This window comes from Amycolatopsis sp. NPDC043885 (assembly GCF_056435685.1).
This window is the reverse complement of the sequence record NZ_JBWKEA010000003.1, coordinates 409,993-509,424: the sequence shown is the minus strand read 5'-3', so window position 1 is coordinate 509,424 and position 99,432 is coordinate 409,993. Positions and strand designations below refer to the sequence as shown.

The window sequence follows — 99,432 nt, the reverse complement described above, 5'->3', positions numbered from 1 at the left end:
AAAAGGGGGGGGTGTTGGGGGGTGGGGGGGGGGGGGGGGGGGGGGGGGGGGGGGTGGGGGGGGGGGGGGGGGGGGGGGGGTGGGGGGAAAACCCAAACCCCCCCCCCACGACCCCCTCGTCGAACCGTGCAAATCACCCAAGCCGGACACTGTCGCCGCAGAAAAGTCTCTTATGGACAGTTGGGAAGGTGCCTGTTCGGCGAGTCCCGCTTCTGCCGCCAACTCCGGCACGCCACGTTTGCCTTACCCCTCTATAGACAGCCGCATGCTGCGTCTCACTCAGACGGCCGACCTGCGGGGAGCGACGCGCGCGCTCGCCGCTCTCCGATGTTGCCTTCTCATGCGCGGCGCCCTCGGGGCCGGCTGTTCTGCGCGGCAACTCGGGTCAACAGCAGGTGACCGGCGGGCACGGCCCATGTCCGCAGGTGGGCGACCCCACTGGGCAGCCCTCGTCGATGCGCGACACTCTGGTGATAGTGCGCGCATTCTTCGGACTCGCCCTCGATGGCCGAGCTCTCGTCCGGCGCAATAGACGGCATCACTCGTTTGACCGCCCCGCATGGGCGGACCTGTTCGACCGGAGAATGAGCTTGATGCGGGAGCGGCCAGATCATGTCGATACGGGCTGGCCGGCGGCGTAGTGGTCGGCGTCTCCTGGCGGGGCCGGGCGTATGGTCGCCTATTCTTTTCAGGCACCGGATCGCATACTTATTCCAAGTGCTGGGAATAGCGAGATGAGGTCCACGGCCTTTCGGCAAAGAGTTGACGTAGATTCCGCCCCGAGTTCGGTCCCGCAGGCAACGGTCAGACTCTCCGGCTGTCACGTTCGCCTGTTCCTCGGCTGCCTGGTTTGTCGGTTCGCGAGGCGTGGGAAGGGAAGCTGTGCGGGAGAACACAAAAGGGAAAAGTGGGACCGACTCGAGCCTCGCCCAATTCGCTATCAGGTCGGCACGGGCAAGTCAGCCACCCGAGATAAGCGTCATCATTCTGTCTGTCGCCAAGGCTGACGATTTCGCCGTCATCGTGCGGCGGCTTTCCAAGGAGCATTCGGGGTCGCCATTGGAGATTCTCTTTGTCGATGACGGCGACGATGTGGCTGGAAATGCCGTGCTTTCCCTCGTCGCGCGGTCACGCGTCCCGATCCGGCTGATCCACCGCGCGTCCGGCGAGCGGCACGGTGGACTCGGTGGCGCGGTGCTCACCAGCCTGGTGCAGGCGCGTGGCGAGTGGCTCGTGTTGATGGACGGCGACCTTCGCTACCCGCCGGCATTGGCACTACGGCTGGCTGAGATCGGCCGATCACGGGACGTGGACGTAGTGGTCGCCAGCAGGTTCGCCAGGCAGGCCGGCGTCTCACGGCACTGGGCGTCCCTGCTGTCCACCGCGGCCGCCAAGGCCCTCTTCCCGCACCGGCTCGGCCGGCCGAGTGACCCGCTGAGCGGCTTCTTCGCCGTCCGTCGCGCCGCGCTCGACCTCGACCGGTTACGGCTGGACGGGGTCAGGACCCTGTTGGAGATCCTGGTCCGGCATCCGGGCCTGCGGGTGGCCGAGGTCCCGTTGACGGCCCAGCCACGACCGGATGGGCGCCGCCCGGTCTCGCCGCGTGCGGGCGTGGCGCTCGTGCGGCAGCTGCTCCGGCTGCGGATCGCGCCGCCAGGCCGACAGGCTCTTTCGCCGGACAACCGGCTGGTGCGGGCCGGGGCGTTCGGGTTGGTCGGGCTGTCCGGGCTGGTGGTCAACACGGCCGTGTTGTGGTTGCTGCACGACCACCTGCTGGGCCTGCACTATCTGCTGGCCGCCGTTCTGGCCACCGAGGCGTCCACGACGTGGCTGTTCGCCCTCACCGAAGTGCTCATTTACCGCGGTGCGAAATCGAGTTCGACGGCCTCTCGTGCCGTTCGGTTCTTCCTGCTCAACCACGCGTTGCTGGTGCTGCGGTTGCCGATGTTGGTCCTGCTGGTGGACGGCATCGGGCTGGGCGTGCTGTCGGCCAACGCGTTCGCCCTCGGCCTGTTGTTCCTGGTGCGGTTCGTGGTGACCGACACGGCGATCTATGGACGCGGTGAATCGCCGACGACCAGATCCGGACGCGATCCGATCCGGCTCATCGTCGACGCCGCTCCCGCCGGGGGCCCGGCGGGTGGAACTCTGAACCGCTCTTCCGGCTTGGCACGGTACCTGCCGTATCGGTACAGCATTCCGAATGTCGCGACGATCGGCTCGCAGGTGCGGCTGGCGGAACTCGACTACTTCCGTGCGCAGTGGCTCGGCAACGACACCGAGATTCAGATCCGGGTCGGTTCGGTCGGCAGCCGTCGCCCGCTGCCGCGGGCGGTGGTCACCCAGTTCGCCGGGCCGCCCGCGATCGAATACTCCGAACATCTCGGCCGGTTCGGGGCCAACTTCCGGGTTTCGTTCGGCGGCCCGATCGAGGTGGTCGTCTCCCCGAGTCTTGGCCGGTCACCCCATGTGGTCTACACGAACATCCTCGAGGCGCTGCTGCGGTTCGTCGCGGTATCGCGCGGCGTGATGCTGCTGCACTCGGCATGCGTCGAACTCGACGGTGTCGGCGCGCTGATCTCCGCGCGAACCGACACCGGCAAGACCGGCACCGTGCTCCGGCTGGTCCGCGAACGCGGTGCGAAGTTCCTTTCCGACGATATGGTCGTGCTACACGGCGATGGCCAGGTGGGCTGCTTTCCCAAGCCTCTGACGATCAGCCACCACACGTTGCGGGCGGCGCAGTCCGACGAGCTGAGCCGCGGGGAGTGGCGGCGGCTGTGGCTGCAGAGCCTGTTGCACTCCCGGCAAGGCCGTCAGCTGGGCCTGTCCCTCAGCCACCTCAACGTGCCGATCATGGGCACGAACGCGCTCACCCAGCGGATCGTGCCGCCGCCGAAGTACGCGGTGGACCGGCTGCTGCCGTGTGAGATCGCATCCGAGACCAAGGTGACCGAGCTGTTCGTGATCGAGCGGGGCCCGTATGCCATCGCCGACCTGTCGCCGGAGGACACAACGAGCACACTGCTGGCCAACACCGAGGACGCCTACCAGTTCCCGCCGTTCAGCCACTTCGCACCATCCATTGTGATCGGTGAAGACGATCATCAGGCGTTGCGGGAAAAGGAACGCGAGATCCTGTCGGCCGCTGTCCGCGAGATCAGGGCACGCTCGCTGGCCGTGCCCGACTTCAGTTGGGCGGACGAGATCCCCGGACTGCTGATCACAGGCCCGGCCGACGGGCGGCCCGAGCCGCGCCGGTCTGCGTGATGGGTGTACCGGCGACGCCGGACATGGCGGCTGGTACCGCCACCGCTCAGCGGTACCGATGGCCGGCGCGGGTGTTCTCACGCGGTGGCGTGGTGCCGGCGATGACCCTCATCTTGGGCGCAGGTGGCTTCCTGCGGGTGTGGGCGCTGGGTGAGATCGGCTTCAACAGCGACGAGGCCGTCTACGCCGGGCAGGCCGCCGCGCTGGCCGGAGACCCCGCGCTGACCGGGCTGTTCCCGATCTTCCGCGCACACCCCTTGCTGTTCCAGGTGATGCTGTCGCTCGGGTTCTCCGGTGGCATGAGCGACACCGGCGCCCGGATGCTGTCCGTCGTTTTCGGACTGTCCACAGTGGTGGCCGTGTACTTGCTCGGCAAGGTGCTGTACGGCTGGAAGACCGGGCTGGTGGCGGCGTTCTTCCTCGCGGTCATGCCCTACCACGTCGTGATCACCCGCCAGGTACTGCTCGATGGGCCTGAGACCTTCTTCGCGGTGGTCGCCCTGTACTGCGTCGCGCGGTACTGCTCCGAGCGGGCCCCCGGGTGGCTCTACTCCGCGGCCGCCGTCTTGGGGCTCACCTTGCTGACCAAGGAGAGCGCGGCGATCCTGGTGCTCGCGGTGTTCGTGTTCTTCGTGCTCAGCCGGGAGTTCCGCATCCGGCTGCGCGACCTGCTGGTCGGGCTCGCCATCCTGAGCGCGGTCGTCGTCGCGTACCCGCTGTCGCTCAGCCTGTCCGATCGTACCGGCACGGGACAGAACTACCTGGCGTGGCAACTGTTCCGGCGCGCGAACCATGGGATCACGTTCTACAGCGAGACCGTGACCCCGGCGGTCGGGCCGGCGGTGCTCGTGCTCGCGGCCGCCGGTCTTTGGCTGCTGCGCGGGCAGAACACGTGGCGGGAATGGTTGCTGGTCTGCTGGATGGCCGTACCGCTGGTGTTCTTCCATCTGTGGCCGGTGAAGGGGTACCAGTATCTGTTGCCGATCGTGCCCGCCGTCGCGGTGCTGGCGGCACGAACCGGGATCCAGGTAACCGTGCCTTGGCTTTCGGGCCGCCGTCCCGCGGCGGCCCGATGGGTCCGGGCCTTCGCGGTCGTCGCCGTCGGCGCAAGCCTGGTGGTACCGGCCTGGTCGGCCGTGAACCCGGCACCGAGCACCACGTTCCTTGCCGGTTCCGGCGGCGTGCCAGGAGGCCGGGAGGCGGGTAGGTGGATCAAGGCCGGCCTGCCCGAGGGCAGCCGGTTGATGACGATCGGACCGTCGATGGCGAACCTGGTGCGATTCTACGGCCACCGTAAGGCATTCGCACTTTCCGTGAGCCCCAACCCGTTGTCCCGCAATCCATCCTATGAACCGATCGACAACCCCGACCGGGAACTGCGCAACGGCAACCTCCAGTACGTGGTATGGGACGCGTTCTCGGCTGCCCGGGCGCCGTTCTTCAGCGAGCGGTTGATGCGTTACGTGCGCAAGTACAGCGGCGTGGCCATCCACACCGAAGCGGTCGAAGTGACCACGCCCGGCGGCCGGACCACACCGAAACCCGTGATCATCGTCTACGAGGTGCGGTCATGACCCTGCGCCTGACCAGCGTGCTGATAGTCCTCCTCATTCTCGCCGCGCCGGTGCCCTGGCCGGCCGCCGCCGAGCCGGCGCGCACCACGAGCACGCCGATCAAGCACTTCGTGACGCTCATGCAGGCCAACCACTCCTTCGACAACTACTTCGGCACCTACCCCGGCGCGGACGGCATCCCCGCCGACACGTGCATGCGGCAGCGCAAGGACAAACCGGCCGACTGCGTCCGTCCCTTCCGGCTGGGCGATCAATCGCCGGACCACCTCGATCACGGCCCGGCCACTCAGCGGGCCCAGTACGCGGACGGAAAAATGGACGGTTTCGTCTCCACGTACCGGGAAAGAGGCCTCGACGGCGCCCAGGCGATGGGCTACTACGACGCGAACGACCTCCCCTACTACTGGAACGTCGCCGACAAGTACACGCTCTTCGACCGGTTCTTCAGCTCCGCGACCACCGGCAACCGCCGCAACCGTTTCTACTGGATCGCCGGCGTGCCCACGCCCGGCGGCGGTGAACGCGTGCCGCCGGGCGGCTACGGCGACATCCCGACGATCTTCGACCGGCTCGAACAGGCCGGTGTCCCCTGGAAGTTCTACGTCGAAAACTACGACCCGAAGATCACCTTCCGCACGCCGGGCACCGGTCCGCGGGCAGGCCAGACGACCAGGGTCCCGCTGCTGAACTTCGCCCGATTCCTCGACAAGCCCACGCTGTCCGGCAAAATCGTCGACCTGAACCAGTACTACACGGACCTGCGCGCCGGCACGCTACCGGCGGTCGCCTACGTCGTGGCGTCGGGGTCGAACGAGAACCCGCCGGGCCGGGTGCAGACCGGACAAGCCTTCGTTCGCGAGATGATCGCGGGACTGGCGAAGAGCCGCTACTGGTCGAGCTCGGCGTTCATGTGGAGCTACGACAGCTGGGGCGGCTGGTACGACCACGTCTCACCACCCAAAGCGGACAGCGCGGGCCTCGGTTTCCGGGTACCCGCCCTGCTGGTCAGCGCCTACTCCCGACGTGGGCACATCGACCGGACCCAACTCGATCACACCGCGGTACTCAAATTCATCGAGGACAACTGGCGCGTCGCGCCGCTGGGCGAACGGGACGCGCGTTCGGCGGGGATCACCGGAGCGTTCGACTTCGCCTCGCCGCCCAGACCGCCCGAGTTGCTGGGCACTGATCGCGCCGCCGCACCGACGGCGTCCCACCCCGCCTCGATCGTCTACCTCACGTATGGCGGCGCCGCGGTTCTCGCGCTGCTGAGCTGCTTCACCGTCACCCCCATCGGCCGGCGGCTCGGGCACCGCCGGTCCACCAGGAGGAGGGCCGTCCGATGAGGACGATCAGAGGGATCGGCGTCACCGTGCTCGCGGCCATCATCATGGCCGGATTCCCGTCGACAGCCTCAGCGGCGCGACCGCCGTCGCGCAACGTCCTCAAAGTGATCACCGTGCCGTCGTTGCCGTCCGCGAGGTTCGCCTTGGACGGCAAGCCACTCGTGACCGATGACAAAGGCGTGGCGTACGCTACTGTGCCGCGCAACAGGGAAAAGCACCGGTTGCAGCTGCTCACACCGCACCTGGACTCACCCGGCGGGACCGCCGACTTCGTCCGGTGGGCAGGGCGCGGCGGTGCCGATCAGGGATTCACCGCATCCCTGTCCGATCTCGTGATCGGGCGCACCACACGGATCCAGGCGACGTTCCAGACCACCCGGACCGTTCGTTACGCCTTCGTCGACCAGGCTCACAGACCGGTCGCGCCGGAGCGGATCACCTCGATGACCATACGCAGTGACTCCGGTCGGCAGCTGACCGTGGAGGGCGTCAAGCCAGTCCGGCTGACCGCAGTACGGCCGGTGCTGGAAGCCGGTTCCGCGGTCGCCAAAGAGGTGACGTACTACCTGCAGAGTGTCGTGATCGACGGCACGAACGTAGTCAACGTCGGGGAGCAGCGATTGATCCCCAACCGGACCGCTGACGCCAAGTTCGTCGTTCTGCTGCGATCAGTGCGCTTCCAGATCCGCGACTGGCTCTCGGGCGACCCGATCGCCACCGGCATCGAACTGACCTATCCGGACGGCCGCACCGAGCGGCTGACAGCCGGCCAGGACGGTGACGTGGCGGTGGAGAACCTGGCCCGGGGTACCTACCAGGTGAAGGTATCCGGGGCCGGATACTCGCAGGCCCAGAAGATCACGTTGTCCCGTAGCCGGTATGTGGAGCTTCCCGTAATCACCTATCTGGACGTCGCGACGCTGACCGTCGCCGCACTGACGACGCTGACCGTACTCGTCGTGGTCGGCAGGTGGCGACTGCGCAAGCGGCCGAGGACAGTCACGTGAGGCGAATGTCCGCTGTCCTGCTCGCCGTCCTGATCGCGGTCCTGCCGCTCCCTCCGGCGGCAGCCGGCCCGCGAGCCGTACTTCCAGTGCTGGCGTACTACTACATCTGGTACACCGAGGCTTCGTGGGATCGGGCGAAGACAGATTATCCAAGTCTAAGCCGCTATTCCAGCGACGACTCCGGCGTGATGCGCCGGCACATCCGGGCAGCGAAGAGTGCCGGCATCACCGGGTTCATCGTCAGTTGGAAGTCCACTCCCGTCCTGGATCGCCGGCTGGCGACGCTGGCCGGCGTGGCCCGGGAGGAGGGCTTCACACTCTCCATCATCTACCAGGCGCTGGACTTTCACCGCAACCCGCTGCCGACCGATCGGGTGGCGGCCGACCTGGCGTGGTTCGAGGAGCGTTACGCGGCCGACCCGGTGTTCAGAGTGTTCGGCGAGCCGTTCGTGATCTGGTCGGGGACTTGGAAATTCTCGATCGAGGACATCACGCGTGCCGCCGGGCCGGTGCGCGACAGGCTGCTGGTTCTCGGCTCGGAGAAAGATCTCGCCGGCTACGAGCGCATCGCATCCGCTGTGGACGGTGACGCGTACTACTGGTCCTCCGTCGATCCCTACCGTGACACGGGTGCGGCGGCCAAACTCGCCGCTATGGGCGCGGCGGTGCATCGGCACAAGGGGCTATGGATCGCGCCGTTCGCGCCGGGGTTCGACGCACGGCGGATCGGCGGTAAGCGCGTGGTCGAGCGGCGGGACGGTGAAGCACTGCGACGTCAATACGCGGCGGCGATCAAATCCTCTCCGGACGCTCTCGGTCTGATCAGCTGGAACGAGTTCAGCGAGAACTCTCATGTCGAGCCCAGCGTCCGGTATGGCGACCGCTACCTGACCGTACTGCGGGATATCACCGGCACATCCGTGCCACGCCTGAGCCCACTGGCGGAAGACTCCAGCGGCACGGGCGCTCGGGGCGGGTTCCCGGCCGGGCCGGTCGTGGCGGGCGGCGCGCTTCTGCTGCTCGTCATCCTTGTCGTCCTGGTGCTCCGGCGCCGGTACCGGTCCGCGTGAGCGATTCAGAACCGATTCCCGAGCATCAGGCCTGAAGCGATCAAGGCCTTTGACGTTTCCCGCGCGGACATCGACCAGTACGTTTCCGTACATCTCTACGGCCATTTTGATCTGCGATAACTACCTGTGGCCGGCCCCCATCCCGGTCTCACCTGAGCTTCCCGATCTTTTCCCACCAAGTCGCGCACCGGTTCTGACGGTCCCACGCGGCTGCACAAGCACGCCCGAATGCTCGAGCTCACGACACGCTCACATGGTCCGCCAACAAATTTCAGGCTGAGGACGCTGGAGGTGCCGGTTCGATGAGGAGCAAGCACATAAGCCTGGCCGTGTCCGCAGGTGCGCTGCTGGGCGGCGGTCTCCTGCTGGTGTCAGGCGCGCCACCGCGGGCGACGCCGCCCGAAGATCTCAGCATCCACCAATGGCTCAGCGGCCGGGAGCCGCTGCAGATCGAGCTCAACAACACGCTCGTCGAGGCGCGGCAACTCGTTCAGCCATTCGCCCGGGCGACGACGATATGCCAGAAACTCGAGCGGGTATCGCAGCAGTTGCTGCACGGCAGGCGTGCGCCGCGTCCACAGCTGGGCACAGTCGCCAACATCGGCATCGCACAGTTCGCCCAGGCCGCCCAGGCTTGCCTGACCGGCGACCTTCCCCTCATGCGGCGCCAGATCGACGCCGGAACCACTCTGCGCGCGGACGCACAGGACACCCTCGACCAAATCCTGCATGGAGGTCACAGTGGCCACTAAATCCCGGATCGCGGCCACGTACGGTTCCCTTCTCGTGCTGAGCCTCACGAATGTCGTCGCCCCGTCGCACGCTCAGGCCGAGACCACCCGATTCGCCGGCGACCCAGTGGTCGTCGCGGTGGGAGACATCGCCTGCGCACCTTCCGATCCGGATTTCAACGACGGCCTCGGCACCCCTGGCCACTGCCGTATGAAGACCACATCGGACCTTGCCACGCAGATCGCCCCGGCATCCGTGTTCATGCTCGGTGACGCCCAGTACAACAGCGGTTCCCTCGCCGACTTCAACACCAGCTACGCCCGGTCGTGGGGACGGCTTAAGCCGATCACACGCCCGGCGATCGGCAACCACGAGTACGGCACGCACGGCGGCGGAGGGTACTTCAGCTACTTCGGCGACGCGGGAACCCCGCAACAGCCAGGGTGCGTGAAGCAGTGCAACGGCTGGTACAGCTTCAACGTAGGCGACTGGCACGTGGTCGTGCTGAACTCCGAATGCGCGAAGATCAGCGGCGGCACCGGATGCGCCGTCGGATCACCGCAGCAGCAATGGCTGGCCGCCGACCTCGCCGCGCATCCGGCCAAGTGCACCGCGGTACTGCAACACCGGCCACGGTGGAGTTCCAACAGCTTCGCCTACGCGGACGTGGCACCGCTGGTGGACACCATGTACCGCGGCGGCGTGGATCTCCTGCTGGCCGGACACTCCCACAGCTATGAGCGGTTTGCGCCGCAGAACCCGTCCGGGGCCCGGGACGACGCCAACGGGATCCGCCAGATCGTGGTCGGCACCGGCGGCTCGTTCTACAGTGGATTCTCCACAGTCATGCCGAACAGCGTGGTCCGCAAGTCCCAGATCTTCGGCGTCCTCAAGCTCACCCTGCGCCCCACAAGCTATGACTGGGCCTTCGTGGCGGCGCCGGAGACACCGTTCACCGACTCCGGAACGGGAACCTGCCATTGACCCGGCTGGGCAGATCAGTCCCATGACCTGACGGAGAAAGCCCGCGCCGCACGAGCAAGGGTTTTCTCCGTCTCCCGGCTTCACCCGAATTCCCTGTTGCGTGACGAAGCGGAGTCGGCTCCGGCCTCATTGCCTCACCGGTGCCGTAGCAAAGCTTGCCCATCCACAATGGACAGTACTGAACAGCGATCCTCCGCGAACGAAGACGACCATTCTTCTGTGATTGCACATCACCCCAACGCCGCCGGAGAATCCCCCTCGGCGATCAGCAGATGTGGCCTTCCGGAACCGTCCGCGGGCACCGACCACACGTCGGAATGACCTACGCCGCTGGGGATCGCATAGGCGACCGTGTGATGGTCGATCCACGCCGCCTGGTCGTCGACACTGCGTGTTTCCGCGAGCGGTGTCACGACAGATGTGGACAGGTCGAGCACTGACAGCCGCCACCCCTTCGCCGGGTCACCGTCTACCGCGGACTTGAACGCTATACGCGTTCCATCGGGTGAGAGCGACGGGCATTCGACGTTGTCCCGCACCGCGCGGACAGAGCGCGCGGCGAAATCACCCTCGACAAGATACCGGTGACCATTGGTCGACATGGTCGCGAAGAACCGATTGTCGTCCTCGGCGAAAGTGACACCCCAGAAATTCGAGTCGGCCGCCGTATAGGGCCTGCCGTGCACCGTCACCGTGTAGTCCTCCAACGTGCCCGTGAGCTCGCCGGTCGCGGTGTCCAGGATGCCAACGCGGGTGGAGAACCCACCCAAGTTGTAGGAATCGCCGGCGACGAACACCGTCCAGGTGACCATCCGGCCGCTCGGTGAAACCCTGGCACGGCTGGCCACCCCGAACAGCGGGACCTCTTGCCGCTCCTTGAGTTGCTCGTCGAGGACGGTCAGATGCGTCATGAAATCGTTGTCCGGGTGCAGGCAGATCCCGGTGCCGCCGGCGGCATGGATCCGTGTGCAGGACACCTGTGACACTACGCGTGGGCCACCGGGGTCGGCCGTGGATACAACGAACAGATGTCCGCGATCGGCATCCGCGGTGCTACGGACGAGCACTTTCGGGCCGGGGGTGAGGGTCACCGCGCCGTCTGTGCCGACGGCGGCCATGTCCCGGCTGCGGGCGGCGATCTGTCCCACGTAGACGGTGGCGGCCGCGGCAAGCGCCACTACACCGGCGACGGCGATCAGAATCCGGCTGCGGTTGTTCATCGTCGACCTTCTTTCACCGACGGGCGCGGGACGAGGAGAATCAGGGTGAAGACGATCGCGAACAGCGCCGCGCCCGCGGCCAACCCGGTCGCCATGCCCGCGCCCCAGACCTGCCAGGCAAAACCGAAGAGGACGGATGAGACGAGGTAGGCGAGCGCTTGCCCGGTTTGGATGAGCGAGATGCCGGTGGCGCGCAACGATTCCGGCAGAACCCGGCTCGCGAGCGCCATCAGCACTCCGTCAGTGGCGGCGTAGAAGGCGCCGTACAACCCGAGCGTGATCACGAGCAGCGGCCAGCCCGATACCGGGCTCACGAGCAGCAAGTAGACCACGCCCAGCGCGCCGTATCCGCAGAGCGTCACCGTGAGCCGACCGAACCGGTCGGCCACCGCACCCAGTGGCACGGCCAGCGACAGGTAAGCGAGGTTGGCGCCTACGGCGAGCAGCGGAAACCACCCCGTCGCGATTTCTTCTCTACGCTGCAACAACAAGTACACGAACCCATCACCGATGGTCGCAGTGCCGAGCACGCAGGCGGCAAGGAACAGCCGGCGTACCTCGCTGCCGCGCAAGAGAGAAAGTGCCGCACGCGGTGATACGCCGCCGACGACCGGGCGTGAGGCCTGGTGCTCGCGGACGAACAACACGAGCAAGAGCAGGCCGACCGCGGCGATGCAGAAGCCGGTGAAGAACACAGCTTTGAACGCGTCGGCGCCGGCGGACGAGCCGACCACGGCGAGTATCCCGAGCGCGACAAGCGGACCGGTGAACGCACCCGCGCCGTCCATCGCGCGGTGCACACCGAAAGCGCGGCCGAGCATGGATTCCGGCACCGACAGCGTGATCAACGCGTCACGCGGTGCCGTCCGCAGCCCTTTCCCGATCCGATCGACGGCGATGACGACGCCGATCGCGGTCGCGGAGGCGCCAGCCACGACCAAGCCCAGCTTCGCGGCCGCGGAGAGCGCGTAGCCGATGCCCGCGACGGTCTTGCGCCTACCCACACGGTCGGCGAGATAGCCACCGGCCAACCGGAGCAGCGCGGTCGCGCCGGAGTGCAAGCCGTCGACCAGCCCATAGACCGCAGGGCTCAGGTTCAGGCCGAGAACCAGGTAAACCGGCAGGATCGCGGCGACCATCTCGGCGGAGATGTCGGTGACCAGGCTGACGGTTCCCAGCGCGACGACGTTCGAACCGACCGCGCCGAACGGGTACCGGGACACTGTACCGCTGCGCCCTCGACGACCGATGCTGGACAGATACACGTGGCTCGCCCTCCTGCGTCAGGTCAGAACGGAAGAATCACTGCCGGACGTCGTCGTGACGGTTGCGAGGATGGCCACAATTCGTCGCGGAAACACGAATCCTCCCGACACCGGATACGCCGGGTCAGTCACTCCGGCCCGGCGGTGGACAGGAACCGCCTCATGCTGACCGCGAAAGAGAGACGTCTCATGCATCGTTCACGTCCAGTTCGTGATCTGGACGTAAACAAAGGAGTGCGGAAACTGATCTTGAGGCGAGTTCCGGCCAATGGCCGATAGTGGCCATGGCAAGAACGTCGCCGACCGAACTCGCGACAATAAACTGAGCGAATTTCGTGGCTTACCGGCTCTGGCGGGCGCAAGAGAGGCGACTTCGATGACCGATGCGCGCACGATCGGCAACATCTCATCCGGCCGGCTCGATGGCCGTCTGGCCGCGCTGGCCGACAGGCTGGACCGCAGCTATCCAGCGGTGTCTCCGGACACGGTGAGCCGGCTGGTGCGAGACGAGTCCGACCGCTTCGCTTGCGCGCGGGTGCGAGTGTTCGTTCACATCCTGGTCGAACGGGCGGTACGGGAACAGCTCGATCGATGGCCCACCTGTTCATGATGCCGTTCGCCGGCGGTATGGCCCACCGGCACCGGGCAAGCCGTCGCCCTGGTCCGGCACTTCGGTCGTTGGCTGCACGTGCAGAGACGCGAGCGTGGCGTCCCTGAGCGGTGTTCGGCCCGCGCTGGTTCGGTAGATCGCGATGCTCCGCACAGGTGCGTGACCACAACATTTCCCGTGCCGACGCTATCGCCGTTCGCCCGAAGTGGGTGACGTGCGGGCCGCGCCATTGGAAGCGCATGCCAAGTGGCGTCGCTCAGCTCCGCCCATCCGGCATCCGCCATGGAGCTACAGCAATTGGGTAACCCGATATTGCGTCGCTGAGCCGCTTTTCTGTGTACCCCGACTCTCGGGGCCGCAGCAACGGCCCCTTTCCCAGAGGGGGTGTTCTTAAGGCACAGTTATTGCAGGATCCCTCGGTGGCGAGAATATCAAGGCTCCGCGGTCGAGTCGCCGAGAGGATCCGCCACTCCCCGGCTGGGTTTCCATTTATTGGAGTTGTTTTTCAACCTGACAAAGGAGAATCTTGTGAAACGCATTATTTCCACACTTGCCGTAGCGGCCAGTACTGGCGCACTGATGCTCGGGGCTTCCGGCGCCGCGACCGCGGCGGAGCAGGCGGCCCAGCAGCAGGTGCCCACCGTCTACATCAGCGAGGTCGCCACCCGCGGTACCGGCCCCGCCGGGGCGGCCCAGGACTTCATCGAGATCGCGAATCCCAGCTTCGCACGGGTGCCCATCGGGGGCCTGCAGCTGCAGGCGATGGTCGGTCAGCAGATCGTGACGATGCCGATCCCAACGGGCACCGTCTTGGGGCCGCGGCAGGTGTACACGATCGCCAACGCCGCCTTCACCGGCTGTGTGCCCGACCAGGTCTTCACCGAAAACCTCTCTGGGACCAGGCCCCTCAGGCTGGTGCTGGGTACGCCAGGGGGTGCTCGTGTGGATGCCGTGGCGACTCATTCGCACCCGGCTAGGTTGTCGCTTCACCGGGTCGCGTTCACCGGGACTCCCTCCGATTTCGCCCCGGGCCCGCGGACTCCGTGCGTCCTCGACGCCAATGCTCCCTTCGTCCAGTAACGCACGGGTAACCACATAATGGAGATTTTCGCCGCTGCTTCATAGTCATCTCCTAGCTGCTCACCGGCAAAGCTCGGGGTCGCCAACGCGATCCCGGGCTTTGCTCGTAATAGCCCGGGGTGCCGGCGATCTTGTCGCGATCGGGCCGGGCAACGTCAATCGAGATCAAGTTCAGAGAACTGTGGACACGCCCGTCCGCGACACTCACGCAGCGTCGGCCCCGAACAGGGGTAAGCACGGAGTGAGCCCGTCGATGGTGACCGGAATGTTGCGGTGGCGCTCCAGTGCTCCGCGTAGCACCGGGCTTCGACGGGCTTGGCGGTGCTCGTCGGCTGTGCCGTGTGCGTGTCGCGTGCGACGGATGGTGCCGGGCCCACTTCTTCCAGCACTGCACTCTCGTGGATTCCAGGTCGATGTGGTGAGGGTGCCAAGCCGCGCCGCCCGCGAGCACGAAAGCAGAGTGTCCGCGAAGGTCAAACCCGCCCTCTTCGGGGTCCGCCCGAGGTGGTGGGCACGCCCGTTGTCGTGCGTAGCCAGGACACGGGCGGGAAGGAGATCGCACATGTTCGGCAAACGCCATGCCGTATCGATGATCAACCGCAGTGCGGAGAACCCGCAGGACAGGCGTCGATTCCTGCGTGCTGCCGGGATGACGGGTCTTGGGGTCGTCGGCGCGGGAGCTCTCGGTGGCTTGGCCGGTCCAGCGTCCGCTGCCACCCCGCGGCAGGCCGAGGGAGAAGCGGCGGCCGAGGGGGTCAGCGACGGTGCCGTGCTCAACTTCGCCCTCAACCTGGAGTACCTGGAAGCCGAGTTCTATCTCCACGCCGTCACCGGCAAGGGGCTCGCCGATTCACTGACCACCGGCACCGGGACGCGTGGTGGGGTCACCGGGGGTCGCGCGGTGCGGTTCAAAACGAAGGCCGCCCGCCAGTACGCCCAGGAGATCGCCTCCGACGAGAAGGCGCATGTGGAGTTCTTGCGCACCGCGCTCGGCTCGGCCGCGGTGAGCCGTCCGGCGATCGATCTGCAGTCCAGCTTCACCGCGGCGGCTCAGGCGGCAGGGCTGGTCAGGAAAGGGCAGAGCTTCGACGCTTTCGCCTGCGAGGAGAACTTCCTCCTCGCCGCCTACCTGTTCGAGGACGTCGGTGTCACCGCCTACAAGGGGGCGGCACCGTTGATCAGCAACAAGACCTACCTTGAGGCCGCCGCCGGCATTCTCGCCGTCGAGGCTTATCACGCCGCCAACATCCGTACCGCGCTCTACCAGCACAGCGGCGGAATTCTCGGCCTCGGCTTGCTGGGGCGTGACCTCCGGGAAGCCAGCGTCAAACTCTCCGACGCCCGCGACGGTCTCGACGGCACGACAGACCTCGACCAGGGCGTCGTCGACGGGAATGGCCGCGCGAACATCGTTCCCACCGACGGCAACGGCATCGCTTTCAGCCGGTCGCCGGGCCAGGTGCTCAACATCGTCTACCTGACTCCCAAAGCGGCGACGTCGGGCGGGTTCTTCCCCAAGGGTGTCAACGGCGACGTGAACACCAGCGCTGCCAACGGCTGACACCGTGGCAGGGCCGGGCGGGTGTCTCCGCTCGGCCCTGCCGACGACTTCGGTGAAAGCGTCGGCCGCTGTTTCACCGTTCGAAGTACATCTGCGCCGGAACCAGCGCCCACACCACTTTCCCGGATTCTTCAGGCCGTACTCCCCATTCGAGCGACAGGTGGGTGACAAGACGAAGCCCGTGATGGCCGGGACCGAATCGTTCGTCCGTTCTCGCTTTCATCCGCTCCACGTCGGGGTCGTCATCGGTCACTTCCACCAGGAGACCGCGGGACGTCCGGGTGATGCCGAGGACGCCGGGAGTGATGGTGTGCCGGTAGGCGTTGGACACCAGCTCGTCGACCACCAGCACGACCGCGCCAAGCGGTTCGTGCTCACCACGCCCGAAACCCAGGCAATTCACCACCGTCGCATGGACGCGACGTAGTTCAGGGCGGTTCGACAGCCCGAGCCTGACCTCCGCCGCCCAGGAGACTCGCTGGGTCAGCCGTTCGACTTCGAGATCGAGGTCCACCGGGAACGGCGGATCGGTTCCGTCGTCGGCTGGATCCAGCTGCCCGCTCATCTCGGCTTCCCTTCGATAGACGTCAAAGGGTTTTCGGGACAGCGAAGCTCGCGGGCGGTGCCGGACCGCGATGTCACTCGTTTGCCCGGCAAGTAACGGAAGCCGGTGCTCATCGGTTCCACTCCGCGATCGTCGCAGTGGTTCGGGCATCGCCGCCACCGAGACGAAGCCGGAGGAGATACGGGCGACCAGGCCGACGCGCCGACCCAGGACATCGCGACGGCGAACAAGAGGATCAGCAGGTAGGCCAGGACGCGCCAGCGGATGGCGAGTCCGCAGAGGCTGGTGGCGAGCAGGCTGACGACCTTCGTGGTCAGGTGGGAGGTGGTCCTGCCGATCATGATCGCGACACGCGACATCCGTCCGCTTCGATGAAGCCGAGTGGTCGATCGGGCTGTCGATGTCGAGTTGCCGCGGACGCCGTCGCGCCGGTCGATCAGCGATCGATCGCATGAAATTCATGAGAACCCTCCGTTCGCGGGGTAAACGTGACGGCCTCTGGGAACTCGTCACTGACTACCGTTGCCCACAGTCTTGCTCGGAGTGAGATGGTTCGCGTAGTGCCCGCGGCTCGTTCCGCCGGCGTGCGGCGCGTGAGCAGCGGCAACCAGGGTTGCGGTGATCGCGTCGGCTCTGGAGATCCACGGTTCGGCGTGGCTCGTTCCTTATGGCGGGGGGCCGGCCGTCGCCGTGGCCATGGAGTGAACCAGCGACGGCGACGACCGGCGGAACGCTGCCGCTACAACGTTCCCCATGCGGCAGATGGTGCTCGTTCTGCCGCGTGGCTGTGGTCCACAGGCCTCAGTGGCCACTGTGGACGTAGAGGAAGGGGCCGCCGCGGCTTCGGAGGTCACAAAAGCTGCGGCGGCCGTTGTGGCCGGGCCATCGACTGGGGGTCGGTGATGGCCCGGACGAGTGTCAGTTCTTGTTGGTGCCAGGTGTGAGCACCTTGTCGATGACGAAAACGGTGGCGTTCTTGGTGGGGATGTTGCCGCACAGGATCTTCGCGCCGTTGACGGTCATGTTCTCGCCGGTGCCTTCGATTTTCACGGGGCCGCCGGCCGTGTTGAGGGATTCCACCGAACCGGCGGTCGCGAGGCCCTTGGCGTCGTAACGCTTGCCGACGACGTGGTACTGCAGGATCGGGGCCAGCTCGTCCGGCTTGCCGGCCAGCTCGTTGAACTTGGCGTCACCCAGTGCCTGGAAGGCGGGGTCCGCCGGGGCGAACACGGTGATGGCCTGCTGGCTGTTGAGCGTGTCGACCAGGTTGGTGGCCTTCACCGCGGCGACCAGCTTGGTCAGCAGCGGGTTGGTCGAGGCGGCGCTGGCGACCGGCTGCGGGCCCATCGAGTCCAGCGAACCCGGGGCACTGCCCTGCGGAAGCTGCGAACAGGCCGGGCCGAATACGTCGGCGTTGGTGGTCACACCGTCGGGTGAACCGGTCGAGCCGGAGCTGGACATCGGGGCCGACGAGGACGGGGCGGGCGCGGGGGTGCTGGCATTTCCGGACGAAGCGTTGTCGTCACCGCTGCACGCGGAGAGCGCCAGTGCGGCGACCGCGGTGAAACCGATACCTGCGACGCGAATCTTGTTCACGAAAACCACTCCATTGCTTGAGGCGGCAAAGTCTTGTCCACTGTGGACGACTCGTTTCGTCTTCTCGCAAAGTGATTCGTGGCGGCCGGTGACGCGGATTGGTCGTTCGCCGATCTTTCTCAGGCGGCGGTGAACGGCACGTTGTGCCGGCCGGTCGCACCGTCGGGAACGGTGCCCGCGCCGGGTGTACCGGATTTGTCGGTGGCGCGGCAGAACACTTGGTGAACGCCGGTGGGCACCTCCACTTCGGTCCACCACATCCGCCACGTGTTCGGATCGGCCTCCTTCGACAGGTTCTGGCCACCCGGACCTCGACCTTCTCGCATCCGGGGTGGCCGGCGCGGGTCCCGAGGGTGGCGAGGTTCGCGCGCCGGCGTGGTGAGTCCGCCGATCGACGCACTCTCTGTTGTGACGGCGACCGTGGGCAGGTGCCCCGAAAGCATGGTGTTCGAGACAAAGGCGCCTGGCTCTTCGTGGCGCCATCGTCCATTCATGCTTTTATGGACCGGGCTGGCGGTAGGCGAAGCCGGAACGCGAATTCTGTCGCTCGCGGGGTAAGGCTCAGGCTGCGCTGGTTGGCGAGTTGCGCCGCGCATCTTGGTGTGATAGAAAACCTTTCGGTGTTGATCATCTGGGGATTTCTTGCTGGGGGCGACCTCTGTGGCGAATCTGATCAGCGCCTCGACGAAGTATCACTTAAGCGGTCAGGAGTATGTGAACTTGAAGCGTGCTTTGAAGAACCTGGTGATCGGGACGGGAGTCGTCGCGGTGATGACCCTCTCGCTGGGTGGCGTGGCAAGCGCGAAAGAGGCAGGCGACTACTACGGCCCGTTCGCAACCGAAGGGGAGTGCGAAAGCGCCAGGGTTCTGTTCAACTACAGTGACCCTTGCTACTGGTCGCTCCAGAACGGCGGCAGTTGGTGGTTTTACGGCGGTTTCTAAACGCCTCTAAGTACCCGAAGACCCCTTCTCTCGGATGAGCCGAGAGAAGGGGTCTTGTGCTACTCGGGCCTCGCAGGAGATCGCAAGACGAGACAAGAGTCTTCGTATTCCGATCTCGCAGGCCAAAACGATATTCATTTCTCGCGTCGGTGGCGCCACTGGACACGATCTGGCGGTCGCGGGCCGGCGACCCGGCTACAGCGTCCCTGCGAACACGACCGTGCCGTTGGCGTCACGCGCTTGAATGCGGACCCCTTGCGGGAACGGGTCATTCACCTCTTTCGGTACGAAGACCACGAAGGTCCCGTCGACCACATCGGTTGTCGAGGTCAGTCCGGCGCCGAAGTCACAGGTCACCGTCACCGCCGTCGCCGGCAGCCGCGTCCCGGCGAACGGCGTCCGGGAGTTGCCCCGGTCACCACCGTCTTCCACGCCACCCAGGGGCTGCATCGGGATATTCCGGGGCTGCTCCGGCGGGATCTCGAAATGGTCTTGGTAGACACGCATCTTCATCCGACCGGGACGCCGCGGGTCCGGAACCGTCGTGCACGCCAGACTCCGGTCGCCCAAACGGCCGAGAACGACCTGATAGCCGTCCTTGTCCAGCAGCGCGCCCGGCCTGTAGCCCGCCACGTCGGAGATGGCGTCCACCGCGCCGGACAGACATTCGCCCAGCGCACGTCCCGCGGGCGAGGTCCGGTCGGCCGGGGCGATCGGGCGATCGACGGCCGAAAGCAGCGGCGCCGGAGCCGGTGGCAGGCTCGTAGTCGTCGCTCGGGCGGCCTCGTAAACGGTCAGTTGCGTCTTCGCGGGGTCGGTCCAGGAGAACGAGACGAACTGATGTGACAGAGGCGAAGCTTCCACGGAGTCCCCGCCGCCGGAATCCTCGGCCTGGAATGCGAGACCCGCACCCGGCCAGGCCGGATCCAGCACCCCGCCGATCAGCCCGGTCGAGCTCTGCAGGAGCAGCCCGGTGCGGGTGCCCGGCACATACGCGGGGGCGGCGTTCGGGTCGGACACGGTCACGGTGGTCAGCGTCGTCTCGCAGAACATCGGCTTGCCCGCCGCCGTCGCGGCGACGACCGAAACGTCCAGCATGACGTCCGTGAACAAGGGAATCCATTCCTCGCGCGGGGGCACACGGTCCGTCTTGCCCGCGGCTCGCACCGCGGCCCAGCAGCGGTCGAGCGACGACGTCGCCAGCCCGACGTCCAGGTTGAGCCCGCCGGCGGCAGGCTCGGGGCCGGGGTCCGCGCCCTGGTGACGGAGCAGCTGCGTCGCGGCGGCGACGCCGGACGCGACGAGAACGACCGCCGCGGCGGCGGCGTACCAGACGCGCGCCGTCCGCCGCGGCTTCGCGATCCCCTCGTGGACGGCCGATCGCATCCGGGCGCGGACCTCGTCCGGCATCGCCTGGCGAGGCGGGTACACGGGTTCGCCGCTCATTTCTCCTCCAGCAACGTACGCAGCCGGGCTCGTCCCCGGGAAAGATGGGCGCGGACGGTGACCTCGGCGATGCCCAGCAACTCCGCGGCGTCAGCGATGCTCACCTCGGCGGCCAGGCAGAGTTCGACGACTTCGCGCTGCGATTTCGGCAGCGACCGGACGGCTTCGGCGACTTGCCCCAGCCGGCGCTGGCCGTCGATCTTCTCGGCCACCGAATCGGCGTGGTCGGATACGGCGGGCTGTGCCGGGATCTTCCCGAGGAGCCGCAGCCGGCGACGAGCACCGCGGTGCTCGTCACGGGCGACATTGGCCGCGACCGTGTAGAGCCACGGCAGGGCGCTGTCCCGCACCAGGGTCACCTCGGCCCGCCGCCGCCAGGCGATGAGGAACGTCGTGGACGCCAGATCCTCGGCGCTGCTCCACGAACCGGTCAGGCGATACGTGTAGTTCCACAGAGCCTCGGCGTGCCGCTCGAACAGCTCACTGAACGCCCCCTCGTCGCCGCCGGCCGCGCGGGCCCACAGTTCCCGGTCACCGGTCTTTTCCACCGGTACCCCCACCTCGCTCGCGAGACTGCTCACGCCCTGGTTGTGGCCGGCACCGGCCGAACGTTGCGCGCAACTTTCCGGGTCGGAGGAGCCATATCAAGCCATGATCATGGAACAGGTCCGGACGACGGACAACCAGGCGACGTCCTGGCGGATGCCCCTGTCCGTAGCGGTGCTCTCGGCGGTGGTGTTCCTGCTCGCCCGGCCGCATTTGATCGACGACACGTTCATCACGCTGGCGTACGCGCGCAACGTCGCCTTCCACGGCCACTGGGGCCTGCTCGCCGACGCGACGTCGAACACCGCGACGTCGCCGGCGAACGTGCTCATCCTGGCGGCCCTGACCATCTTCGTCCGCGACGCCGTCTTCGCCGCCGGAGCGCTGTTCGTGCTGTGCCAGGTCCTTCTCGCCCTGGCGTTGCGCAGACTCGGCGCGGCGGCCGGGCTGTCGCCCCGGTTCCCCGCCCTGACACTCGCCGCGCTGACCGCGAACCCGCTTCTGCTCTCGTCGATCGGGCTCGAGGTCACCCTCGGCGCGGCGGTCCTGGGCTGGCTCACCGTGTTCGCCGTCGAAAAGAACCCATTCGCCTTCGGTCTGACAGCCGGCGTGCTCGCCCTGGTCCGGCTGGACCTGATCGTGTTCGCGGTGGTGCTCGCCGTCTTCCTCCGTCCCGGCACGGGACGCGCCCTGCTCGGCGCCGGGCTGATCACGCTGCCGTGGTTCGGCTTCAGCTGGGTGGTTCTCGGCGCGGCGGTACCGGACACCGTCGTGATCAAGACTCTCCAAGGCGCGCGACACGCTTGGGGCGCCTGGAACTTCGGCAACGGCCCGCTGTTCTACGCGCGGACTTCGCCGGTGATGGCCGTGCTGGCGTTCCTTCCCGCCGTCCTCGCGGTCCTCGCCGTGGCGACACTGGCCGTCCGGCTGCGCACGATCCCCGCCGGGCTGCGGCCGTTCGTGCTGCTCGCCCTCGGCGGTCTGCTCTACCACCTCGGCTACGTGTTGCTGGCGGTCCCGCCCTACCACTGGTACTACGGCCCCGGCCTCACCGCGGCGACCGTTGTCGTCTGTGCCGTAGCGGTTTCCCACCGGATCATGGTCCGCGGGGTGCTCGCGCTGATCGTCGCCGGTCTGATCGCGTACGCGGCTGCAGGACTTCCCCGCACGTACGCGCCGTTCACGTCGAACTACACGTCGAGCGCGCAGTACGCCCGTATCGGAGCGGAACTGGGAACGCTCGCCGGAGGCCGGATCGTCGGCAGCGCGGGCGAAATCGGCGTCCTCGCCTACAGTTGCGGCTGCCCGGTCGTCGACGTCTTCTCCGACCGTGGCCTGCTGCCTGCCGCGATCGAGGCGCGAGGCGAGGAGAACCGCTGGATCCGCGCGATACTCCGCGTGAACTACGCCTTCTTCGACTTCGACGTCCGGCCACGCCGTCCCGAACTCGTGCTGCGCCGGCTGGCGGCCCCGCCGCCGGACGCGCTCGCGCACTGGACGCTCGACGCGCCGACTCTCGGGAAGCAGGAGCTGTACCTGGTGCCGAACAAGGAGTGAAAGCCCGGCGGACCCTGGGTCAGGCGTTCGGGACCGCCGCTTCCCGCGCCGGGCGGATCCGGCTCAGCTGCAGGAGACTGAAACCGAACAGCAGGACCCCGAGCGGGACGTGGACCGCGGTCACGTGCGCGATCCCGAGGAACACCTGTACCAGCGTGAGCCCGAGGAACACGGCCGCCGGCAGGATCGGCTCGGGGGAGCCGCCGCCCGGCCGCCACACGAGGATCGCGGTGAGCACGTGCAGCGTCGCGACGATGAACAGCGTGTAGGACGTGGCGCTGTGCAGTGCGTGGCCGCTCGGCACGGTCAGCAGGAGACCGGCGGAGATGGGGGTGAGGAAGACGGCCAGGGTCTGCACGGCGATCGCGACGCGCAACGGGGTCGGCATGGGAACTCCTTCGGGGGGAAGTGTCACCACGTCGACGAGGTAGCCACCGGAAACGTGACACAACCTGGTGGCCGGGGAACGGCTGAGCCTGCCGCTTGACATGCAGCCACTTAGCTGCCTAATCTGCAAAGGCAGCCAAGCGGCTGCATATCAGGGAGAGCGGCATGGACGAGGTCTTCAAGGCATTGGCGGACCCCAGTCGTCGCCGGTTGCTCGACGACCTGAACGCCCGCAACGGGCAGACCCTGCGTGAGCTGTGCGCGGGACTGGACATGGCGCGGCAGTCGGTCAGCAAGCATCTGGGTGTCCTGGAAGCGGCCAATCTGGTGACCACGGTGCGCCGTGGCCGCGAGAAGTTGCACTACGTGAACGCGGAGCCGATCAACGCGATCGCCGAGCGCTGGATCGACCGCTACCACCAGGGCCGCATCGACGCGCTCGCCGACCTCAAGAAGGCATTGGAGCAGGAACCCATGAGCACCGACGAATTCGTGTACACGAGCTACATCAGGACGACGCCGGAGCGGCTTTGGCGGGCACTCACCGATCCGGCCTTCACCAAGCGGTACTGGGGTTGTGAGTTCACCTCGGACTGGAAGCCCGGGTCGGCGATGGCCTGGGAGCAGCTCGGCGTGAAGCTGGAGGACCCCGGACAGGTCGTCCTCGAATCCGATCCGTACCGGCGGCTGTCCTACACGTGGCACACCTTCACGCCGGAGTTCGCGAAGTCGGTGGGGCTCGACGACGACGTGTCGGCGAAGCTCCAGGCCGAATCGCGGTCGAAGGTCACCTTCGATCTCGAACCCGTCGGCGACACGGTGAAACTGACCGTGGTGCACGACGGTTTCGACCCGGGCAGCACCGCGTTGGAGATGGTCAAGGGCGGCTGGCCGTCGATCCTGTCGAGCCTCAAGACGTTGCTCGAGACCGGTGAGCCACTGCCCGATCCCGCGTAACCGGGTCGACGTCGCCGGGGTGATCGGGCACGATGCGCAGCGTGCCCCTGGAGATCGCCTGTGACGAGTCCGGGTCCGAGGGCGAGAAACTGATCGGCGGGGAGACCGACGTGTTCGCGCACGCGGGGGTCCGGCTGAGTCTCGAAGAGGCCGCCGCCTGCCTGGTCGAACTGCGGCGAAGGATCCGTTCGCCGGCGGTCGAGTACAAGGCGAACCATCTCCTCCGGACGAAACACCGGCGAGTCCTCGAATGGTTCCTCGGGCCGCTCGGCCCGGTCCGCGGGCGAGCCCACGTGTACCTCGTGGACAAGAAGCGGCTGCTGGCGAACGAACTGCGCGCGCTCGCCGGGCCGGAGATCCGGCCGGACGACGAACTCCTCGCCGCGTTCAACGACGTGCTGCGGGCCAGGAATCGCGGGGATCCGGCGGCGGGGTCGTTCTTCGCAATGGCCGGGGACACCGCGGAATTGAGGGTGAAGGTCGCCGCGGCACGTGACGCCAAGATCCTCGATCCGCTGGTGCCCGCGATCCTGCGCGCCGTCGAATACTGGAGCGAGGGCGGGGAGCAGGTCTTCCTCGTCCACGACGAACAACCGTCGCTCAAAGGGGACCGGCTCGCCCGGATCGAGTCGAGCCCGGGATTGGCCGGGGTGAGGTTCGTGGATTCACGGACCGATCCGCGGGTGCAGGCCGCCGATTTCCTGGCCGGTGTCGCCCGCCGGATCGCCGAGGACGCATTGAACGGGAACGGCGACGAGGTATTGACCGGATTGCTGGCGCCGTATGTCGATTCGGCGTCCCTTTGGCACTGATTCACTCCATGGCACAGCGAATCGCTCGGGTGGACGGTTGCCCGGCGCGGCAGCGGGCTGGAAACGTCGGAACGGATCCGACATCGGCCCGGGAGGCGCTCGCAGATGCAGGCTTTCACCTTGCCCGAGTTCTACGTGCCGCATCCGGCCAGGATGAATCCGCACCTCGAAGCGGCGCGGGCGCACAGTATGGCCTGGGCGAGGCGAATGGGGATGCTCGATTCACCCTCGCCGTCCGGTGACGTCGTCTGGACCGAACAGGCACTGGCGAAAATGGACTACGCGCTGCTCTGCGCGCACACCCATCCGGACTGTGACGGGCCGTCCCTCGATCTGGTCACGGACTGGTACGTGTGGGTGTTCTTCTTCGACGACGATTTCCTCGCGCAATTCAAGTACACCCGGAACATCGAGGGTGCGAAGGCTTATCTGGACCGCCTGGAACTGTTCATGACCGGGCCGGGGGAAACATCGCCGGAGCCTGCGAATCCCGCCGAGGCCGGGCTCGAAGACCTTTGGGGGCGCACCATTCCCTCGATGTCGGAGGCCTGGCGACGGCGTTTCGTCACCAGTACGCACAACCTGATGGTCGAATCGCTCTGGGAACTGGACAACATCGACCGCGGCCGGATCGCGAACCCCATCGAATACGTCCAGATGCGTCGCCGGGTCGGCGGCGCGCCGTGGTCGGCGAACCTCATCGAGTACGCCGTCGGGGCCGAAGTGCCGGCCGAGATCGCGGCGACCAGGCCGATGGAGGTCCTGCGCGACACGTTCGCCGACGCCGTCCACCTTCGCAACGATCTCTTTTCCTACCAACGCGAAGTGCGCGAAGAGGGGGAGAATTCGAACGCGGTCCTCGTCTTCGAGAAATTCCTCGATTGCCCGACGCAGGAGGCCGCCGATCTCACCAACGACCTGCTGACCTCGCGGCTGCAGCAGTTCGAGAACACCGCGCTGGTCGAGGTGCCCGCGCTGCTGGCCGAACGCGACGTCTCGCTGTCCGAGCAGATCGCGGTCGGCCTTTACGTCAAAGGCCTGCAGGATTGGCAGTCCGGCGGACACGAATGGCACGTGCGGTCGAGCCGGTACATGAACGAGGGCGTGACCGAGCCGACGGGGCTCTCGCCGAACCGGCTGGGGCTGGTCCAGCGGGTGCGGCAGCAGGCGCCCCCGCCGTTCGCGAAGGTCGGGCAGCTGCCCCTGCCGGAATTCCGCATGCCGTACCCCGTGCGCACCAGCCCCCACCTCGCCGCCGCCCGCGCGTACGGGCCGGGCTGGGCGCGCGAGATGGGGATGTTCGACGAGGGGGTCTGGGACGAGCGCCGGTATCTCGGCATCGACCTGGCGCACTGCGCCGCGATGATCGACGCGGACGCGGACTTCGAACGGCTGAAGCTGTCGACCGACTGGCTCACTTGGGGCACCTACGGCGACGACTACTTCCCTCTGGTCTTCGGTGCGAAACGCGACGTGATCGCCGCGAAACTGTGCAGTGACCGGCTTTCCTTGTTCATGCCGCTCGGCGGCGAGCCGATGCCGCAGCCGTCGAACCCGGTCGAGCGAGGCCTCGCGGATCTGTGGGGCCGCACCGCCGGACCGCTGACCCCGCACGGGCGGGCGGAGTTCCGGCGGGCGGTCGAGAGCATGACCGCGAGCTGGGTGTGGGAGGTGGGGAACCAAGCGCAGAACCGCGTCCCCGACCCGGTCGACTACGTGGAGACGCGGCGGCGGACGTTCGGCTCCGACCTGACGAAGAGCCTCGCGCTCCTCGAACTCGGCGACGTCGTGCCGCCGGAGCTCTTCCAGAACCGCGTGCTGTCCGAACTCGACACCGCGGCACAGGACTACGCGGCGTTCGCCAACGACCTGTTCTCGTACCAGAAGGAGATCGAGTACGAGGGCGAGGTGCACAACCTCGTGTACGTGGTCGAACGGTTTCTGGCGGTGGACCGGATCGAGGCCCGCGACATCGCCGCCCGGCTGATGAACGCGCGGTTGGACCAGTTCGAGCAGCTCGACGGCGAGGGCCTGCCGCGGATGTGCGACGACCTCGGGCTCGGCGACGACGTCCGCACGGCGCTGACCGGGTACGCGGACCACCTCAAGGACTGGATGGCCGGAATCCTGGAATGGCACCGGAAATGCGTGCGATACATGCCGGTGGAGCTGGAGCGCGCCCGCACTCCCGAACCGCCGTCGTTCTCGCGCGTGCCGAGCGGGATCGGCATGTCGGCCTGGCGGATCGGGAGCGGGGCGCGGTGAGGCGCGCCCCTAGAACGCGGTGAGGATGATCCGCGCGGTCCGCGGGTCCCCGTCGTGCACCAGCGATTCGAAGTGCCCGACGTCGTCGAAGGCGAATCCGTACGCCTTCCCGTCCACCATCTGCTCGTGCACGATCCGCGAGTAGTGGTCGGTCACGGGCTGCTTGTAGAACTGGCCCGCGTCGTAGGTCGGCTGCGTGTGCAGGGTGCCGAGCGTCGAGCGGTGCAGCGCCGCGCACAGTGTCCGCGCGATCGGGCCGACGACCTGGTCGTTCGGCGCGTGCAGCCGCCCGTCGCAGTTGAAGACGTCACGGGTGCTCGGCTTGCTGAACGACGCCACCGTGGCGCCCGAGGTGTCGGTGAAGCGCAGGACGTCGTCCCCGCCGGTCCGGCCGGTGAACTTCTTGCCGGGTTCGGCCTCGAACGGGACCACGGTCAGCGGTGTCGACTTGTAGGCGTTCCAGGCGCTCGTGACGTAGCCGTCGAGGTAGGTCCCGCTGAACTTGCCGGTGTCGAGCCCCTTGCCGGGAGCGAGCACCCGCAGCCGGTTGTACACCAGGTTCGAGAAACCGGACTGTCCTTGGACGGCGTTGAAGAGGGCTTCGCGGCCACCCGCCTTGAGCCGCCCGGCCTCCTTGTTCGTCCCCGCCCCGTTGGTGAGCCCGACGGCGTGCGGCACGCTGAACATGTCGACCTGCGAGCTGTTGATGAACAGCCCGCCGTTGTCGTAGGTGAATTCGCTCCAGTCGAACAGGATGTCGCGGTTCGGGTCGCCGTCGGCCCACGGCGCGGGCTGCACCAGCCCGTCCGGGGTCAGGAAGAACTTGATCTTCTGCCCGAACGACATGTAGACGCGGCCCGAGAGCATCCGCGGGATCCGCAGCGTGGTCGAGCCGCCGTTGCCGGGGCCCGCGATCGAGACGTCCGGCGCGGGGCTCGGCGGGTTCGCGCCCGGCGGCCACGGGGTGAAGGCGCCGTCGGCGTTGACGTAGCCGAGTTTCCCGGTGTTGAGGTTCGTGCCGAGCACGTAGAGGTGGACCGCGTCGGAGCGGTTCGAGTTGTTGGTGACGGTCAGTGGCAGCGGATCGGGGCCCGCGGCGACCGCGGTGGGTGCCGAAAGCGCCGACACTCCGGTGACCAGGGGGAGAGCGACCGCCAACGCGGTCAAGACGCGCCGGATCTTCTTGCGGATGCGCACAGTTCACTCCTCGGCGGAATCCCGTCGCGGAGCGCGGACGCGCCGCGGCGGTGCTTGCGGATGTCGGCCGGGGGCGCGTTCCCGGCCTGGGCGTGACCTTGGCGAGGGGTCTCAGCACGGGAAGTTACGTCGCCGGACGCGGAGATGTCCAGACCATTGGTGGGAATCTGTCCGGTTTTCCGCCGGGCCGGACAATTTGTCGCGGGCCTTTCGTCGATTGAGGTGGCCGGATTCGTCGGCTACCGTGGGCCGGGTTCCGTCCTGGACCCCGGCGGCCGGGTTTTCTCATCCGTGGGGAGCGGGACATGAGCGACGAGTTTCCGAGACGAAGAACCGGCGGCGGTGAGACGTGGATTTCCCCCGCCGGCTGGGACGGCCTCGCCAAGGCCGCGGTGGACGGCGCGCCGCACGCCATGGACGACCTCATGACCGCACTCATGCCGTGGGCGCGGCAGTACGTCGAGACCCGCCTCAGCGGCCATGAGCTGACCTATCTCGAGCCGGCCGACGTGGCGCAGGAGATCTGCCTCGCGGTCTTCGTCGCGGTCCCCGGACATGGCCGCCGCGGAGGCTCCTTCGTGTTCCTCCTGCGTGCCATCGCGGCGAACAAGGTCGCCGACGTCTTCCGGAAGGCCGCGCGGAGCAAGCAGGTGCTGACCGGTGAACTCCCCGAACGTCCGGCGGGGGCCGCGGAGGAACCCGAGCAACGCGCCCTGCGGACCGAACTCGGCCTCCGGCTCGGCAGGCTGATGAGGACGCTGCCGATCTCCCACCGCGAGGTGCTGGGAATGCGGGTGATCGGCGAGCTGACGTCGAACGAGACCGCGGCGGCGCTCGGGACGACGTCATCACGTGTGCGGGTGACCAAGCACCGCGCGATCAGCAGGCTGCGCGCCTGTGCTCAGCGCCAGGACGCCTTGAGCTGAATGCGGATCAACAACCGGACAAAAGGGTTCTCCCGTTTGGCGCGGGTTTCGAGAATGCGAACGCACATGGCCCCTCCAGAGCTCGCCGGCGAGTGCCGTTGCCGGGGGCCAGGGACAAGCGGTCTCGGATCCACCCTAGGCGCGGACCGGTGAGCCGGAACCGGCCGAACGGGCCATTGGGGCAGGGGAATTCGTCACTGAAACATGGAAGAATGGTCCTTGGTGCGGACAAGCCGTACGCGCTGTTCGCTCTTGATCCCGGCGGGCCCGTCCGATATCGGGCAACGCCGGGAGGCACGCCATGGCGATTCGACGGCATGATCGCGCCGCTTCGGTATGGGCGAAGATGTGTTTTCTCGCTTCGGAAACCGATTCACCGGTCTCTATCGAACACGCCTGCGTCATTTGCGGAGAGGTCCTCGACGCGGCGGGTGTCGGGCTCGTGCTCACCCCCGGGGAAGGTCTCGCCGAGCCGGTCTTCGCCACCGACGAACGCAGCCGCGAATTGGAAGATCTGCAGTTCACCCTTGGCGAAGGTCCCGCGGTGGAAGTGGCGCGCGGCGGTATGCTCGTCGTCGTAACCGATTTGACCAGTTCGGAGGCGGCACTCCGATGGCCGATGTTCGCGCCGGAGGCGATTGACCGAAGCGTGAAATCGATCATCGCGGTGCCGATTCAGGCCGGTGCGATCAAAGTGGGCGTTGTCGACTGCTATCGCGAATTCGCCGGATCCCTGTCAAGGGAGGGCAGGGCGCAAGCACTCGTCTGCGCCGATGCGGTGATCACCCTCGCCGTCGCCGAGGCCGACACGGGTGGGCCGGGGCTGGCCGGATTGATCGATCGCCGATTCACCGGCCATCGCGACCGGGTGCATCAGGCCGCGGGCATGGTGTCGGTCCAGCTCGGCGTCGGGCTCGCGGACGCGCTCGCGCGCTTGCGTGCCTATGCCTACACCAACGACAGGAGGCTCGACGAGGTGGCCATGGACGTGGTGCTTCGCCGGGTCACGTTCCGGTCCGAACCATGACGGGCGTGAGCCTGAGGAGATATCAGAAACGATGATCGACCTGACGGCCGGCTTGCGCGAGACCTTCGTCCAGTTGGCGGACACCCTTGTCGACGACTTCGACCTCATCGAGTTCCTCGATCTGTTCGCTTGCGGATGCGTCGAACTACTCGGTGTCCCTGCCGCCGGGCTGGTGCTCGCCGACCCGCGCGGCACCCTCACCATGGTCGCCGCGTCCGAGGAAAAGACCCGCCTGCTCGAATTGTTCCAGCTACGGAACTCGGAGGGGCCGTGCCTGGACTGCTACCGGCGCGCCGAGCCGGTGGACTGCCCGGATCTGGCGCGGGCGGGCGGAATCTGGCCGAAGTTCTCCCGAGAGGCGGAAAACGCCGGATTCCGCTCCGTGTACACCTTGCCGATGCGGCTTCGGGAAGACGTGATCGGTGCGCTGAGCCTGTTCGACACCCGGCCCGCGTCGCTCGACGACGACGGATTGTGCTTGGGGCAGGCGCTCGCGGACATCGCCACGATCGGCATCCTGCATCACCGGATGTGGCAGCGGCAGGAGATCATCACCGCGCAGCTCCAGGCGGCTTTGAACAGCAGGGTGATCATCGAGCAGGCGAAAGGCGTTCTCGCCGAGCGGCTCCGGGTTTCGGTCGACGACGCGTTCGGCGTATTGCGCGCCTACGCGCGGAGCAACAATCGCAAGATCCTCTCCGTGGCGACCGGGATCATCGACCGCACGGTGGAAATCCCGCGCTGAACGATACCGATTCGGCGCTTGTCCGCCCTTCGGCGATACCTAGACTGGCTGGGTGTTTTCCCTGGAGCAGCTGGTGAGTTTCGTCGCGGTGGCCGAGGAACTGCACTACGGCCGGGCGGCGGAGCGGCTCTCGATGACCCAGCCGCCGTTGAGCAGGCGGATCCAGTTGCTGGAGCGCGAACTGGAGGTCGAGCTGTTCGACCGGACGCACCGCACGGTCCGGATGACCCCGGCAGGACGGGTTTTTCTGGCCGAGGCGAGGAAGATCCTTCGTTCGGTGCAAGAGGCGACGCTGTACGCCCGGGGGGCGAAGAAAGGCGAGGCCGGGGTCGTCACGCTCGGCTTCACCGCCACGGCGGCGTATTCCTACCTCGAACGCGTCATCGCCGTGGCGAACGCCGAGGTGCCCGGCGTCGATCTAGTACTCCGGGAGATGGTGACGGCGGCGCAGGTGGCGGAACTGCTGGCGGGTGGGATCGATCTCGGCATGATCCGGCCGCCGGTCACGGGAGCCGACGTCGTGACCCTGCCGCTGTGGCGGGAGCCGCTGCTGGCGGCGTTGCCGTCGGCGCATCCTTTGGCGCGGCGCGAGAAGAATCCCGAAGTCCGCGACTTCGACGGCGAACCGTTCATCATGTATTCGCCGTCGGAGGGCCGCTACTTCCACGACCTGGTCGTGGCGGTGTTCCGCGCCGCCAGGGTGCTGCCGGAGTACACGCAGTACCCCTGTCAGGTGCATACGGTGCTCGCGCTGGTGAAGGCGGAGATCGGGGTCGCGCTGGTGCCGGCCGCGGCGGCCGCGTTGCGCTTCGAGGGGGTGGTGCTCCGTCCGGTGGACGGTGTCGAGAACCGCCCGGTCGAACTCGAACTGATGTGGCGGCGGAGCAACGACAATCCGGCCCTCGGCGCGTTGCTCGCCGCCGTCGGCAATCAGGTGCGGCGAGGTCCTCAGTCCACTGTGGACTGAGGGGGCCAGGCGTCGCCCCATTCGGCGTCGCGGGCCGCGCGGTAGGCCGGGCCGTGCCGTTTGGTGACGATCGTTTCGGTGAGCCCGGCTCCGGCGCAGAGGGAGAGGCCGACCATGCCCTTGCGTTTGGCCGGATGCCGCAGGATGCGGGCTTCGGCGCGTTCCGGTGCCGTGCGCGACGCGACGACGTAGGAGAACTTCTCGTCCTCGAAGCCGAGCGTTCCCGACTTGAGCTGGCGGTGCAGGCCGGTGCGCGGGAGACGCGCGGAGAAATGGCACCAGTCCTTGCCGCGCGGGATCGGGCACGCGCCTTCGTGCGGACACGGCGCGACCAGGGAGAGCCCGAGCCCGACGAGCTGATCCCGCGCTTCGGCGATCCGTTCGTAGCCGGCGGGGGTGCCGGGTTCGATCAGGACGAGCATCCCGGCCTTCGCCGACAGCCAGCGGACGGCGTCGGCCCTGCGGGCTTCGGGCAGCTCCCCGAGGACATAGGAGAGGGTCACCAGATCGGCCTCCGGCGCGGGCGCGGCCGGGTCGATCAGGCCACGTCGCCAGGTCGAGCCCCGGACGGCCTTGTCGCCGGCGTTCCCCGCGAGCCGCCGCCCCAGCGCGATCGCGCCCGGGACCTGCTCGACGACGGTGCTTTCCTCCAGCGACGGCCACACGCCGGCCGCCGCCCAGATCGCGGCACCGGTCCCGCCGCCGACGTCGATCTGCGTCCGGGGAGCGAACCCAGGAGCGCGAAGGGCGGCTTCGGCGAGAACGGCGTGTACGGCCGCGTACGTGGCAGGCATCCGGTAGCCCGCGTACGCCGCGATGTCGACCTCGGAAGAGAGGATGGGCGCGCTCGCGGGGTTGTTCTCGCGGTAGCGCGTGCTGAGCCGCTCGACGGACTGCGTCAGCCTGTTCTGCGGGTACTTGCCCAGCTCTTCGTCGAGGGCGGAGCGGAGGGTTTGGGGGAGTGCTGCCACGAGGGAACATCCTCTCATGGGCCTTGACCTGCGGTTTTCCGGCTGCTCGAATATCCGCGGAAAAAGTTCGGGGACCGTGTCGAAACCGGGGATGCCCGATCGACGCGTAGATGTGGCAGGGACGAGCCCCGCCGGGAACGGAGACACGAGATGCGGTTCATGGTGATTGTCAAGAGCGACGAGAAGACCGACGTGGCCGGTGCGCAGCCGAGCGCCGAGGACCTTCAGGAGATGGGGAAGTTCAACGAGGAACTGGTGAAGGCCGGCGTCATGCTCGCGGGTGAAGGCCTGCTCCCCAGCGCCGAGGGTTTCCGCATCCAGTACTCCGGCACCAACGAGGCCAGGGTCGTCGACGGGCCCTTCGCCGAGAGCAAGGAGCTCATCGCGGGTTTCTGGATCCTGCAGGTCAAGGACAGGGCCGAGGTCGTCGAATGGATGAAGCGCGCGCCGTTCCGCGAGGGCGAGATCGAAATCCGCCGCATCGCGGAGCTGGAGGACTTCGACAACGCGACACCGGAGATCGTCGAGCGCGAGCAGAAGCTGCGGGAGCAGTCCGGAGCGAACTAGTGGTTGCGGTCGTCGCGCCGACGATGTTGATTGGTCGGCGTGACGGCAACAGCAGACCCCCGTTCGGCGATCGACGCGGTGTGGCGGATCGAATCGGCCCGCCTCATCGCCGGCCTCGCGCGGATGACACGCGATGTCGGACTCGCGGAGGAACTGGCGCAGGACGCGCTGGTCGCCGCGCTCGAACAGTGGCCTGAGTCGGGCGTCCCGAGGAACCCGGGCGCCTGGCTCATGACCACGGCGAAACGCCGCGCCGTCGACACCTTCCGGCGCAACGAGCGGTACGAGAAGAAGCTCGGCGAGATCGGCCGCGAGCTGGAGTTCGAGGAGGATCCCGACTTCACCGCCGGTCTCGACGACCATATCGAGGACGATCTGCTGCGGCTGGTGTTCACCGCCTGTCATCCGGTGCTGTCGACCGAGGCCAGGGTGGCGCTGACGCTGAAGATGATCGGCGGGCTCCAGACGCACGAGATCGCGCGGGCGTTCCTCGCCAAGGAGACCGCCATCGCGCAGCGGATCGTCCGGGCGAAGAAGACGCTCGGCGACGCCAAGGTGCCGTTCGAGGTGCCCGAGGGGGAGGACAGGGTCGCGCGCCTGTCCTCGGTGCTCGAGGTCATCTACCTGATCTTCAACGAGGGCTATTCGGCGACGGCGGGCGAGGACTGGATGCGACCGGCGCTGTGCGAAGAGGCACTGCGGCTCGGCCGGATCCTGGCCGGGCTGATGCCGAGGGAACCCGAGGTGCACGGGCTCGTCGCGTTGATGGAGATCCAGGCGTCGCGAGCCGCCGCGCGCGTCGGGCCGAACGGCGAACCCGTGCTGCTGATGGATCAGGACCGGACGAAATGGAACCGGCTCCTGATCGGCCGTGGTCTCGCCGCGCTGGAGCTCGCCGAGTCGCTGGCGGACGGCGCTCTCGGCGTCTACGCGGCGCAGGCCGCCATCGCCGCCTGTCACGCGCGGGCGCGAACGGGCGACGAGACCGACTGGGCACGCATCGCCGTCCTGTACGAAGGGCTCGGGAAGCTGAACCCGTCGCCGGTGATCGAACTGAACCGGGCGGTGGCGCTGTCGATGGCCGTCGGTCCGGAGGCGGGGCTGGAGGTCGTCGACAAGCTGGTGCCGGAGCCCGCGCTGAAGTCGTACCACCTGCTGCCCAGTGTGCGCGGCGACTTCCTGGCGAAGCTCGGCCGCCTCGACGAGGCCCGCGCCGAGTTCGAGCGCGCGGCCGGGATGACCGGGAACGACCGCGAGCGCACCCTGCTGCTGAACCGGGCGGCGGAGTGCACCCGCCGCGATTAGTCCTCTGGATGCGGTAGTTCGCGCCACGAACTACCGCATCCAGAGGACGAAACGCGTCAGGCGGGGGCAGGACGCAACGCGCTCAGCGCCCGATGCTGCCCCAGCCGGACGGCCTGGACGGAGCAGCCGAGCGCCAGCGCGGTGTCGTCGGCGGAAAGCCCGACGAGCGACCGCAGCACCATGATCTCGCGCTGCTGGCCCGGCAGCCCGGAAAGCGGGTTCGGCAGCTCGGCGGTGGTCCGGTGGAAGTCGTCCACCAGGCCGCGCGTGACGTCGTAGGCGAACCTGAGGAGTGCGGGAGCGCCGGCCGCCCCGGCGAAGATCTCGCGGCAGCTGTCCTTCGCGATCGCGTCGGCGATGTCGTAGGTGCCCGCACGGCGGCCGATCCGCGCCCGGCAGTAGCGCATGACCAGGACGCGGATGGCGTCGACGAGTTTCGAAGCCGTCTCCATCCGCCCGCCGGCCTCCTCCGGCCGTCGTGAACCGTGTCCTCGCATCGGCTCCCTCTCCCACCTTTCAGATGAGCACGGTGGAGGGGGAGGGAGGTACGGTGTTTTTGCCGACACGGGACATGGTTCAGGCCTCGATGAAGACGGTCCGCTCGGGCTCGATCGTCAGGCTCACGGTCTGCCGCCTCACGCTCACCAAGGTCTCGAATTCCGTGGCGTGCCCGTCCGGGACGGTGAACAGGCGGTCGTCGCGGGAATCGAGGAAGTCGGAGAAGCCGCTCAGCGAGACCCCGCCGCTTTCGTCGAGCGCGAGGTAGTCGACGAGCCTTCGGAACAGTTTCGGCAGGATCACCAGTTCGTCGGCCAGTTGCCGGCGCGACGAGAGCTTGAACCCGGAGTTCGTGACGTCCTGAGGCCACAGCCCGAGCCCGTTCTGGCGCGCTTCGACCGCCGCTTCGGCCAAGGCGTCACGCAGATCGGGGTAAAGCAGTGAATAGAACGTCGGGTAGACGAGCCCGTCCGCGACCTGCCGGTAGTTCGCGGAGTTCTTCAGCGTTTTGACGTCGAGATGGACCTTGGAAAGGTCCGCCGACCGTCCCGGCCGTTGTCCGGGAAAGGCGAACGCCACCGCCCGTCCGTATTTGTCGGCGAACCGCGTCAGTATGTGACCGGGTACCTTGATCGGCGTCGACGAAGTGACCGTTCCCCGTTCATCGCGTTCGACCGTCTTGAAGCCGAGGGCCTTCAGCAGGTTCGCCGCGGCGGCGTCGGCGAATTCCGCGGGCTGATGCCACATCCCGCCGGTTCCCCTGCCCTGGTAATGCGTTTCGAGCGCGTCGATCGCGTCGAGCCGAAGCTGCATCCCGCCCCGCGAATTGAGCCGGACCTTCAGGCCCGCCTTCTTGGTCGCCTGGGGATCTTCGGGATAGAACCGTACCGAATCGCCGTCCGGTGAGGCTCCGACGAGCTGGAACGTACCTTTGATCAGCGTCATGGGCATGAGGACAACGGTAGTTCCCATTCCGGTGAACGAACCTGGCGTTCATCCATCCAGCCCAATGGCCGGTAAAGATCGGGTGACCATTGTGGACATTCCCGCATTCCCGCTCACGACGGGATCATGAACTCCAGCACGGTCGCTTGAAGCAACGCGATACCCCCGACCACGGCGGTCAGCACGACCGACCACAGGAAGGTCTGCCGCAGCAGCGCGCCCTCCTGCCCGGATCGCCCGATCGCGGTGGCGCCGATGGACAGGTTCTGCGGCGAGATCATCTTGCCCATCACGCCGCCGGAGGTGTTGGTGGCACCGGCGAGGATCGGGTCGACGTGCAGTTGCTGAGCCGAAATCACCTGCATCGGCCCGAAGAGACGCGTCCGATCCGGTGAGGAACACCCCCAGCCAGCCGATGTAGGCCGAGAACAACGGGAACAGCACCCCGGTGGTCGCCAGCGCCAGGCCGAGTGTCTGCGTCGCACCCGAGTAGTTCATGACGTACGCGATCGCGAGGATCATGAAGATCGTCGCCAGCGCCCAGCGCATCTGGTGCAGCGTCCGGCGGTAGGTCGCCGGCAGCAGCCGCGGTTTCGCGCTCATCAGGAAGCCCGCCACGATCGCCGCGATCAGGGCCACCGTTCCCGGCGAGTAAAGGAAATCGACGGTCAACGTCGCCGCGTACGGGGTGTCCTTCGGCGTGATCGGCGCGTGCTGGACGACCTCCTTGTGCAGTCCCGGCCACGCGAACGCCCAGTCGGCCTTGTGCAGCAGCTTCGTCAGGTCCAGCCATTCCGGCAGGTTCTTGAAGATCGTGCCGATCCGGGACAGGAAGATCGCCGCGATCAGGATGATGTACGGCGCCCACGCGTACAGCGCGCCGCGCCCGGCTTTCGCCGCGTCGAGGCTTGCCCCGGCCCGCACCGGTTCTTCGCCGTCGAAACGCCGGATCGCCGACGGCTGCCAGAACCGCGTCAAGATCCACAGCGAGGCCATCGCGGCGAGCGCGGCGACGACGTCGACGAGGCTCGGGCTGATGAAGTTCGAGGTGACGAACTGCATGACCGCGAACGACAGCCCGGCCGTCAGCACGGCGGGCCAGACCTCGATCATCCGTTTCCAGCCCGCGAGGACCACGATCAGGAAGCCGGGGACGATCAGCGCCGGCAACGGGAGCTGTCGGCCGACCATCGACGAGAACAGTTCCGTCGCCTGTTCCTGTTTCATGCCGAGGATCGGCGCGGTCAGCCTGCCGAGCACGATCAGCGGATTGCCGAGGCCGCCGAACGCGACCGGCGCGGTGTTCGCCGGCAACGCGAGCACGACCGCCTTCACCGGCGGGAACCGAGCACGGCCATCATCGCCGCCGTGATCGCGATCGGCGAGCCGCCGCCCGCGATCCCTTCCAGCAGCGCCCCGAAGCCGAACGCGATCGCCCGTCGCCTGGAGGCGGCGGTCCTCACTGAACCCGGCGAGGACCGCCTTGATGTCGTCGAATCGTCCCGTCGCGACGGTGACGTTGTGGAAGTACACGGCGTGGAACGCGATCCAGGCCACCGACCACACCCCGAACACGAGACCCATGGCCGCGGAATCGAAGGCGAGCCCGGCGGGCATGCGATACAGCAGTACCGCGACCAGCAGCGCGGTGATCAGCGCCGGCGCCGCCGAGAGCTGCGCCGATCGGCGCAGGACTCCCAGCGTCACCAATAGCACGATGATCGGCAGCGCCGCAGCGCGGCGGACGGCCAGAGCCCGCCCGCCGGCTGGTAGTCATGGACCCAGCCCACGTCAGGCCCTTTGCGCGCGGACGTAACCCAGCCGGAGCGACAGCGCGGCCGCGGTGCCCGCCACCGTCGCGCCCAGTTCGTCGGTGCGGCGGAGCACCCGGCCGGCGGGGCCCGCGATGCTGATCGCGGCGATCGGCCGTCCGGTGTGGTCGCGGACGGCGGCGGCCACGCAGCCCACGTCCGGTTCGTTCTCGACGTCGTCCACGGCCCAGCCGCGGCGGCTGGTCCTGGCAAGGTCGTCGAGGAGCCGGGCCGGATCGTTGATCGTCTTGAGCGTGAGACTGTCGAGTTTCATCCGGCGGATGCGTTCGACGCGGTCCTGTTCGGGCAGTGCCGCCAGCCACGCCTTGCCCAGCGACGTCGCGTGCTGCGGGCGGCGGGTGCCGAGGCGGCAGGCAAGGGTGACGGCGTTGGCGCTGCGTTCGGTGGCGACGTAGACCATCGTGTCGTTGTCCGGGACGGCGAGATAGGTCGTCTCGCCGCTGCGTTCGGCGAGCGACGCGAGATAACGCGGCGCGCAGCGGTGGAGGTCGGTCGCGGCCATCGCGCGGGCGCCGAGTTCGACCAGCCGGGTGCCGAGCCGCACGCGGCCGGTGGTGCGATCGGCTTCGAGGTATTCGAGATTCTTGAGGGTGCCGACGATGCGGTAGGCCGCGCTCCGGGAGAGACCCAGTTGCCGGGCGATCGCGTTGGTGGAAATCTCCTGGTTCTGGCCCACATGCTCGAGAACCGCGAGTCCGCGCTCGAGTGTGCCACTGGAATCCAGGGAGCGGGGTGTGCCCACTTCGCCCTCCGATGGACCGGGGTGCCGGTGATCGGCACCTGTTTCCGCTAAGCGGATTCGGACGTTAACAGCTCGCCCCACCCTAGGGAAGGTTTCTTAACAAACTGGCGACCGGACAAGTTTTCCCAGCTTGGAGGCTTCCCGTCAAGATCACCGGTTTGGACCAATTCGTTCGGCTGATCAGAATCGGTGTATGACTTCAAAGGTCATTCTTCTGTTCACGGATATGAACGAACCCCCGCCGGAAAATCGCGGCGAGGGTTCGTGGCGAAGTACGTTTCTAACGCACAGACAGATTCGCGACCGCTCGGACGACGGCGGTGCAGCGGTCTTCGACGTAAGCCAGCCCGCCTTCTTCGGCGATCCGGCGGGACTCGGCGGAGACGATGCCCTGCTGCAGCCAGAGCGCCTTCGCGCCGATCGCGACGGCCTGTTCGGCGATCGGCGGGGTGTCCTCGGACGGCCGGAAGACGTCGACGATGTCGACGGGCTCCGGGATGTCGGTGAGCGAGCGGTAGACCTTCTGGCCCAGCAGCTCGTCGGCCGAGGGGTGGACGGGGATGATCCGGAACCCGTGTGCCTGCAGCACGGCGGCGACCCCGTGCGAGGCCTTGGCCGGATCGCGGCTCAGCCCCACGACGGCGATCGTCTTCGATCCGGCGAGGATCTCGGTGGCGCGATCGGTCATACCGGGTTCAACGACGGCGGGTGGCAGCGCATTCCTAGAGCTTCCAGAGTCGCAGCCCCCGCACCCGATACACCGGCCAGACGACGTGCCAGGCGCGGCGGCGCAGGAAGACCGCGGAGCAGGTGAGGACGCTGCGCGCGGAGGTCGTCGCGACGTCATGGCGGTCCGGCCAGATCTCGCCGTGCCGCCCGGCGGCGATCCGGAAGACGTTGACCAGGCCGCGGCCCTGCAGGTCGAACTTCGCCCCCGTGTCACCGGAATCCGGGGTCAGGGAGGCGATCTCCGGGCCGAACGCCGACGCGGGCGCCGGCCCCGCGTCGGCGGGGAGGTCACCGACGGTCGCCGAGACCGCCTTGCCGTAGAGACGCCGGGTGTAGCGCTGGAGCAGCAGCCGCTCCCACAGCGGCAGGACACGGCGGTGCTTCAGCAGCGCCGAACACTCCGCGTGCCCGATGGCGAAGATGTCGGTCAGCTCGTCGTAGGCGTTGTGCGCGGTGGGCTCGTTGAGGTGCACCCGCACCTCGTAGCGGATGCGCGCGGTGAGCTCGTCGAGCTCTTCGCGGCGGTCGATCCTGGCCTTCGCCCGTGAGAGCGTCCAATCGGACATGGGTGCAGGCTAGGTGATGATCGGGGGCGTGCGAGACCCTTTCGGCCTAATCCGTGCGTACCGGCCAGTGGAACGGGCGTCTTGTGCGGGCACAGGCGACGGGGCAGAGTTCGGCTGTCGGAAGGAGCCCATGGACGCCAGCACGCTGCAGGAGGCCGCGGCCGCGCTGCTCAGCGCGTACGAGACCGGCAAGCCGATCGCGCCCCTCATCGAGACGTATCCCGCCGCGACCTTGGAGGACGCGTACCGCATCCAGCAGCGGCTCGTCCGCCACTGGGCCGAACGCGGCGACGAGGTGCGCGGGCACAAGGTCGGTCTCGCGTCCGCCGCAATGCAGCGGCAGATGGGCGTCGACCAGCCCGACTACGGCCATCTGACCGCCTCGATGTTCCACCTCGAACACCAGCCGATCCCGGTCGGCGGCTTCCTGCAGCCGAGGATCGAGCCGGAGATCGCGTTCGTGCTCGGCTCACGGCTGCGCGGCCCCGGCGTCACGGTGGCGGACGCGCTGCGGGCGGTGGACTTCGTCGTCCCGGCGCTGGAGATCGTCGATTCCCGTATCCGGGACTGGAAGATCAGCATCGTCGACACGATCGCGGACAACGCGTCCTCGGGCGGTGTCGTCCTCGGCAGCAGGCCGACCGCGATCGGCGACATCGACCTGCGGCTGGTGGGCTGCGTCCTGCACCAGAACGGTGAGATCGCGGCGACCGGGGCCGGCGGCGCGGTGCTCGGCTCACCGGTGAACGCGCTGGTGTGGCTCGCGAACACGGTCGGGCCGCTCGGTGTCGCGCTCGAACCGGGGCACGTCGTGCTGCCGGGTTCGATGACGCGCGCGATCCCGGTGAGTCCCGGCGATACCGTCGTCGCGACGATGGCGGGGCTCGGCAGTGTCACCGCGAAGTTCTCCGGGGAGGAACGGCCGTGAGCCTTGGTGTGCGTGAGGCGGCGGAAGCGCTGCTGTCCGGGGAAGAACGCGAGCCACTGACGGACACGTGGCCCGCTTTGGACGTCGATACCGCTTATGCGATCCAGGACGAGGCACTGCGGCTTCGGCGGGTGCGCGGCGAGACGGTGATCGGCGTCAAGCTGGGCCTGACCTCGCGTGCGATGCAGCGGCGGATGGGGATCGACTCGCCGTTGCTCGCGTGGCTGACCGACGCGATGGTGCTGCCCGCCGGCGTCCCGGTGCCGTCGCTGATCCACCCGCGTGCGGAGCCCGAGCTGGTTTTCGTGCTGGGTGACCGGCTCGCGGGCCCCGGTGTCACCGCGGCGACCGCGATGGCGGCGGTGCATCGGGTCCACGGCGGCATCGAGATCGTCGACAGCCGCTACCGCGACTATCGGGGCAGGCTGCCGGACGCCGTGGCGGACAACGGTTTCTCGGCTTATTTCACGCTGGGCCCGGTCGGCGCCGAGCCGTCCACAGTTGATCTCTCGCTGGAGGCGGCGCTTCTGGAGGTCGACGGTGCGATCGTCGACACCGCCACCGGCGCGGCCGTGCAGGGACATCCGGCGGAAGCGCTGGCGCTGGCGGCCAACACCCTCGGTGCTCGGGGGCTCGCGCTGGAGCCTGGCTGGATCGTGCTCACCGGCGGGATGACCGACGCGGTCGACGTGCGCCCGGGTTCACGGGTGGCGGCGCATTTCTCGCATCTGGGCTCGATCACGCTCACCGGGTCTTGACGTCGGCGCGGTCGGCGGTCCGGACCAGACCGCGCGTCAGCCGCGGCCAGATCACGCGCGGGAGGTCGTGCCCCATGCCGGGGACGATGTCCACTTCGGACTCCCGCAGCGCACGGGCCGTCGCCCGGCCGCCGGAAACGTGCACGAGCGGATCCTTCGAACCGTGCACGACCAGTGCGGGCACCTCGAGTTTCCGCAACGCGCGGAAGCGATCCCGGCTCGAAACGATCGCCGCCAGCTGCCGCCCGGTCCCGCCGGGATCGACGCCGCGATCGAAGGACCGTTCCGCGCGTTCCCGCATCCGCGCCTCGTCGAAGGGGTAGCCGGGCGAGCCGATGACGCGGAAGATGCGCACCAGCGAATCGACGTACTCCTCTCGGCCGCGAGGAGGCGCCGAAAGCAGCATCGCCATCGCCTTGGCGCTCGGCCGCCCGACGAACCGGTTGCCGGTGGTCGACATGATCGACGTCAGCGACCGCACCCGCGACGGATACTCGATGGCCAGCGTCTGCGCGACCATCCCGCCCATCGACGCGCCCACGACGTGCGCGCTCTCGACGCCGAGTGCGGTCAGCAGCCCGGCGGCGTCACCAGCCATGTCCGCCAGTGAGTACGGCGCCGTGCGCAGGGCGTACGCGAGCGGCAGGTTCGCCCGGCCGGACATCCGGCTGGACCGGCCGGCGTCCCGGTTGTCGTAGCGGATGACGTAGAACCCCTCGGCCGCGAGGTTCTCGCAGAGTTCGTCGTCCCACCAGATCATCTGCGACGCCAAACCCATGATCATCAGCAACGGCCTGCCGCCCGGCGGCCCGAACGTCTCGTGGCACAGCTGGATGCCGTTCACTTCGGCGATCTTCTCCGGCATCAGGACAGTGTGACCGCCGAAGCCGGAAACGGCTACGCGTCCTCGACGTGGACGGCCTGGCTCTCCGGCCCGGCGGCCCGCTGCATGCCCTCGTCTTCGGCGATCTCCTCCGGTTCTGTGTCGCCCGGTTCGCCGCCGTCGGGCCTGCTGAGCTGGACAGCCTCTTCGGAGGCGTCGGCCGGGCTCGGGCCGTCTGCTGCTTCGCGGTCTTCCTGGTCGGACATGGTTCCCTCCGGTGGATCGGGTCCTTGCCGTCCACCGGTTACCCGCTCACTCGCCGCGATACGCACGGGCCTGGATCTCGTAAAGCTCGTGGTAGACGCCTCCTTCCTCGATGAGCTCGGCGTGCGTGCCCTGCTCGATCAGCCGTCCCTTCTCCAGCACGAGGATCCGGTCCGCGGAGCGGATGTTGGCCAGCCGATGGGTCACCAGGATCGTCGTGCGCCTGCCCGCCCCGGAAACGCTCGCGTGCCTCAGCCCCGCGAAGACCCGGGCCTCGGCCTTCGCGTCGAGGGCGGCCGTCGGCTCGTCGGCGACCAGGACGGCGGCGTCGCGATAGATCCCGCGGGCGATGCCCATCCGCTGCCACTGCCCGCCCGAAAGGTCCTGCCCGTCGTTGAACTTCTTGGACAGCACCGTTTTCTCCTTGGCGGGCAAGGAATCGATCACTTCTTCGGCGCCGGAGGAGGTGATCGCGTCGTGCCACGCGGCGCGCTCCGGGTCTTCCCGGCCGAGCCTGCCGACGGTCACGTTGTGCTCCGCCGTCATCGGCCATTCGGCGGGATCCTGGGCGATGACGGCGATGTTGGCGTGCACCGACTCGTGATCGGCGCCGGCCAGATCGACGTCGTCCCAGTACACCTTTCCCTCCGAAGGCGGATAGAGCCCGGTGAGCAGCTTGCCCAGCGTGGTCTTGCCCGAACCGTTCTCCCCGACGAGGGCGACCACCTCGCCGCGCCGGATGGTCAGCGAAACCTCGCGCAGTGCGGGGTTCTCCTGGCCGGGGTAGGTGAAACCGACGTTCTCCAGCCGGATCTCCGCCGGATCCGGTGGAGCCGCGACCCCGCCCTTCGCCGGGCCCCGTTTCTCGGACTCCACCAGCAGCCGATTGAAGAAGGCGATGTAGAACGACTCCTCGTACAAGGAGTTCACCGCGTGCATCGTGATGGACAACGAATTCGACGCCGTCCGCATGGCGAGCGCGGCCGTCCCGGCGAGGGCGAGCTCCATCTGCCCGGAGTAGAGCAGGAGACCGAGCACCAGATACGCGATCGCGGTGCCGACACCGGCCGCCGCGCGCCCGGTCAGGCGGACCATGTTGCTGCGATGCGCGAGCAGGACCTCTTCGCGCATCAAGCTGTCGGTGATCCGCCGGTACTCGCCGAGCAACGGCTCCTGGAGGGTGAGGGCGTGCCGTTCGAGAGCGAACTCGCGCCAGGTCGCGACCTCCTCGGCGATCCCTTTCCGGATGTTGCGGCCGACGGTGTCGAGATAATGCCGGTAGTTCAGCTTCGCGACCTTCGCCGCGGCCCAGCCGTCGGCCACCGCCGCGAGCAGCAGCACCGGCGCGAGCCACGGGTTGAGCAGACCCGCCGCCACCAGCGCGGCGACCAGCGAGATCAGCGCCGACGTCAGATCCGCGAGCCAGCGCAGGCTCATCTCGATCGACCGGACCCCGTACCGCGCGCCCTGCCTCGCCAGCTCCCGGAAGTCCGCGTCCTCGAAGGCCAGCAGGTGGACGCGGACCATCGCGGCGGTGACCTCGTCGCCCGCCGAAGTCACGACGCGCGGCCGGAGCGCGCCCTCGACCGCGGCCACCGCCGTGTCGAGCAGCGCGCGCAACGCGTACGTGCCGACGACGATCAGCAGCGCGGGCAGCGATTGCAGCACCCTCTCGGGCGTCGGCCCGTTCTCCAGCAGCGCGATGAACACGTTCGCCGTGGCCAGCAGGCCGAAGGCCGTGACACAGCCGGAAAGGAGGTGGACGACGCCGGCGAGCAGGGTCAGCCGCGGCGACGTCCGCCAGGCCAGCCGCAGCACGATGGCCACGGCGGACGGGAGCGTGCGGATGGCCTTGACCATCCCCGCCGCGGCCACGGTCTCGTCGACCGTGGCCCATTCGGGCATCTTGAGGTTCTCGACCCCGATCAGGGGCACGGTCGCTTCGGGCACTCGTCCTTCTCTACGCGCACCCACCGACATTTCCGAGAGCTGAAGGGGTGGGGCGTGCTTTTCCTGATGTGTCACCGCGCTTCGGTCGCGCTTCCGCGGTGGAGGGCGTTGCGAAAGCATCTTTTCGCAACCTGCGCTCGAAGGGCGAGGCCGGGCACCAGGCGGTAGCAAAGGTCCCTTGCTCCCGCGCGCGAAGCGGATCGGGCCGCCTTCGGTGACTGTGTGGGTTTCGGGACATCTGACGTCCCAAAATCCACACGGTCGGTCAGTGTCGCTACGCGGGGTGAGGGGTGTGTGGGAATAGGGACACTCAACGTCTCTATTTCCGCACACCCTCCTGTCGTCCGCCCGGTCACGCCTTGCTCCCGCGCGCGAAGCGGATCGGGCCGCCTTCGGTGACTGTGTGGGTTTGGGACATCTAGCGCACCGAAACCCACACACCCCGTCCCGCGGGAGCAAAGGTCCCTTCATCTCTCGCCCGCCATGGTCTATTCTCTCTCGCTAGAGCGATCTATCAAGTCGCCAAGGGGGCGAACATGGAAACTCTTCAGGACAAGGGACTCGCCGCGTTACGGCTGATCCTGGCCTTCGCGCTGCTGTCCACCACGCTGCACTACGCGCACAACGTGATCAGGGCGGCGGACTATCCGCAGGTCGAGGGGATCTCGGTGGGCATGGCCGCCACCTTGGTCGTCGTCGCGTACGTCCTCTTCTCCGTCTTCGGCGTGCTCGGCTACCGCGACTACCTGCGCGGACGTTACTGGCGGGCGCTCGTCTTCCTGATGGTCTACTCGCTCTCCGGTCTCGCGAGCCTCGGCCACTTCCTGGTCGCCGTGCCGCGGATCCCGGCCTTCTGGTTCGCCACGATCTACACCGACACGGCGGCCGCGCTGCTGCTGTGGGTGTTCGTGGTCTGGGCGGCGGCGAAGCTCAGCCGGGTGACGACGGCTGACCAACTTTCTACACAACATTGACGCTGATCAGTGCGATGTAGACAATCGGAAGGGTGACGCGGACCACATCGGTGACGTTCGAACGTCATCCCAGCGGCTACCGGCACTGGACACTGTCCACCGACGGCGACGTCGCGTGGCTCGAACTCGACGTCGACGCGGATGGCGGTCTCGTGCCGGGGTACGAGCTCAAGCTCAACTCGTACGACCTCGGCGTCGACATCGAGCTGTACGACGCGACACAGCGGCTGCGGTTCGAGCATCCCGAGGTCCGCGTGGTCATCGTGACCAGCGCGAAGGACAACGTCTTCTGCGCCGGAGCGAACATCCGCATGCTCGCTTCGTCGTCGCACGAGTGGAAGGTGAACTTCTGCAAATTCACCAATGAGACCCGCAACGCCATGGAGGACGCCGCCGCGTACTCCGGGCAGATCTACGTCGCGGCGGTCAACGGCACCTGTGCCGGCGGCGGCTACGAGATCGCGCTCGCCTGCGAAAAGATCCTGCTGGTCGACGACAACTCCTCGACCGTCGCGCTGCCGGAGGTGCCGCTCCTCGGCGTCCTGCCCGGCACCGGCGGGCTCACCAGGGTGGTCGACAAACGCGGCGTGCGGCGGGATCTCGCCGACGTCTTCGCCACCCGCCCCGACGGGGTGAAAGGGCGCACCGCTGTCGACTGGCGGCTCGTCGACGAGCTCGTGCCGCGGCAGGGTTTCCGCGAAGCCGTGCTGGCCAGGGCGAAGGAGCTCGCGCGGACGAGCGAGCGGCTCGACGGGGAAGGCGTCGATCTGAGGCCACTCAAGCATCGTTATGTCGACATCGCCCGCGGCAAGACCGACGCGACGATCACTGTCAAGGGCCCGGATGGCGACGACGGCTGGCTGCTGGACGTCACCCGCGAACTGGACGACGCGATCCTTCGCTTGCGCACCAACGAACCCGAACTCGGCACGTGGGTACTCCGTACCGAAGGCGATCCGGCGAAGGTCCTCGAACACGAACGCGCCGTGTTCGACGCGAAAGACTGCCTGAGCAACGAAATCGTCCACTACTTCAAGCGGACGCTGAAGCGGCTGGACGTCACCAGCCGCAGCCTGATCGCCCTCGTCGAGCCTGGCAGCTGCTACGCCGGGCTTCTGCTGGAATTCGCGCTCGCCGCGGACCGGCAGTACATCTTGGACGGTCCGCCGCTCGATGACGAAGACAGTGAAGAACGTGCGTCGATCACGCTGTCGGAAGCCAACTTCGGTCGTTACCCGATGGGCAACGGCCTGACCCGCCTCGAGTCCCGGTTCTTCGGCGACCCCGATCACGTCACGAGGCTCGCGGAGGTACGCGGCAAAACGCTGAGCCCGGCCGAGGCGAACGAACTCGGCCTGGTCACCGACGCACCGGACGACCTCGACTGGGAGGACGAGATCCGGATCGCGCTGGAAGGACGGGCGTCGCTCAGCCCGGACGCCTTGACCGGAATGGAGGCGAACCACCGGTTCGTCGGCCCCGAGACGCTGGAAAGCAAGATCTTCGGCAGGCTCGCCGCCTGGCAGAACTGGATCTTCACCCGTCCGAACGCATCCGGTCCCGAGGGCGCGCTGCGTCGCTACGGGACCGGTCAGAAGGCCGTCTTCGACAGGAAGCGGGTTTGAACAGCCCATGCCCACCAAGATCGATTACGACGCCAAGATCCCCAACAACGTCGACCTCTCCGGTGATCGGCGCCTCCAGCGGGCGCTGGAGGGCTGGCAACCGAAATTCCTGGACTGGTGGGGCGAAATGGGCCCCGCGCTGCGGACGCGAGGGGTCTACCTGCGGACCGCGGTCAGCGTCGGCCGGGACGGCTGGGCGCATTTCGACCACGTCGACGTGCCCGACTACCGGTGGGGGATCTTCCTCGCGGAGCCGGATCCGGACCGGGTGATCGGCTTCGGCGAGCACAAGGGCGAGCCCGCCTGGCAGCAGGTGCCCGGCGAATACCGCGCCGACCTGCAGCGGCTCATCGTGATCCAGGGCGACACCGAACCCGCGTCGGTCGAGCAGCAGAAGCTGCTGGGCCTCACCGCGCCGAGCCTCTACGACCTGCGGAACCTCTTCCAGGTCAACGTCGAAGAAGGCCGCCACCTGTGGGCGATGGTGTATCTGCTGCACGCCTACTTCGGCCGCGAAGGCCGCGACGAAGCGGAAGGATTGCTGCTCCGGAATTCCGGAAGTCCGGACGCGCCCCGGATCCTCGGCGCCTTCAACGAGGAGACCGCGGATTGGCTCGCGTTCTACATGTTCACCTATTTCACCGATCGCGATGGCAAATACCAGCTCGGCACCCTCAAGGAAAGCGGCTTCGACCCGCTTTCCCGCACTTGTGAATTCATGCTCAAGGAAGAGGCGCACCACATGTTCGTCGGCACCACGGGGGTCGACCGGGTGGTCACCCGCGCTGCCGAACTGATCCGCGAGCACGACACCTTCGACATCGCCGGGCACGGCGGGATCCCCCTGGAAGTCATCCAGCGTTACCTCAACTTCCACTACACCGTCTCGCTCGACCTGTTCGGCGGCGAGACGTCGACCAACGCGGCGAACTACTACACCGCCGGGCTGAAAGGCCGCTGGCAGGAGGCCCGCCGCAAGGACGACCACAAGCTCACCGACGCCGCCGGATCGCTGTCCCGGCCGAGGGCCGACGGCACCTGGGAGACCGAGGAACTCCCGGCCATCCTGCTGCTGAACCTCGACCTGCGGGAGGAGTACCGCGCCGACTGCCAGACCGGCGTCAACCGCTGGAACAGGATCCTGGACGAGGCGGGCATCGACTTCCGATTCGTCCTCCCGCACCCTGGATTCAATCGCGAAGTCGGCATAAACTCCGGCCACCATGTGACGCCCGACGGCACCGTTGTCGACGAGCGGACCTGGCTGGCCGGCAAACGCAAGTGGCTGCCCACTCCCGAAGACCTGACCTTCGTCCGATCGCTGATGCACCCGGTGTACGAGCGAGGAAAGATCGCGAGCTGGGTGGCACCGCCACGTCAGGGCATCAATGGGAAACCGTTCGACTATGAATACGTTTACCTGAGCTGAGCCGATAGAAGGTGCGCCCGTGTCCGCTGCTGCCACCGGTTTCAACGCGGCGAGCTACCTGCTCGACCGGCATCTGGCGGAAGGGCGCGGGGCGAAGGCCGCGGTCGTTTCCCCGAGACGGAACCTCACGTACGCGGGCCTGGCGGCCGAAAGCCGCCGGGTCGCGGCGGGGCTGAAGGCGATCGGCGTCCGCCCGGAGGAGCGGGTCCTGTTCTGCATGGTCGACGACGTCGAACTGCTCACCGGGATCCTCGGCGCGATGCTGGCCGGAGCGGTCGCGGTGCCGGTGTCCACCATGGTCACCGGGCTGGACCTGGGCAAACTGCTCGCCGATTCCCGCGCCAGGGTCCTGTGTGTTTCGGGCGAGTTCGCCGCGCAGGCGACGGTCGCGCTCGGGCTGGCGCCGGAGGTCACCGACGTCGTGCTGGACAGGGCCAAGGCGGCCGAACTGCCGTCCGGGGTCCGCGCGCACGAGTGGAGCGAGCTGTCCACAGTGGACGATCACGGTTTCGAACCGGCGCCGACCTGGGAGGATTCGCCCGCGCTCTGGCTGTACACGTCGGGGACGACGGGCAAGCCGAAAGGCGCGATGCATCGCCACGCGAGCATTCGCGCGGTCTGCGAAACGTACGCGCGCGGCGTGCTGGACATCGGCCCGAACGACCGGTTCCTTTCCGTCCCCAAGCTGTTCTTCGCCTACGGGCTGGGGAATTCGGCGTTCTTCCCGCTCGCGGCGGGCGGGACGACACTGCTCGAACCCGCGAGGCCGACCCCGGGGCTGATCGCCGCCAGGGTCCGCGCGGAGCGGCCGACGTTGTTCTTCGCCGTCCCGACGTTCTACGCCGCGCTGCTCGCCAGCGACATCCCCGACGACACGTTCTCCTCGGTGCGCCAAGCGGTTTCGGCGGGGGAGCCGCTGCCCGCCGTGCTGTACGAACGGTTCCGCGACCGTTTCGGCGTCGAGATCCTGGACGGGATCGGCTCGACCGAGGCGTTGCACATCTTCCTGTCCAACCGGCCGCGTCAGGTCCGACCCGGCAGCACCGGGGTGCCGGTGCCGGGCTACGAGATCGCGCTGCGCGACGAACAGGGAGGGCCGGTGCCGGACGGGCAGCCCGGTGAACTGTTCGTCGCCGGGCCGTCGATCGCGACCGGGTACTGGGCGCGGTACGAGACGACGAAGCAGGTCTTCCAGGGCGAATGGCTGCGGACGGGTGACAGCTTCGTGCGCAACGCCGACGGGAGCTACACCTGCCTCGGGCGCTTCAACGACATGCTGAAACCGGGCGGGATCTGGGTGTCTCCCGCCGAGGTCGAGGACAGGCTGCTGCAGCATCCGGCGGTCGCCGAGGTCGCGGTGGTGGCCGCCTTCGACGCCGACGGCATCGAGAAACCGGTCGCGTGCGTGGTCGGTGTGCCCGGCGGCAGGCTGGACGCGGACGAGCTGATCGAGTTCTGCCGGGCCGGGCTGGCGTCCTTCAAGCGGCCGCGGAGCATCGTCGAGCTGGGCGAACTGCCGAAGACGGCGACCGGGAAGATCCGGCGCAACGTCATCCGGGAACTGGTACGGGACATGTACGAGGTCCGGGCCCCCGCCCCGCCGCATTTAGTCCTCTGAATGCGGTCCATGCACACGCAAGTACCGCATTCAGAGGACTAAATGCGAGGTGCCAGGCCGCGCGTCACCCGCCGTTGACGGTGCGCAGGGTCCGCATGGCCTCGGCCAGATCGTGCGCGCCGTCACCGAGCGGGGTCAGGACGATGCGCCGCAGGATCTCGGCACACGCTTCCCGCGCCTTCTCGGCGACGTCGAGACCGTGGTCGGTGAGCGCCGCGAACGTGACGCGGCGATCGTCCGGGCTGGGCACGCGGCAGATCAGATCCGCGGCGACCAGCCGGTCCGCGACCTTGGTGAACCCGCCGCTCGACAGGGCCGCCTCGACGGCCAACCGGGTCATCGGCATCCGGTGCTCGGGTGAGCGCACGAGCCGCAGCAGGATGTCGAACGACGCCGGCGCCAGACCGAACCGTTCGGCGATCTCGCCCATCAGCTTGTTCTGCGTGGCCAGGTAGCCCTCGATCACCAGGCCCCACCACGTGACCACTTCGTCGTCGTTCGGTTCCTCCGATTTCACCAATGCCACGCGAGCGAGGGTACACCAAGAACTCTTCCTGGAATATATCTTGCGCGCGAGAGGTTATCGGGTTAGCTTGAGTCCACCGGCTCCAGAGGAGGGCACCATGTCGATCAAGACTTCGGGCCTGCACCACGTCACCGCCATCGGTGGCGACCCCCAGCGCAACGCGGACTTCTACACCCGGGCACTCGGCCTGCGGCTGGTGAAGACCACCGTGAACTTCGACGACCCCGGCACGTACCACCTTTACTACGGCGACGAGTCCGGCAAGCCCGGCTCGCTGATGACGTTCTTCCCGTGGCGGGACGCGCCGAAGGGCCGTCACGGCACCGGCCAGGCGACCACGACGTCGTTCTCCGTGCCGGAGGCCTCACTCGGCTGGTGGACGCGGCACCTCGCGGAGAACCGCGTCGAGACCAGCCAGGTCCGCAACTCCGACGGCGAGGAGACGCTCACCTTCCTCGACCCGGACGGCCTCGAACTCGCGCTCGTCGCGCATCCGCAGGGCGACCCGCGTGACCCGTGGGACACGAAGCTGGTCCCCGCCGAACACGCCATCCGCGGGCTGCACTCCGTCACGCTGTCGGTGTCCCAAGAGGACGCGACCGCCGGGATGCTGACCGACGGCCTCGGCCTGACCTTCGAACACCAGGACGGCAACCGCCTGCGGTTCTCCGCAGGCGAAGGCGGCCCCGGCGCGCTCGTCGACGTCCTCGTCACGCCGGACGCCCCGCGCGGGCTGGTGGCGGCGGGCACCGTGCACCACGTCGCCTGGCGCGCGCCGGACGAGGACACCCAGGCCGCCTGGCGCGACGAGCTGATCGGCGACGGCGTGAACGTGACGTCCATTTTGGACCGTCAGTACTTCCGCTCGATCTACTTCCGCGAGCCGGGCGGCACGCTGCTCGAGGTCGCGACCGACGAACCCGGTTTCGCGATCGACGAGCCGCTGCTGGAGCTCGGCCGCGCGCTGAAACTGCCGCCGTGGCTGGAACCCAAACGCGAGGACATCGAGGCCATGCTGCCGAAGCTGGACCTGCCGAGCGAGAACAACCCGCGATGAGCACCTTGGAGCACAAGTACGTCGAAGGGGCGCCCGACGAGCCGGTGCTGCTGCTCCTGCACGGCACCGGCGGCGGCCCGGACGATCTCGTGCCGCTCGCCCGGCAGCTGAGCCCGGCGTCAGCGCTGCTCGCGCCCGCCGGGCCGGTGTCGGAACACGGTGCGGCACGCTGGTTCCGCAGGCTGGCGGAAGGCGTTTTCGACCACGAGGACGTCGTCTTCCGCGCGAACCAGCTGGCCGACTTCGTGCTCGCCTCGCGTGAGGAGTACGGCCTCGGTGACCGGCGGCTGGTGGCCATCGGGTTCTCCAACGGCGCCAACATCGCCGCCGCGGTGACCCTGCTCCGCCCGGACGCCGTCAGGGAGGCCGTGCTGTTCGCGGCGATGTCGCCTGTTCCTTCCCCGCCGCGGAACGATCTGTCCGGAACCCGGGTCTTCCTGTCGAACGGCGAGCACGATCCGATGGCGCCGCTGCCCTCGGCGGAGACGCTCGTCCGTGACCTGCGCGAGCGCGGCGCGGACGTCGTCGCCCATCGCCATCCCGGCGGGCACCAGGTGACCGGCAACGGTTCGGTAGCGGCCGCGGGGTGGCTCAACCCATAGCGGGGAGAGCAAAGGACGCGAACGTAGCATCGTCCGATGACTAACGGGGACCTCGTCCGCGCCCAGGCCCTGCTCGACAGGGTCCTCCTCGCGGACGGGCACAACGATCTGCCATGGGAGCTGCGGGTCACGACCGGGCCGGACCCGGTCGAGGCCGTGACCGGCACGGATCTCACGGTCCGTCAGCCGCATCTGCACACCGACTTCCCGAAGCTCGCCGAAGGCAGGCTCGGGATGCAGTTCTGGTCCGTCTACGTGCCTTGCCAGTTCGAGGGCCACAGCGCGGTGACGGCGGTGCTCGAACAGATTGAGATCGTGCACCAGATGGCCGAGCGCTACCCCGATCGCCTGGCCCTCGTGGACACCGCCGACGAGGCCGAAACCGCTTTCCGCGACGGCAAGATCGCGTCGCTGCTGGGCGCCGAGGGCGGCCACAGCATCGCCGAATCCCTTGGCGTGCTGAGGATCCTGCGCCGCCTCGGCGTCCGCTACATGACGCTCACCCACAACTACAACACCACCTGGGCCGACTCCGGCACCGACGAACCCGAGCACGGCGGGCTCACCGAGTTCGGCCGCGACGTCGTCCGCGAGATGAACAAGATCGGCATGCTGGTCGACCTCTCGCACGTCGCGCCGAGCACGATGCGCGCCGCGCTCGAGGTCAGTTCCGCGCCGGTGATCTTCAGCCACTCCTCCTGCACCGCGGTCAACGACCATCCTCGCAACATCCCCGACGACGTCTTGGAAACCTTGGCGGCCAAGGACGGCGTCGCGATGGTGACGTTCGTGCCGGGCTTCATCTCGCCGAAGGTCGCCGAGTGGGACGACCGGCTGCGCCAGGACATGGAAGCCGCGGGCAAGGACTACCGGAACATCGACCAGCGCACGAAGTTCACCGCCGAACGAGGCGGCCCCGAGAAGCCGAAGGCGGGCATCGACGACGTCGTCGCGCACATCGAGCACGTGCGCGAAGTGGCGGGCGTCGACCACATCGGGCTCGGCGGCGATTACGACGGAGTCGCGACGCTGCCCGAAGGCCTCGAAGACGTTTCGAAGTACCCGGTGCTGTTCGCCGCGCTGCTGGAACGCGGCTGGAGCGAAGAGGACTGCGCGAAACTGGCCGGGAAGAACACCTTGCGGGTGCTGCGTGCGGCGGACGAGGTCACCCGTTCGGACGCTTGAGAGCGCGATCAAGCCCGCTTCGGCGGACACTGTCCTGCATGACGCAGCCGGAGGAGGGCGCCGCCGAGGTTCCCGTCAAGCCGTCCGAAACCGCGGGCGGCGCACGCCACAGCGGTAAATTCGAAGCCGGCCCGAAGCTCAAACGGACGCGGGTGAGCGGCACATGGATCGCCGTCATCGTGGCGTTGATCGTGCTGGTGTTCCTGCTCGTGTTCATCCTGCAGAACCAGGACACGGCCACCGTGCACTTCCTGGGCATGTCCGGGAGCATGCCGCTGGCGGTCGCGATGCTGTTCTCCGTGATCGCCGGTGGCGCGCTGGTCGCGCTCGTCGGCGGCGCCCGGATCCTGCAGTTGCGCAAGCAGGCCAAGAAGTCGCGGCATCAGCTGCGCTGAGGGACCCCGCGGCGGAACTCGCTCGGGCTGACGCCCCGCACGCGTTTGAACGCCGCGCTGAACCCGAACGCGTCGGAATAGCCGACGGTGCGGGCGATGTCGGAAATGGTCGCGTGCTCCGGTCCGGCGAGGAGATCCGCCGCGAGGGTCATGCGCCAGCGGGTGAGATAGGCCAGCGGCGGTTCGCCGACCAGGTCGGCGAACCGTTTGGCCAGCGTCGACCGCGAGACCCCGGTCCGCCCGGCCAGCGTGCCGACGGTCCACGGTGCCGCCGGTTCCGCGTGCAGCAGGCGCAGGGCGTCGCCGACCACCGGATCCCGCTGCGCGGCCCACCACGCCGGGGGTTCGCCGCCCGGCCGGTCGAACCACTCGCGCAGCGAACAGACGAGCATCCAGTCCAGCAGCCGGTCGAGGACCACCTGCTGACCCGGCGCGTCGACGGCGACCTCGGCGGCGAGGTGCTCCAGCACGGGGTCGCCCGCGCCACCGGCGTCCACGCGCAGCACGACGGGCAGCGCGTCCAGCAGCGGGCGGCCGATCTCGCCGCGCACCGGGTACGCGCCGACGATCAACGTCGTCTCGCCACCCGGGTCGTCGACCCAGCCGAGCCGGTGCCGGGTCCCGCCCTGTTCGGGCGTCGCGCAGTGCTCGCCGCACGCGATCGGTTCGGCCGGAGTGCCGACTTCGTCGACGAAGGTGAACGTCGCGGGGCCGCGTACGATGACCGACTCGCCCGCGCGAAGCGGCTCGGGCGGGCCGTCCTCCGGGACGACCCAGCCCGCGCCGGTGAGCACGGCGCACAGGGTCAGCGGCGCGCCGTCCACGAAGTGCAGGTTCCACGGCGGGGACAGGGTCGAACTGCCGAACAAGGAGCCCTGGGACCGCACGCCGCGGATCAGGTCACTGAAGACGTCCACCTTGCCGAGGTTAGACGAATGGACAGGCGATCCGGCCTTTCACCTATGGGCGCGTCCAAGTCTGCCGGGTTGAATCGAGTTCATGCTGACCACTGACGACCTCGAATTCCTCCGCCGCCCCCTGCACGGATTCCTGACCGTGGCCGGCGGCCCGGTCCGGCCGGTGTGGTTCGAGGCTGCCGACGACGGCACGATCCAGCTGTTCACGCCCCGCGAGTCGCCCAAGGTCCGGAGGCTGGACGACGATCCCCGCGCGTCGATCATCGTGGCCGCCCCGGGGGGCGAACGCGAGCGCTGGGTCTCGGTCTCCGGCGGCGTCACGGTGGAGCCCGGCGGGGCGCACGAACTGGCCGCGCGGCTCGCCGAGCGCTACTGGGACCTCGAAGACCCGGCCCACGCGGGCGAGCTCGCCGGGATCCAGACCCTCGATCTCGTGCGGCTCGTCATCCGGCCGGAGAAGGTGAGCCGTTACCTGATGTGATGATCGAGGTCATCCCGAGCAGGGTGGCGCAAACGTTTTCGTCGCCCTCGGCGGTGACCCGGGCGCGGTCCGCGGGGTTCCGGGTACACAGCCGCCAGAAGGTGTCCGCGTCCGTCGTCACCGAGGCCAGCGGCGCGCGTGACGTCGGCGCGACCCGGTCGAGTTCCCAGCCGTCGGCGGTCCGCCGCGCCGTCCACTTCCCGCCACCCTGGCCGGTGACGGTGTAGGCGACCTGCCTGCCGGCGCGGGCGTCGACGTCACGCAGGGTGTACGGCAGCGCCCGCATGAAGGTATCGATCACCGGCCCGCGGAACTCCGGCTCGTCCAGCGTCCGCGCGCCCACGGCCTCGCGGATCTGCTGCTGGTGCACCCAGAACTCGGTGTACTCGCGGGCGACGTCGAGCCAGACCGGCGCCGGTTCGTCCCCGGCCCAGCTCACCGGCTCGCCGACGGCGTCGAGGTCGGCGCGGCCCCACATCTCGGCGATCTGCGAGGTGCTGTCCACCAGCATCGCGAACAGCACCTCGGGGGACAGCCGACGGCACGCGACCACCCATTCGTCGTTGATCCGGTCGATGAAGTCCCCGAAGCGTTCGCCCTCGCGCGGTGCCGTCGCCCGGTAGTCGTCGCGGTCTCGGGACAGCCTGCCGAGTTTGTCGCCCAGGATGTGGGCCGCGAGATCGTGCACCGTCCAGCCCGTGCACACCGTCGGCGCGGCCCACCGCTCCGCGTCCAGACCGGTGAGCACGTCGAGCAGAGCCTGCTCCTCCCGCGCGAACAGCGGGAGGACGTCGATCGGCGGACCCCAGCGCGTGAAGCTCATGGTGACCATCCAAACACCCAGGTCCATCACATTCTCGGCCATTCGGCCTACTCGCAGGTAGCATCAGCGCGAACGTGAGGGGAGTGCCCGTGAGCAACGATCGACCCGCCGGTGAAGACCTGGCCGCTTTCGCCAAACGCGCGGGACAGCTGGCGGGCTGGGCCGCCCGCACGGGCTTCGAGTTCACCCGCAAACTCCCCGGGGTCGAAATCGCGGAACAGATCGTCAAACAGGGCGAGCGGCAGCTGCTTTCGGAGCTGCGCCGCCGTCTCGACGAGGTCGACGACCCGTACCACGCCGCGCTCACCGCCGCGTCCGCGATGAACCGGCCCGACACCAACGGTTCGCGGCCGGTCGAGGCGACCATCACCCTCGTGCACACCCGCGCCCAGCTCGAACCGCTCCGCGCGGCGATGGCCGAACTGCTCAACCACTCGATCGGCTTCGGCCGCGAGCGGGCCCGCGAATACCTGTACGCGATCATCCTGCGGCAGCTCACGCCGGACGAGGCCCGCATCCTTTCCGCGCTTTCCGACGGCTCGCCGTTCCCCGCCGTCGACGTCGCCGAGCGGACCAGCCTCGGCGCGGCCGGACGGTTCGTGCTCCGCAACGCTTCCACCGTCGGCAAGGCCGCCGGGGTGTCACTGCCGGACCAGGTGCCCGGCTACCTCACCAGGCTGATCGGGCTCGGCCTGATCGAGCTGGACGAAGAGGTGCCCGCGCTGGAGACGCAGTACGAGATCCTGCTGACCGACGAGACCGTCCGCGAGGCGGAGAAGTCGGTCAAGCGGGCCAAGTTCGTGAAGCGCACGGTCCATATTTCCCGGCTCGGCGCCCAGTTCTGGCAGGCCTGCGACCCGAGCGCCGGCTGACTTCGGCATGGGTGCGTTCCTCGACGGGATCCTCGCCGATTTCGGCGAGCACTGGCCGCTCTACGTCTCCATCCCGATCGTGGCCGCCCTGATCGGCTACACCACCAAACTCGTCGCGATCCGGATGATGTTCCAGCCGGTCGAGTTCGTCGGCATCAAACCGTTCCTCGGCTGGCAGGGCATCGTGCCCAAACGCGCCGCGCGGATGGCGAGCATCGCCTGCGACACGATGACCGAGCAGCTGATCAAACCGGCCGAGGTCGTCGCCAGGCTCGATCCGCAGAGAATCGCCAAGGAGATCGAAAAACCGCTCCAGGCAGCGGTCGAGGACATCGTGCGCGACGTCGCCGCCCACTATCAGCCGGGGCTGTGGGAATCCCTGCCGGTGGGGATGCAGCGGCTGGTGATCCAGCGCGTCCAGGCCGAGACGCCGCGGATGGTCGCGGCCGTGCTGGAGCTGATCAAGTCCGATGTGGACAGTGTATTCGACCTCAAGGGCATGGTGGTCACCGCACTGGTCAAGGACAAACGGCTGCTGAACCGGATCTTCCAGGAGGCCGGCGACAAGGAGTTCAAGTTCATCGCCCGCTCCGGCATCTTCTTCGGCGGGCTCATCGGCGTGATCCAGATGGTCGCGTGGGTGCTGTTCAAGTTCCCGCTGATCATGCCCCTGTTCGGGCTTTTCACCGGCTGGTTCACCGACTGGCTCGCGCTGCGGATGATCTTCTATCCGATCGAGGAACGCCGGTACTTCGGCGTGCGCTGGCAGGGCCTGTTCCTGAAACGGCGCGGCGAGGTCGCGGAGGCGTACGGCGCGCTGATCGCCAAGGAGATCATCACCCCGCACAACGTGATCGAGGCGGTTCTGCACGGCCCGCTGTCGGACCGCGTGCTCGGGCTCATCCAGCGCCAGCTCGACGAACAGCTCGGGCGGCGTATCGGCGTCGGGAAACCGCTGGTGGTGTTCGCCGTCGGCAGCAAGCGGTATCAGGACATGAAGCTGAACATCGCCGAGAAGATCATGGACGAACTGCCGGACACCATGCGGTACATCGAGGACTACGCGACGGACGCGATGGACATCCGGAACGTGCTGGTGACGAAGATGAAGGAGCTGTCGCCGCGCGAGTTCGAGGGACTGCTGCGGCCGGCGTTCCAGCAGGACGAATGGATCCTGATCGCGACCGGTGCCGTCCTGGGTTTCGCCGTCGGTGAGGCGCAGGTCCTCCTGCTGGAGCACTTCGCCGCCTGACGACCCGCATTTAGTCCTCTGGATGCGGTAGTTGCACGCGCAAGGACCGCATCCAGAGGACTAAATGCGCGGATGGCTGCCTCATCGGCGGTACACCGGGCCCTCCGTCCGGTCTAGAGTGCCTCCTGCACTGAGCCTTGGGGGAGGGCGCACATGGCCGACGCGGGGAGTCCGTGGCCGCAGGAGATCCGGCTGGCGATGACCATGGTGGGCGGGGCGAGTCTCGCGGTCTGGATGGGCGGGGTCGCCACCGAGACCTCGCATCTGCTCCAGGCGTCGAGAACGCCGGAATCGAAAAGCCCGTACCGGGCCTTGCTCGATCTGCTCAACGCCACCGTCTCGCTCGACGTGCTCACCGGCACGAGCGCGGGCGGTATCAACGCGGCGTGCCTCGGGCTGGCCGAGGCGTTCCGGTCGAGCCCGCAGGTGCTGCGCGACACGTGGATCAGCACGGGATCGCTCGACAACCTGATCCGCGATCCCGGCGAGAAGGAACCGCGTTCGCTGCTCGACGGCGACAAGGTGCTGCTCGGCGATCTCAAGGACGCGCTGCACCGGATCACCGACAAGGCGACGGTGAAACCCGACTGTCCCGACATCACGGTGCTGCTCACCGGCACGATGATCGACGGCGAGACGACCAGGTTCGACGACGCGCTCGGCAATCTGGTGCGGGACACCGAACACCGGCTCTTGTTCCGCTTCGATGGTCCTTTGTGGACGGACGAGGTGGTCGGCCCGCTCGCGCTCGCCGCAAGGTCCACCGCGTCGTTCCCCGGTGCCTTTGAACTTTCCCGGATGCCGATCGGCGAGAAGACCGGACCGCTGCATCCGGACATGACGAAGTACACCGACGTCACGCGCTCGCACTGGCTCACCGACGGCGGGGTGCTGCTGAACAAACCGTTGCGCCCGGCGCTGCGGGAGATCTTCGAGCGGCAGTCGCATTCGGACGTCCGGCGGCTGCTGCTGTACGTGGTGCCGACGGCGGAACGCGAGGCCGAGCGGGTCGTGGTCGATCCGGAGCGGCCGCCGCTGCTGGGTACCGCGATGAGCAAGGTCGTCGGCACCGTGCTGAGCCAGACGATCAGCGCCGAGCTGGAGGACCTGACCAGGCACAACGACGCAGTCGTCCGGACAAGGGGGACCCGGGTTTCCCTTGCCGCGATGGGGGTTCGCGGCGGCCCGGACTCGCTGGTCGACCAGCGGCTGATGAACGACTACCGCGACCGGCGCGTGCAGGAGGACGCCACCGCGCTGGTCCGCGAGGCGACCCGCAGGCTCTCACTGTCCGATGTGGAGGATCAGGGTCGCCAGTGGGCGTCCGGCACGGCGGCGCAGCTGCGCGCGGCCGCGGCGGCCGGGCTGCGGGACGGCCTCCCCGCCGAGCCGCCGAAGGACACCTGCGAACTCGCGGATCTCGTCGCCTTCCGCACCACCGCGCTCGACGATTCGGTCGCCACCGGGCTGCAACTGGTGAACGCGGGCTTCCGGCTCGATCCGTCGCCGGAGCACGCGGTGCAGCTCAACCGTTGCCGCGTGCTGCTGCACGAAGCGCGGCACAAGGCGGCGCGGGGGAAGCGGCTCGCGGGCTGGGTCGCCGAACAGGATCCGCCGACGGCCGACGTCACGCTGGCGGCTTGGATCGAAGGCCTCGCCAAGGAATGGGCCGCGCTCGGCCGCGCGGACACATTGAAGGAGGCGTGGCCGCTCGTCGTCGCCGCCCTCCGGCAGGCCACCCCGGTCCTTTTGCCGCTGGCGCAGGCGAAACCCGACACCGAAGCCGCCGACACGGTCAGCACGCTGCTGGCGTGGACCGGGCTCACGTCCGACGACAAGAGTGCGGGTGATCCCATCGTCACCTCGCGGCTGGTGCGCCTGCACATCGCGACGCGGGGGCTGCTCGCGCAGGCGCCGTCGGTCGACCAGCGGGTCGATCTCGTCCAGGTGAGCGCGGATTCGCGGACGCTGCTGGACATGAAACGACGCCGTTCGTGGGACAAGCTCACCGGCATGCAGGCCGACTACTTCGGCGCGTTCTACAAGGCGTCCTGGCGCGCGAACGACTGGATGTGGGGCAGGGTCGACGGCGCGGGCTGGCTGGTGCAATGCCTGCTGGACCCGAAACGCCTGCGCCTGCTGCGCGACGTCGTCGGGCGGGAGGCGTTCCGGGCACGGGTACGGGACACCTTCAAGGAGATCGGCTGGCGGCAGCCGGGCACGGAAGACGGCCTGTCGCAAGAGGAAGCGGACGCCCTGCGCGCGCAATTGGCCGGGGAGCTGGCTTTCCTCGGCCTCGACGGTGAACTGGCCGATGTGGAAGGAGAAGCCGGTCTCCCGATCAGCATGCCGGTGACGGCGATGGTGCTCGCCAGGGTCCGGCAACTGGAGATCGCGCGCGAAGAACTGCCGTGTGTCGGCCTCCACTGTGGACACGACGCGAAAACGGCCAAGGGCAACGGGAAACCGTCGGAACGGTTCCGGCGTATGATCGAGAACGAGCCCGAAACCGACGAACAGACCCAGCGCGCGTTCCAGGCGTGCCAGGTCTCCGGCGAACGGTTCGAACACGAACGCGGGACGATGCTCCTGACGAAGACGCTGGTCAAGGCCGGTGCGGCCGGGCTCAACGCGGCCGCGGGGGCGACGCGGGTGCCGAAGTCGGTCCAGCCCGCCGCGACCTTCGCCAAGGCCGCCGGGCGCAGCGCGTGGTGGATCACCCGCGGGGCGGCCACCCTGCCGTCGCCGTGGAACGTGCTCGCCGCGCTGATCACCGTGCTGGCCGGTTTCGTCCTCGGTGGACAGGGCGGCCCGGTCCTGCAATGGGTCGGCGTGCCGGTGGCCGCGGGCGCCATCGTGTTCCTGGTGGTGAGCCTGATGACCTTGCGCAAGACGTGGCGGATGATGCTCACGGTGCTCGGCGTGCTCGTGGTGGCGACCTTGCTGTTCGCCGCCTTCCTGCCACCGGTGCGCGACCCGCTGTTCGGCTGGCTCGGCGACGTCGTCGCGGGCTGGCGGCGTGGCGAGGCGCCGGTCTGGTGGCTGGTCGTCTGCCTGCTGCTCGTGCTGCCCGCCATCTGGACGCCGCTCGGCTCGCTCGCGGGTCGCAAGCGGCGTCGTGAATAGCGGAATCGGGCGCCGAATAGCGCCCTGACCCTGCGACGAAGCGGTAACGGTTGGTATCGTCACGTGCAGTGAGACCGCAGCGAGGCGGCCTTACCCACAAGTGCTGCGCTTCAAACGTTACCGTTACCTTTGTCACGTGTGTTTCAAGGTTGTTGCAGGTAGCCGCGTTGCCGCCGCCGCGCTGATCTGACCGCGCCCGAATCCTCCGGTACGTTTCTTGGACATGTCCGGAAAGCACTTGATCGAAAATCCGACCAAGGCAGACGGTGCCGCGCTCTGGAGAATCGCCCGCGATTCCAAGAAGCTGGATCTCAACACGCCTTACGCCTATTTGCTGTGGTGCCACGATTTCGCCGACACCTCGGTCGTCGCGAAAGTCGACGGCACGCCGGTCGGCTTCGTGATCGGGTACCGGAAGCAGGACACCGGCTTCGTCTGGCAGGTCGCCGTCGACGCGTCCCAGCGAGGAAAAGGCCTGGCCGGAGCTCTGCTCGACGAGCTGTTCGGCCAGTTGACCGCCCAGGGCGTCCGGTACCTCGAAACGACGATCACGCCGGACAACGAGGCTTCGATCCGGTTGTTCGCCTCGTTCGCCAAGCGGTGGGACGCCACCGTGGAACGCCAGGATCTGTTCTCCACGACGGATTTCCCGGCCGAGGAAGGAACGCATGAGCAGGAGGACCTGTACCGCATCGGTCCGCTCAGCAGTCAATAGAACGTAAATCCGGGGATCTCAGGGAGAAAGAAAACGTGATGAGCATTTTCGAGGAACTCGAATCCGAAGTACGCAGTTACAGCCGTGGCTGGCCCGTCGTGTTCGACAGGGCGCAGGGGAGCTACCTGTACGACGAGGACGGCAAGGCCTATCTCGACTTCTTCGCCGGCGCCGGCGCGCTCAACTACGGGCACAACAACCCGGCGCTGAAGCGGGCTCTGATCGACTACATCGCGCGTGACGGCGTGACGCACGCGCTCGACATGTTCACCGTGGCCAAGCGCGACTTCCTGCAGACGTTCCAGGAGAAGATCCTCCGCCCGCGGGATCTCGACTACAAGGTCGTCTTCCCCGGTCCCGGTGGCGCGAACGCGGTCGAGGCCGCGCTGAAGCTCGCCCGCAAGGTGACCGGCAAGGAATCGGTCATCAACTTCACCAACGCCTTCCACGGGATGACGCTGGGCGCCCTCTCGGTGACCGGTAACTCGATGAAGCGCGGCGGCGCGGGTGTCCCGCTGGTGCACGCCACCCCGATGCCGTACGACAACTACTTCGACGGCTCCATCCCGGACTTCCTCTACTTCGAGAAGCTGCTCGAAGACTCCGGCAGCGGCCTGAACGAGCCCGCCGCGGTGATCGTCGAGGGCGTGCAGGGCGAGGGCGGCATCAACGCCGCGCGCGTCGAGTGGCTCAAGGCGCTGGACGACCTGTGCAAGAAGCACGGCATCCTGCTGATCCTCGACGACGTCCAGATGGGCTGCGGCCGCACCGGCCCGTTCTTCAGCTTCGAGGACGCGGGCATCAAGCCCGACATCGTGTGCCTCTCGAAGTCCATCGGCGGCTACGGCATCCCGATGGCGCTGACGCTGATCCGCCCGGACCTCGACGTCTGGGAGCCGGGCGAGCACAACGGCACCTTCCGCGGTATCAGCCCGGCGTTCGTCACCGCGACCGAGGCGCTGCGCGTCTACTGGAGCGACGACGAGCTGGAGAAGTCCACCAAGGCCAAGGGTGAGCGCATCGCCGCCGCCTTCCAGGGCATCGTCGAGGCGTACCCGGACGCGAACCTGTTCGCGAAGGGCCGCGGCCTGGCCCGGGGCATCGAGTTCGCCGACGGCGACCTCGCGGGCAAGGTCTGCGCCGCCGCGTTCGAGCGCGGGCTGCTGATGGAGACCTCCGGCCCCGACGGCGAGGTCATGAAGGTCCTCCCGCCGCTCACGCTGACCGACGACGAGCTCACGAAGGGTCTGTCGATCATCGACGAAGCCGTCGCCACCGTCCTCAACTGACCTGAACCGACCGCCCTCGACCAGGAACGAGAAGGAGTTTTCCTTTGCTTGTCAGAACACTCGACGAGGTCACCGACACCGACGCCGACATCAAGACCCCGAACTGGCGCAGCAAGCGCATCGTGCTGGCCAAGGAGGGCGTCGGTTTCTCGGTGCACGAGACCACGCTGTACGCCGGGACGGTCAACGACTTCTGGTACGCGAACCACATCGAAGCGGTGTTCATCACCTCCGGTGAGGGGGAGCTCGAAAACACCGCGACCGGCGAGGTCTTCCAGCTGAAGCCGGGCACGTTGTACCTGCTCAACGACCACGACAAGCACCAGGTCCGGCCCAAGACCGAGATCAAGTGCGTCTGCGTGTTCAACCCGCCCATCACCGGCCGTGAGGTTCACGACGAAAACGGCGTGTACCCGCTCGTCACCGAACCCTAGAAATCGCTCGAGGAGGCGACTGCATTGACGCTGACCGACACCCGAGTCGACGACAGTTACCCGACCCGCATCACGGGTAAGCCCGAACACCTGCCCAGGACGCACCCCACCGTCTGGGGCACCGAGGCCGACGGTCCCTTGGACGCGGCCACGCTCGCGAACCACGAAACGCGTGGTTTCACCGTCGTCGACCAGTTGTTGTCGCCTGGTGAGGTCCAGGCCTACTGGCAGGAACTCGTCAGGATGTCGTCGGGGGACCACCGCGACGACGAGCGCGTGATCACCGAGGCCAAGACCGGTGAGGTCCGCTCCATCTTCGACGTCCACGAGACCAGCGAGCTGATCGCGGAACTCGTCCGCGACCCGCGCGTGCTCGACCGGGCCCGGCAGATCCTCGGCTCCGAGGTCTACATCCACCAGAGCCGCGTGAACTACATGCCCGGCTTCAAGGGCACCGGGTTCTACTGGCACTCGGACTTCGAGACCTGGCACGCCGAGGACGGCATGCCGGTACCTCGCGCGGTCAGCTGCTCCATCGCGCTCACCGACAACTACCCGTTCAACGGCGGGCTGATGGTGATGCCGGGTTCGCAGCGGACCTTCGTGCAGTGTGCCGGGGAAACCCCCGAGAACAACTACAAGAGTTCACTGAAAGAGCAGCGGGTCGGCGTCCCGAGCGAGGAAGACATCACCGCGCTCGCCGCCGAATACGGAATCGACCAATTCACCGGACAGGCCGGTTCGGCGCTCTGGTTCGATTCGAATGTGATGCACGGTTCGTCGAACAACATCACGCCGTACCCGCGGTCGAACATCTTCCTGGTGTTCAACAGCGTCGAGAACGCGCTGCGGGAGCCGTTCGCCGCGATCGAACCGCGTCCGGCGTTCATCGCCGGCCGTGACTCGACCCCGCTGTCGCGCTGACGAAACCGCAGGTCGCGAAGGCCATGACGGGGCGCTTGTAGCCGTCGGTGTGCACCCTGTTACGTTGTCGCCACGTGAGCGGGCCAGTGGGCTCGCTCACGTAGGTGTTGTCGACGGCCGAACGGGTTCTTCGCTCGGGGTGAGCCCACCCGGACGGACGTGGACGCCGATGTCCGGTGTGGGTCGCGCCCCCAGGCGGCCCAAATCGGATATCTCCCGGCTCCGTGCCATCAGATCGGGACTGATGGCACGGAGCCTTTTTCTTTTTCGTGGTGATGCGTGTTTGGTGCCTGTTCGCGAGCCGGAAGTACATGAAGGGGGTCTTCATGTACTTGGGGAGGTCGAGTTTCCTCGGCTGAGCCGTGGGAAGGCGGCCTTCACGCGCTACCTGCCGCGGCTGCGTGGCTCAGGACACGCAGTGAGCGCCGGTCACCCGGCAGTCGAAGTCCACAGTGGACGCTACCCGCCCGCTTGGCGCGCTTTGTCCGTATCGCCGAGGTCGTGAAGGCCTCCTTCCCTACCCTGAAAGTAGGGAAGGAGGCCTTCACGACCTTGAGTGTCCTGGTTGGCGGCGTCTTGGCGCGGTAGGTTGGCTACTCCGGTAAGGGGAGAGATCGGAGGAGGGGGGCTTGTCATGGGCGAAAGCGGCTCCCCTGCCCGCTTCCAACTCCTTGGTCCCGTGCGCCTCCTCGACGGCGATCGGCCGGTCCCCGTCGGCGGCCCGGGCGTCCGTGGTCTGCTCGCGCTGCTGGCGCTGAAGGTCAACAAGGTCGTCGCGCTCGACGAGATCATCGACGCGCTCTGGGGGCACGACCCGCCTGCCACGGCCCGCACGATCGTCCACGGCAACGTTTCGCATCTGCGGCGCGTGCTCCGGGGCATCCAGGGCGATCATCCGCACGGTGCCCGGATCCTCACCGCGCCGCCCGGCTACCAGCTCACCGTCGAACCCGAGCGGATCGACGTCCACCGCGCCCGATCCCTGCTGGAGCGGGCTTCCGCGGAGGAGCCGGAGAAGGCGGCCGAACTGCTCACCGAGGCCCTCGCGCTCTGGCAGGGGCCCGCGCTCGCCGGGGTGCCGGGGTCGGTCCGCGCTCCCGAACTGGAGGACCTGCGGCTCGCCGTCCACGGCGCCAGAGTCGACGCGGACCTCGAACTGGGCAGGCACGCGGAACTGATCGTCGAGCTCAGCCCGCTGGTCCGCGCGAACCCGCTCGCCGAGCGCACGGCCGGTCAGCTGATGCGCGCGCTCTACCACGCCGGCCGCCGGGGCGACGCGCTCGAGCTCTACCGCACGGTGTCCCGGGCGACCCTGCGCACCCTCGGCGTCGAGCCCGGAGCGGAACTGCGCTGGCTGCATGAACGCGTCCTCAACGACGACCTGCCGGTCAAGGTCGCCGCGGAACCGAAGGCCGAGGCGGCGCCCGTCCAGCAGTTGCCGCCCGCGGTGCCGAACCTCGCCGGACGCGAGGCCGATCTGGCCTGGCTCGACGAACTCGCCGAGCGCGCCGAAGCGGGCGAGACCGCGGTCGGCGTGGTCACCGGGACGGCCGGGATCGGCAAGAGCAGCCTGGTGGTGTGGTGGGCGCATCGCGCGGGCCGCCGCTTCCCCGACGGCATCCTTTTCGCCTCGCTACGGGGTTTCGACCCGCATCATCCGCCGCTGGAGCCCGCCGACCTGCTCACCCAGTTCCTGCTCGGGCTCGGCGTGCCTGCCGAGGGCGTCCCGGAACAGGTCCACGAACGCGTCGCTCTCTACCGCTCGATGATCGCCGGACGCCGGATGCTGGTCATCCTCGACAACGCCCGAAGCGCCGAGCAGGTCCGGCCGTTGCTGCCGCCCGGTTCGCGGTCGATGACGCTGGTGACCAGCCGCTCCCGGCTCGACGGGCTCGCCGTGTCCAACGCCGCCAAGCTGCGGGTGCTCGGCACCCTCGCGCCCGGCGACGCCGTCCGGTTGATCGAGGAACTCGCCGGGCCCGCCGGCTACGACCTCAACCACGCGCTCGCCCGGCTCTGCGGTTATCTCCCGCTGGCGCTGCGGATCGCGGGTGCCCGGCTCGCCGCCAGCACGCAGTGGTCAGCGCAGGATCTGGTCGACGAACTGGGCAACGAACGGACCAGGCTGGCCGCGCTCGACGTCGAGGGCCCGGACGACGGCGTCCGCGCGGCGTTCGACGTCTCCTTCCGGGGGCTGCCGCCCGAGGTCGCGGACACGTTCCTGCGGCTCGGCGTGGTCCAGTGCGTTTCGGCCGGTTCGCATCTGACGGCCGCGATCGGCGGGATCACCGTCGCCGAGGCGCGGCGGCATCTGCGGGTGCTCGCCGCGCACAACCTGCTCGCCGAAACCGGCCGCGACTCCTTCGTCCCGCACGACCTCGTCCGCCTGTTCCTCCGTGAACTGGCGGAGAACGAACTCGACGAAGCCGACCGGGAAGCCGTCCTGTCGCGCTCGGTGCGGTTCTATCAGGCCGTCGCCGACCGGGCCCGGCGCAAGATGCTGCGGATCGTCGACCCGCTCGACTTCACCGGGGTGCTGACCGACGCGCAGACGCCGCCGATCGGTTCCTTCGACGAGGCGCAGGACTGGTTCACCGCGGAATGGGAGAACCTGATCGAGGTCCTCGAAGCCGCCCGCGCCGCCGGACGCCACGACGACGTCTGGCAGCTGGCCAGGGTCGCGCACACCTATCGAGCGGTGTACCCGCTGCTGGACGAGTGGACGCGGCTGGTCGGGATCGGGCTGGAGGCCGCCGAGCGATCCGGCGACGTCCTCGGCCGGTGCTGGATGCTGATCTCCCGTTGCGCCATCGCCCTCACCTTCGAGCTGCCGCAAGGCTGCCTCGCCGACGCCGAACGCGCGCTCGAACTCGCGACCGCGATCGGCGACGACCGGCTGATGAACTCTGCGAACATCCATCTCGGCTCCGCGCTGACCCTGCTGGGGCGGCACGACGAGGCGATCAGGACGTTGCGGCGGGCGGTCGAGGAGACCGAGCGGACCGGTGATCTCGAATTGCGCGGGCAGGCGCTCAACAACTGCGCCGAGGCCGAAAAGCGGGCCGGGCGGTTCATCGAGGCGATCGGGCACCAGGTCGCCTCGCTGGAGATCGACCGGACCCTCGGCGACGAAAGCTACGTCGTCGTCTCGCTGAACAACCTGGCCGAATTGAGCATGCGGATCGGCGAACTCGCGGCGGCCGAGCGGTACGTGTGGGAAGCCGTGGACCTGACGATCAGCAGACGGTTCGTCCTCCAGGAGGGCGTCCTGCGGCTGACGCTGGGCCGGGTGCTGCGGTCCGGGTCGGATGTGGACGGTGCCCGCGAACAATTCGCGCTCGCGCTGAAAATCCTCGCGGACGCCAATCCCAAGCTCGCCGCACTGGTCCGTGCCGAACTCACGGACCTCGGCGAAACTCCGTGAGTGATCCTTAGCGGATTCTTAGTGGCCTCGCCGCGCACGCGCGTAGGGTCCGATTCAGTGTCGATCGAGCCCTAGGGGAGGGGCATCGGTAGTGATCGGCGCTCGGGCGGGCCCGTTCCGGGGCCGTCTGAAGAGCCGCCAGGAGCGGCTCGTGGCGGTCCGGCCGGTGGAGGTGGGGGCGATACCGGCCGGCCGCCAGGCGGCACCACCGCGTTTCGTCCTCTGAATGCGGTCCTTGCGTGTGCAACTACCGCATTCAGAGGACGAAACGCGTGGGGTCAGCCGGTGCCCGCCGTGCACAGGGCGATGGTCTGGCCCTTGTTCTCCGCCACCTTCTTGCCGTTGACCAGGATCGTGCAGGCGATCTGGTTGCTGACCGACGAGTTCCGGGTGTCCGCGGTGACGGTGAGCAGGTAGTCGCCCGAGTTGAACGACGCCGTGCCGCGCCATTCGTCGGTGCTGGCCGGGGTCGTCTCGGTCCGCTGGTCGTTGAGCGAGCCGTACCGGATGGTAGCGCCGCCGGAGGCGCTGACGACGAACTCGACGGTGTTCTTGTCGCCGGCGACCGCCGGGACGTGCAGCCCCGACTCGCCGGTTGCGAAGAAACTGGTGTAGACCAGTAACCCGCCGGCGGCCAGCAGTCCGGTGATCGAAAGCGCGAGCCCCGCGATCCCCATTCCCTTCTTGTCCGCCTCGCCCTTCTTGATTTTGGTCAAACCGATCACGGAAAGAATCAATCCGATCACGGCGAGCGGCCATGCGGCGATCCCGGCGACCGGGACGAAGGCGACCCCGAGTGCCGCCATGCCGACCAGGAAACCTGCGATGACCACGCCGTTCTTGGGTTTGCGGTGCCGTGTTCCGTGCGCGGCGAACCCAGAGCCGTAGCGGGTGGCGGGCGGGTGCGGGAGAGGTGGATCGGTCGGCATACATGCCCTTTCGGAGGCTTCCGTCCGAAGACGTTAACCCATCGTTCGGGGCAATGGCCGAAATTGTTACCTGCTGGAAAAAGTCATCATTCAACGATGATCAAGCGGTCACCGATATTTTCTGACGAGAATTGTGGCATCGCCGAATGTCGGAAACCCGATCACTGATCGAACAGGCTGACTTCCGGGGTGATCTCCAGCAGTTCGTGCACCGGGCGGCCGCGGCGGCCGTCGATGGTCGTGGTCCGCACGACGCGCAGCCGCGCGGTCACCGGCCGGTCCAGGTTCTCCTTGATCTCGTCGAGCAGATCCGGCGCGACCGCGCCCTGGATCGTGCCGCCCGATTCGCGTTCGAGATAGAAGATCCGGCGCCGCGTGCGGACGCCGTCCAGCCTGCCGCTGACCGTCTCGTAGCCGACGGCTTCACGTGACTCGCGCAGGCTCCCGGAAAGGATCCTCGCCTGCTCGGTGGTCATGCTGCGGGTCAGCTCGTCGCCCGCGGTCGGGGTCAGCGCCATGCCGATCCCGGCGTGTTTGCTGACCGCGTTGACGATGTCGCTGACCGCGTTGCGGACGGTGTCGCGCTGCAGCAGCACCGCGTCCAGCGCGCCGTCGTCGGAACCGTTGGCGGGCAGGAAGTCGCACAGTTCCTTGACCGCGCGTTCGGACAGCGACTCGATCCCGTCGTGGATGAGCGCGTCGTCGAGCGCCGGTTCCGGGAAGCCGAAGAAGATCGCGTTGCCCGCCTGTCCACGCTGGATCAGCGGGGCCTTCTCCCGGTCCGCGGGCTGGACGAAGGTCACCTCGCCCGACGGGTTGCGGATGATGTGCCCGATCTTCGCCGTCGCGTCCTGCAGCGCGCGGCTGATGTCGGAGAAGGTGTACGCGTCCAGATGCGACTCGCCGAGCACGGAAACGCGAAGCAGCGGCGAACGCGACGTCCGCTCGAACTTGGCGTACGCGGCCATCGCCGACGCTCGGGCGAGGTCGTCGAGCCAGGTGCCGCCGGGGATCTCGTCGGCGATACGCCGGAATTCGTTCCTCACCAGATCACTTCCGGAATTCCCCTGCCACCCGATGCCCACACTTCCTCCCAGATCTCCTCGTCGCCGGGGCGGCAGAGGAACCCGTCGAGCATGCCGCCGACGGGCTGGACCTGGTCCAGGTACATGGCGGGCTGGCCGACGATGACCCCGCGCAAGGTCAGCAGCCCGTACAGCGCAGAGCGCCCCGCGTCGTCGAGCCGTTTGAGCGCGCCCCATTCGTCCGGGATCAGCACCACGTCGAGCCCGAGCGGCGCGTGCGGGGTCCTGGCGGTCAGATCGCCGCCGATCCACGCGCGGCCGGTCGGCATGATCCGCCGGGCGACGCCGAGGTAACTGTTCAGCGCGCTGAACAGGATTTCACGGTCGTTCTGGTGCGGCGCGTCGAAGACCAGCCGCTCGTAGACGTCGGCCAGATCGGCGGGATGGCGGCCAGGAGGCAGCAGGTTGTGCGGCGTCCAATAGGGGAGCGCCAATCGGAGCCTCCTTCGTGTGCCGGAGCTCCCGATCGAAGAAACGTACCCGGCGTCCCGCTCACAGTGCGTAGCCGAATTTACCAGGCGAGTGTCAGCCGCCCTGCCCCGGCCGGTGCTCGGGCGCGTGCCCGGCGGGCGGCCAGTCCTCGTCGCTCGGCCAGACGGGTTCGGGTTCGTGGCCGCCCTCGCCGTTCCGGGCGGCCGGTTCCGGCGGCCCCGGGTGGTAGCCCCGCACCGGTTCCGGCGTCAACTGGCCCTCGCGGTGGCCTTCCGCCTCCTGGTCGTACGGCTCGTCGTCGTCCTGGATCCGCGCGGGCGGGAGGAACTGCGTCCGTTCGGTGGAGAGCAGCTCGGGCAGGGGTTCGGGGTCCGGCTCGGCAGGCACCGGTGCCGTGCGTTCCGGCTCGCGGGCCACCGGTTCCGCGGCCGGTCGCTCACGTCGTTCGCCGCGCATCAGCAGCCAGGTGACACCGCAGCCGAGAGCGAACGAGATGAGCAGCCAGAGCCAGATCTGCCCGAAGAGCCAGAGCATCAGGCCATCACCTCTGTTCTGCCGTGATGTCGACGCGGCGGCCCTCGCCGTTCGCGCCGTCGGAGTTCCTGCGCTGGGTGGAGTACGCCTGGTCGCGTTTGACCCCGTTGCGCTCCAGCAGCCGCTCCACCGTCAGCGCCCGGTTCAGCGAGAGCTTCCGGTCCGAACCGGTCGCGACCTGCCCGGTGATCCGGAACCTCAGCTCGCGGGGCGCGTCCGTGAGCAGCTTCGCGATCTCCAGCGCGCCGCGTTCGCCGTCCGCGGTGAGTTCGGTGGTGTCCGGTTCGAACGTGATGGGCGTGGCCGCCAGCAGGCGGTCGATCTCGGCCTGGAATCCGGCCTTGTCCACCGGCTTGGCCGACGTCGGCGTGGGACTGGGCGACGGGCTCGGGGGAGGCTGGCTCGACGGCTCGCCGCTGGTCGTCACCGGGCCGGCGGGCGGGGCGGTGTCGCCGGAGATCTCGACCGTCCGGACCCCGTCGATCCGCTGGATGGCGTCCATCGCCTGCGCGGCCTTGTCCGGCGGGAAGCCGGTGAGGTTCGCGTCGCGGCCGGAGAAGCTCACCTGGCCGCCGGAGACGCCGACGTCGGCGAGCGCGTTCTTGGCGCGCGCGGTCAGCTCGGCCTCGATGTCGTCCGAGGCCGACCAGACGGTGATCGCCGTCAAGGCGAGCGTGACCAGCAGCGCTGTAGGCAGCAAGCGGCTCCAGCGGGTACCGGGCATGGAGGGACTGTAAGCCGCCTCCGACCGGTTGGCGAACCGGCTTCCGGCACGTCCCGCGCTCTCCGCGGGGCGCCGCGCACCCGTCTGGCCTGCGACGTCAGTGCGGCCCGTGGCCGGCCGCCGGACCCCGAATGGTCGGCACATGACCCTTCTGGGTGACATCGATCGATGGCCCTGATGCGCGTGAAGGCCCCCTTCCCCTTGGGGCAGCCGAGGAAGGGGGCCTTCACGCGCTAGGGGAAGAGGACCGGTCCGCGGTTCAGCTCGCGTGGTGGTGGATCTCCCGCATGTCCTTGGCCGGGAGGGAGACGCCCGTCGACTCGATCTGCTCCAGCGGGAGCAGCGGCGCGAGCTCGGGGCGCTTCGGGGACAGGCCGTCGCCCATGGACTCGCCCTTGAGCTGACGGCGGATCCACGGCAGCAGGTGCACCTTCGTCCACTCGAGGTCCGAACGGCGCGAAGTGATCCAGGTGCTCGGCTCCTCGGACGCCGGCCACGGCTCACGCCAGTCGTCGGCGACCGGGACACCGAGGACCTCGGCCGCGCGCAGCGCGATCCGCCGGTGGGCCTCGGGGGTGAAGTGCAGCCGGTCGTCGCTCCAGGCGCGGCGGTCGTGCAGCGGGGCCATCGCCCACATGTCGACCATCTTGGCGCCGTGCCGGTCGGCGATCGCCCACAGATGCGCGTTGTAGATGCCGACCTTCCCCCGCAGGACGTGCATCACGGACAGGTACTTGGTGTCCGGCCCGTTGAAGATGAGCACCGGGATCCCGGCCTCGCGCAGCTTGGCGACCCCCGCCTCCAGCCGCGCGGCGACGGCGTCCACGTCCGCGCCGGGCACGATGATGTCGTTGCCGCCCGCGCACAGGGTGACCAGGTCGGGCTTCACCGCGAGGGCGATCGGGAGCTGCTCTTCGAGGATCTCGTCGAGCATCTTCCCGCGGAGGGCGAGGTTCGCGTACTGGAAGTCGGGCCTGCCTTCGGCGAGGATCTCCGCGAGCCTGTCCGCCCAGCCCCTGAAGCTGCCGTCGGGCAAGTCGTCGTTGAGTCCTTCGGTGAAGCTGTCACCGATCGCCACGTAGCTGTCGAATCCGTACACGTTGGGTCCCCTTCCGTCCGTGTGCCCCCGGTTGGTACTTGTACACCACAACTAACAGCTGAGAGCGCCCCTGCCATCCCATCTGACCGAAACCCGTGGTTCAGCCCGTTGACACAGTCTCTTATTTTGTCGGACGTCCATGCATCTCCATTACCGGGATGTACACTCCTGGGCTGCGTAGATTCCCCTCAAGAGGGCGTAAACCGGACACGGTATGTGGCGAACATCTCCCCGCCCGGGTGTTCGGGCTCATAGATCCGGCAGGCTGTAAGGGTGACCTCACGACCCTCGCGCGAGTCGCTCGCCCAGATCCTCGGCGGGCGGCGAGGCGCCATCGACGCGAGCATCCCGCCCGCGGCCTTCGTCCTCGGCTGGCTGATCGCCGGCCAGTCGATCGCCTGGGGCGCCGGGGTGGCCATCGGGGTGGCGGTGCTGCTCGGCGGGTACCGGGTCGCGCGCGGCGACAAGGCCCGCGCGGTCGTGGTGAGCCTCGCCGCGGTGATCGCCGCCGCGCTGATCGCCCTGCACACCGGCCGCGCCGAAGACTTCTTCCTCATCCAGCTGCTGTCCAATGTGGCCAGCGCGCTGCTGTGGGCGGCCAGCATCGTGGTCCGGTGGCCGTTGCTCGGCGTCGTGGTGGGGCTCGTCATCGGGCAGAAGACCCGATGGCGCCGTGATCCCGCGCTGCTGCGCGCGTACTCGCGGGCGAGCTGGGTGTGGGTCTTCCTCCAGTACACGCTGCGCGTCGTCGTGTACGGCTCGCTGTGGTGGAGCGGGCAGGTGGTCGCGCTCGGCATCGCCAGGACGGTGCTGTCCTGGCCGCTGGTCGCGGTGACGGTCGCCGTGAGCGGCTGGGTGCTGTACCGCACGCTGCCTCCGGAACATCCCGGCCTGCGGGTGGTGGAGGAGAACGGGGATCCCTCGGATTCCGCGCCCGATGGGCTGCCCAGGACATAAGGCGGCCCCCGGCGAGGGGGGAGGGTCCGGGGGCCGGGTCCTACGGTACCCGGAGTTCGGCCCCGGAGTCGATGGTTTGGTCTTTTAGGGCGCGTTTTTGGTGTTTTTCCAGGGTGGGACCGGCCGCGGTGCCCCTTCTCCGTAGGCGTCGACGGCGGCCAGCCAAGCGGCTCCGAGTACCCCGTCGGTGCTGGTCAGGACCTCGATGCCGGCGAGTTCGGCGCGGACCTTCGTCCCCACCGGCCCCTCTGGCGACAACACCCCGCCCACCAGGACGACCGGCGTGTCCTCCCCGGGATCCCGGGCGGCCATGACGTTCGTCACCAACAAGGTGGCCGCGCGGGTGGTGATCTCGTCCGCCGCCGGATCGCCTTCGCGGCAGGCCTCGCTGACGAACGGGGCGAACCTGGCGAGCCGGATCGGCGCTTCGGCGTTGGCGCTCGTGATGAGCGCGCGCCACAGCGGCGCCCGGTCGCTCGCCGGGTCCACTGCGGACGGTCCGAGCGCTTCGGTGAGCACGGCGCGCGCGAGCGGACCGGGTTCGCCGCCGCGGCCGAGAACATCCAAAGTGGAGCGAACGGCTTCACGGCCGAGCCAGTACGCCGAACCTTCGTCACCGAGCAACCAGCCGTAGCCGCCGACGGTGGACACCATGCGCCTGCCGCGGATCCGGCCGGCGATCGACCCGGTGCCCGCCACGAGCACCGAACCGTCCGGCGCGGAAGTCGCCGACGCGTAGGCGACCTCGGGATCGGGGACCGTCCGCACCGGACTGATTCCCGTGTCCCTCCAGGCGGCTTCGAAGATCTCCGCGATCGCCGGATCGCTCAGCTTGCTGACGCCCGCCATGCCGACGACGCACGCGGCGGTCGCGGCCGGATCCAGCCCGCCGAGCGCGCCGGTGATCGCGCTCGCGATCCGCGCCGCGGCTTTCGACGGCGGATGGGAATTGGGATTCGCCCCGCCCGCGCGCCCGGTACCGAGGACGGCGCCGGAGGCGTCGACGGCGATCGCTCGCGTCGACGTGCCTCCGGCGTCCACACCGATGACGTGGGTCACCGGGTCTTGGTCACCTTGAGCAGCCCGCGCGGGCTGTCCGGGTCACCGCCGCGCGCCAGCGAAAGGCCGAGCGCGATCCGCTGGATGGGCAGGATCTCCAGGATCGGAGCGACCTCTTCGGCGGACGGCGCGACACCGATCCGCAGCGCCGCGGGCACGTCGGCCGAAGCGGAGCCGACCGCGAGCACGTCCGCGCCGCGTTTGCCGACGGCTTCGAGGACCTCCTGCATCGCGTCCACTCCGTGTCCCTGGCTCGTCACGGCGAGCACGGCGGTTTCACCGTCGACCGCGGCGACCGGACCGTGCAACAGGTCCGCGCCGCTGTACGCGCGGGCCGCGAGGTAGCTGGTTTCGGCCAGCTTCAACGAACCTTCCAGCGCCGTGGCGTAGGAGTAACCGCGGCCCGTGGTGAGCACCCGGTCGACGAAGCGGTAGCGGTCCACCGCGCGCTGCACGCCTTCTTCGGAGCCGTCGAGGGTCTGCTGTGCGAGCTCGCCCAGCGTCTCCGCGTCCGCGCCCTTGCCGCCGCGGACCGCGTCGATCAGAAGGTAAAGCGAAAGCAAGGTGGCCGAGTAGGTCTTGGTGGCGGCCACCGCCTTTTCCAGTCCCGCGCCGATGTCGACGCCGAGTTCGGCGGCGGCGCGAAGCGGCGACTCCGGGGTGTTGGTGACCGAGACGGTCAGCGCTCCCTGGCGACGCGCGGTTTCGGTGACCTCGATGAGATCCGGGGATCCACCGCTTTGGCTTACTGTGATGAAGAGAACGTCCCGCAGATCGGGACGGGCGCCGTACAGAGTCGCGGTGGAGGGTGAGACGAGACCGCAGGGGAGACCGAGGAGTACTTCGATCAGGTACTTCGCATACAGGGCGGCGTGGTCGCTGGAGCCCCGGGCGGCGAGGAGTGCGAACCTGGGCGGGCGCTTGGAGATGGCTTCGGCCACCTCGGCGATTTCGGCCTGTCGCTCCACGATTCCTGCCAGAATGGCGGGTTGCTGGGAGATCTCCGCGGCCATGTGCTCGCCGGGGCGCTGTTCGGTCATCTCGTTCCCTTCCACCGGGACGTACTTCGTCCCCCGAGTAGGTCTAGACCAATGCTAGCCCGAATGGACGTTTGTGGTGAAGGGTACGTTTCCTAGCGGGGACGGTGCGCGTTTGAGTGGGAAGGCTTAGGGAGTCGGTCATGTTGGAGACAACCACCGCGAGTGAGGCGGGCGCTACGGCAGGGATGCGCGGGCAGCGCGAACCCAAGTACTGGGCGCTGAAACAGCATCTGCTCGATCTGCTCGACGCGTTGCCGCCCGGCTCGCCGATTCCGACGGAACGGGCGCTGGCGGGGGAATTCACCGTTTCGCGCACCACCGTCCGGCAGGCGCTCGCCGACCTCACCGCCGAGGGCAGGCTCCACCGTGTGCAGGGCAAGGGCACCTTCGCCGCCGAGCCGAAACTCGCGCAGCGCCTGCAGTTGTCGTCCTACACCGAGGACATGCGCAAGCAGGGGCTCAAGCCGTCGTCCAAGCTGCTGGAGATCGACGAACTGCCCGTCGAAGCCGATCTGGCGAAGCTGCTCGGAATCCGTGTCGGCGCGAAGATCCTTCGCCTTCGCCGTCTCCGGCTGGCTGATTCGCAGCCGATGGCCCTCGAGACCACGCATCTCCCGCTCGGCCGCTTCCGCGGTTTGCGCAAACATGTTTCCGCAGGTGGGTCCCTGTACGCCGTGCTGAGGGAGCACTACGGCGTCGAGCTCGAAAGGGCGGAGGAAACGATCGAGACCGCCCTCGCCGGGCCGCATGAAGCGGAGATGCTCGGCGCCGACGTCGGAATGCCGATGTTGCTCCTTTCGAGGCATTCCTTCGCCACCGACGGAAAACCGGTCGAGTTCGCGCGCGCGATCTACCGGGGTGACCGTTACAAATTCGTCACCACGCTACTTCCCTGACGAGTCAGGTAATTCCGGGAAAGATCGCTTTCCCGGAATTCATGCCGATTTCGCGGTGGCCCGCTCCCTGCCGTCGTGATTCAGTCGTCCCATGACTGACACGGCGGCGGGGATTCGGTGGGGGACGCCGGTGGCGCGCGGCGTGCTCGCGACGACGATCGTGGGCTCGGGCATGGCGATGCTCGACGGGACGATCATCAACGTCGCGCTACCGAGGATCGGCAAAGAACTCGATGCGTCCGTCGCGGGCCTTCAATGGATCCTCGACGGCTATCTGCTCGCGCTCGCCGCGTTGATCCTCGTCGCCGGATCCCTCGGCGACCGCTACGGCCGCCGCCGCATGTTCATCGTCGGCGTCGTCTGGTTCGGTGTCGCCTCCGGGCTGTGCGCCGCCGCGACGACCACCGAGTTGCTCGTCGCGACCCGGATCCTCCAGGGGATCGGGGGAGCTTTGCTCACGCCCGGCTCGCTGGCGATCCTTCAAGCGTCCTTCGCCCACGACGACCGGGCCCGCGCGATCGGTGCCTGGTCCGGGCTCGGCGGCATCGCGGCGGCGATCGGCCCGCTGCTCGGCGGCGTCCTCGTGCAGGTGTGGTCGTGGCGGCTGGCGTTCCTGATCAACCTGCCGCTCGCCGCCGTCTGCGTCCTGCTCGCCCGGCGCTACGTACCCGAGTCCCGTGACGAGGAGGCGACCGGGCATCCCGACTTCCTCGCGGCCGCCGTCGGCGCGATCGGGCTGGCCGGGCTGACCGGCGCGCTGGTCGAGGCGCCCGGACGCGGTATCGGTGACGTCGTCGTCCTGGTCGCCATCGTGCTCGGCGTCGCGGGGCTGGGGTCGTTCCTGGTGATCCAGCACCGCTCGGCCGACCCGCTGGTGCCGCCGAAACTGTTCCGCGACCGGACGTTCAGCCTCGCCAACGCGCTGACCTTCGTCGTCTACGCGGCGCTCGGCGGTGTGATGATGCTGATGGTCATGCAGTTGCAGGTGTCGCTGGGCTACTCGCCGACCGCGGCCGGGCTCGCCGGGCTGCCGATCACCGTCATCATGCTGCTGTTCTCCGGCCGGTCCGGCGCGCTCGCGCAGAAGATCGGTCCGCGTACGCAACTGGTCGCCGGCCCGATCCTGATCGGCGTGGGCATGCTCCTGCTGATGCGTGTCGGGCCGGGATCTTCGTACCTGGGGTCGGTGCTGCCCGCCGTCGTCGTGTTCGGCGCCGGGCTGGCGACGGTCGTCGCACCGGTGACCGCGACGGTGCTGGCCGCCGCTCCGGACCGATACGCCGGCGTCGCCTCCGGGGTCAACAACGCCATCGCCCGGTCGGGTGGCCTGCTCGCGATCGCCGTGCTGCCCGCCGTCGCCGGACTGTCCGGTGCCGCCTACACCGATCCGGTGGCGCTGACGGCGGGCTGGCGGACGGCGTTGCTGGTGTGCGCGGCCCTGGCGATCGGCGGTGGGCTGATCGCGCTCGGCATCCACAACGGTGTCCTCGACACACCTGCCGATGACACCGACAAGTCACCGCATCCGGGTGAATGCCTCCACTGCGGGGTCGACTCGCCGCCGACGCACGTCCGTCCCGCCGGACACACGTGATCGGAGCCGGAACTCGCGGGCTTGAAGGCGGAACTCGCGAGATCCGGCCCCAATCACGCGAGATCCGGCTTCACGCACGCGAGATCCGGCTTTACGCACGCGAGTTACGCGAGCAGGTCGGCCAACGTCGCCGGGTCCAGGTTGCCGCCCGAAACGACCGAAACGACCTTGCCCGGCGGCAGCGTGTCCCGGTGGGAAAGGAACGCGGCGGTCGCGGTGGCGCCGCTCGGCTCGGCGACCAGGCGGGCCTGGTGCGCCAGCGTCCGGACGGCCTCCCGGATCTCCTCCTCCGAAACGGTGATGACGTCGTCGAGCACCGACTGGAGGTGGGCGAAGGTCAGGTCCGACGGCTGGGCGCGCAGGCCGTCGGCGCTGGTGCGGGCCCGCAGGTCCATCGGCCACTCGATCCGCCTGCCCGCGCGAAGGCCCTCGGCGGTGTCGCCGGCCAGTTCCGGCTCGACGCCGATGACCTTCGCGTCCGGCAGCAGTTCCTTGATCGCCGTGCCGACGCCCGAGGCCAGCCCGCCGCCGCTGAGCGGCACGAGCACGACGCCGGCGTCCGGCAGGTCTTCGGCGATCTCCAGGCCGACGGTGCCCTGCCCGGCGATGACGTCGCGGTGGTCGAACGGCGGGATCATGGTGAGCCCTCGTTCGTCGGCGACGGCGAGCGCGGAGGATTCCTGTGCGTCGATCGGGACCTCGATGACCTCGGCGCCGAGCGCCTTGGTGGCTTCGACCTTGGCGCGCGGGGCGACGTCCGGAACGAGGATCACCGCGGGAATCCCGAATCGCTTCGCCGAGTACGCGACCGCTTGCGCGTGGTTGCCACTGGAAAACGCGACGACGCCGCGGGCGCGCTGATCTTCGTTCAACGCGGCGATCGCATTGTACGCGCCGCGCACCTTGAAAGCGCCGATCGGCTGAAGGCTTTCCGGTTTGAGCCACAACGGCGCCCACCCTTGTTCCAGTAACGGGGTGCGCACCGCGACGCCTTTGACACGGCTTGCCGCGTCGCGGATTTCCTCGATCGATACCAGGTCCATACGTCCGATTATGTCAAGGAGTTGTGAGCCGTGGACAGTCCTTTATGGACAGACGACGTGGCGCTGCTCACGTGCGGACAACGAAGGGAGCATCCCGTGCGCCTTAGTCGTTAGGACCGGTGAGGACCGACTAGCAGCAGAACGGGATCATGACCAAGGAGACCACGGAGAAAACCGAAAAGACGGAAAAGCAAGGCCGGATCATCCAGGTGACGGCGGCCGCGATGGCCGCGATCACCGCGGCGCTGCTGGGTTCCACGCTCGGCGTGGCCGGGACGGTGGCGGGTGCCGGGCTGGCGAGCGTGATCACGACGCTCGGCGGCGAACTGTACCTGCGTTCGCTGCAACGGACGAAGGACGCGGCACTGAAGGCGCGAGTGGTGCTGACCGTTCCCGGGCGCCGCAAGGTGCTCGACCCGGCGGAGCAGGAGGCGGAGCAGGAGACGGTCCGGCTCACCCCGGCGAAGGAGGACGAGCCGTCCGCGCGGAAGTTCAAACCGCGCTGGGCGGTGATCGCCGGAGTCAGCGTGGCGGCGTTCGCGGTGGCGCTCGTCGCGATCACCGGCTTCGAGGGGGCGACCGGGAAGACCTTCGGTGGTGGGACCGGGACGACCATAGGGAAGATCATCGGCGGCGGGCAGCCCCAGGAGCGGCAGGACAAGCACGACACCCCGCCGGCGACGACGCCTTCGGAGACGCGGGAGAACCAGCCCGAGAAGACGCCGTCGACCACGCCGACCCCGTCGACGACCCCGACGGCCCCCACGACCACGCAGGCGCCTCCGACGACGCAGTCCACGACGCCTTCGACCTCCCAGGCGCCCCCGACGACGCCGTCCGCTCCCGCCTCGAACACCCCCGTGCCCTGATCCCCTTCCCGCATTTCGTCCTCTGAATGCGGTAGTTCGCGCTGCCAACTACCGCATTCAGAGGACGAAATGCGTGGGTCGGGGGAGTCAGGGGAGGGTGGAGCGGAGGGTCCGGGCGGCCGCTTCGGGGTCTTCGGCCTCGGTGATCGCGCGGACGACGACGATCCGCGACGCCCCCGCGTCCAGCACCTCGGGCAGCCGCTCGGCGTCGATGCCGCCGATCGCGAACCACGGCCGCGTCGTCCCGGACGCGGCCGTCGAGCGCACCAGGTCGAGCCCCGGGGCGGAGCGGCCCGGTTTCGTCGGGGTCGGCCAGCACGGGCCGGTGCAGAAGTAGTCCACGCCGGCCTCCCCGGCGGCGGCCGTGGCCTGTTCGGCCGAATGGGTGGACCGGCCGATCACCACGTCGTCCCCGAGCACGCGACGGGCGAGCGACACCGGGATGTCGTCCTGGCCAAGGTGCAGCACGTGCGCGCCGACGGCGAGCGCGACGTCCGCGCGGTCGTTCACCGCCAGCAGCTTGTCGTGCTTCTCGCACGCCTCCGCCAGCACTTCCAGTGCGGCGATCTCGTGTTTCGCCTCGATCGGCGCACCGCCGGTCTTGTCCCTCAGCTGGATGATGTCGACCCCGCCGGCCAGTGCGGCGTTGGCGAATTCGGCGAGATCGCCGCGGCCGGACCGGGCGTCGGTGCAGAGGTACAGGCGGGCGTCCGCGAGCCGGGCGCGGATCAGCGAACCAGACAGGGTGGGCATGGCGGCGACGGTACTCGCGCGCTACGGTGGGGTGGTCCGCACGGGAGCCCGAGGACGGGCTGAGAGGGAGCCGGGACCGCTCCGACCGTGGAACCTGATCCGGGTCATGCCGGCGCAGGGAGCGTGATCTCATGAGAGAACTTTCGGTTGTCGGCGGCGGGGTCATCGGCCTCTCGGTCGCTTGGCGCGCGTCCGCACGCGGCCATCGCGTCACCGTGTACGACCCCGAGCCGGGGCGCGGCGCGTCGTGGCTCGCAGGCGGCATGCTCGCGCCTGTCACCGAGGCATGGCCCGGCGAGGAAGACGTCCTCAAGCTCGGCGAAGCGTCGCTGCGGCGCTGGCCCGATTTCGCCCGTGACCTGGCGGAAGAGGGTGTGGACCCGGGTCTTTCGCCGCACGGCACGCTCGTCGTCGCGCTGGACAGCGCCGACGCGGGCAACCTCGAAATGCTCGCCGCGTACCTCGCCGAGCTAGGCCGCGAGGTCGAGCGGCTGACCGGCCGCGAGGTCCGCCGCGCCGAACCCGGGCTCGCCGGGTCCGTCCGAAGTGGACTCCTCGTGCCCGGAGATCTGGCCGTGGACAACAGAAGGCTGCTGCACGCGCTCCGCCACGCCTGCGGCGCGCACGGCGTCGAGTTCCGCCACGAGACGGTCACCGACCTCGAAAGCCTCGACGGCGACGTCGTCCTCGCCGCGGGAGCCTGGACCGGGCGGCTGCATCCCGCGCTCGACGGCGCCGTCCGCCCGCTCAAGGGCGAGATCCTCCGCCTCCGGCCGCGACGGGGTTGCCTGCCACCACCGAAACGCACGGTCCGCGCGATGGTCGAAGGCCGCCCGATCTACCTCGTCCCGCGCGACGACGGTCAGCTCGTACTCGGCGCGACCCAGTACGAGGCCGGTTTCGACGAGACCGTCACCGTCCGAGGCGTTCGTGAGCTGCTCGAAGGCGCGGAGCGCGTCTTCCCGGGCCTCACCGAATACGAACTCGTCGAGACCGCCGCCGGGCTTCGCGCGGCGAGTGTCGACACGATGCCCTTCATCGGTGAGCTGGGCGAAGGTGTCTTCGCCGCGACAGGTCACCATCGCAACGGTCTCCTGATGGCCCCGGTCACCGCGGACGCCGCGGTCGCCTGGCTGGACGGAGTGCCGTTGCCGGACGAGGTCGCGGCGGCCACGCCGTCGCGGCGAAGCGAGGAGCGGGTGTGATGGAGATCCAGGTCAACGGCCAGTGGCGCGAATTCCCCGACGGGACCACGGTCGAGGGCGTGCTGGAGGCGCTGGGCACGGCGACACAGGGGGTCGCGGTCGCGGTGGACGGCGTGGTCGTCCGGCGCGGCGAATGGCCGGAAGCGGTGGTGCGCAAGGGCGCCAGCGTCGACATCCTCACCGCTGTGCAAGGAGGCTGAAATGGACGGCGACCACCTCGTCATCGGCGAGCACAAGCTCTCGTCGCGGTTGATCATCGGCACCGGCGGCGCGGGCAACCTCGCCGTGCTGGAACGCGCGCTGGTGGCGTCCGGCACGGAACTGACCACCGTCGCGATGCGCAAGGCCGACGCCGAAGGCGGCTCTGGCGTCCTCGAACTGCTTCGCCGCCTCCGCATCCGCCTGCTGCCCAACACCGCCGGCTGCCGGACGGCCGCCGAAGCGGTCCTCACCGCGCAGCTCGCCCGCGAAGCGCTCGAGACCGACCTCATCAAGCTGGAGGTCCACGCCGACGACCGCACACTGCTGCCGGACCCGTTCGAGACCCTCGAAGCGGCCGAACAGCTCGCCGCGGACGGCTTCACCGTGCTCGTGTACACCAACGACGACCCGGTGCTGGCGCTGCGGCTGGAGGAGGCGGGCTGCGCGGCGGTGATGCCGCTCGGCGCGCCCATCGGCACCGGTCTCGGCATCCGGAACCCGCACAACATCGAGCTGATCGTGTCGCGCGCGGGGGTCCCGGTGATCCTCGACGCCGGGATCGGCACGGCTTCCGACGCGACGCTGGCGATGGAGCTCGGCTGCGACGCCGTCCTGCTTTCCACCGCCGTGACCAGGGCCGCGGACCCCGAACGGATGGCGTCGGCGATGCGGGCCGCCGTCACCGCGGGGCGGCTGGCCGCCGGCGCGGGGCGGATCCCGCAGCGGTTCTGGGCGCACGCGTCGAGCCCGCCCCGGTAACCCTTTTGTACGGTTCACGGCCTTCACGGCGAGTTCGCACCGGAAGCCCGTATGGTTGACGGCACTTTCCGGAGGCGCACCCGCCGCCGTGTACCCAGAGGAGCCAGTGGTGACCACGTCAGCGGTCCAGGACGTTTCGGGCAGGTTGTTCCTGGCGGTGGGCAGGCTGTCCCGGTCACTGCGCCAGGCGGGCGTGCCCGGGCCAGGCCACGGCGCGATCTCGGCGCTCGCCACGCTCGTGCACTACGGCCAGCTCCGGCTGGGTGACCTCGCGGCGAAGGAAGGCGTCGCCGCGGCCACCATGTCGAGGATCGTCGCTTCGCTGGTCGAAGCGGGCTACGTCAGCCGTGAATCGGACCCGATCGACAGGCGTGCCTGGCTCGCGGAGGCCACCGAAGAGGGCGAGAGGCTGGTTTCCGGCGTCCGGTCGACGCGCGTGAACGAACTGGGCAAACGCCTCGAACGGCTGAGCCCGGAGCACCAGGCGGCCTTGGCGGCGGCCCTTCCGGCGCTCGAAGCGCTCATCGCGGACGAAGAGCGCTGAGTTCCGCGACTTCGGCGCGAAGGGCGCGGAGCTCGTCAAGGATCTCCTTGTTGGCCTGGGCCTGCGTTTCGGCCTGCTTCGCCTCTTCCTCGCGGATGTCCTGGCGAAGCTCGTCCTCCATCCCGCTGACCACCACGGCGATGAAGAGGTTCAGCACCGCGAAGCTGGACACGAGGATGTAGACCACGAAGAACACCCAGGCCATGGGTGCTTCCTTCATGACCTCCTTGGCGATGTCCGGCCATGCCTCGCCGGTCATCACCTGGAACAGCGTGAACAGCGACGTGCCGAGGTCGCCGAAGTTCTCCGGCGAGATCGCGCCGAACAGCTTCGTCGCCATCACGCCCGCGACGAAGATGATCAGCGCGAGGAGCGCGGCGATCGAAGCCATCCCGGGGATCGACGCGAGCAGGCCGGTGACGACCTTCCGCATCGACGGCACGACCGAGATCAGCCGCAGCACGCGCAGGACCCGCAACGCCCGCAGCACCGCGAACGGGCCGGTCGTCGGGATCACCGCGATCCCGACGACGACCAGGTCGAAGATGTTCCACGGGTCGCGGAAGAACTTCCCGCGATAGGCGTAGAGCTTCGCGCCCAGTTCGAGGACGAAGATCCCGAGCGCGATGTAGTCGACCGTGTGCAGCAGGCTCCCGTACTCCGCGAGCATTCTCGTGGAGGTCTCCAGGCCGAGCGTGACGGCGTTGAAGACGATCACCGCGATGATGAAGTTCTGGAAGCGGCGGTCTTCGACGACCCTGGCCACCGTTTCGCGTCCGGTCACGGCGCAGATCGTAACCGGACGGGTGCTCAGTGCCCGGGCGCAAGCCGCCAGAACGCCGAAACCGGACCGACCTTCGCACCCATCGGGTAGGCGTTTTCGACCGCGTGTGAAACGAACCACTTGCCGTAGCGGGCGGCCTCCACGACGGACATCCCCTTCGCGAGACCGGCCGTCAGCGCCGACGCCATGGTGTCCCCGGCGCCGTGCGTGTGCTGGGTCGCGAACCGCTCGCCCGGCAGTTCGACGAACGTGGAACCGTCGAAGAGCACGTCGACGCATTCGGGGTCGGAGACGAGGTGGCCGCTCTTCACGAGCACGTACTTCGGCCCGAGCCGGTGCAGCACGACGGCCGCCTGGTGCATCTGTTCACGGGTGGTCACGGTCATCCCGGTCAGCAGGCGGACCTCGTCGAGGTTCGGCGTGAGGACGGTCGCGCGCGGCAGGAGCTCGTCCCGCAGCGCGACCAGCCCGGCCTCGTCGAACAGCGGATGACCGTGCATCGACGCCGCGACCGGGTCGACCACGAACGGCACCTTGCTGTCGCGGCCGATCTCGGCCTTGTCGCACGCCGCGGCGACGGCGTGGATGATCTCGGCCGAGGCGAGCATGCCGGTCTTGGCCGCGTTGACGCCCATGTCGGCCGCGACGGCCTCGATCTGGCCCGCGACGATCCGCGCCGGGATGTCCGTGCGGTCGTGCACGCCGAGGGTGTTCTGGACGGTCACGGCGGTGACCGCGACCAGACCGTGCACGCCACAGGTGAGGAACGTGCGCAGATCCGCCTGAAGGCCGGCGGCGCCGCCGGAGTCGGACCCCGCGATGGTCAGCGCCGACGGCGGGCTCGGGTTCTCGCTCATGGGTTCATTTTCCACGCGCGTTCTCAGAGGGTCAGGACGAGCTTCCCGGTGACCCTGCCACCTTCGCCGGCTTCGTGCGCCTTCGCGACGTCCTCGAGAGGGAAGGTCTGGTCGACGTGGACGCGCAGTTCACCCTTCTCGACGAGGCCGGTCAGCGCTAGTAGACCGATCTCGTCGGGCTCGGCGAGTATCCCCGACGTCCGCACGCCGAGCTTCTCCGCCTTCGTCACGACAGCCTCGCTCGGGCCGCCGGGCACCGCGATCAGCAGGCCGCCCGGTTTCACCGCGTCGAGCCAGCGCAGGTCGCTCTGCTCGCCGACCAGCCCGAACACGACGTCCACATCGGACACGGTCGCGCTCTCGTCGCGGTAGTCGATCGGCTCGTCGACGCCGAGCTCGCGGAGAAAGTCGTGTTTCCCGGCGCTCGCCGTGCCGAGGACGTACGCGCCACGTGCCTTCGCCACCTGGACGGCGAGGTGCCCGACCCCGCCCGCGGCCGCGTCGATCAGCACACGCTGCCCCGGCCGGACGTCGGCGATGTCCACGAGGCCCTGCCAGGCGGTGAGCCCGGCGAGCGGCAGTCCGGCGGCCTGCTCGTGGGTGAGGTTCGCGGGTTTGCGTACGAACTGGCGGGCGGGCGCCGCCACGTATTCGCCGTAGCCGCCGGCCTGCCGAGGGAACCACGGGAAGCCGAGGACCTCGTCGCCGACGGCGAAACGCGTGGTGCCGACGCCGAGCTCCTCCACCACCCCGGAGACGTCCCAGCCGAGGACGAACGGTGGCTCGCCCATGAAGACGCCGTAGGCCCGGGTTTTCCAGTCGACCGGGTTGACGCCGGCCGCGCGCACCCGCACGAGCACCTCCGTCGGGGCGGGGGACGGCCGATCGGTTTCGGTCACCTCCAGCACTTCCGGCCACCAAGCCGCTGCTGGGTCACGACGCGCATGGAAAGCTCCTCCGTTGTCGGTGCTTTCCATGCTCGGGCGCTTGGTCTCTTTTCGCTAGAAGGCACTTATAGTGAAGTGCCGGAATCCCCGTGGGACATCTACCTGCGGAACTGCCCGTGTCGAGACGTCCTCGATCTGCTCGCCAACAAGTGGACCGCGCTCGTGCTCGGCGCGTTGTCGCGGCGGCCGCACCGGTTCGGTGAGTTGCGCCGCGCCGTCGGCGGGATCAGCCAGAAGATGCTGACGCAGAATCTGCGTGCCTTCGAACGCGACGGCCTGGTCACGCGCACGGTCTTCCCGACCACGCCGCCGACCGTCGAGTACGCGCTGACCGAACGCGGCGCGAGCGCGGGCACGCTGCTCATGGCGGTCAGCGAATGGTCCGTCGCCAACTTCGACGGGATCCTCGAATCGCGGAAGGAGTACGACTCGCGGGTGATGGAGCCCGTCAGCTGACCTCGTGAGTGGCAAGGACGGTTCTAACCGTCATTACCACTCACGAGCCCAGCACCTACCGCAGCCTCCAGAACGGCGACACCGGCCCTACCCCGGCCCCCAGCGGATACGACTCCGCCACACAGCGCTCGATGAACCGCTTCCCCTCGGCGACGGCGGTCGGCACGTCCGCCCCCTTCGCCAGCGAAGACGTGATCGCCGAAGCCATCGTGTCGCCGCCGCCGTGCGTGTTCCGGGTATCGAAGCGGGGCCCGCTCAGCTCCACCCAGGACTCACCGTCGGACAACAGGTCCACACAGTCCTGAGCCGCGTCGAGATGCCCGCCCTTCACCAGCACCCACTCGGACCCGAACTCCAGCAACGCCTCCGCCGCCTCGCGCTGAGTCGATGGCCCGGTCACGGAAACGCCGGTCAGCAGCCGCACCTCGTCCAGGTTCGGCGTGATCAGCGTGGCGCGCGGGAAGAGTTCGGTGCGGATCGCCTCCAGCGCCTCCTCGCGCAGCAACGCGTGCCCGGTCATCGAAGCGGCGACGGGGTCGACGACGAACGGCGTGTCCGACGAGCGTCCGATGTGGACTTCGTCGAGGGTCTTCGCGACGGCGTTGATGATCTCGGCCGTCGCGAGCATGCCGGTCTTCGCCGCGTCGACGCCCATGTCCGTGGCGACGGCCTTGATCTGCCCGGTGACGACGTCGACCGGGATCTCGCTGAACCCCTGCACACCCAGCGAGTTCTGCACGGTGACCGCGGTGAGCGCGACCATCCCGTGCACCCCGTTGGCGAAGAAGGTGCGCAGGTCTGCCTGGATGCCCGCACCACCACCGGAATCCGATCCGGCGATGGTGAGGGCCGTCCTGGGCGTGGCTGTCACTGATTGACCACCGGCAGGTACACCTTGTTGCCCTGCTCGGCGAATTCGTGCGACTTCTCCTCCATGCCCGCCTCGATGGCCTCCACAGTGGACAGTCCGTGTTCCTCGGCGTACTTGCGGACGTCCTGGGTGATGCGCATCGAGCAGAACTTCGGCCCGCACATCGAGCAGAAGTGCGCCGTCTTCGCCGGCTCCGCGGGCAGCGTCTCGTCGTGGTACGCGCGGGCGGTGTCGGGGTCCAGCGACAGGTTGAACTGGTCGTTCCAGCGGAATTCGAAGCGGGCCTTGGAAAGCTCGTCGTCCCACTCCTGCGCGTACTGGTGCCCCTTGGCGAGGTCGGCGGCGTGTGCGGCGATCTTGTAGGTGATGACGCCGGTCTTCACGTCGTCGCGGTTCGGCAGGCCGAGGTGCTCCTTCGGCGTGACGTAGCAGAGCATCGCCGTGCCGTACCAGCCGATCTGCGCCGCGCCGATGGCCGAGGTGATGTGGTCGTACGCCGGCGCGATGTCGGTCGCGAGCGGGCCGAGGGTGTAGAACGGCGCCTCGCCGGTCAGCTTCTCCTCGAGTTCGACGTTCTCCTTGATCTTGTGCATCGGCACGTGGCCGGGGCCTTCGATCATCACCTGGACGTCGTGCTCGCGGGCGATGTGGGTGAGCTCGCCCAGCGTCTCCAGTTCGGCGAACTGCGCGCGGTCGTTGGCGTCGGCGATCGAGCCGGGCCGCAGGCCGTCACCGAGCGAGAACGTGACGTCGTACTCGCGCAGGATCTCGCAGAGTTCGGCGAAATTGGTGTACAGGAACGATTCCTTGTGGTGCGCGAGGCACCACGCCGCCATGATCGAGCCGCCGCGCGAGACGATGCCGGTGACCCGGCGCGCGGTCAGCGGGATGTAGCGCAGCAGTACCCCGGCGTGCACGGTGACGTAGTCGACGCCCTGCTCGCACTGCTCGATGATCGTGTCGCGGTAGACCTCCCACGACAGCTTTTCCGGCTCCCCGTTGACCTTTTCCAGTGCCTGGTAGATCGGCACGGTGCCGACCGGCACCGGCGAGTTGCGGATGATCCACTCGCGCGTCTCGTGGATCCGCTTGCCGGTGGAGAGGTCCATGATCGTGTCGGCGCCCCAGCGGGTGGCCCACACCATCTTGTCGACCTCCTCCTCCACGGAGGACCAGACGGCCGAGTTGCCCATGTTGGCGTTGATCTTCACCAGGAACTTCTTGCCGATGATCATCGGCTCGGTCTCCGGGTGCTTGCGGTTGGCGGGGATCACCGCCCGGCCGCGCGCGACCTCGTCCCGCACGAATTCCGGCGAGCAGCGCTCGCGTGCCGCGACGTACTCCATCTCGCGGGTGATGACGCCCTGTTTCGCCCAGCCGAGCTGGGTGTTGTGCTCACGACCGTCGGCCCAGCCGGCGCGCAGCCGATGAAGTCCACTGTGGACATCGATCTGCGCGTCGTCGTCGGTGTACGGGCCGGAGGTGTCGTAAACGTCGAAATGCTCGCCGTTCGAAAGATCGATCCGCCGCGCGGGGACCCGGAGACCGGATTCCGTCTGGTGATAGACCTTCCGGGAACCGGTGATCGGCCCGGTGGTCACGGTCGGCGTGATGCCCTGGGCATTCTCAAGCGTCGTCAACGACGTTCACTCCCTACGCCGGCATTACCCGGTCAGGTTCATGCGGTCGGCGGCGCCGGGTCCTCTGGAAAGACACCAGCCGCCCTCTCAGCCCGCCATGGCGCGAGCTCCCGCGGTTGTTTGGTTGTGCCCCGACCATGCCACGCCGGGGCGCGGACAATCAACCCTCCAAGGCGACGGTCACTCCGAAGCCGACCAGGACACCGCCGGACGTGCGCTCCAGCCACAGCTTGACGCGATCGCGGCGCAGCCACTCACCCAGGCGTGTGACCAGCAGGGCGAGCGACGAAGACCAGACGATGTCGACGGCGATCCACACCGCGACGCACAGCAGCAGCGGCCACGGCCCGGCGTCGGAGGGGACGAACTGGGGGAGGAACGAGATCGCCAACACGCCCGCCTTCGGGTTGCTCACGTTGATCAGGAAGCCGGAGCGGAAGCCGCGCCCGCGATGCGCATGACGTCGTAGGCGACCTGGGAGGCGATGAGGAGCGCGGTCAGGCCGAAGACCGCGGCGAGTCCCCAGAACGCGACGCCCGCCTCGATACCCGCGACGGTGGCGAACGCGTTCCGGCGTGAGCCCTTCGCCGACCGCTTGATGAGCATCACCGTCGCCGGGCCGGGGATCGCATCGCCATGAGGAAGGCGGCAACGCGATTCTCTGGGCCGACATGTCGACGGCGTTAGCGGTTCACCGGTTTGGAGCATGTGCGCGCCGGGGATTCACGACAGAATCCCGGAGGTTCTGCACCGTTACAGAAGTCTGGGGTGGATATGCGAAAACTCGTGCTCCCGGCACTGGCAGGCGTGCTGATCGCGGGGCTGGTCCCGGCGGTGGCCGCGGCACAGGGCGGTGAGGCGCCCGGAGCGCCCGGCGCCCATCCGAGCTGGCTCCCGGCGGACAAGACCGGCTTCGGCACCGCCCGCGAACGGGCGAGCAACGTCTGGTTCACCCTCCAGGGCGGCCGGATGTCCGAGGTCTACTACCCGGATCTGTCCACGCCGGGCGTTCGCGCGCTCGACCTCGTCGTCACCGACGGGACGAGCTTCGCGACGGTCGATTCGTCGGCCAAGGCGCAGCGGGTGCGCCGTACCGACGGCCTCACCTACGAACAGACGATCACCGACGACCAGCGCCGCTGGAAGCTCCGCAAGACCTACGTCACCGACCCGGCGCGCACGAGCGTGCTGATCGACGTCGACTTCGTTTCGCTGACCGGCCGCCCGTACCAGGTGTACGCGGTCGCGGATCCCGATCTCACGAACGAAGGATCCGACGACTCCGCACGTACCGATGGGGTGAACGGGGTCGCGTCCGACGCGAAGACCGCGGCCGCGCTGGCGGCGGAACCGGCGTTCTCGCGGAGTTCCGTGGGCTATTCGGGTTCCTCCGACGGCATCACGCAGCTGACGAAATCCTTCACCCTCAAGGATTACGCGACCGCGGCCAAGGGAAACGTGCTGATCACCGGGCAGACGTCCGCCGACGGTGTCCGCTCGCGGGACTTCACGCTTTCGCTCGGCATGGGCGCTAAGGACGCCGACGCGCTCGCCAACGCGAAAGCCTCGCTACGGCGCGGATTTTCCGACACCGCCCGCGCGTACGACCGCGGCTGGAAGCAGTACCTCCGCCAGGTGAAGGACGCGCCGTCGTCGCTCAAGACCAAGCAGGAACGGGACCTCTACCAGGCGTCCGTGCTCATGCTCGCGGCGAGCGAGGACAAGATCCACCAAGGGGCGCTCATCGCGTCGCCGAGTATGCCGTGGCGGTTCGGGAACAACGACCCGGAATGGTCGCCGTCGGGTACCTATCACCTGGTCTGGCCGCGGGACCTCTACCAGATCGCGACCGGTCTGCTCGCCGCCGGCGACCGCGACGCCGCCAACCGGTCGATCGACTACATGTTCGGGACGCAGCAGCTGCCGGACGGGCATCTGCCGCAGAACAGCCACGTCGACGGCACGCCGTACTGGACGTCCATCCAGCTCGACGAGACCGCGCTGCCGATCGTGCTCGCCCAGCAGCTCGGCCGCACCGACGTGAAGACGTGGCAGGGTGTGCGCAAGGCGGCGGAATTCCTGTTGTCCTACAAGGCGGACAACGGGCACGCGTCGCCGTACAGCCAGCAGGAACGCTGGGAAGAACAGGACGGCTACTCGCCTTCGACGATCGCCGCGGTGATCGCCGGGCTGGTCTGCGCGGCCGACATCGCCAAGGCGAACGGCGCCGCCGCCGACGCGAAGCGCTACCTCGACACCGCCGACGCGTTCAAGGCGAAGCTCGCCCAGTGGACGGTGACCACGAACGGCCCGCTGTCGAAGGACCCGTACTTCGTCCGGCTGACCAAGGACGGCATCGCGAACAACGGCACGAAGTACAACCTGGGCAACTCCAGCGTGACCATGGACCAGCGTGCCGTGACCGACGCGGGATTCCTCGAACTGGTGAGGCTGGGCATCTACCGCGCCGACGATCCGGTGATCAGGAACAGCGTCAAGGTCACCGATGCCGACATCGCCTTCACCACCCCGACGGGTCAGTTCTGGCACAGGTATACGAAGGACGGCTACGGCGAGAAGGCCGACGGGTCACCGTGGGACTACATCTTCCCGGCGGAAAGCCGGACCACTTTCGGGCGACTCTGGCCGCTGCTGGCGGGTGAACGCGGCGAGTACGACCTCGCCAATGGTGACCGTGGTACGGCCGCGAAGCGCCTTCGCGACCTGGGGCGCGTCAGCAGCTCCGGGGACACGATGCCGGAGCAGGTCTGGGACGAGAACGCGCCCTCGGGGCAGCCCGGCTTCCCGGCGGGCACCCCGACCGCGTCCGCGACGCCGCTGGCCTGGACGCATGCGCAGTACCTCCGGCTCGCGTGGTCGGTGGAGGCGGGGAAGGTGATCGAACAGCCGCGGGTGGTGCGGTGCCACTTCCTGGGCTGCTGACCCTCCCGTGAACGCTATGAAAGGTCCTTTCCTTGCAAAATTTGCAAGGAAAGGACCTTTCATAGCACGCGGGGCAGCTGCGAGAGGGTCAGTCGTCGGCGGACTCGGGCCGCGCTTCCGGCAGCCATGTGTTGCCCGGAACGCCCCATTTGTTCGCCTTGAGCATCTTCTTCGCCGCACGGGCGTGGCGCCCGACGAGCCGGTCGAGGTAGATGAAGCCGTCCAGGTGATCGGTCTCGTGCTGCAGGCAGCGCGCGAAGTAACCGGTGCCTTCGACCTCGATCGGATTGCCGTCGACGTCGAAGCCGGTGACCTTCGCCCACGAAGCGCGGCCGGTCGGGTACGACTCGCCGGGCGCCGACAGGCAGCCTTCCCAGTCGTCGTCCGGATCCGGCATCGTCTCCGGGATCTCCGACGTCTCGAGCTTCGGGTTCACCACGGCGCCCTTGTGGCGCGTGCCCTCGTCGTCGGGGCAGTCGTAGACGAACACGCGCAGGTCGAGGCCGATCTGGTTGGCCGCGAGGCCCACCCCTTCGGCGGCGTACATGGTCTCGAACATGTCGTCGATGAGCGTGCGCAGCTTGGCGTCGAACTCGGTGATCTCCCGAGTCGGGTTGTGCAGCACGGGCTCGCCGGCGATCACGATGGGATGGACGGTCACGCGCGCAGTTTAGTCGGACCCTTCTGGTACACCCTTACCCATGACGCGCCGACGTCGTTACCGAGGCCGGGCGCCGCATCCGTGGTCTAATGGCGCCGCGGAATGACAAGCCTGTGGTTTCACGCCCGCCGAGCACTGACCTGATTGCGAGGAGTCGGATGGACGCCGCGGAGTCGATGGCTGAGCCCGACCAGCCGTCCCCGTCGGAGACCGTGAACGGCCTCAGCGAGCGCGAGCTCGACATGCTCGCGTTCGAACGGCAGTGGTGGAAGTACGCCGGCGCGAAGGAACAGGCCATCCGCGAACGCTTCTCTATGTCGTCGACGCGCTACTACCAGTTGCTGAACCGGCTGCTCGAGAAGACCGAAGCCATGCAGGCCGATCCGATGCTGGTGAAGCGCCTGCGAAAGACGCGAGCGGCCCGGCAGCGCAATCGCGCGGCCCGGCGACTGGGGATCGATCTCTCATGAGTCTGTTTTCGGGTCTGTCCCGGCCGATGAAGGCCGCCGGACTGGCCTTGGTCGGTGTCGCCGTGATCGCCGCCGTGATCGGCGGCATCACCCTGACCAGCGGCGGCGGTGACTCGGACACCGCGACGCCGCCCGGCAGCACGCCCACGTCCTCGGACGGCGCGACGCAGCCTTCGTCCCCGGCGCCGGGTTCGCCCTCCGCCGGCACGCCGCCCGCGTCGTCGGCGCCTCCGTCGAGCGCGCCCGCGAGTTCGGCGCCACCTGCGAGCCAGCCAGGGCAGACGGGTCAGCCCGGCCAGCCAGGGCCGGGACAGCCCGGCGGTGATCAGCAGGCGTCGCACAAGTGGGTGACGGTGCGCGTCTACAACAACAGCACGATCCGGGGTCTCGCCGAGCAGGCCGCGAAGGACTTCCGCGCCTCCGGCTGGAACGTCTCCGAGGTCAAGGGCTACCCGGGCAGGCTCCCCGAGACCGTGGCGTACTACCGGCCGGGCACCGACGAGGAAGCGGCCGCGAAGGCGCTGGCGCTGGAATTCGGTTTCCGCGCCGAGCCCAGGTTCAAGGAGATCGAAAACATCGGCCCGGGCGTGATCGTCATCCTCACCAAGGACTACAAGACCAACGACAAGGACGGCTCCTAGCCGATCCGTGAAAGGGCCCTCTCCCTCGCGAGGAAGAGGGCCCTTTCACGTACTTCAGACCTGGGTCTGCGCGTACGCCTCCAGCGCGGCGAGCTGAGCCGGGTCGAGCGACGGCCGCACGGCCTTGGCCGCCTTCGCCAGATGCTCGGCGGTGACCTCCTTGGCCTCCAGCGATTCGCGCATCGCGGTCAGCGCGGCCTCCCGGATCAGCGCCGCGCAGTCAGCCGCCGAATAACCGTCCAAAGTGGCCGCATAGGCCGCGAGGTCCACATCGGACGCGAGCGGCGTGTTCTTGGCGCTGGCGGCCAGGATCGCTTCGCGCGCGTGCGCGTCCGGCGGCGGGACGTAGACGCGGCGCTCCAGCCGTCCGGGCCGCAGGAGGGCCGGGTCGACCAGTTCCGGCCGGTTCGTCGCACCGAGGACGACGACCTCGCGCATCGGCTCGACACCGTCCAATTCGGTCAGCAGGGCCGCGACGACGCGGTCCGACACGCCGGAATCCGAGGACTGGCCGCGGCGCGGGGCGAGCGCGTCGATCTCGTCGAGGAAGATCAGCGACGGCGCGGCCTCGGCGGCGCGGCGGAACAGTTCCCGCACGGCGCGTTCGGACTCGCCGACCCATTTGTCCATCAGTTCGGCGCCCTTGACCGCGAAGACGTTCAGCGCGCCGGTGCCCGCGAGCGCGCGGACCAGGAATGTCTTGCCGCCGCCGGGCGGCCCGTACAGGAGCACGCCGCGCGGCGGATCGACGCCGAGGCGGGCGAACGAGTCCGGGTAGCGCAGCGGCCACAGCACCGCCTCGGTGAGCGACTGCTTGACGTCGGTCATGTTCCCGACGTCGTCCAGCGTCAGCCCACCGGTCGCCAGGTTGTCCGAAGTGGACATCGAAATGGGACGGACGGTGGTCAGCGCGTCGAGCAGGTCCTGCTGGGAGATCCGGGGTTCGTCGGCTTCGCGTTGCCGCAGCGCGGCGCGGAGGGCGGCGTCGCGGCGGAGCGCGATGAGGTCCGCGGCCACGAAGCCGGGAGTGCGCTCGGCGATCGGGCCGACGTCGACGCCGGACTCCAGCGGGGCCTCGCGCAGAAGCACGCGCAGCAGTTCCGTTCGGGTCTTCGAGTCCGGGAGCGGCAGGCCGAGTTCGCGGTCGAGCAGGTCTGCGGCCCGCAGCCGCGGATCGGTGGACTCGGCTCGCCCGGTGGTGGCGACGACGGCGAAACCCTTGGTGCGCAAGGCTTTGCGCAGGTCGTCGAGGACGACCGTCGCGAGCGGCGGCGGCTGGGACGCGGGCAGCAGCGCGTCGATGTCGGTGATCAGCAGGACAGCGGGGTCTTCGTCGTGGGTGGCCTGCTCGATCGCCTCACGCAGGCGCGCCGCGGCGACGTTCGGTTCGAGGACGGCGATGTTCGGCGCCGCGAGCGACACCACCCGCACCTTCTCGGCCTGCGCCACGGCGCGGACCAGTGTCGCCTTCCCGACGCCTTCCGGCCCGGACAACAGGACCCCGAGATGCGCCGACGTCCCGAGTTTCGCCAGCAGCTCCGGGCGGTGGAAGGCCAGGTCGAACCATTCGGCGAGCTTGCGCGCGGCCGCTTCGGAGCCGGCGAGATCCGACAACGGCGGCACGGATTCCTCGGCCGCCTCGTCGATCCGCTCGTCTTCGACGATCTCGGCGTCGATGAAATCCTCGTATGGCGTGGCAGGAGTGCTGCGCACCAGCGTCGTCCCGGCGCGGGCCGGAGCGGCGGCGGGCGCGGGCTCACCGGTGCGGGCGCCGTCACGCCAGCTGACCACAGTGGACGGTCCGACGGCGACCGGCCCCGACGGCTCGGTGGCGGTGACGGTGAGCAGCTCGTTCGTCCACGTCATGCCGATGGCGCGGGACAGCTGGCCGCGGACCGCGGAGACGTCGGAACCCGGCGCGGGCGCGAGATCCTGGGGGAGCAGGGAAACGGCGTCGCCGACGGTCAGGACCTTGCCGATCAGGGCGAGCCGCAGGGTGTGCGGGGAGAGCGACACGCTCGCGATACGCGAACCCGCCACGGTGACCGTCTTCGCGGCCGACACCTCCGCCGGCGCGACGACGACCTCCGAGCCCTCGGTCACGCCGAGGTTCGACATCGTGACGTCGTCGAGGAGGATCACCCCCGGGATCCCCTCCGCGTCCGACGGGGCGGCCAGCGCCGAGCTGACCCGCGCGCCGGTGACACGGACGGCGTCCCAGGCCATCAGGCCGAGTGCGTCGAGGACTTCGGGGTGCAGCCGGACGACGCCGCGGCGGGAGTCCAGGGCGGACGGGGTGTGCCGGACGGTCAGCGTGATCTGGGGTGCGCTCACCCCGCCACCCTATCCAGCCGCCGCGCGCTCAGCCGCCGCCGCGCGGTGAGGCGCCGAAGTACATGAAGGCCTCTTTCCTCGCGCTAAACGCGAGGAAAGAGGCCTTCATGTACTCAAGCCGTCTGCCCCAAGTTGTCCACAGGGTCACCCACTTTGTGGACAACTCCGGTCCCTGACCCCCGTTTCCCCAGGTCCCGTCGGACAGCCCCGATACGCTGGGCGCGGGGCCGTCCCCCAGGGACGGGTGGGGGGCTGGGGTGGCGCGGGTCAGCGTTTCCGGAGGCCGATCCGGCGCCACGAGCGGCGACGCGGGCCTCGGCCGTTGTCGCGGTCCTTGTCGGTGCTGATGGTGCGCGGAGTACGCGCGACGTGCTGTTCGCCCCGCTGGAGCCGGACCCGCTGAGCGGCGCCTGCCACCACCCGGCGCAGCGGCGGGCGCAGGCCAAGACGGCGGCGGCTCGAGCGCCGCCGGATCGCGCGCCGTTCCCGCGGCGGCGCCATCCACGCCTCGGGATGGTTCGCCAGCCACCGTTGCCGGTACACCGAGTACGGGATGTGCGCCAGGTACAGCACCAGCGCGATCGCCAGCGCCACCAGCGGGAACTGGATGATCGCGGCGGCCAGCAGGCCCACCCCGACCAGCAGCGGCGCGATCGCCTTGGGCGGCGCCTTCACCGTCTTCAGCGACAGCGTCGGGATCCGGCTGATCAGCAACGCGGCGACGGCGATCGTCCACACCCACACCACGTACTGGTGCGACCACCAGCCCTGCCCGAACTGCAGTTCCAGGATCAGTGGCAGCATCGCCAGCAGACCACCGGCGGGCGCGGGCACCCCGACGAAGAACTCGCCCGCGTACGGCGGCTGCTCGGTGTCCTCGATCAGCGTGTTGAACCGCGCCAGCCGCAGGATCATGCAGACCGCGAAGATCAGCGAAGCGACCCAGCCGATCCGCTCGCCCTCCGCATGCCAGACGTACAGCACCAGCGCGGGCGCGACACCGAACGAGATCCCGTCGGACAGCGAGTCGAGCTCCTGCCCCATCTTCGACGTCGCGTCCAGCAGCCGCGCGATCCGGCCGTCGAGACTGTCGAGCACCGCGGCGATCCCGATCGACGCGATCGCCATCGGATAGTTGCCGATCAGCGCGAACTGCACCGACGACAGGCCGGCGCACAGGGCGAGCACCGTGATGGCGTTCGGCAGCAGCCGCACGCCGGGAGTGGTCACGCGGACCATGGATCAGCCTTCCGGGTGCGGCGCCGTGGGCAGCTCGGCGATCGGCGTCTCGCCGCCGATCGTGCGCTGGCCCTTCGAGACGAGAACCTTGCTGCCCGGCGGCAGGTACAGGTCGACTCGCGAGCCGAAGCGGATGATGCCGTACGTCGCGCCGACGCCGACCTTGTCACCCTCGCGGATCTCACAGAGGATGCGCCGGGCCACCAGCCCGGCGATCTGCACCACGACGAGCTCGTGGCCGTCTTCGGTGCGCATGAGCACGGAGTTGCGCTCGTTGTCCTCGCTCGCCTTGTCCAGGTCCGCGGACAGGAACTTCCCCGGCCGGTACGCGACCCGCTCGATCACGCCCGACGCCGGGACCCGCTGGACGTGCACGTCGAACACCGACAGGAACACGCTCACCCGCATCCGCGGTTCGGCGGGCAGGCCCAGCTCGGGCGGCGGCACGGCCTCCTCGATCAACGAGACCAGACCGTCCGCCGACGCGACCGCGAGGCCGGACTGGGCGGGCGGGACGCGCTTCGGCTCACGGAAGAACGCGGCCGTGGCGGCCGTCGCGAGCGCGCCGACGACGCCCAGGCGCTTGGAGAACCTCCGCAGCACCAGCGTCGCGGCGAGGCCGCCGAACACGAACGGCCTGCCGGCCGGGTGCATCGGCGGGACGGTCTCGCGGGCGAGCTTCACGGCGTGCGCGAGGGGATTACCAGTGGCTTCCGGCCGGTTGCCGCTCATTGGTCGGGTTCACCGCAGTTCGTGTCGGGGGGTCGGGACAGGAAGAGCCACCACGCTACCGCCCTGTCCGGAGACGAGCCGTGGCCTCCCCCGGAAGGGTTTCCCCGGGCCGGGTGGGAGGGGCCACATCCCGGTAACGGAAGGTGGAAATACGCGATAACTCTAGGTAGTTGATGCCGATAGCCGACCTTGAGGACCCGCGAATGCCCGCCAGTCCGGACCCCGCAGGCGAGCGACTCGCCGAGCTGTTCCGCGCCTGGAAGAGGGACATTTCGGCGGCGCCGATGCCTCCGCTCATCGATCCCGTCCGCGCCGCCTCGGTCATCGCCGAGGCACGCGCGTCCGGTCGCATATGCCCCCCGACGGCACATGCGACCGGACGCGGCCACTGGAACTGAGCGAAACTCCCACTTTAGTTCGCCGGACGCCCGTGATCGCCGGTCCCGAGAAAACCGTTACCAACGGTCACTCCATCGGTCATCGGCGAGAGGAATCGCTCCGCCCGGAACCGCGCACCAGCCGCAGCAGGGCGAGCAGCACGATCGAACCGAGGATGGCGACGCCGAAGCTGGGGAAGTCGAACTCGAAGGTCCGCTCGGTGCCGGTGGCGATGCGGTAGACGAAGCCGCCGAGCGCCGCGCCCAGTACGCCGATCAGGATGCTGAACAGGCAGCCGCCCCGCCGGTCCGGGCCGCCGACCACGACATTGGCCAGCCATCCGGCGATGGCGCCGAACACGATCCACGAGAAGAAACCCATGCCATCGAGGTTACGTGGACTGCCCGAGGTGGCCCCGGTGGCGCCGCCCGCCCGCGGTGGTCGTGGGGGGGGGGTTTTGTTTTCCCCCCCACCCCCCCCCCCCCCCCCCCCCCCCCCACTCCCCCCCCCCCCCCCCCCCCCCCCCCCCCCCCCCCCCCCCCCCCCCCCCCCCCGT

The 99,432-nt window shown here is 68.5% G+C and carries 94 protein-coding genes, 2 pseudogenes and 1 riboswitch; of the genes and pseudogenes, 52 read left to right on the top strand and 44 right to left on the bottom strand.

The features are described from left to right. The first annotated feature begins 867 nt into the window (after positions 1–867). From AC069I_RS15375 to AC069I_RS15345, 7 genes are all read left to right on the top strand, one after another. Entirely contained in the window at positions 868–3,270 is a 2,403-nt protein-coding gene (locus AC069I_RS15375) for a GtrA family protein (RefSeq protein WP_478265659.1), read from the top strand. A 101-nt stretch (positions 3,271–3,371) separates the two neighbouring features. Continuing rightward, positions 3,372–4,844, top strand: coding sequence for an ArnT family glycosyltransferase (locus tag AC069I_RS15370; protein WP_478265658.1), 1,473 nt, complete (start codon positions 3,372–3,374; stop codon positions 4,842–4,844). After that, entirely contained in the window at positions 4,841–6,190 is a 1,350-nt protein-coding gene (locus AC069I_RS15365; protein ID WP_478230421.1) for an alkaline phosphatase family protein, read from the top strand. Before AC069I_RS15370 ends, AC069I_RS15365 begins: the two co-directional genes overlap by 4 nt. Next, positions 6,187–7,197, top strand: a complete 1,011-nt coding sequence (locus AC069I_RS15360; protein WP_478230422.1) for a hypothetical protein — start codon at positions 6,187–6,189, stop codon at positions 7,195–7,197. Before AC069I_RS15365 ends, AC069I_RS15360 begins: the two co-directional genes overlap by 4 nt. A gap of 5 nt (positions 7,198–7,202) precedes the next feature. Then, positions 7,203–8,267 (top strand): glycoside hydrolase family 71/99 protein, encoded by a 1,065-nt coding sequence (locus AC069I_RS15355; RefSeq protein WP_478230423.1) that lies wholly within the window; start codon positions 7,203–7,205, stop codon positions 8,265–8,267. A gap of 302 nt (positions 8,268–8,569) precedes the next feature. Next, positions 8,570–9,019: a hypothetical protein gene (locus tag AC069I_RS15350; protein ID WP_478230424.1), complete on the top strand. Its 450-nt coding sequence runs from the start codon at positions 8,570–8,572 to the stop codon at positions 9,017–9,019. Beyond that, the gene (locus tag AC069I_RS15345) at positions 9,009–9,983 is read left to right on the top strand and encodes a metallophosphoesterase (protein ID WP_478230425.1); all 975 of its coding nucleotides are present in this window, start codon (positions 9,009–9,011) and stop codon (positions 9,981–9,983) included. The genes AC069I_RS15350 and AC069I_RS15345 overlap by 11 nt, the downstream gene beginning before the upstream one ends. 230 nt (positions 9,984–10,213) lie before the next feature. On the opposite strand, the gene AC069I_RS15340 is transcribed toward AC069I_RS15345, so the two are convergent. Continuing rightward, positions 10,214–11,203, bottom strand: coding sequence for a TolB family protein (locus AC069I_RS15340; RefSeq protein ID WP_478230426.1), 990 nt, complete (start codon positions 11,201–11,203; stop codon positions 10,214–10,216). Then, complete coding sequence (locus tag AC069I_RS15335) at positions 11,200–12,468, bottom strand: MFS transporter (RefSeq protein WP_478265657.1); 1,269 nt, start codon at positions 12,466–12,468, stop codon at positions 11,200–11,202. The genes AC069I_RS15340 and AC069I_RS15335 overlap by 4 nt, the downstream gene beginning before the upstream one ends. Positions 12,469–12,736: 268 nt before the next feature. On the opposite strand from AC069I_RS15335, the gene AC069I_RS15330 reads away from it, so the two are divergent. The 3 genes from AC069I_RS15330 (at position 12,737) to AC069I_RS15320 (ending at position 15,719) form a co-directional block, all read left to right on the top strand. Next, positions 12,737–13,078 (top strand): three-helix bundle dimerization domain-containing protein, encoded by a 342-nt coding sequence (locus tag AC069I_RS15330; RefSeq protein ID WP_478234100.1) that lies wholly within the window; start codon positions 12,737–12,739, stop codon positions 13,076–13,078. Positions 13,079–13,657: 579 nt separating this feature from the next. Continuing rightward, a complete protein-coding gene (locus AC069I_RS15325; protein WP_478265656.1) occupies positions 13,658–14,158 on the top strand; it encodes a lamin tail domain-containing protein in 501 nt (166 codons plus the stop codon). A 562-nt stretch (positions 14,159–14,720) separates the two neighbouring features. Beyond that, on the top strand, positions 14,721–15,719 hold the full coding sequence (locus tag AC069I_RS15320) for a ferritin-like domain-containing protein (protein ID WP_478230430.1): 999 nt from the start codon (positions 14,721–14,723) through the stop codon (positions 15,717–15,719). 73 nt (positions 15,720–15,792) lie between these two features. Here the strand turns inward: AC069I_RS15320 and AC069I_RS15315 are convergent, their stop codons facing one another. From AC069I_RS15315 to AC069I_RS15300, 4 genes are all read right to left on the bottom strand, one after another. Further along, positions 15,793–16,284, bottom strand: a complete 492-nt coding sequence (locus AC069I_RS15315) for an ATP-binding protein (RefSeq protein WP_478230431.1) — start codon at positions 16,282–16,284, stop codon at positions 15,793–15,795. Continuing rightward, a complete protein-coding gene (locus AC069I_RS15310) occupies positions 16,281–16,643 on the bottom strand; it encodes a hypothetical protein (RefSeq protein WP_478230432.1) in 363 nt (120 codons plus the stop codon). The genes AC069I_RS15315 and AC069I_RS15310 overlap by 4 nt, the downstream gene beginning before the upstream one ends. A 559-nt stretch (positions 16,644–17,202) precedes the next feature. Continuing rightward, positions 17,203–17,880 (bottom strand): fasciclin domain-containing protein, encoded by a 678-nt coding sequence (locus AC069I_RS15305; RefSeq protein WP_478230433.1) that lies wholly within the window; start codon positions 17,878–17,880, stop codon positions 17,203–17,205. 119 nt (positions 17,881–17,999) lie between these two features. Further along, entirely contained in the window at positions 18,000–18,206 is a 207-nt protein-coding gene (locus AC069I_RS15300) for a hypothetical protein (protein ID WP_478230434.1), read from the bottom strand. 334 nt (positions 18,207–18,540) lie between these two features. On the opposite strand from AC069I_RS15300, the gene AC069I_RS15295 reads away from it, so the two are divergent. Next, entirely contained in the window at positions 18,541–18,822 is a 282-nt protein-coding gene (locus tag AC069I_RS15295; protein ID WP_478265655.1) for a hypothetical protein, read from the top strand. Between the two features lie 195 nt (positions 18,823–19,017). Here the strand turns inward: AC069I_RS15295 and AC069I_RS15290 are convergent, their stop codons facing one another. Beyond that, positions 19,018–20,268, bottom strand: a complete 1,251-nt coding sequence (locus tag AC069I_RS15290) for a hypothetical protein (RefSeq protein ID WP_478230436.1) — start codon at positions 20,266–20,268, stop codon at positions 19,018–19,020. After that, positions 20,265–20,849 carry an RNA polymerase sigma factor gene (locus AC069I_RS15285; RefSeq protein WP_478234092.1) on the bottom strand — a complete coding sequence of 195 codons (585 nt, stop codon included), beginning with the start codon at positions 20,847–20,849 and terminating at the stop codon, positions 20,265–20,267. Before AC069I_RS15285 ends, AC069I_RS15290 begins: the two co-directional genes overlap by 4 nt. 70 nt (positions 20,850–20,919) lie before the next feature. On the opposite strand from AC069I_RS15285, the gene AC069I_RS15280 reads away from it, so the two are divergent. After that, positions 20,920–22,371, top strand: coding sequence for a hypothetical protein (locus tag AC069I_RS15280; protein ID WP_478230438.1), 1,452 nt, complete (start codon positions 20,920–20,922; stop codon positions 22,369–22,371). Positions 22,372–22,390: 19 nt separating this feature from the next. Here AC069I_RS15280 and AC069I_RS15275 read toward each other — a convergent pair whose 3' ends face one another. Beyond that, on the bottom strand, positions 22,391–22,759 hold the full coding sequence (locus tag AC069I_RS15275; protein WP_478230439.1) for a hypothetical protein: 369 nt from the start codon (positions 22,757–22,759) through the stop codon (positions 22,391–22,393). A 164-nt stretch (positions 22,760–22,923) separates the two neighbouring features. Between AC069I_RS15275 and AC069I_RS15270 the strand changes: the two genes are divergently transcribed. The 3 genes from AC069I_RS15270 (at position 22,924) to AC069I_RS15260 (ending at position 26,792) form a co-directional block, all read left to right on the top strand. Next, entirely contained in the window at positions 22,924–23,715 is a 792-nt protein-coding gene (locus AC069I_RS15270; RefSeq protein ID WP_478265654.1) for an ArsR/SmtB family transcription factor, read from the top strand. A gap of 32 nt (positions 23,716–23,747) precedes the next feature. Further along, a complete protein-coding gene (locus tag AC069I_RS15265; RefSeq protein ID WP_478265653.1) occupies positions 23,748–24,527 on the top strand; it encodes a DUF3800 domain-containing protein in 780 nt (259 codons plus the stop codon). A 105-nt stretch (positions 24,528–24,632) separates the two neighbouring features. Further along, complete coding sequence (locus AC069I_RS15260) at positions 24,633–26,792, top strand: terpene synthase family protein (RefSeq protein WP_478230442.1); 2,160 nt, start codon at positions 24,633–24,635, stop codon at positions 26,790–26,792. A gap of 9 nt (positions 26,793–26,801) precedes the next feature. Here AC069I_RS15260 and AC069I_RS15255 read toward each other — a convergent pair whose 3' ends face one another. Next, a complete protein-coding gene (locus tag AC069I_RS15255; RefSeq protein WP_340686391.1) occupies positions 26,802–27,989 on the bottom strand; it encodes a beta-1,3-glucanase family protein in 1,188 nt (395 codons plus the stop codon). Between the two features lie 305 nt (positions 27,990–28,294). On the opposite strand from AC069I_RS15255, the gene AC069I_RS15250 reads away from it, so the two are divergent. The 4 genes from AC069I_RS15250 to AC069I_RS15235 all read left to right on the top strand — a co-directional run bounded on the left by AC069I_RS15250 (position 28,295) and on the right by AC069I_RS15235 (position 31,654). Beyond that, complete coding sequence (locus tag AC069I_RS15250) at positions 28,295–28,915, top strand: sigma-70 family RNA polymerase sigma factor (RefSeq protein WP_478230443.1); 621 nt, start codon at positions 28,295–28,297, stop codon at positions 28,913–28,915. A gap of 301 nt (positions 28,916–29,216) precedes the next feature. Next, a complete protein-coding gene (locus AC069I_RS15245) occupies positions 29,217–29,942 on the top strand; it encodes a GAF and ANTAR domain-containing protein (protein WP_478265652.1) in 726 nt (241 codons plus the stop codon). 31 nt (positions 29,943–29,973) lie between these two features. After that, entirely contained in the window at positions 29,974–30,687 is a 714-nt protein-coding gene (locus tag AC069I_RS15240) for an ANTAR domain-containing protein (protein WP_478230445.1), read from the top strand. 52 nt (positions 30,688–30,739) lie between these two features. Beyond that, a complete protein-coding gene (locus AC069I_RS15235) occupies positions 30,740–31,654 on the top strand; it encodes a LysR substrate-binding domain-containing protein (RefSeq protein ID WP_478230446.1) in 915 nt (304 codons plus the stop codon). Here AC069I_RS15235 and AC069I_RS15230 read toward each other — a convergent pair. Beyond that, complete coding sequence (locus tag AC069I_RS15230) at positions 31,636–32,625, bottom strand: small ribosomal subunit Rsm22 family protein (protein WP_478230447.1); 990 nt, start codon at positions 32,623–32,625, stop codon at positions 31,636–31,638. The genes AC069I_RS15235 and AC069I_RS15230 overlap by 19 nt on opposite strands. Positions 32,626–32,775: 150 nt before the next feature. Here AC069I_RS15230 and AC069I_RS15225 point away from each other — a divergent pair, with 150 nt between their 5' ends. Both AC069I_RS15225 and AC069I_RS15220 read left to right on the top strand, forming a co-directional pair. After that, positions 32,776–33,192, top strand: coding sequence for a YciI family protein (locus tag AC069I_RS15225; protein ID WP_478230448.1), 417 nt, complete (start codon positions 32,776–32,778; stop codon positions 33,190–33,192). A 30-nt stretch (positions 33,193–33,222) separates the two neighbouring features. Further along, entirely contained in the window at positions 33,223–34,497 is a 1,275-nt protein-coding gene (locus AC069I_RS15220; protein ID WP_478265651.1) for an RNA polymerase sigma factor, read from the top strand. A gap of 56 nt (positions 34,498–34,553) precedes the next feature. Here the strand turns inward: AC069I_RS15220 and AC069I_RS15215 are convergent, their stop codons facing one another. The 6 genes from AC069I_RS15215 to AC069I_RS15190 form a co-directional block, all read right to left on the bottom strand. Beyond that, positions 34,554–34,949, bottom strand: a complete 396-nt coding sequence (locus tag AC069I_RS15215) for a sigma factor-like helix-turn-helix DNA-binding protein (protein WP_478230450.1) — start codon at positions 34,947–34,949, stop codon at positions 34,554–34,556. A gap of 124 nt (positions 34,950–35,073) precedes the next feature. Continuing rightward, positions 35,074–35,946 (bottom strand): nuclease, encoded by an 873-nt coding sequence (locus AC069I_RS15210; RefSeq protein ID WP_478265650.1) that lies wholly within the window; start codon positions 35,944–35,946, stop codon positions 35,074–35,076. Positions 35,947–35,988: 42 nt separating this feature from the next. Continuing rightward, a complete protein-coding gene (locus AC069I_RS15205) occupies positions 35,989–37,647 on the bottom strand; it encodes an L-lactate permease (RefSeq protein ID WP_478265649.1) in 1,659 nt (552 codons plus the stop codon). Between the two features lie 84 nt (positions 37,648–37,731). Beyond that, complete coding sequence (locus AC069I_RS15200; RefSeq protein WP_340686402.1) at positions 37,732–38,514, bottom strand: IclR family transcriptional regulator; 783 nt, start codon at positions 38,512–38,514, stop codon at positions 37,732–37,734. A 280-nt stretch (positions 38,515–38,794) separates the two neighbouring features. Further along, on the bottom strand, positions 38,795–39,202 hold the full coding sequence (locus AC069I_RS15195; RefSeq protein WP_340686403.1) for a CoA-binding protein: 408 nt from the start codon (positions 39,200–39,202) through the stop codon (positions 38,795–38,797). A 34-nt stretch (positions 39,203–39,236) separates the two neighbouring features. Further along, positions 39,237–39,809: a hypothetical protein gene (locus AC069I_RS15190; RefSeq protein WP_478265648.1), complete on the bottom strand. Its 573-nt coding sequence runs from the start codon at positions 39,807–39,809 to the stop codon at positions 39,237–39,239. 130 nt (positions 39,810–39,939) lie between these two features. Here AC069I_RS15190 and AC069I_RS15185 point away from each other — a divergent pair, with 130 nt between their 5' ends. Both AC069I_RS15185 and AC069I_RS15180 read left to right on the top strand, forming a co-directional pair. Continuing rightward, entirely contained in the window at positions 39,940–40,737 is a 798-nt protein-coding gene (locus AC069I_RS15185) for a 2-keto-4-pentenoate hydratase (RefSeq protein ID WP_478230453.1), read from the top strand. Beyond that, positions 40,734–41,495: a 2-keto-4-pentenoate hydratase gene (locus AC069I_RS15180; protein WP_478230454.1), complete on the top strand. Its 762-nt coding sequence runs from the start codon at positions 40,734–40,736 to the stop codon at positions 41,493–41,495. Before AC069I_RS15185 ends, AC069I_RS15180 begins: the two co-directional genes overlap by 4 nt. On the opposite strand, the gene AC069I_RS15175 is transcribed toward AC069I_RS15180, so the two are convergent. Genes AC069I_RS15175 through AC069I_RS15165 form a run of 3 tightly spaced genes read right to left on the bottom strand, consistent with a single transcriptional unit; the run spans position 41,482 to position 44,532 of the window. Next, positions 41,482–42,360 (bottom strand): alpha/beta fold hydrolase, encoded by an 879-nt coding sequence (locus tag AC069I_RS15175; protein WP_478265647.1) that lies wholly within the window; start codon positions 42,358–42,360, stop codon positions 41,482–41,484. The two genes, AC069I_RS15180 and AC069I_RS15175, sit on opposite strands and share 14 nt — an antisense overlap. Positions 42,361–42,392: 32 nt before the next feature. Next, positions 42,393–42,584, bottom strand: coding sequence for a hypothetical protein (locus AC069I_RS15170; RefSeq protein WP_478230455.1), 192 nt, complete (start codon positions 42,582–42,584; stop codon positions 42,393–42,395). Between the two features lie 46 nt (positions 42,585–42,630). Continuing rightward, positions 42,631–44,532, bottom strand: coding sequence for an ABC transporter ATP-binding protein (locus AC069I_RS15165; RefSeq protein WP_478265646.1), 1,902 nt, complete (start codon positions 44,530–44,532; stop codon positions 42,631–42,633). A gap of 536 nt (positions 44,533–45,068) precedes the next feature. Here AC069I_RS15165 and AC069I_RS15160 point away from each other — a divergent pair. Genes AC069I_RS15160 through AC069I_RS15145 form a run of 4 tightly spaced genes read left to right on the top strand, consistent with a single transcriptional unit; the run spans position 45,069 to position 50,178 of the window. Continuing rightward, the gene (locus tag AC069I_RS15160; RefSeq protein ID WP_478230276.1) at positions 45,069–45,506 is read left to right on the top strand and encodes a hypothetical protein; all 438 of its coding nucleotides are present in this window, start codon (positions 45,069–45,071) and stop codon (positions 45,504–45,506) included. A 32-nt stretch (positions 45,507–45,538) separates the two neighbouring features. Beyond that, positions 45,539–47,131, top strand: a complete 1,593-nt coding sequence (boxC, locus tag AC069I_RS15155) for a 2,3-epoxybenzoyl-CoA dihydrolase (RefSeq protein ID WP_478265645.1) — start codon at positions 45,539–45,541, stop codon at positions 47,129–47,131. Positions 47,132–47,138: 7 nt separating this feature from the next. Beyond that, positions 47,139–48,560 (top strand): benzoyl-CoA 2,3-epoxidase subunit BoxB, encoded by a 1,422-nt coding sequence (gene boxB, locus AC069I_RS15150; RefSeq protein WP_478265644.1) that lies wholly within the window; start codon positions 47,139–47,141, stop codon positions 48,558–48,560. 19 nt (positions 48,561–48,579) lie between these two features. Next, positions 48,580–50,178 carry a benzoate-CoA ligase family protein gene (locus AC069I_RS15145; protein ID WP_478265643.1) on the top strand — a complete coding sequence of 533 codons (1,599 nt, stop codon included), beginning with the start codon at positions 48,580–48,582 and terminating at the stop codon, positions 50,176–50,178. A 64-nt stretch (positions 50,179–50,242) separates the two neighbouring features. On the opposite strand, the gene AC069I_RS15140 is transcribed toward AC069I_RS15145, so the two are convergent. Continuing rightward, positions 50,243–50,704, bottom strand: coding sequence for a MarR family winged helix-turn-helix transcriptional regulator (locus AC069I_RS15140; protein ID WP_478265642.1), 462 nt, complete (start codon positions 50,702–50,704; stop codon positions 50,243–50,245). Between the two features lie 97 nt (positions 50,705–50,801). On the opposite strand from AC069I_RS15140, the gene AC069I_RS15135 reads away from it, so the two are divergent. From AC069I_RS15135 to AC069I_RS15120, 4 genes are read left to right on the top strand one after another with little or no spacing between them, the layout of a single operon-like run. Next, a complete protein-coding gene (locus AC069I_RS15135; RefSeq protein ID WP_478265641.1) occupies positions 50,802–51,761 on the top strand; it encodes a ring-cleaving dioxygenase in 960 nt (319 codons plus the stop codon). Further along, entirely contained in the window at positions 51,758–52,363 is a 606-nt protein-coding gene (locus AC069I_RS15130; protein ID WP_478234070.1) for an alpha/beta hydrolase, read from the top strand. The genes AC069I_RS15135 and AC069I_RS15130 overlap by 4 nt, the downstream gene beginning before the upstream one ends. 36 nt (positions 52,364–52,399) lie before the next feature. After that, complete coding sequence (locus tag AC069I_RS15125; protein ID WP_478265640.1) at positions 52,400–53,548, top strand: dipeptidase; 1,149 nt, start codon at positions 52,400–52,402, stop codon at positions 53,546–53,548. A gap of 38 nt (positions 53,549–53,586) precedes the next feature. Beyond that, positions 53,587–53,943 carry a LapA family protein gene (locus AC069I_RS15120; protein ID WP_478230268.1) on the top strand — a complete coding sequence of 119 codons (357 nt, stop codon included), beginning with the start codon at positions 53,587–53,589 and terminating at the stop codon, positions 53,941–53,943. Here AC069I_RS15120 and AC069I_RS15115 read toward each other — a convergent pair. Then, positions 53,931–54,860, bottom strand: coding sequence for an AraC family transcriptional regulator (locus AC069I_RS15115; RefSeq protein WP_478230267.1), 930 nt, complete (start codon positions 54,858–54,860; stop codon positions 53,931–53,933). The two genes, AC069I_RS15120 and AC069I_RS15115, sit on opposite strands and share 13 nt — an antisense overlap. Positions 54,861–54,942: 82 nt before the next feature. Between AC069I_RS15115 and AC069I_RS15110 the strand changes: the two genes are divergently transcribed. After that, entirely contained in the window at positions 54,943–55,341 is a 399-nt protein-coding gene (locus tag AC069I_RS15110; protein WP_478265639.1) for a pyridoxamine 5'-phosphate oxidase family protein, read from the top strand. On the opposite strand, the gene AC069I_RS15105 is transcribed toward AC069I_RS15110, so the two are convergent. Then, positions 55,304–56,173 carry a maleylpyruvate isomerase family mycothiol-dependent enzyme gene (locus AC069I_RS15105; RefSeq protein ID WP_478265638.1) on the bottom strand — a complete coding sequence of 290 codons (870 nt, stop codon included), beginning with the start codon at positions 56,171–56,173 and terminating at the stop codon, positions 55,304–55,306. The two genes, AC069I_RS15110 and AC069I_RS15105, sit on opposite strands and share 38 nt — an antisense overlap. Positions 56,174–56,253: 80 nt before the next feature. On the opposite strand from AC069I_RS15105, the gene AC069I_RS15100 reads away from it, so the two are divergent. From AC069I_RS15100 to AC069I_RS15065, 8 genes are all read left to right on the top strand, one after another. Then, the gene (locus AC069I_RS15100) at positions 56,254–57,036 is read left to right on the top strand and encodes an Abi-alpha family protein (RefSeq protein ID WP_478230264.1); all 783 of its coding nucleotides are present in this window, start codon (positions 56,254–56,256) and stop codon (positions 57,034–57,036) included. Positions 57,037–57,043: 7 nt separating this feature from the next. Then, complete coding sequence (locus tag AC069I_RS15095) at positions 57,044–58,288, top strand: DUF445 domain-containing protein (protein ID WP_478230263.1); 1,245 nt, start codon at positions 57,044–57,046, stop codon at positions 58,286–58,288. Positions 58,289–58,441: 153 nt separating this feature from the next. Next, on the top strand, positions 58,442–61,414 hold the full coding sequence (locus AC069I_RS15090) for a patatin-like protein (RefSeq protein ID WP_478230262.1): 2,973 nt from the start codon (positions 58,442–58,444) through the stop codon (positions 61,412–61,414). Between the two features lie 223 nt (positions 61,415–61,637). Continuing rightward, complete coding sequence (gene ectA, locus AC069I_RS15085) at positions 61,638–62,129, top strand: diaminobutyrate acetyltransferase (protein ID WP_478230261.1); 492 nt, start codon at positions 61,638–61,640, stop codon at positions 62,127–62,129. A 38-nt stretch (positions 62,130–62,167) separates the two neighbouring features. Next, complete coding sequence (gene ectB, locus AC069I_RS15080; protein ID WP_478234065.1) at positions 62,168–63,418, top strand: diaminobutyrate--2-oxoglutarate transaminase; 1,251 nt, start codon at positions 62,168–62,170, stop codon at positions 63,416–63,418. Positions 63,419–63,462: 44 nt separating this feature from the next. Next, on the top strand, positions 63,463–63,852 hold the full coding sequence (locus AC069I_RS15075) for an ectoine synthase (protein WP_007033454.1): 390 nt from the start codon (positions 63,463–63,465) through the stop codon (positions 63,850–63,852). A gap of 24 nt (positions 63,853–63,876) precedes the next feature. After that, positions 63,877–64,776 (top strand): ectoine hydroxylase, encoded by a 900-nt coding sequence (gene thpD, locus AC069I_RS15070; protein WP_478230259.1) that lies wholly within the window; start codon positions 63,877–63,879, stop codon positions 64,774–64,776. Positions 64,777–65,410: 634 nt separating this feature from the next. Next, a complete protein-coding gene (locus AC069I_RS15065; RefSeq protein WP_478230258.1) occupies positions 65,411–68,200 on the top strand; it encodes an AfsR/SARP family transcriptional regulator in 2,790 nt (929 codons plus the stop codon). A gap of 278 nt (positions 68,201–68,478) precedes the next feature. On the opposite strand, the gene AC069I_RS15060 is transcribed toward AC069I_RS15065, so the two are convergent. From AC069I_RS15060 to AC069I_RS15035, 6 genes are all read right to left on the bottom strand, one after another. Next, entirely contained in the window at positions 68,479–69,129 is a 651-nt protein-coding gene (locus AC069I_RS15060; protein WP_478230257.1) for a DUF4190 domain-containing protein, read from the bottom strand. 161 nt (positions 69,130–69,290) lie between these two features. Beyond that, a complete protein-coding gene (locus AC069I_RS15055; RefSeq protein WP_007033450.1) occupies positions 69,291–70,175 on the bottom strand; it encodes a hypothetical protein in 885 nt (294 codons plus the stop codon). Then, positions 70,172–70,648, bottom strand: a complete 477-nt coding sequence (locus tag AC069I_RS15050; protein WP_037335500.1) for a DUF6932 family protein — start codon at positions 70,646–70,648, stop codon at positions 70,172–70,174. The genes AC069I_RS15055 and AC069I_RS15050 overlap by 4 nt, the downstream gene beginning before the upstream one ends. Positions 70,649–70,739: 91 nt before the next feature. Further along, complete coding sequence (locus tag AC069I_RS15045; RefSeq protein ID WP_478234061.1) at positions 70,740–71,180, bottom strand: hypothetical protein; 441 nt, start codon at positions 71,178–71,180, stop codon at positions 70,740–70,742. 7 nt (positions 71,181–71,187) lie between these two features. Continuing rightward, a complete protein-coding gene (locus AC069I_RS15040; RefSeq protein WP_478230255.1) occupies positions 71,188–71,904 on the bottom strand; it encodes an OmpA family protein in 717 nt (238 codons plus the stop codon). Between the two features lie 259 nt (positions 71,905–72,163). Further along, entirely contained in the window at positions 72,164–73,003 is an 840-nt protein-coding gene (locus AC069I_RS15035; protein WP_478230254.1) for an SGNH/GDSL hydrolase family protein, read from the bottom strand. A 273-nt stretch (positions 73,004–73,276) separates the two neighbouring features. On the opposite strand from AC069I_RS15035, the gene AC069I_RS15030 reads away from it, so the two are divergent. After that, positions 73,277–73,960 (top strand): DUF3159 domain-containing protein, encoded by a 684-nt coding sequence (locus AC069I_RS15030; protein WP_478230253.1) that lies wholly within the window; start codon positions 73,277–73,279, stop codon positions 73,958–73,960. 84 nt (positions 73,961–74,044) lie between these two features. On the opposite strand, the gene AC069I_RS15025 is transcribed toward AC069I_RS15030, so the two are convergent. Then, entirely contained in the window at positions 74,045–75,019 is a 975-nt protein-coding gene (locus tag AC069I_RS15025) for an N-acetylglucosamine kinase (protein WP_478265637.1), read from the bottom strand. Next, positions 75,016–76,059: an SIS domain-containing protein gene (locus tag AC069I_RS15020; RefSeq protein ID WP_478235389.1), complete on the bottom strand. Its 1,044-nt coding sequence runs from the start codon at positions 76,057–76,059 to the stop codon at positions 75,016–75,018. Before AC069I_RS15020 ends, AC069I_RS15025 begins: the two co-directional genes overlap by 4 nt. Positions 76,060–76,199: 140 nt before the next feature. Between AC069I_RS15020 and AC069I_RS15015 the strand changes: the two genes are divergently transcribed. Further along, positions 76,200–76,955, top strand: coding sequence for a GntR family transcriptional regulator (locus AC069I_RS15015; protein WP_005160527.1), 756 nt, complete (start codon positions 76,200–76,202; stop codon positions 76,953–76,955). A 91-nt stretch (positions 76,956–77,046) separates the two neighbouring features. Next, a complete protein-coding gene (locus AC069I_RS15010; protein ID WP_478230251.1) occupies positions 77,047–78,549 on the top strand; it encodes an MFS transporter in 1,503 nt (500 codons plus the stop codon). A 104-nt stretch (positions 78,550–78,653) separates the two neighbouring features. Here the strand turns inward: AC069I_RS15010 and AC069I_RS15005 are convergent, their stop codons facing one another. Beyond that, on the bottom strand, positions 78,654–79,592 hold the full coding sequence (locus AC069I_RS15005) for a threonine ammonia-lyase (protein WP_478265636.1): 939 nt from the start codon (positions 79,590–79,592) through the stop codon (positions 78,654–78,656). A gap of 149 nt (positions 79,593–79,741) precedes the next feature. Between AC069I_RS15005 and AC069I_RS15000 the strand changes: the two genes are divergently transcribed. Next, the gene (locus AC069I_RS15000) at positions 79,742–80,461 is read left to right on the top strand and encodes a hypothetical protein (protein ID WP_478265635.1); all 720 of its coding nucleotides are present in this window, start codon (positions 79,742–79,744) and stop codon (positions 80,459–80,461) included. A gap of 87 nt (positions 80,462–80,548) precedes the next feature. On the opposite strand, the gene thiE is transcribed toward AC069I_RS15000, so the two are convergent. Next, positions 80,549–81,214: a thiamine phosphate synthase gene (gene thiE / locus AC069I_RS14995; protein ID WP_478265634.1), complete on the bottom strand. Its 666-nt coding sequence runs from the start codon at positions 81,212–81,214 to the stop codon at positions 80,549–80,551. A gap of 30 nt (positions 81,215–81,244) precedes the next feature. Then, positions 81,245–81,352, top strand: a riboswitch (TPP riboswitch). Here thiE and thiO point away from each other — a divergent pair. The 4 genes from thiO to AC069I_RS14975 all read left to right on the top strand — a co-directional run bounded on the left by thiO (position 81,346) and on the right by AC069I_RS14975 (position 83,923). Beyond that, complete coding sequence (gene thiO / locus AC069I_RS14990; RefSeq protein WP_478230247.1) at positions 81,346–82,419, top strand: glycine oxidase ThiO; 1,074 nt, start codon at positions 81,346–81,348, stop codon at positions 82,417–82,419. Its footprint overlaps the riboswitch before it by 7 nt. Next, positions 82,419–82,619: a sulfur carrier protein ThiS gene (thiS, locus tag AC069I_RS14985; RefSeq protein WP_007033436.1), complete on the top strand. Its 201-nt coding sequence runs from the start codon at positions 82,419–82,421 to the stop codon at positions 82,617–82,619. Before thiO ends, thiS begins: the two co-directional genes overlap by 1 nt. Before the next feature lies 1 nt (position 82,620). Then, a complete protein-coding gene (thiG, locus tag AC069I_RS14980) occupies positions 82,621–83,379 on the top strand; it encodes a thiazole synthase (RefSeq protein WP_478235383.1) in 759 nt (252 codons plus the stop codon). Positions 83,380–83,488: 109 nt separating this feature from the next. After that, on the top strand, positions 83,489–83,923 hold the full coding sequence (locus AC069I_RS14975; RefSeq protein WP_340686440.1) for a MarR family winged helix-turn-helix transcriptional regulator: 435 nt from the start codon (positions 83,489–83,491) through the stop codon (positions 83,921–83,923). Here AC069I_RS14975 and AC069I_RS14970 read toward each other — a convergent pair. The 3 genes and pseudogenes from AC069I_RS14970 to AC069I_RS14960 form a co-directional block, all read right to left on the bottom strand. Next, on the bottom strand, positions 83,901–84,707 hold the full coding sequence (locus tag AC069I_RS14970; RefSeq protein WP_340686441.1) for an ion transporter: 807 nt from the start codon (positions 84,705–84,707) through the stop codon (positions 83,901–83,903). The genes AC069I_RS14975 and AC069I_RS14970 overlap by 23 nt on opposite strands. A gap of 26 nt (positions 84,708–84,733) precedes the next feature. Next, on the bottom strand, positions 84,734–85,564 hold the full coding sequence (gene thiD, locus AC069I_RS14965) for a bifunctional hydroxymethylpyrimidine kinase/phosphomethylpyrimidine kinase (RefSeq protein ID WP_478230246.1): 831 nt from the start codon (positions 85,562–85,564) through the stop codon (positions 84,734–84,736). A 23-nt stretch (positions 85,565–85,587) separates the two neighbouring features. Beyond that, positions 85,588–86,510: pseudogene (locus AC069I_RS14960) on the bottom strand (NADP-dependent oxidoreductase). A 76-nt stretch (positions 86,511–86,586) separates the two neighbouring features. Between AC069I_RS14960 and AC069I_RS14955 the strand changes: the two are divergent. After that, positions 86,587–86,967, top strand: a complete 381-nt coding sequence (locus tag AC069I_RS14955) for a winged helix-turn-helix transcriptional regulator (protein ID WP_478230244.1) — start codon at positions 86,587–86,589, stop codon at positions 86,965–86,967. A 55-nt stretch (positions 86,968–87,022) separates the two neighbouring features. Here the strand turns inward: AC069I_RS14955 and thiD (AC069I_RS14950) are convergent, their stop codons facing one another. The 3 genes and pseudogenes from thiD (AC069I_RS14950) to AC069I_RS14940 form a co-directional block, all read right to left on the bottom strand. Next, entirely contained in the window at positions 87,023–87,838 is an 816-nt protein-coding gene (thiD, locus tag AC069I_RS14950) for a bifunctional hydroxymethylpyrimidine kinase/phosphomethylpyrimidine kinase (protein WP_478230243.1), read from the bottom strand. After that, a complete protein-coding gene (gene thiC, locus AC069I_RS14945; protein ID WP_478230242.1) occupies positions 87,835–89,478 on the bottom strand; it encodes a phosphomethylpyrimidine synthase ThiC in 1,644 nt (547 codons plus the stop codon). The genes thiD (AC069I_RS14950) and thiC overlap by 4 nt, the downstream gene beginning before the upstream one ends. Positions 89,479–89,638: 160 nt before the next feature. Next, positions 89,639–90,084 (bottom strand): annotated as a pseudogene (locus tag AC069I_RS14940) (LysE family translocator). A gap of 168 nt (positions 90,085–90,252) precedes the next feature. Here AC069I_RS14940 and AC069I_RS14935 point away from each other — a divergent pair. After that, positions 90,253–92,421, top strand: a complete 2,169-nt coding sequence (locus tag AC069I_RS14935; protein WP_478265671.1) for a glycoside hydrolase family 15 protein — start codon at positions 90,253–90,255, stop codon at positions 92,419–92,421. Positions 92,422–92,509: 88 nt separating this feature from the next. On the opposite strand, the gene AC069I_RS14930 is transcribed toward AC069I_RS14935, so the two are convergent. Next, on the bottom strand, positions 92,510–93,082 hold the full coding sequence (locus tag AC069I_RS14930) for a peptide deformylase (protein ID WP_478230240.1): 573 nt from the start codon (positions 93,080–93,082) through the stop codon (positions 92,510–92,512). A 158-nt stretch (positions 93,083–93,240) separates the two neighbouring features. Between AC069I_RS14930 and AC069I_RS14925 the strand changes: the two genes are divergently transcribed. Continuing rightward, entirely contained in the window at positions 93,241–93,552 is a 312-nt protein-coding gene (locus AC069I_RS14925) for a DUF3263 domain-containing protein (RefSeq protein WP_005160574.1), read from the top strand. Further along, positions 93,549–94,193 (top strand): LytR C-terminal domain-containing protein, encoded by a 645-nt coding sequence (locus tag AC069I_RS14920; RefSeq protein ID WP_478265633.1) that lies wholly within the window; start codon positions 93,549–93,551, stop codon positions 94,191–94,193. The genes AC069I_RS14925 and AC069I_RS14920 overlap by 4 nt, the downstream gene beginning before the upstream one ends. A 54-nt stretch (positions 94,194–94,247) precedes the next feature. On the opposite strand, the gene AC069I_RS14915 is transcribed toward AC069I_RS14920, so the two are convergent. The 4 genes from AC069I_RS14915 to AC069I_RS14900 form a co-directional block, all read right to left on the bottom strand. Beyond that, positions 94,248–96,527, bottom strand: coding sequence for an AAA family ATPase (locus tag AC069I_RS14915; protein WP_478230238.1), 2,280 nt, complete (start codon positions 96,525–96,527; stop codon positions 94,248–94,250). Positions 96,528–96,794: 267 nt separating this feature from the next. Then, positions 96,795–97,766, bottom strand: a complete 972-nt coding sequence (gene pssA, locus AC069I_RS14910) for a CDP-diacylglycerol--serine O-phosphatidyltransferase (RefSeq protein WP_378443732.1) — start codon at positions 97,764–97,766, stop codon at positions 96,795–96,797. Between the two features lie 3 nt (positions 97,767–97,769). Next, positions 97,770–98,498, bottom strand: a complete 729-nt coding sequence (locus AC069I_RS14905; RefSeq protein ID WP_007033423.1) for a phosphatidylserine decarboxylase — start codon at positions 98,496–98,498, stop codon at positions 97,770–97,772. A 477-nt stretch (positions 98,499–98,975) separates the two neighbouring features. Continuing rightward, a complete protein-coding gene (locus AC069I_RS14900; protein WP_478230236.1) occupies positions 98,976–99,257 on the bottom strand; it encodes a GlsB/YeaQ/YmgE family stress response membrane protein in 282 nt (93 codons plus the stop codon). Positions 99,258–99,432: the final 175 nt, after the last annotated feature.

What these genes read in the sequence shown, in the direction of transcription:
- AC069I_RS15015 (WP_005160527.1), top strand. Translation starts at nt 76,200, where the DNA reads ATGTTGGAGACAACCACCGCGAGTGAGGCGGGCGCTACGGCAGGGATG.
- AC069I_RS15225 (WP_478230448.1), top strand. Translation starts at nt 32,776, where the DNA reads ATGCGGTTCATGGTGATTGTCAAGAGCGACGAGAAGACCGACGTGGCC.
- AC069I_RS15215 (WP_478230450.1), bottom strand. Translation starts at nt 34,949, where the DNA reads ATGGAGACGGCTTCGAAACTCGTCGACGCCATCCGCGTCCTGGTCATG.
- AC069I_RS15355 (WP_478230423.1), top strand. Translation starts at nt 7,203, where the DNA reads ATGTCCGCTGTCCTGCTCGCCGTCCTGATCGCGGTCCTGCCGCTCCCT.
- AC069I_RS15125 (WP_478265640.1), top strand. Translation starts at nt 52,400, where the DNA reads ATGACTAACGGGGACCTCGTCCGCGCCCAGGCCCTGCTCGACAGGGTC.
- AC069I_RS15315 (WP_478230431.1), bottom strand. Translation starts at nt 16,284, where the DNA reads ATGAGCGGGCAGCTGGATCCAGCCGACGACGGAACCGATCCGCCGTTC.
- AC069I_RS15330 (WP_478234100.1), top strand. Translation starts at nt 12,737, where the DNA reads ATGGCCGATAGTGGCCATGGCAAGAACGTCGCCGACCGAACTCGCGAC.
- AC069I_RS15040 (WP_478230255.1), bottom strand. Translation starts at nt 71,904, where the DNA reads ATGCCCGGTACCCGCTGGAGCCGCTTGCTGCCTACAGCGCTGCTGGTC.
- AC069I_RS15240 (WP_478230445.1), top strand. Translation starts at nt 29,974, where the DNA reads ATGATCGACCTGACGGCCGGCTTGCGCGAGACCTTCGTCCAGTTGGCG.
- AC069I_RS15110 (WP_478265639.1), top strand. Translation starts at nt 54,943, where the DNA reads ATGCTGACCACTGACGACCTCGAATTCCTCCGCCGCCCCCTGCACGGA.
- AC069I_RS15175 (WP_478265647.1), bottom strand. Translation starts at nt 42,360, where the DNA reads ATGCCGGAGAAGATCGCCGAAGTGAACGGCATCCAGCTGTGCCACGAG.
- AC069I_RS15000 (WP_478265635.1), top strand. Translation starts at nt 79,742, where the DNA reads ATGACCAAGGAGACCACGGAGAAAACCGAAAAGACGGAAAAGCAAGGC.
- AC069I_RS15320 (WP_478230430.1), top strand. Translation starts at nt 14,721, where the DNA reads ATGTTCGGCAAACGCCATGCCGTATCGATGATCAACCGCAGTGCGGAG.
- AC069I_RS15185 (WP_478230453.1), top strand. Translation starts at nt 39,940, where the DNA reads ATGGACGCCAGCACGCTGCAGGAGGCCGCGGCCGCGCTGCTCAGCGCG.
- AC069I_RS15280 (WP_478230438.1), top strand. Translation starts at nt 20,920, where the DNA reads ATGATCATGGAACAGGTCCGGACGACGGACAACCAGGCGACGTCCTGG.
- AC069I_RS15290 (WP_478230436.1), bottom strand. Translation starts at nt 20,268, where the DNA reads ATGAGCGGCGAACCCGTGTACCCGCCTCGCCAGGCGATGCCGGACGAG.
- AC069I_RS14900 (WP_478230236.1), bottom strand. Translation starts at nt 99,257, where the DNA reads ATGGGTTTCTTCTCGTGGATCGTGTTCGGCGCCATCGCCGGATGGCTG.
- boxB (WP_478265644.1), top strand. Translation starts at nt 47,139, where the DNA reads ATGCCCACCAAGATCGATTACGACGCCAAGATCCCCAACAACGTCGAC.
- AC069I_RS15170 (WP_478230455.1), bottom strand. Translation starts at nt 42,584, where the DNA reads ATGTCCGACCAGGAAGACCGCGAAGCAGCAGACGGCCCGAGCCCGGCC.
- AC069I_RS14925 (WP_005160574.1), top strand. Translation starts at nt 93,241, where the DNA reads ATGGACGCCGCGGAGTCGATGGCTGAGCCCGACCAGCCGTCCCCGTCG.
- AC069I_RS14905 (WP_007033423.1), bottom strand. Translation starts at nt 98,498, where the DNA reads ATGAGCGGCAACCGGCCGGAAGCCACTGGTAATCCCCTCGCGCACGCC.
- AC069I_RS15130 (WP_478234070.1), top strand. Translation starts at nt 51,758, where the DNA reads ATGAGCACCTTGGAGCACAAGTACGTCGAAGGGGCGCCCGACGAGCCG.
- AC069I_RS15210 (WP_478265650.1), bottom strand. Translation starts at nt 35,946, where the DNA reads ATGCCCATGACGCTGATCAAAGGTACGTTCCAGCTCGTCGGAGCCTCA.
- AC069I_RS15370 (WP_478265658.1), top strand. Translation starts at nt 3,372, where the DNA reads ATGACCCTCATCTTGGGCGCAGGTGGCTTCCTGCGGGTGTGGGCGCTG.
- AC069I_RS15260 (WP_478230442.1), top strand. Translation starts at nt 24,633, where the DNA reads ATGCAGGCTTTCACCTTGCCCGAGTTCTACGTGCCGCATCCGGCCAGG.
- AC069I_RS15250 (WP_478230443.1), top strand. Translation starts at nt 28,295, where the DNA reads ATGAGCGACGAGTTTCCGAGACGAAGAACCGGCGGCGGTGAGACGTGG.
- AC069I_RS15350 (WP_478230424.1), top strand. Translation starts at nt 8,570, where the DNA reads ATGAGGAGCAAGCACATAAGCCTGGCCGTGTCCGCAGGTGCGCTGCTG.
- thiG (WP_478235383.1), top strand. Translation starts at nt 82,621, where the DNA reads ATGGACGGCGACCACCTCGTCATCGGCGAGCACAAGCTCTCGTCGCGG.
- ectB (WP_478234065.1), top strand. Translation starts at nt 62,168, where the DNA reads ATGAGCATTTTCGAGGAACTCGAATCCGAAGTACGCAGTTACAGCCGT.
- AC069I_RS15090 (WP_478230262.1), top strand. Translation starts at nt 58,442, where the DNA reads ATGGCCGACGCGGGGAGTCCGTGGCCGCAGGAGATCCGGCTGGCGATG.
- AC069I_RS15310 (WP_478230432.1), bottom strand. Translation starts at nt 16,643, where the DNA reads ATGTCGCGTGTCGCGATCATGATCGGCAGGACCACCTCCCACCTGACC.
- AC069I_RS15300 (WP_478230434.1), bottom strand. Translation starts at nt 18,206, where the DNA reads ATGCGAGAAGGTCGAGGTCCGGGTGGCCAGAACCTGTCGAAGGAGGCC.
- AC069I_RS15245 (WP_478265652.1), top strand. Translation starts at nt 29,217, where the DNA reads ATGGCGATTCGACGGCATGATCGCGCCGCTTCGGTATGGGCGAAGATG.
- AC069I_RS15265 (WP_478265653.1), top strand. Translation starts at nt 23,748, where the DNA reads ATGCGCAGCGTGCCCCTGGAGATCGCCTGTGACGAGTCCGGGTCCGAG.
- pssA (WP_378443732.1), bottom strand. Translation starts at nt 97,766, where the DNA reads ATGGTCCGCGTGACCACTCCCGGCGTGCGGCTGCTGCCGAACGCCATC.
- AC069I_RS15360 (WP_478230422.1), top strand. Translation starts at nt 6,187, where the DNA reads ATGAGGACGATCAGAGGGATCGGCGTCACCGTGCTCGCGGCCATCATC.
- thiE (WP_478265634.1), bottom strand. Translation starts at nt 81,214, where the DNA reads ATGCCCACCCTGTCTGGTTCGCTGATCCGCGCCCGGCTCGCGGACGCC.
- AC069I_RS15020 (WP_478235389.1), bottom strand. Translation starts at nt 76,059, where the DNA reads ATGACCGAACAGCGCCCCGGCGAGCACATGGCCGCGGAGATCTCCCAG.
- AC069I_RS15190 (WP_478265648.1), bottom strand. Translation starts at nt 39,809, where the DNA reads ATGTCCGATTGGACGCTCTCACGGGCGAAGGCCAGGATCGACCGCCGC.
- AC069I_RS15195 (WP_340686403.1), bottom strand. Translation starts at nt 39,202, where the DNA reads ATGACCGATCGCGCCACCGAGATCCTCGCCGGATCGAAGACGATCGCC.
- AC069I_RS15325 (WP_478265656.1), top strand. Translation starts at nt 13,658, where the DNA reads ATGCTCGGGGCTTCCGGCGCCGCGACCGCGGCGGAGCAGGCGGCCCAG.
- AC069I_RS15275 (WP_478230439.1), bottom strand. Translation starts at nt 22,759, where the DNA reads ATGCCGACCCCGTTGCGCGTCGCGATCGCCGTGCAGACCCTGGCCGTC.
- AC069I_RS15270 (WP_478265654.1), top strand. Translation starts at nt 22,924, where the DNA reads ATGGACGAGGTCTTCAAGGCATTGGCGGACCCCAGTCGTCGCCGGTTG.
- AC069I_RS14935 (WP_478265671.1), top strand. Translation starts at nt 90,253, where the DNA reads ATGCGAAAACTCGTGCTCCCGGCACTGGCAGGCGTGCTGATCGCGGGG.
- AC069I_RS15045 (WP_478234061.1), bottom strand. Translation starts at nt 71,180, where the DNA reads ATGCTCTGGCTCTTCGGGCAGATCTGGCTCTGGCTGCTCATCTCGTTC.
- thiO (WP_478230247.1), top strand. Translation starts at nt 81,346, where the DNA reads ATGAGAGAACTTTCGGTTGTCGGCGGCGGGGTCATCGGCCTCTCGGTC.
- AC069I_RS15005 (WP_478265636.1), bottom strand. Translation starts at nt 79,592, where the DNA reads ATGGACCTGGTATCGATCGAGGAAATCCGCGACGCGGCAAGCCGTGTC.
- AC069I_RS15095 (WP_478230263.1), top strand. Translation starts at nt 57,044, where the DNA reads ATGGGTGCGTTCCTCGACGGGATCCTCGCCGATTTCGGCGAGCACTGG.
- AC069I_RS15365 (WP_478230421.1), top strand. Translation starts at nt 4,841, where the DNA reads ATGACCCTGCGCCTGACCAGCGTGCTGATAGTCCTCCTCATTCTCGCC.
- AC069I_RS15010 (WP_478230251.1), top strand. Translation starts at nt 77,047, where the DNA reads ATGACTGACACGGCGGCGGGGATTCGGTGGGGGACGCCGGTGGCGCGC.
- AC069I_RS15105 (WP_478265638.1), bottom strand. Translation starts at nt 56,173, where the DNA reads ATGGTCACCATGAGCTTCACGCGCTGGGGTCCGCCGATCGACGTCCTC.
- AC069I_RS15120 (WP_478230268.1), top strand. Translation starts at nt 53,587, where the DNA reads ATGACGCAGCCGGAGGAGGGCGCCGCCGAGGTTCCCGTCAAGCCGTCC.
- AC069I_RS15135 (WP_478265641.1), top strand. Translation starts at nt 50,802, where the DNA reads ATGTCGATCAAGACTTCGGGCCTGCACCACGTCACCGCCATCGGTGGC.
- AC069I_RS15340 (WP_478230426.1), bottom strand. Translation starts at nt 11,203, where the DNA reads ATGAACAACCGCAGCCGGATTCTGATCGCCGTCGCCGGTGTAGTGGCG.
- AC069I_RS15160 (WP_478230276.1), top strand. Translation starts at nt 45,069, where the DNA reads ATGGAAACTCTTCAGGACAAGGGACTCGCCGCGTTACGGCTGATCCTG.
- thiS (WP_007033436.1), top strand. Translation starts at nt 82,419, where the DNA reads ATGGAGATCCAGGTCAACGGCCAGTGGCGCGAATTCCCCGACGGGACC.
- AC069I_RS14920 (WP_478265633.1), top strand. Translation starts at nt 93,549, where the DNA reads ATGAGTCTGTTTTCGGGTCTGTCCCGGCCGATGAAGGCCGCCGGACTG.
- AC069I_RS15060 (WP_478230257.1), bottom strand. Translation starts at nt 69,129, where the DNA reads ATGCCGACCGATCCACCTCTCCCGCACCCGCCCGCCACCCGCTACGGC.
- thiD (WP_478230246.1), bottom strand. Translation starts at nt 85,564, where the DNA reads ATGAGCGAGAACCCGAGCCCGCCGTCGGCGCTGACCATCGCGGGGTCC.
- ectA (WP_478230261.1), top strand. Translation starts at nt 61,638, where the DNA reads ATGTCCGGAAAGCACTTGATCGAAAATCCGACCAAGGCAGACGGTGCC.
- AC069I_RS15065 (WP_478230258.1), top strand. Translation starts at nt 65,411, where the DNA reads ATGGGCGAAAGCGGCTCCCCTGCCCGCTTCCAACTCCTTGGTCCCGTG.